This window comes from Alphaproteobacteria bacterium (assembly GCA_015231795.1).
Taxonomy (GTDB): Bacteria; Pseudomonadota; Alphaproteobacteria; order Rhodospirillales; family WMHbin7; genus WMHbin7.
Genome location: JADGAX010000001.1, coordinates 625,525 through 739,228 on the forward strand (window position 1 = coordinate 625,525; position 113,704 = coordinate 739,228).

108 protein-coding genes and 1 pseudogene (2 of these 109 running past the window's edge) are annotated in these 113,704 nt (G+C 61.0%); 43 read left to right on the forward strand and 66 right to left on the reverse strand.

Going from position 1 to position 113,704, the window contains the following annotated elements; translation table 11 throughout:
• The 3 genes from HQL44_03025 to HQL44_03035 form a co-directional block, all read right to left on the reverse strand.
• Nucleotides 1–129, reverse strand: the 5' end (the start) of a protein-coding gene (locus HQL44_03025; protein MBF0267546.1) for an indolepyruvate oxidoreductase subunit beta. 486 nt of this gene lie to the left of the window's left edge; the window shows 129 of its 615 coding nt (coding positions 1–129); its start codon is at nt 127–129; its stop codon lies off the left edge, out of view.
• Nucleotides 122–1,960 carry a 4Fe-4S dicluster domain-containing protein gene (locus HQL44_03030; protein ID MBF0267547.1) on the reverse strand — a complete coding sequence of 613 codons (1,839 nt, stop codon included), beginning with the start codon at nt 1,958–1,960 and terminating at the stop codon, nt 122–124. Before HQL44_03030 ends, HQL44_03025 begins: the two co-directional genes overlap by 8 nt.
• 92 nt (nt 1,961–2,052) lie before the next feature.
• Entirely contained in the window at nt 2,053–2,820 is a 768-nt protein-coding gene (locus HQL44_03035; protein ID MBF0267548.1) for a hypothetical protein, read from the reverse strand.
• 216 nt (nt 2,821–3,036) lie between these two features.
• Between HQL44_03035 and HQL44_03040 the strand changes: the two genes are divergently transcribed.
• From HQL44_03040 to HQL44_03050, 3 genes are read left to right on the forward strand one after another with little or no spacing between them, the layout of a single operon-like run.
• On the forward strand, nt 3,037–4,578 hold the full coding sequence (locus HQL44_03040) for a PAS domain S-box protein (protein MBF0267549.1): 1,542 nt from the start codon (nt 3,037–3,039) through the stop codon (nt 4,576–4,578).
• On the forward strand, nt 4,575–5,576 hold the full coding sequence (locus tag HQL44_03045) for an endonuclease/exonuclease/phosphatase family protein (protein ID MBF0267550.1): 1,002 nt from the start codon (nt 4,575–4,577) through the stop codon (nt 5,574–5,576). Before HQL44_03040 ends, HQL44_03045 begins: the two co-directional genes overlap by 4 nt.
• Before the next feature lie 12 nt (nt 5,577–5,588).
• Nucleotides 5,589–6,362 (forward strand): methyltransferase domain-containing protein, encoded by a 774-nt coding sequence (locus HQL44_03050; protein ID MBF0267551.1) that lies wholly within the window; start codon nt 5,589–5,591, stop codon nt 6,360–6,362.
• A 39-nt stretch (nt 6,363–6,401) separates the two neighbouring features.
• Here HQL44_03050 and mog read toward each other — a convergent pair whose 3' ends face one another.
• Entirely contained in the window at nt 6,402–6,971 is a 570-nt protein-coding gene (gene mog / locus HQL44_03055; GenBank protein MBF0267552.1) for a molybdopterin adenylyltransferase, read from the reverse strand.
• Nucleotides 6,972–7,029: 58 nt separating this feature from the next.
• Nucleotides 7,030–7,251: a hypothetical protein gene (locus HQL44_03060; protein ID MBF0267553.1), complete on the reverse strand. Its 222-nt coding sequence runs from the start codon at nt 7,249–7,251 to the stop codon at nt 7,030–7,032.
• Between the two features lie 318 nt (nt 7,252–7,569).
• Between HQL44_03060 and rpmI the strand changes: the two genes are divergently transcribed.
• The 4 genes from rpmI (at nt 7,570) to HQL44_03080 (ending at nt 11,780) form a co-directional block, all read left to right on the forward strand.
• A complete protein-coding gene (rpmI, locus tag HQL44_03065; protein MBF0267554.1) occupies nt 7,570–7,770 on the forward strand; it encodes a 50S ribosomal protein L35 in 201 nt (66 codons plus the stop codon).
• Nucleotides 7,771–7,782: 12 nt separating this feature from the next.
• Nucleotides 7,783–8,142: a 50S ribosomal protein L20 gene (rplT, locus tag HQL44_03070; GenBank protein MBF0267555.1), complete on the forward strand. Its 360-nt coding sequence runs from the start codon at nt 7,783–7,785 to the stop codon at nt 8,140–8,142.
• 186 nt (nt 8,143–8,328) lie between these two features.
• Complete coding sequence (gene pheS, locus HQL44_03075) at nt 8,329–9,396, forward strand: phenylalanine--tRNA ligase subunit alpha (protein ID MBF0267556.1); 1,068 nt, start codon at nt 8,329–8,331, stop codon at nt 9,394–9,396.
• Nucleotides 9,393–11,780: a phenylalanine--tRNA ligase subunit beta gene (locus HQL44_03080; GenBank protein ID MBF0267557.1), complete on the forward strand. Its 2,388-nt coding sequence runs from the start codon at nt 9,393–9,395 to the stop codon at nt 11,778–11,780. The genes pheS and HQL44_03080 overlap by 4 nt, the downstream gene beginning before the upstream one ends.
• Before the next feature lie 2 nt (nt 11,781–11,782).
• On the opposite strand, the gene HQL44_03085 is transcribed toward HQL44_03080, so the two are convergent.
• The 4 genes from HQL44_03085 to HQL44_03100 all read right to left on the reverse strand — a co-directional run bounded on the left by HQL44_03085 (nt 11,783) and on the right by HQL44_03100 (nt 13,875).
• Complete coding sequence (locus HQL44_03085) at nt 11,783–12,199, reverse strand: type II toxin-antitoxin system VapC family toxin (GenBank protein ID MBF0267558.1); 417 nt, start codon at nt 12,197–12,199, stop codon at nt 11,783–11,785.
• Entirely contained in the window at nt 12,196–12,444 is a 249-nt protein-coding gene (locus tag HQL44_03090) for an Arc family DNA-binding protein (GenBank protein MBF0267559.1), read from the reverse strand. Before HQL44_03090 ends, HQL44_03085 begins: the two co-directional genes overlap by 4 nt.
• A gap of 76 nt (nt 12,445–12,520) precedes the next feature.
• The gene (locus HQL44_03095; protein ID MBF0267560.1) at nt 12,521–13,030 is read right to left on the reverse strand and encodes a hypothetical protein; all 510 of its coding nucleotides are present in this window, start codon (nt 13,028–13,030) and stop codon (nt 12,521–12,523) included.
• Between the two features lie 29 nt (nt 13,031–13,059).
• The gene (locus HQL44_03100; protein ID MBF0267561.1) at nt 13,060–13,875 is read right to left on the reverse strand and encodes an RNA methyltransferase; all 816 of its coding nucleotides are present in this window, start codon (nt 13,873–13,875) and stop codon (nt 13,060–13,062) included.
• Nucleotides 13,876–13,885: 10 nt separating this feature from the next.
• Between HQL44_03100 and HQL44_03105 the strand changes: the two genes are divergently transcribed.
• Genes HQL44_03105 through HQL44_03115 form a run of 3 tightly spaced genes read left to right on the forward strand, consistent with a single transcriptional unit; the run spans nt 13,886 to nt 14,931 of the window.
• Nucleotides 13,886–14,449, forward strand: coding sequence for an rRNA large subunit pseudouridine synthase E (locus tag HQL44_03105; GenBank protein MBF0267562.1), 564 nt, complete (start codon nt 13,886–13,888; stop codon nt 14,447–14,449).
• Between the two features lie 31 nt (nt 14,450–14,480).
• A complete protein-coding gene (locus HQL44_03110) occupies nt 14,481–14,672 on the forward strand; it encodes an antitoxin (protein MBF0267563.1) in 192 nt (63 codons plus the stop codon).
• Nucleotides 14,662–14,931: a type II toxin-antitoxin system RelE/ParE family toxin gene (locus HQL44_03115; protein MBF0267564.1), complete on the forward strand. Its 270-nt coding sequence runs from the start codon at nt 14,662–14,664 to the stop codon at nt 14,929–14,931. Before HQL44_03110 ends, HQL44_03115 begins: the two co-directional genes overlap by 11 nt.
• Before the next feature lie 3 nt (nt 14,932–14,934).
• On the opposite strand, the gene hrpB is transcribed toward HQL44_03115, so the two are convergent.
• Nucleotides 14,935–17,427 (reverse strand): ATP-dependent helicase HrpB, encoded by a 2,493-nt coding sequence (gene hrpB / locus HQL44_03120; GenBank protein ID MBF0267565.1) that lies wholly within the window; start codon nt 17,425–17,427, stop codon nt 14,935–14,937.
• A complete protein-coding gene (locus HQL44_03125) occupies nt 17,427–18,287 on the reverse strand; it encodes a hypothetical protein (protein ID MBF0267566.1) in 861 nt (286 codons plus the stop codon). The genes hrpB and HQL44_03125 overlap by 1 nt, the downstream gene beginning before the upstream one ends.
• A gap of 29 nt (nt 18,288–18,316) precedes the next feature.
• Between HQL44_03125 and rimO the strand changes: the two genes are divergently transcribed.
• Nucleotides 18,317–19,729 (forward strand): 30S ribosomal protein S12 methylthiotransferase RimO, encoded by a 1,413-nt coding sequence (rimO, locus tag HQL44_03130; protein ID MBF0267567.1) that lies wholly within the window; start codon nt 18,317–18,319, stop codon nt 19,727–19,729.
• On the opposite strand, the gene HQL44_03135 is transcribed toward rimO, so the two are convergent.
• Complete coding sequence (locus HQL44_03135) at nt 19,639–21,840, reverse strand: hypothetical protein (protein MBF0267568.1); 2,202 nt, start codon at nt 21,838–21,840, stop codon at nt 19,639–19,641. The two genes, rimO and HQL44_03135, sit on opposite strands and share 91 nt — an antisense overlap.
• 143 nt (nt 21,841–21,983) lie before the next feature.
• On the opposite strand from HQL44_03135, the gene HQL44_03140 reads away from it, so the two are divergent.
• Together HQL44_03140 and HQL44_03145 are read left to right on the forward strand one after the other, a co-directional pair.
• Nucleotides 21,984–22,304, forward strand: a complete 321-nt coding sequence (locus HQL44_03140; protein MBF0267569.1) for a metal-sulfur cluster assembly factor — start codon at nt 21,984–21,986, stop codon at nt 22,302–22,304.
• Nucleotides 22,301–23,380 (forward strand): hypothetical protein, encoded by a 1,080-nt coding sequence (locus tag HQL44_03145; protein MBF0267570.1) that lies wholly within the window; start codon nt 22,301–22,303, stop codon nt 23,378–23,380. Before HQL44_03140 ends, HQL44_03145 begins: the two co-directional genes overlap by 4 nt.
• Here the strand turns inward: HQL44_03145 and HQL44_03150 are convergent.
• Entirely contained in the window at nt 23,368–24,063 is a 696-nt protein-coding gene (locus HQL44_03150) for a response regulator transcription factor (GenBank protein ID MBF0267571.1), read from the reverse strand. The genes HQL44_03145 and HQL44_03150 overlap by 13 nt on opposite strands.
• Nucleotides 24,064–24,250: 187 nt before the next feature.
• Between HQL44_03150 and HQL44_03155 the strand changes: the two genes are divergently transcribed.
• The gene (locus HQL44_03155; protein ID MBF0267572.1) at nt 24,251–26,017 is read left to right on the forward strand and encodes a HAMP domain-containing histidine kinase; all 1,767 of its coding nucleotides are present in this window, start codon (nt 24,251–24,253) and stop codon (nt 26,015–26,017) included.
• On the opposite strand, the gene HQL44_03160 is transcribed toward HQL44_03155, so the two are convergent.
• The 3 genes from HQL44_03160 to ssb are packed head-to-tail and all read right to left on the reverse strand — an operon-like array spanning nt 26,014 to nt 28,361.
• Nucleotides 26,014–26,892 carry a bile acid:sodium symporter family protein gene (locus HQL44_03160; protein ID MBF0267573.1) on the reverse strand — a complete coding sequence of 293 codons (879 nt, stop codon included), beginning with the start codon at nt 26,890–26,892 and terminating at the stop codon, nt 26,014–26,016. The genes HQL44_03155 and HQL44_03160 overlap by 4 nt on opposite strands.
• On the reverse strand, nt 26,889–27,797 hold the full coding sequence (gene menA, locus HQL44_03165; GenBank protein ID MBF0267574.1) for a 1,4-dihydroxy-2-naphthoate octaprenyltransferase: 909 nt from the start codon (nt 27,795–27,797) through the stop codon (nt 26,889–26,891). The genes HQL44_03160 and menA overlap by 4 nt, the downstream gene beginning before the upstream one ends.
• 42 nt (nt 27,798–27,839) lie before the next feature.
• Complete coding sequence (gene ssb, locus HQL44_03170; GenBank protein MBF0267575.1) at nt 27,840–28,361, reverse strand: single-stranded DNA-binding protein; 522 nt, start codon at nt 28,359–28,361, stop codon at nt 27,840–27,842.
• A 486-nt stretch (nt 28,362–28,847) separates the two neighbouring features.
• Here ssb and HQL44_03175 point away from each other — a divergent pair, with 486 nt between their 5' ends.
• The 3 genes from HQL44_03175 to uvrA all read left to right on the forward strand — a co-directional run bounded on the left by HQL44_03175 (nt 28,848) and on the right by uvrA (nt 34,024).
• The gene (locus HQL44_03175) at nt 28,848–29,999 is read left to right on the forward strand and encodes an apolipoprotein A1/A4/E family protein (GenBank protein ID MBF0267576.1); all 1,152 of its coding nucleotides are present in this window, start codon (nt 28,848–28,850) and stop codon (nt 29,997–29,999) included.
• Complete coding sequence (locus tag HQL44_03180; protein MBF0267577.1) at nt 29,996–31,099, forward strand: hypothetical protein; 1,104 nt, start codon at nt 29,996–29,998, stop codon at nt 31,097–31,099. The genes HQL44_03175 and HQL44_03180 overlap by 4 nt, the downstream gene beginning before the upstream one ends.
• A gap of 96 nt (nt 31,100–31,195) precedes the next feature.
• The gene (gene uvrA, locus HQL44_03185; protein MBF0267578.1) at nt 31,196–34,024 is read left to right on the forward strand and encodes an excinuclease ABC subunit UvrA; all 2,829 of its coding nucleotides are present in this window, start codon (nt 31,196–31,198) and stop codon (nt 34,022–34,024) included.
• Between the two features lie 162 nt (nt 34,025–34,186).
• On the opposite strand, the gene HQL44_03190 is transcribed toward uvrA, so the two are convergent.
• Nucleotides 34,187–34,609: a DUF4170 domain-containing protein gene (locus HQL44_03190; protein MBF0267579.1), complete on the reverse strand. Its 423-nt coding sequence runs from the start codon at nt 34,607–34,609 to the stop codon at nt 34,187–34,189.
• Between the two features lie 16 nt (nt 34,610–34,625).
• Nucleotides 34,626–35,066, reverse strand: a complete 441-nt coding sequence (locus HQL44_03195; GenBank protein ID MBF0267580.1) for a rhodanese-like domain-containing protein — start codon at nt 35,064–35,066, stop codon at nt 34,626–34,628.
• 74 nt (nt 35,067–35,140) lie between these two features.
• Here HQL44_03195 and trmFO point away from each other — a divergent pair, with 74 nt between their 5' ends.
• The 3 genes from trmFO to HQL44_03210 all read left to right on the forward strand — a co-directional run bounded on the left by trmFO (nt 35,141) and on the right by HQL44_03210 (nt 37,998).
• A complete protein-coding gene (gene trmFO, locus HQL44_03200; GenBank protein MBF0267581.1) occupies nt 35,141–36,469 on the forward strand; it encodes a methylenetetrahydrofolate--tRNA-(uracil(54)-C(5))-methyltransferase (FADH(2)-oxidizing) TrmFO in 1,329 nt (442 codons plus the stop codon).
• Nucleotides 36,470–36,742: 273 nt separating this feature from the next.
• Nucleotides 36,743–37,672, forward strand: a complete 930-nt coding sequence (locus HQL44_03205; GenBank protein ID MBF0267582.1) for a hypothetical protein — start codon at nt 36,743–36,745, stop codon at nt 37,670–37,672.
• A complete protein-coding gene (locus HQL44_03210; GenBank protein ID MBF0267583.1) occupies nt 37,669–37,998 on the forward strand; it encodes an STAS-like domain-containing protein in 330 nt (109 codons plus the stop codon). The genes HQL44_03205 and HQL44_03210 overlap by 4 nt, the downstream gene beginning before the upstream one ends.
• Before the next feature lie 416 nt (nt 37,999–38,414).
• On the opposite strand, the gene HQL44_03215 is transcribed toward HQL44_03210, so the two are convergent.
• Both HQL44_03215 and HQL44_03220 read right to left on the reverse strand, forming a co-directional pair.
• Nucleotides 38,415–38,696, reverse strand: coding sequence for a DUF433 domain-containing protein (locus HQL44_03215; GenBank protein MBF0267584.1), 282 nt, complete (start codon nt 38,694–38,696; stop codon nt 38,415–38,417).
• 52 nt (nt 38,697–38,748) lie between these two features.
• Nucleotides 38,749–39,531, reverse strand: a complete 783-nt coding sequence (locus HQL44_03220; GenBank protein ID MBF0267585.1) for a squalene/phytoene synthase family protein — start codon at nt 39,529–39,531, stop codon at nt 38,749–38,751.
• Between the two features lie 41 nt (nt 39,532–39,572).
• Here HQL44_03220 and hpnC point away from each other — a divergent pair, with 41 nt between their 5' ends.
• From hpnC to HQL44_03235, 3 genes are all read left to right on the forward strand, one after another.
• Nucleotides 39,573–40,418: a squalene synthase HpnC gene (gene hpnC, locus HQL44_03225; GenBank protein ID MBF0267586.1), complete on the forward strand. Its 846-nt coding sequence runs from the start codon at nt 39,573–39,575 to the stop codon at nt 40,416–40,418.
• Nucleotides 40,415–41,644 carry an FAD-dependent oxidoreductase gene (locus HQL44_03230; GenBank protein ID MBF0267587.1) on the forward strand — a complete coding sequence of 410 codons (1,230 nt, stop codon included), beginning with the start codon at nt 40,415–40,417 and terminating at the stop codon, nt 41,642–41,644. The genes hpnC and HQL44_03230 overlap by 4 nt, the downstream gene beginning before the upstream one ends.
• Before the next feature lie 89 nt (nt 41,645–41,733).
• Complete coding sequence (locus HQL44_03235) at nt 41,734–42,330, forward strand: superoxide dismutase (GenBank protein MBF0267588.1); 597 nt, start codon at nt 41,734–41,736, stop codon at nt 42,328–42,330.
• 24 nt (nt 42,331–42,354) lie between these two features.
• Here HQL44_03235 and HQL44_03240 read toward each other — a convergent pair whose 3' ends face one another.
• Complete coding sequence (locus HQL44_03240; protein MBF0267589.1) at nt 42,355–44,742, reverse strand: copper-translocating P-type ATPase; 2,388 nt, start codon at nt 44,740–44,742, stop codon at nt 42,355–42,357.
• An 89-nt stretch (nt 44,743–44,831) separates the two neighbouring features.
• Here HQL44_03240 and HQL44_03245 point away from each other — a divergent pair, with 89 nt between their 5' ends.
• Both HQL44_03245 and HQL44_03250 read left to right on the forward strand, forming a co-directional pair.
• Nucleotides 44,832–46,877: a PAS domain S-box protein gene (locus HQL44_03245; protein ID MBF0267590.1), complete on the forward strand. Its 2,046-nt coding sequence runs from the start codon at nt 44,832–44,834 to the stop codon at nt 46,875–46,877.
• Nucleotides 46,861–48,915 (forward strand): tetratricopeptide repeat protein, encoded by a 2,055-nt coding sequence (locus HQL44_03250; protein MBF0267591.1) that lies wholly within the window; start codon nt 46,861–46,863, stop codon nt 48,913–48,915. The genes HQL44_03245 and HQL44_03250 overlap by 17 nt, the downstream gene beginning before the upstream one ends.
• On the opposite strand, the gene HQL44_03255 is transcribed toward HQL44_03250, so the two are convergent.
• From HQL44_03255 to nifE, 6 genes are all read right to left on the reverse strand, one after another.
• A complete protein-coding gene (locus tag HQL44_03255) occupies nt 48,899–49,444 on the reverse strand; it encodes a nitrogen fixation protein NifQ (protein ID MBF0267592.1) in 546 nt (181 codons plus the stop codon). The genes HQL44_03250 and HQL44_03255 overlap by 17 nt on opposite strands.
• A 120-nt stretch (nt 49,445–49,564) precedes the next feature.
• On the reverse strand, nt 49,565–49,882 hold the full coding sequence (gene fdxB, locus HQL44_03260; GenBank protein ID MBF0267593.1) for a ferredoxin III, nif-specific: 318 nt from the start codon (nt 49,880–49,882) through the stop codon (nt 49,565–49,567).
• A 19-nt stretch (nt 49,883–49,901) separates the two neighbouring features.
• Nucleotides 49,902–50,345, reverse strand: a complete 444-nt coding sequence (locus HQL44_03265) for a NifX-associated nitrogen fixation protein (GenBank protein ID MBF0267594.1) — start codon at nt 50,343–50,345, stop codon at nt 49,902–49,904.
• Between the two features lie 3 nt (nt 50,346–50,348).
• The gene (gene nifX / locus HQL44_03270) at nt 50,349–50,753 is read right to left on the reverse strand and encodes a nitrogen fixation protein NifX (protein MBF0267595.1); all 405 of its coding nucleotides are present in this window, start codon (nt 50,751–50,753) and stop codon (nt 50,349–50,351) included.
• A gap of 34 nt (nt 50,754–50,787) precedes the next feature.
• A complete protein-coding gene (nifN, locus tag HQL44_03275) occupies nt 50,788–52,137 on the reverse strand; it encodes a nitrogenase iron-molybdenum cofactor biosynthesis protein NifN (GenBank protein MBF0267596.1) in 1,350 nt (449 codons plus the stop codon).
• The gene (gene nifE / locus HQL44_03280; GenBank protein ID MBF0267597.1) at nt 52,138–53,583 is read right to left on the reverse strand and encodes a nitrogenase iron-molybdenum cofactor biosynthesis protein NifE; all 1,446 of its coding nucleotides are present in this window, start codon (nt 53,581–53,583) and stop codon (nt 52,138–52,140) included. It abuts the gene before it with no gap.
• A 211-nt stretch (nt 53,584–53,794) separates the two neighbouring features.
• Here nifE and HQL44_03285 point away from each other — a divergent pair, with 211 nt between their 5' ends.
• From HQL44_03285 to HQL44_03315, 7 genes and pseudogenes are all read left to right on the forward strand, one after another.
• The gene (locus tag HQL44_03285) at nt 53,795–55,501 is read left to right on the forward strand and encodes a hypothetical protein (GenBank protein MBF0267598.1); all 1,707 of its coding nucleotides are present in this window, start codon (nt 53,795–53,797) and stop codon (nt 55,499–55,501) included.
• A gap of 138 nt (nt 55,502–55,639) precedes the next feature.
• Complete coding sequence (locus HQL44_03290) at nt 55,640–56,299, forward strand: hypothetical protein (protein ID MBF0267599.1); 660 nt, start codon at nt 55,640–55,642, stop codon at nt 56,297–56,299.
• Nucleotides 56,300–56,319: 20 nt separating this feature from the next.
• Nucleotides 56,320–57,495, forward strand: a complete 1,176-nt coding sequence (locus HQL44_03295; protein MBF0267600.1) for a hypothetical protein — start codon at nt 56,320–56,322, stop codon at nt 57,493–57,495.
• Nucleotides 57,496–57,579: 84 nt separating this feature from the next.
• On the forward strand, nt 57,580–58,449 hold the full coding sequence (locus tag HQL44_03300) for a prepilin-type N-terminal cleavage/methylation domain-containing protein (protein ID MBF0267601.1): 870 nt from the start codon (nt 57,580–57,582) through the stop codon (nt 58,447–58,449).
• Nucleotides 58,446–59,603 carry a tetratricopeptide repeat protein gene (locus HQL44_03305; GenBank protein MBF0267602.1) on the forward strand — a complete coding sequence of 386 codons (1,158 nt, stop codon included), beginning with the start codon at nt 58,446–58,448 and terminating at the stop codon, nt 59,601–59,603. The genes HQL44_03300 and HQL44_03305 overlap by 4 nt, the downstream gene beginning before the upstream one ends.
• 21 nt (nt 59,604–59,624) lie before the next feature.
• Nucleotides 59,625–60,647: pseudogene (locus tag HQL44_03310) on the forward strand (type IV pilus twitching motility protein PilT).
• Nucleotides 60,648–60,854: 207 nt separating this feature from the next.
• Nucleotides 60,855–61,979, forward strand: a complete 1,125-nt coding sequence (locus tag HQL44_03315) for a PilT/PilU family type 4a pilus ATPase (GenBank protein ID MBF0267603.1) — start codon at nt 60,855–60,857, stop codon at nt 61,977–61,979.
• A gap of 108 nt (nt 61,980–62,087) precedes the next feature.
• Here HQL44_03315 and HQL44_03320 read toward each other — a convergent pair whose 3' ends face one another.
• From HQL44_03320 to HQL44_03390, 15 genes are all read right to left on the reverse strand, one after another.
• Nucleotides 62,088–62,825 carry an ABC transporter ATP-binding protein gene (locus HQL44_03320; protein MBF0267604.1) on the reverse strand — a complete coding sequence of 246 codons (738 nt, stop codon included), beginning with the start codon at nt 62,823–62,825 and terminating at the stop codon, nt 62,088–62,090.
• Nucleotides 62,822–63,325, reverse strand: a complete 504-nt coding sequence (locus tag HQL44_03325) for a hypothetical protein (protein MBF0267605.1) — start codon at nt 63,323–63,325, stop codon at nt 62,822–62,824. The genes HQL44_03320 and HQL44_03325 overlap by 4 nt, the downstream gene beginning before the upstream one ends.
• Nucleotides 63,325–64,032: a hypothetical protein gene (locus HQL44_03330; GenBank protein ID MBF0267606.1), complete on the reverse strand. Its 708-nt coding sequence runs from the start codon at nt 64,030–64,032 to the stop codon at nt 63,325–63,327. The genes HQL44_03325 and HQL44_03330 overlap by 1 nt, the downstream gene beginning before the upstream one ends.
• 2 nt (nt 64,033–64,034) lie before the next feature.
• Nucleotides 64,035–65,639, reverse strand: coding sequence for a hypothetical protein (locus HQL44_03335; GenBank protein MBF0267607.1), 1,605 nt, complete (start codon nt 65,637–65,639; stop codon nt 64,035–64,037).
• A gap of 1 nt (nt 65,640) precedes the next feature.
• Nucleotides 65,641–66,849, reverse strand: a complete 1,209-nt coding sequence (locus HQL44_03340; protein MBF0267608.1) for a type II secretion system F family protein — start codon at nt 66,847–66,849, stop codon at nt 65,641–65,643.
• A gap of 12 nt (nt 66,850–66,861) precedes the next feature.
• Nucleotides 66,862–68,541, reverse strand: a complete 1,680-nt coding sequence (gene tadA, locus HQL44_03345) for a Flp pilus assembly complex ATPase component TadA (GenBank protein MBF0267609.1) — start codon at nt 68,539–68,541, stop codon at nt 66,862–66,864.
• A gap of 913 nt (nt 68,542–69,454) precedes the next feature.
• Nucleotides 69,455–71,995: a tetratricopeptide repeat protein gene (locus HQL44_03350; protein MBF0267610.1), complete on the reverse strand. Its 2,541-nt coding sequence runs from the start codon at nt 71,993–71,995 to the stop codon at nt 69,455–69,457.
• Between the two features lie 121 nt (nt 71,996–72,116).
• Complete coding sequence (locus HQL44_03355) at nt 72,117–72,902, reverse strand: prepilin-type N-terminal cleavage/methylation domain-containing protein (GenBank protein MBF0267611.1); 786 nt, start codon at nt 72,900–72,902, stop codon at nt 72,117–72,119.
• A gap of 119 nt (nt 72,903–73,021) precedes the next feature.
• On the reverse strand, nt 73,022–74,176 hold the full coding sequence (locus tag HQL44_03360; protein ID MBF0267612.1) for a helix-turn-helix transcriptional regulator: 1,155 nt from the start codon (nt 74,174–74,176) through the stop codon (nt 73,022–73,024).
• On the reverse strand, nt 74,173–74,877 hold the full coding sequence (locus tag HQL44_03365; GenBank protein ID MBF0267613.1) for a hypothetical protein: 705 nt from the start codon (nt 74,875–74,877) through the stop codon (nt 74,173–74,175). The genes HQL44_03360 and HQL44_03365 overlap by 4 nt, the downstream gene beginning before the upstream one ends.
• A 1-nt stretch (nt 74,878) precedes the next feature.
• Complete coding sequence (locus tag HQL44_03370; protein MBF0267614.1) at nt 74,879–75,649, reverse strand: hypothetical protein; 771 nt, start codon at nt 75,647–75,649, stop codon at nt 74,879–74,881.
• 40 nt (nt 75,650–75,689) lie between these two features.
• Entirely contained in the window at nt 75,690–77,714 is a 2,025-nt protein-coding gene (locus HQL44_03375; protein ID MBF0267615.1) for a hypothetical protein, read from the reverse strand.
• 150 nt (nt 77,715–77,864) lie between these two features.
• Nucleotides 77,865–78,611: a prepilin peptidase gene (locus HQL44_03380; protein MBF0267616.1), complete on the reverse strand. Its 747-nt coding sequence runs from the start codon at nt 78,609–78,611 to the stop codon at nt 77,865–77,867.
• 2 nt (nt 78,612–78,613) lie between these two features.
• On the reverse strand, nt 78,614–79,654 hold the full coding sequence (locus HQL44_03385) for an AAA family ATPase (protein MBF0267617.1): 1,041 nt from the start codon (nt 79,652–79,654) through the stop codon (nt 78,614–78,616).
• Between the two features lie 3 nt (nt 79,655–79,657).
• The gene (locus tag HQL44_03390; protein ID MBF0267618.1) at nt 79,658–81,205 is read right to left on the reverse strand and encodes a tetratricopeptide repeat protein; all 1,548 of its coding nucleotides are present in this window, start codon (nt 81,203–81,205) and stop codon (nt 79,658–79,660) included.
• A 422-nt stretch (nt 81,206–81,627) separates the two neighbouring features.
• Between HQL44_03390 and HQL44_03395 the strand changes: the two genes are divergently transcribed.
• The 9 genes from HQL44_03395 to HQL44_03435 all read left to right on the forward strand — a co-directional run bounded on the left by HQL44_03395 (nt 81,628) and on the right by HQL44_03435 (nt 88,794).
• Nucleotides 81,628–82,542 (forward strand): branched-chain amino acid ABC transporter permease LivH, encoded by a 915-nt coding sequence (locus HQL44_03395; GenBank protein MBF0267619.1) that lies wholly within the window; start codon nt 81,628–81,630, stop codon nt 82,540–82,542.
• Between the two features lie 6 nt (nt 82,543–82,548).
• Nucleotides 82,549–83,802, forward strand: coding sequence for a high-affinity branched-chain amino acid ABC transporter permease LivM (gene livM / locus HQL44_03400; GenBank protein ID MBF0267620.1), 1,254 nt, complete (start codon nt 82,549–82,551; stop codon nt 83,800–83,802).
• A complete protein-coding gene (locus HQL44_03405; GenBank protein ID MBF0267621.1) occupies nt 83,799–84,617 on the forward strand; it encodes an ATP-binding cassette domain-containing protein in 819 nt (272 codons plus the stop codon). The genes livM and HQL44_03405 overlap by 4 nt, the downstream gene beginning before the upstream one ends.
• A complete protein-coding gene (locus HQL44_03410; GenBank protein MBF0267622.1) occupies nt 84,611–85,321 on the forward strand; it encodes an ABC transporter ATP-binding protein in 711 nt (236 codons plus the stop codon). Before HQL44_03405 ends, HQL44_03410 begins: the two co-directional genes overlap by 7 nt.
• Nucleotides 85,318–85,668: a hypothetical protein gene (locus HQL44_03415; GenBank protein ID MBF0267623.1), complete on the forward strand. Its 351-nt coding sequence runs from the start codon at nt 85,318–85,320 to the stop codon at nt 85,666–85,668. The genes HQL44_03410 and HQL44_03415 overlap by 4 nt, the downstream gene beginning before the upstream one ends.
• Before the next feature lie 88 nt (nt 85,669–85,756).
• Nucleotides 85,757–86,860, forward strand: coding sequence for a branched-chain amino acid ABC transporter substrate-binding protein (locus HQL44_03420; protein ID MBF0267624.1), 1,104 nt, complete (start codon nt 85,757–85,759; stop codon nt 86,858–86,860).
• 179 nt (nt 86,861–87,039) lie between these two features.
• Nucleotides 87,040–87,249, forward strand: coding sequence for an addiction module protein (locus tag HQL44_03425; GenBank protein MBF0267625.1), 210 nt, complete (start codon nt 87,040–87,042; stop codon nt 87,247–87,249).
• Nucleotides 87,249–87,542, forward strand: coding sequence for a type II toxin-antitoxin system RelE/ParE family toxin (locus HQL44_03430; protein ID MBF0267626.1), 294 nt, complete (start codon nt 87,249–87,251; stop codon nt 87,540–87,542). Before HQL44_03425 ends, HQL44_03430 begins: the two co-directional genes overlap by 1 nt.
• Before the next feature lie 82 nt (nt 87,543–87,624).
• The gene (locus tag HQL44_03435) at nt 87,625–88,794 is read left to right on the forward strand and encodes an MFS transporter (protein ID MBF0267627.1); all 1,170 of its coding nucleotides are present in this window, start codon (nt 87,625–87,627) and stop codon (nt 88,792–88,794) included.
• Here HQL44_03435 and HQL44_03440 read toward each other — a convergent pair.
• The 3 genes from HQL44_03440 to HQL44_03450 are packed head-to-tail and all read right to left on the reverse strand — an operon-like array spanning nt 88,791 to nt 92,029.
• Nucleotides 88,791–89,471 carry an ABC transporter ATP-binding protein gene (locus HQL44_03440; GenBank protein MBF0267628.1) on the reverse strand — a complete coding sequence of 227 codons (681 nt, stop codon included), beginning with the start codon at nt 89,469–89,471 and terminating at the stop codon, nt 88,791–88,793. The genes HQL44_03435 and HQL44_03440 overlap by 4 nt on opposite strands.
• A complete protein-coding gene (locus tag HQL44_03445; GenBank protein MBF0267629.1) occupies nt 89,464–90,714 on the reverse strand; it encodes a lipoprotein-releasing ABC transporter permease subunit in 1,251 nt (416 codons plus the stop codon). The genes HQL44_03440 and HQL44_03445 overlap by 8 nt, the downstream gene beginning before the upstream one ends.
• 1 nt (nt 90,715) lies before the next feature.
• Complete coding sequence (locus HQL44_03450) at nt 90,716–92,029, reverse strand: proline--tRNA ligase (protein ID MBF0267630.1); 1,314 nt, start codon at nt 92,027–92,029, stop codon at nt 90,716–90,718.
• 61 nt (nt 92,030–92,090) lie between these two features.
• On the opposite strand from HQL44_03450, the gene HQL44_03455 reads away from it, so the two are divergent.
• The gene (locus HQL44_03455) at nt 92,091–93,182 is read left to right on the forward strand and encodes a glycosyltransferase family 4 protein (protein ID MBF0267631.1); all 1,092 of its coding nucleotides are present in this window, start codon (nt 92,091–92,093) and stop codon (nt 93,180–93,182) included.
• 18 nt (nt 93,183–93,200) lie between these two features.
• Here HQL44_03455 and HQL44_03460 read toward each other — a convergent pair whose 3' ends face one another.
• The 9 genes from HQL44_03460 to HQL44_03500 form a co-directional block, all read right to left on the reverse strand.
• Nucleotides 93,201–94,049, reverse strand: coding sequence for a hypothetical protein (locus HQL44_03460; protein ID MBF0267632.1), 849 nt, complete (start codon nt 94,047–94,049; stop codon nt 93,201–93,203).
• Nucleotides 94,050–94,181: 132 nt separating this feature from the next.
• The gene (locus HQL44_03465; GenBank protein ID MBF0267633.1) at nt 94,182–94,583 is read right to left on the reverse strand and encodes a type II toxin-antitoxin system VapC family toxin; all 402 of its coding nucleotides are present in this window, start codon (nt 94,581–94,583) and stop codon (nt 94,182–94,184) included.
• 4 nt (nt 94,584–94,587) lie between these two features.
• Entirely contained in the window at nt 94,588–94,824 is a 237-nt protein-coding gene (locus HQL44_03470; GenBank protein ID MBF0267634.1) for an AbrB/MazE/SpoVT family DNA-binding domain-containing protein, read from the reverse strand.
• 74 nt (nt 94,825–94,898) lie between these two features.
• Nucleotides 94,899–95,843 carry a radical SAM protein gene (locus HQL44_03475; GenBank protein ID MBF0267635.1) on the reverse strand — a complete coding sequence of 315 codons (945 nt, stop codon included), beginning with the start codon at nt 95,841–95,843 and terminating at the stop codon, nt 94,899–94,901.
• The gene (locus tag HQL44_03480; GenBank protein MBF0267636.1) at nt 95,840–96,658 is read right to left on the reverse strand and encodes a hypothetical protein; all 819 of its coding nucleotides are present in this window, start codon (nt 96,656–96,658) and stop codon (nt 95,840–95,842) included. Before HQL44_03480 ends, HQL44_03475 begins: the two co-directional genes overlap by 4 nt.
• A gap of 332 nt (nt 96,659–96,990) precedes the next feature.
• A complete protein-coding gene (locus HQL44_03485; protein MBF0267637.1) occupies nt 96,991–97,545 on the reverse strand; it encodes a DNA-3-methyladenine glycosylase I in 555 nt (184 codons plus the stop codon).
• 18 nt (nt 97,546–97,563) lie between these two features.
• Nucleotides 97,564–97,968 carry a methylmalonyl-CoA epimerase gene (gene mce, locus HQL44_03490; protein ID MBF0267638.1) on the reverse strand — a complete coding sequence of 135 codons (405 nt, stop codon included), beginning with the start codon at nt 97,966–97,968 and terminating at the stop codon, nt 97,564–97,566.
• Nucleotides 97,969–98,001: 33 nt separating this feature from the next.
• Nucleotides 98,002–99,663, reverse strand: a complete 1,662-nt coding sequence (locus tag HQL44_03495; protein ID MBF0267639.1) for a ribonuclease J — start codon at nt 99,661–99,663, stop codon at nt 98,002–98,004.
• Nucleotides 99,660–100,439: a type III pantothenate kinase gene (locus tag HQL44_03500; GenBank protein MBF0267640.1), complete on the reverse strand. Its 780-nt coding sequence runs from the start codon at nt 100,437–100,439 to the stop codon at nt 99,660–99,662. Before HQL44_03500 ends, HQL44_03495 begins: the two co-directional genes overlap by 4 nt.
• Nucleotides 100,440–100,573: 134 nt before the next feature.
• Here HQL44_03500 and HQL44_03505 point away from each other — a divergent pair, with 134 nt between their 5' ends.
• Nucleotides 100,574–101,113 carry an aspartate 1-decarboxylase gene (locus tag HQL44_03505; GenBank protein ID MBF0267641.1) on the forward strand — a complete coding sequence of 180 codons (540 nt, stop codon included), beginning with the start codon at nt 100,574–100,576 and terminating at the stop codon, nt 101,111–101,113.
• Here HQL44_03505 and HQL44_03510 read toward each other — a convergent pair.
• The 12 genes in view from HQL44_03510 to HQL44_03565 are tightly spaced (at most 15 nt apart) and all read right to left on the reverse strand, a layout consistent with a single transcriptional unit that may run on beyond the window.
• Nucleotides 101,098–101,835, reverse strand: coding sequence for a biotin--[acetyl-CoA-carboxylase] ligase (locus HQL44_03510; protein ID MBF0267642.1), 738 nt, complete (start codon nt 101,833–101,835; stop codon nt 101,098–101,100). The genes HQL44_03505 and HQL44_03510 overlap by 16 nt on opposite strands.
• Entirely contained in the window at nt 101,835–103,292 is a 1,458-nt protein-coding gene (nuoN, locus tag HQL44_03515; GenBank protein MBF0267643.1) for an NADH-quinone oxidoreductase subunit NuoN, read from the reverse strand. Before nuoN ends, HQL44_03510 begins: the two co-directional genes overlap by 1 nt.
• A 5-nt stretch (nt 103,293–103,297) precedes the next feature.
• Nucleotides 103,298–105,001, reverse strand: a complete 1,704-nt coding sequence (locus HQL44_03520; GenBank protein ID MBF0267644.1) for an NADH-quinone oxidoreductase subunit M — start codon at nt 104,999–105,001, stop codon at nt 103,298–103,300.
• A gap of 7 nt (nt 105,002–105,008) precedes the next feature.
• A complete protein-coding gene (gene nuoL / locus HQL44_03525; protein MBF0267645.1) occupies nt 105,009–106,943 on the reverse strand; it encodes an NADH-quinone oxidoreductase subunit L in 1,935 nt (644 codons plus the stop codon).
• Nucleotides 106,944–106,948: 5 nt separating this feature from the next.
• Nucleotides 106,949–107,257 carry an NADH-quinone oxidoreductase subunit NuoK gene (nuoK, locus tag HQL44_03530; GenBank protein MBF0267646.1) on the reverse strand — a complete coding sequence of 103 codons (309 nt, stop codon included), beginning with the start codon at nt 107,255–107,257 and terminating at the stop codon, nt 106,949–106,951.
• Nucleotides 107,257–107,871, reverse strand: coding sequence for an NADH-quinone oxidoreductase subunit J (locus HQL44_03535; protein MBF0267647.1), 615 nt, complete (start codon nt 107,869–107,871; stop codon nt 107,257–107,259). Before HQL44_03535 ends, nuoK begins: the two co-directional genes overlap by 1 nt.
• A 15-nt stretch (nt 107,872–107,886) precedes the next feature.
• Complete coding sequence (gene nuoI, locus HQL44_03540; GenBank protein MBF0267648.1) at nt 107,887–108,378, reverse strand: NADH-quinone oxidoreductase subunit NuoI; 492 nt, start codon at nt 108,376–108,378, stop codon at nt 107,887–107,889.
• A gap of 13 nt (nt 108,379–108,391) precedes the next feature.
• Nucleotides 108,392–109,414, reverse strand: a complete 1,023-nt coding sequence (gene nuoH / locus HQL44_03545; protein ID MBF0267649.1) for an NADH-quinone oxidoreductase subunit NuoH — start codon at nt 109,412–109,414, stop codon at nt 108,392–108,394.
• Complete coding sequence (locus HQL44_03550) at nt 109,407–111,470, reverse strand: NADH-quinone oxidoreductase subunit G (protein MBF0267650.1); 2,064 nt, start codon at nt 111,468–111,470, stop codon at nt 109,407–109,409. The genes nuoH and HQL44_03550 overlap by 8 nt, the downstream gene beginning before the upstream one ends.
• Nucleotides 111,471–111,482: 12 nt before the next feature.
• Nucleotides 111,483–112,760 carry an NADH-quinone oxidoreductase subunit NuoF gene (gene nuoF / locus HQL44_03555; GenBank protein MBF0267651.1) on the reverse strand — a complete coding sequence of 426 codons (1,278 nt, stop codon included), beginning with the start codon at nt 112,758–112,760 and terminating at the stop codon, nt 111,483–111,485.
• A 3-nt stretch (nt 112,761–112,763) separates the two neighbouring features.
• Nucleotides 112,764–113,357 carry an NADH-quinone oxidoreductase subunit NuoE gene (nuoE, locus tag HQL44_03560; protein ID MBF0267652.1) on the reverse strand — a complete coding sequence of 198 codons (594 nt, stop codon included), beginning with the start codon at nt 113,355–113,357 and terminating at the stop codon, nt 112,764–112,766.
• Nucleotides 113,354–113,704: the end of an NADH-quinone oxidoreductase subunit D gene (locus HQL44_03565; GenBank protein ID MBF0267653.1), read on the reverse strand. It continues 828 nt past the right edge of the window; only the last 351 of its 1,179 coding nucleotides appear in the window; its start codon lies beyond the right edge, outside the window; its stop codon occupies nt 113,354–113,356. The genes nuoE and HQL44_03565 overlap by 4 nt, the downstream gene beginning before the upstream one ends.

Consider the following 113,704-nt stretch of genomic DNA (forward strand, 5'->3'; position numbering starts at 1 on the left):
CGCCACTTCGGTTTTCTTGACGTCGTGACCGGCGGCGATCGCCGCCTCGGCCAGGATCTCGGAAGCCGTCAAAACGCCCTGTCCGCCGATGCCGCAGAGCAAGACGTTGGTGATTGCGCTCTCAGCCATGGGCCTGGGCCTCCTTGGACGTCTTGGTGGGCGGCATCATCCGCTTGATGGCGTCGGGTCCGCAGGTTTCCGTGCACAAGCCGCAGCCCGTGCAGCCCGAGATGTCGATATCGACGAAGGCCAGTTCCTGATCCTTGCCGTTCTTCGCCACCGTCTCGCGCTTACGCACCAGAATGGCCGGACAGCCGGTTTTCAAACAATTGCCGCAGCCCGTGCAGGCCTCTTCGATCACCGTATAGGGCGCGAAACGCTGATGATCCTCGATCAGCACGCATGGCTGGTCGGTGATGATCACCGACACTTCGGGGATGGCCATCTCGTCCTTCAGTGTCTTGAAAAGGACCGGCATCATATAGGGATTGATCTTGTGGATGCGTTCGGGTTTCACGCCCAGCGCTTCGATCAGCTTGATGAAATCCACCTTGGGGGCGGGCATGCCATAGGCATCCTTGCCGGTGCCGGGATGATCCTGCCCGCCGGTCATGCCGACGGTTTGGTTGTCGAGGATCAGAACCGTGGCGTTGCCCTTGTTGTAGACCAGATTGAGCAGGCCCTGAATGCCCATATGCAGGAAGGTGGAATCGCCGATGACGGCGACCACCGACTTGTCGGCGTCCTTGGGCAGGCGGCCCTTGTCGAGGCCCAGCGCCATGGTCAGGGAAGCGCCCATGCAGGTGGTGGTGTCCAGGGCTTTCCAAGGATGAAGAGCTCCCAGCGTATAACAGCCGATGTCGCCGGAAATGGTGACCTGACGGCGCAGCTTGGACAACGTGTAATAAACGCCCAGATGCGGACAACCCACGCACATGGTGGGCGGGCGCGGAAAGACCAGCGAGGAATCATGCGCCAGCTTGCGCACCGGCACCGGCTCGCCCAGGAACTTGGCAATCGCCGGGATAAGAATTTCAGGCGCCAACTCGCCGTTCGAAGGCAGGATGTCCTTGCCCGTGCAGCCGATGCCCTCGGCCTTGAGCTCGGTCTCCAGCAGCTTCTCGGTTTCCTCGACCACCACCAGACGTTCCACCGTGCCCGCAAAGGCGCGGATGATTTCGAAAGGGGCCGGATGCGACAGGCCCAGCTTCAACACCGGGGCGTCGGGGAAGGATTCCTTCACATGCAGATAGCCTGGGCCAGAGGTCACGAAGCCGACGCGCTTGTCGCTCCCCTGCTCGACGACGTTCAGGGGGCTGCTTTCGCTTTCGGCCTTCAGGGCCTTTTCGCGTTCGGCCTGCAAGGGAAGACGGCGCTTGGCGGTAGAGGGGACCAGCACCCAGCGATTGGGGTCATAGGTAAATCCGCCCTCGCTGTTGGGTGGACGCCGCTCGCCCACCGTGACCAGCGACTTCACATGGCAAACCCGGGTGGTCAGGCGCAAGATGACGATGGTCTCGAATTTTTCGGACAGATCGAAGGCGGCCTTCGTCATCTCGAAGGCTTCCTGGGCGTCGGCGGGTTCCATCACGGGAATATGAGCGAAACGGCCCCAGAAGCGCGTGTCCTGCTCGTTCTGCGAGGATGAAAGGCCCACATCGTCGGCGACCACGAGAACCAAACCGCCCACCACGCCCGCCAGCGACTGGCTCATCAAGGGATCGGCCGCCACATTGACGCCCACCTGCTTCATGGCGGCCAGCGAGCGCGACCCGGCCACCGCCGCGCCGATGGCCACTTCCAGCGCCACCTTTTCGTTGACCGCCCATTGGGCGTTCAAATCGGGATATTGGGTCAGTTCTTCCAGAATTTCCGTCGAAGGGGTGCCGGGATAGGCGGAAGCCAGGGCTAGTCCGGACTCCCAGGCGGCACGCGCGACGGCTTCGTTGCCGGACATCATCAGACGTGTTCCGGCGGGGGGCAGGGCTTTCTTCTTCACAAAATCACTCCTTGTATCCCAGGTGCGTCACGCCCGATTTCAGGCGATTGTTGTTATCCGAACAGTTTGTCGATGTCGTCCTGGCTGATGCCCCTACCTTCAAGAGCCGGACCGGAAACCAGATGATCGTCGGCGTGAATCTGATCGGGAGAAGCCGAAGGCGCCATCTCCGAGAAACTGTCGTCGCCCCAGATCTCGATCATGGCGTTCACGCGCGTTTCGATGAATTTCAGCGTGTTCACCACCTTGGTGATGCGCTGGCCTGTAATGTCTTGGAAGTTGCACGCCTCGTAGATGCCCACCACGTGGTCGGAAATCTGGTCGGCCAAATTCCGCCCGTGATTGTCTTGCACATGGGCCAGCAGATTATGCACGACGCCGTCGATCTGCTCGGCCTTTTCCAAAATGCCCTGCGTGGCGTTCTCGGTCGCCTCGACCACGGCGTCCAGTTCGTTGGTCACCGCCACGATATGATCGTCGCCGGTCGTCGCCGGGCGAAGGGCCGCGATCTCGGCCTTGGTCTGCTGGATGCTGCGGCCAAGTGCCCGCACCTCGGTGCGCAGCAAATCCATTTCGGCCTTTTCGTTCTGAAGCGCTTCCTTCTCGCCCGCCAACTTGGCGCGCGCCTCGGGATCGGCATGCGCCCCCGACAGCAAAAGCTCCTTCATGTCGTTGCGCAGTTGCGCAATGGCTTCCAGGATCTGGACCGTGTCGCCGCCAGACAGGCCCGCGGAAGCAGCGGCGGGCACAGACTGCCCTTCGCGCTTCAGGCGCTGGATTTCAGCGGTAAACAGTTTCCGTCCCGCGCCGTTCGGACTCATTGCCATCTTTCCATCCCCCACGCACCCACACACTTCTCTCTGTCGGCGGCCCGTCCCGAACCGCCAAACCTGGAACTTCTATCGATACATCACCATTTGCAAATACGGCAAGTATCTTCGCCGCATTGCAGGCTTGAAAGAGGTTTCCAATCGCCTCACTATTCCGCCAAAGCCCCATAGAGGCAATGGTTAATGAGCCAGAGGGAAATCCAGGGAATGACAAAGCCGAACAAGAAGGCTACCCAGTCGGCTGCTCGGCGCCATGTTCCTGTAACAGACACCGAATGTATTCTTGATGTTCTTCCTGATCCGGTCGTATTGATCGACGGCTCAGGCCTGGTCAGGCTTGCCAACGCCGTCTTCGAGCAATTGTTCGGCTGGACGAAATCGGAAATATTGGGGCTGCCTCTTTCCTTGCTGATGGCCCATTCGGAAGCGGCGGCCCGCGAAATCGCGCCAAGCGGCTATGTTCATAAGGAGCACGGCCACTGTTTGATGCGTTCCAGACCCATCCTGGCGGCGCGCAAAAGCGGGCAGTTGTTTCCTGCCGAACTGACGATCAGCGAATTTCACCAGGGTGGCAAAACCGGATTCATCGGCGTTTTCCATGATATGCGCCGGATTGACGAGGCCAGAAAAGCCCTGAACGACAATCAAGAGCGTTTCGCCCTGGCCCTGTCTGGCACCAATGAGGGAATTTGGGACTGGGATCTGCAAAGCGGACTTGTCTTTTACTCCGAGCGCGTGCGCGACCTTTTCGGTCTTGAGCGCAGCGTCGGCACAACGAACGACTGGCTGGCTTGCGTTCATGCCGATGACCAGGTTCATTATCTTGCCGCCGTCAGGACCCACCTGAAGGGCGAAACGCAATTCCTGAACATCGACTACCGCTTGGCGGGCAACGAGCGGCGCTGGGTTCGCCATCGCGGCCTGGGGCTGCGCGACGGGAGCGGACGCGTGTTCCGCATGGCGGGATCGGTGGGCGACATCACGGAAACCAAGCTGGCCGAAGTCAAACTTCGCGACACATTGGCCCAGGTCGAGGCGGCCAACCGGGCCAAGGCGGATTTCCTGGCCGCCATGAGTCATGAATTGCGCACCCCCCTTAACGCCATCATTGGCTTTTCCGAGATGATTCACGGCCAAATTCTGGGGCCGGTCGGCACCCAAAAATACGTCGAATATGCAAGCGACATCATGGTTTCGGCCCGCCATCTGCTGGAAATCATCAACGACATTCTGGAAATGGCCCGCCTGGAGGCCGGACAGACGGAATTCCGACCGACTCTGATCGACATGACGACGGTCATCGAAACTTCCCTGCGCCTGTTGCACCAGCGGATTTCGCATTCAGGCCTGACGCTGGCCGCGAAGATCGCGCCAAATCTGCCGCCGATCCTGGGCGATGAGCGGCGCTTAAAGCAGGTGATGATCAATCTGTTGGGCAATGCCATCAAATTCACACCCAAGGAAGGGCTGATCGTCGTCGAGGCCAAGCCCGTGCTGGACGGCAGGCTGATGGTGCGCGTCATCGATTCCGGGGTCGGCATCGCCGAGCGCGACATTCCAAGGGCGCTGGCCCCCTTCACCCAGGTCGACAGCGTCGTGGCGAGACGCTACCAAGGATCGGGCCTTGGCCTGCCGCTTGCCAAGGCCTTCGTCGAATTGCATGGCGGGAATCTGGAATTGTCCAGTATTCTGGGCAAGGGGACGACGGTCACCCTGTATTTCCCGGCGCAACCACAACACCCGCAATGAATTCAGCCTTTCGACTTGCCACATTCAACCTTGAAAATCTGGACGCGCGCCCAGAGCATGCGGGCGGCGCAAGCCTGGATGAACGGCTTTGCCTTTTGCGTCCGCAACTGGAACGCCTGAGCGCCGACATCTTGTGCCTTCAGGAAGTGAATGCCGAGGAAATCGTCAAGAATGGCGAGCGCCGGGCGCTCGCACTCACCCGCCTGATCGACGGCACGCGATACCAAGCCTATCACCTGGCGTTCAGCCGAAACCGGGCGGGAATCCGCATGGCCGACCGGCACAATTTGGCCATTCTGTCTCGCTTTCCCATCTTGGAAGAGCGCCAGATTTGGCACCATCTGGTCGCCCCCTTGCGCCATTTCGCGCCCCATGCTCCCGACGCCCCGCTGCCGGTCGAGTGGGACCGCCCGCTTTTGCATGTCAGGCTGGATCTGGGAAGCGGCGCCAATCTGCACGTCCTTAACCTGCACTTGAAAGCGCCCAGGGCTTCCTTTGTCGAGGGAGCCAAGGAGAACCCGGACCGCTGGAAGAATGTGCAGGGCTGGGCGGAAGGATTTCATCTGGCGTCGGTCAAACGTTCGGGCCAGGCCCTGGAAGCGCGCCTTGTCGTCGATGCCCTGCAAGACGCCGACCCGCAAGCCCTGATCGCGGTGGCGGGCGATTTCAACGCCCAGGACAACGAAACCCCTTTGCGGCTTTTGCGCGCCGAGGCCGACGACACCGGCAACGCGCATCTGGCCGCCAGATCGCTGGTTTCCCTGGAGCGCGGCTTGGCGGAAAGCCAGCGCTTCTCGGTCATCCATCACGGCAGGCCCGCCATGCTGGACCATATCCTGGTTTCCAGACCCTTGCTGGGCTGGGCCAGGGACATTGCCGTCCATAACGAGGCCTTGGGCGACGAGGCCATTTCGCCCGCTCTGATTCCGGCGACCGGCGAAAGCTATCACGCCCCCTTGGTCGCCACTTTTCAAGCGCCCGAAAAAGCCAAGGCGTGATAGGCTGGCCCCATGTGGACCGACATCGTCGACCTTCGCGATTTTTACGCTTCGGGCCTGGGCCAAATGACGGCCCGGCTGTTGCGACGGCGCATTCGCGAAGTCTGGCCCAACCTGACCGGCGAGGCCGTGCTGGGCGTCGGCTTCGCGCCGCCTCTGCTGCGCGCCGGACTTGACGAGGCCCATAGGGTCGCCGCCGTCATGCCGCCGCCCATGGGCGTGTTGCGCTGGCCTGCCGAAGGGCCATGCAACTCGGTGCTGGCCGACGAATTGTCCCTGCCCTTCCCTGATCTGATGTTCGACCGCGTGCTGATCGTTCACGCGCTGGAATCGACCTATCATCCGCGCAGCCTGCTGCGCGAGGCCTGGCGGGTGCTGAAGGATTCCGGCCGCTTGCTGGTGGTCGTGCCCAATCGCCTGGGCGTGTGGTCCAGGCTGGAACGCTCGCCCTTCGCTGTCGGTCGCCCCTATTCGCCGATGCAATTGCAAAGCCTGCTGCGCGACGCTTTGTTCACCCCCACCCAATCGACCGGCGCTCTTTATCTGCCGCCGTTCAAATCGCGCATGCTGCTGGCCTCGGCCTCGGCGGCGGAGGAAGCGGGACGGCGCTGGTTCAGAGGATTCTCGGGCGTGCTGATGGTGGAAGCCGCCAAGCAGGTCTATGCCGCCGGGTTGGCGCGCGAAACCGCGCCCAGAAAACGCACGACCGTCCTGGCCCTGCCTCAGGCTCCATTGAGCGGGTCGTCTTTGATCGAGGCCGGAAACCGGCCCGGATCAAAGACGTGAATCCGCTCAACGGATATATCTAAGGGAACGATTCACGTTTTACCCAGTTCGCGTAGGCGATCCGGGTAAAGCGATCGTGCCCTTTGGGCGAAAAGCGACGCAGATGGATGGGTCGGTTTCCAGCCTGGGGCCGCCCACCAAATCGATGCAGTAGGGAATGGCTGGAAAGACCGCCTTCAGGCAATCGGCGATGGCCGATGGCTTGCCCGGCAAATTCAAGATCAGGCTTTTGCCTCGAATGCCCGCCGTCTGGCGCGACAAGATGGCGGTAGGCACCACCTTGAGACTCTCCAGCCGCATCAGTTCGCCAAAGCCCGGCATCATCTTTTCGCACACCGCCTCGGTGGCTTCAGGCGTGACGTCGCGAAGCGCAGGCCCCGTGCCGCCGGTGGTGACGATCAACGAACATCCAGCCACGTCGGCCAGCTCGATCAACGTGGCTTCAATGGTGGCCTGAACATCGGGGATCAGGCGCGTTTCGGCCCGCCAGGGGATGGACAAATACCGCCCCAACTCGGCCAGAATGGCCGGGCCGCCCTTATCTTCGTAAACGCCTGAACTGGCGCGGTCGGAAACCGTCACCACGCCGATGGGGATTTCTTGGGACACGCCAACACTCCTTAGCCGGTTTCCCACAAGCTAAGGACTGAACGGCCAACGGTCAATCTCAGTGCCAAGGCGTATCGACATCCTCGAAATTGGCGCCTTTGTCGTGCAGGTGGCCGGACCTAGCGTTCTCGACGAAATCGAACCAAGCCAGCAGCGCCGCCTTCACGTCGTCCCTACCCGCATGCAGCGGCAAAAGGCCCTCGCGGTTCATCACTTCCATAACCCGGCTCAACAGCGCCTGATGGCAGGCAAGCTCCAAATGCGTCTCAAGCGGTTTCATCGTCACCTCCCAAAGCACCGGGACGGATCCCCCACCCCATCCGCCAAGGGATCATCATGAAGAAAATGTTAACACCGCTGGCGCGCGGAGGGCATGCTGGTTGCGCATGGCTGGGACATGTCAGGGGCGGGGGTGGGGCGACGAGCGCGCGGCCAGTGCCCGGGAGCCGCCGGCAATCCGCTCCTCCTCCCCCTTGCAATCCTTGAAAACTCTGCTATAAACCCCGCTCTTATCCGGTCGCCGGGCGGATGGAGCGCTTTTGCGTTCCTCGGGCATTGCCTAGGCGGCCTCGTGCAACCTTTTGAAAAGGATGGAAAAATGCCCAAGATGAAGACCAAAAGCGCGGTCAAGAAGCGCTTTAAAGTGACGGCTTCCGGCAAGTTGAAGGCCGGTGTGGCCAACAAGCGCCACGGCCTGTCCAAGCGCCCGCAGAAGATGAAGCGTCAGGCCCGCGGCACGTTCGTGCTGTTCGAGGGCGACGAGCGCATCGTCAAGACCTTCATGCCCTACGCCCGCTAAGGAGTATCCGTCATGGCACATGTCAAGCGCGGCGTTACCACGCATGCTCGTCACAAGAAAATTCTGAAGCTGGCCAAGGGCTATCGCGGCCGTTCCAGCACCTGCTACCGCATCGCCATCGAGAAGGTCGAGAAGGGGCTGCAATACGCCTATCGCGACCGTAGGGCCAAGAAGCGCAATTTCCGCGCCCTGTGGATCCAGCGCATCAATGCCGGCGTGCGCGAATGCGGCATGACCTACAGCCGATTTATGAACGGTCTGAAGAGGGCCGGGATCGAGTTGGACCGCAAGGTGCTGTCCGACATGGCGATCAAAGAACCCGCAGCCTTCAAGGATCTGGTCACCCAGGCCCAGGCCGCCTTGGCCGCGTAAGATAAGCGAGAGATCGCTTCAAGTTTGCGAAGGGGGCCTGATCCAATCGGGTCCCCTTTTCATTTGGAAAGCCGGGCGTCTGCAAGGACGCTCGGCGCAAGCGCCCAAGGGGCGCCGCGCCTGGTGGCGCGGGAGCCAAGCGACACGGAGTGTCGCGCCCGGCGCTTGAGGGCAGGAGAAAGAAGCATGGATGAACTGAAATCGTCGGCCTTGGCGGAAATCGCCGCCGCCTCGAACCTGGAAGCCCTGGAAGCCGTGCGCGTCAAAGCGCTGGGCAAGAAAGGCGCTCTGACCGAAGAGATGAAGAAGCTGGGAGGCCTGGCTCCCGACGAGCGCAAGGCCTTCGGCGCCAAAATCAACGAGGTGAAGGCCGCCCTTGAAACGGCGCTGGCCGAGCGCAAGGGCTTGCTGGAAAACGCCGCCATCGACGCGCGCCTAGCTGCCGAGAAAATCGACATCACCCTGCCCTGCCGCCCCGAGATCGAGGGACGCATCCATCCGATCAGCCAGACCATCGACGAAGTGACGGCCATCTTCGCCGAAATGGGATTCGCGGTCGCAGAAGGCCCCGACATCGAAGACGACTTTCACAATTTCACGGCGCTCAACTTCCCGCCCGACCATCCGGCGCGCCAGATGCACGACACCTTCTTTTTCGGCGAGCATGCGCCCGGCGAACGCCTGTTGCTGCGCACGCACACCTCGCCGGTGCAGGTGCGCACCATGCTAAACCAGAAGCCGCCCATCCGCGTCATTATTCCCGGACGCACCTTCCGCTGCGATTCCGACATGACCCACACGCCGATGTTTCATCAGGTGGAAGGGCTGCTGATCGACGAAAGCACGCATTTTGGACATTTGAAAGGCTGCCTGATCGATTTCGTGCGCGCCTTCTTCGAAGTCGACGACGTGCCGGTGCGTTTCCGCCCATCGTTCTTTCCCTTCACGGAACCGTCGGCCGAGGTTGATATCGGCTGCTCGCGCGAGGGCGGCGAGTTGCGCATTGGCCGGGGTGCCGGCTGGCTGGAAATTCTGGGCTGCGGCATGGTGCATCCCAACGTGCTGAAGAATTGCGGCATCGATCCAGACAAATATCAGGGCTTCGCCTTCGGCATGGGCGTTGAACGTCTGGCCATGCTGAAATACGGCATTCCCGATCTGCGCACCTTCTTCGACGGCGATTTGCGCTGGCTGAAACATTACGGCTTCTCGCCCCAGGATGTGCCCACGTTGGCCGGAGGATTGGCCCGATGAAATTCACCCTTTCCTGGTTGAAGGACCATCTCGACACCAAGGCCTCGCTTGGCGAAATCCTTGAGCGCCTGACCATGCTGGGCCTGGAGGTCGAAAGCGTGGAAGACCCGGCATCCGCCCTGTCCGGCATCATCGTCGGCCATGTGCTGGAAGCCAATCAGCACCCCAATGCCGACCGTTTGCGCGTGTGCAAGGTCGATACAGGCAAGGGCGCTATCCAGGTGGTGTGCGGCGCGCCCAATGCGCGGGCGGGCCTGAAAGTGGCGCTTGCCCTGCCCGGCACCGTCATTCCCGCCAGCGGCGAAACGCTGAAGAAGGGGGCCATTCGAGGCCAGGAAAGCCAGGGCATGATGTGCTCGACCCGCGAATTGAAGCTGGGCGAGGATCATGACGGCATCATCGAACTGGATGCCGCCACGCCTGTCGGCGCACCGCTGACCGACGTGCTGTCGCTTGATCCCGTCATCGACATCGCCATCACGCCCAACCGCGCCGATTGCTTGGGCGTGCGCGGCGTTGCCCGCGACCTAGCAGCCGCTGGCCTTGGCCAGCTTAAGCCCCTGGATACCGTGCATGTGCCGGGCAAATTCAAAAGCCCGATCCAGGTGCGCATCGAGGCCAGCCATGCCTGCCCGCTTTTCGTGGGCCGTTATATCCGCGGCGTGAAGAACGGCGAGAGTCCGAAATGGCTGAAGGATCGCCTGACCGCCATCGGGCTGCGTCCCATCTCGGCGCTGGTCGACGTCACCAACTACATCACCTTCGATCTGGCTCGCCCGCTGCACGTCTTCGATGCCGCCAAGGTCAAGGGCGCCATCCATCCCCGTTTGGCCAAGGCGGGCGAAAGGCTGGCGGCGCTGAACGGCAAAACCTATGAACTCGACGATCAGATGACCGTGATCGCCGACGACGAGGGGCCGGAAGCCCTGGGCGGCGTGATCGGCGGCGAACGGTCGGGCTGCACCGAAACCACCACCGACGTCTTTGTGGAATCGGCTCTGTTCGATTCCATCCGCACCGCCAACACCGGGCGCAGGCTGCAAGTGGATTCCGACGCCCGCTATCGCTTCGAGCGCCATGTCGATCCCGAATTCGCGCAAGTCGGCATGGAAATCGCCACCCGCATGATCCTTGATCTGTGTGGCGGCGAGGCGTCCGAACTGGTGATCGCGGGCGCCGTGCCCGATTGGAAGAAAAGTTTCGTGCTGCGCCCCGAGCGCGTGGCCCAGCATGGCGGCATCCATATTTCCAAGACCGAGATCGAGCGCATCTTGATGGGGCTGGGCTGCACGGTGGCCGAGCATGGCGATGGCATTCTGGTGTCGCCGCCCTCGTGGCGCGCCGATATCGGAGCCGAGCACGATCTGGTGGAAGAAGTGATCCGCGTCTATGGCTATGATCACGTGCCAGCCGCTTCGGTGCCCAAACTGTCGGCCATCACCAGCCCTGTGCTGACGGCCTTGCAAAAGCGCCGCTCGCTCATTCGCCGCACCCTGGCGGCAAGGGGCATGAACGAAACCGTCTCCTGGTCCTTCATGCCCAAGGACCTGTCGCGCCTGTTCGGCGGCGGGGCCGATGCGCTGACCTTGGCCAATCCCATCAGTTCCGATCTGGACCAGATGCGCCCCAGCATTCTTGGCAATCTGATCCAGGCGGTGGGCCGCAACGCCGACCGGGGTTTCGCCGATCACGGCCTGTTCGAACTGGGGCCGCAATATGCCGGAACCAAGCCCGGGGATCAGTCCTCGATGGCGTCGGGCGTGCGCGCGGGCCAGATGATCGAACGCAACTGGGCGGGGGCTTCCCGTGCCGTCGATGCCTTCGACGCCAAGGCCGATGCCCTGGCCGCCCTGTCCATCGCGCAAGTGCCGACCGACAATCTGCAAATCGAAGCCGACGCGCCCGGCTGGTATCATCCGGGCCGCTCTGGCTCGCTGAAGCTGGGCGCCAAGGCGCTGGCTTGGTTCGGCGAGATTCATCCCCGCGTGCTGAAAGCGCTGGACGTCAAAGGGCCTGTCGTGGGCTTTGAAATCTTCCTGGACGCCCTGCCGCCGGTGAAAGTGCGCCCCAGCAAAACCAAGCCCGCCCTGAAGGCATCGCCCTTCCAGGCGGTGGTGCGCGATTTCGCCTTCCTGGTCGATAAATCCGTCACCGCCCAGGCCGTGCTGCGCGCCGCCAAATCGGCCGACAAGACGCTGATCGTTACAGCCTCGGTCTTCGATCTTTACGAAGGCAAGGGCGTCGAGGAAGGCAAGAAGTCGCTGGCCATCGCGGTCACGCTGCAACCCACCGAACGCACGCTGACCGACCCCGAGATCGAAGCCGTGGCCGCCAAGGTGGTGGAAGCGGTCTCAAAGGCGACGGGGGCCAGCTTGCGGGGGTGAACCTACGCGCTGGGATCGATGACCGTGACCGGCACGTCTTGGAAATGGCGGACATTGCGTGTGGCCAGGACAGCTTGACGCGCCAGGACGATGCCGGCGATTTGCGTGTCCCTGAATTCGACGGTCAGACCGGCATTCCTGCGACGCGCCGCCAGCATGGCCGCCTCTTCCGCCGCCCGGAAATCGAAGGGCAGAATGCGGCGCTGAAAATCTTCTTCAAGCGCCTGAGCAAAGGCTTTCTCCAACGCTTGGCGCTTGTGGCTGCCAGGCAAAAGTTCCAGACCGAAGCGTATCTCGAAGACGGTGATTGTCGTGATCCACAAGGATTCCGAAGGTTGACGATCTAGCCAAGACACAATGGCCGGATCGGCATCACGGCGCATCACGGCAGACAACACATTCGTATCGAGAATGATCATTCAGTGAACGAGGCGGGAATTGCCGCCGTTCCCCGCACTTCCGGAATGTCTTCTTCCAGGCCGATGGCGGAAAAGCGCTGGCTTAAGCGGCTGCCCAGGCGCTGCAACGGCTCGCCTTCGTCTTTCACGGCGTTCCTTAGGATGTCGCGCACCTCTTCTTCCATGCTGCGCGCATGCGAGGCCGCGCGATGCTGGAGCAGCGTTTTGACTTCTTCCTCGATATTGCGAACCACCAACTGCGCCATAAAATCCTCCAATTTGATATCATGATATCAAATTAAAGATCGTCTTACAATCTCGCTGTAATTAGACGTTAAGCGACTAAAGCGGATCGAAAAAATGCCCGCGAAGCTCTTTCAATTTGCTGCCACTCGATTGCTTTCCACACTCGCCAAGGGCTTCTTCGAGTACGAAAAGGCAGGCATTCAAAAGTGCTTTGTCTCGTGATGGTTCTTCGACCGGGCCAGTTTGGAACTTTCCACCGTGAAACAAATTGTTGCGGACACATCGAACCGCGAGGAAGAGTTCCTTTATGTCTATTATGTCCCTCCCGACTTTCCAATCAATGGAATTCCCTTGGACGATCTGCTTCTTCGGAGGCTTATCAAACAGCACCTTGGCAGAATCAGATTCTTTAACCGTTTGGAAAAACGTATCCGTCAAATTGCGTGCAAAGCAATCCCACCCTGGTTCTGCATTTTTACCGTCGACATGACTCTCAAGGTATCCAGCCTGCTTCAGAGCAAACTCAAATCTGGAAAATACGGCAAAAAATTTGGTCGCTTCGTCCGGAAGGTCCCTCAACAAGACATTTTCATAATCAGAGCACATTCGCTTTCCTCCCTCCCACATCCATGCGATCAAAGGCGACGGGGGCTTCCTTGCGCGGCTAGGAAGGCCAAAATCGCCGCCGTCGCCGCCACATTCAACGACTGCACATGGCCGGAACCGGGGATCACGGCCAGCGCGTCGCATTCGGCTTGGCTGTGTTTGGGCAAGCCGGTTTCCTCATTGCCCAGCACGAAGGCGATGGGCCGTTTGCGCGCCCAGGGCAGAACCTCGGACAAGGGTTTCGACTTTTCGTCCAGCGCCGTGCCGATGACGAAGAATCCCGCTTCCTTCAGGCGTTTCAGGGGCAGCGGAAAGCGCTCGGCCTTGATGATCTCCAGCCATTCCAGCCCGCCCTCGGCGATGCGATAGGCGGCGTCCGAAGGCTGGGCCTGACCTGGATGGTCCGACAGCAACAGGCGTTCGATGCCGAAGAAGGCCAGCGTGCGGGCGATGGCGCCCAGATTGTGCGGATTGCCCACCCCATCCAGCACCACGATATTCTTGCCTTCTTTCGCCCAATCCTTGGCGGCATGGGCGTCGAAAACGCCCACCGTTCTGGGCTTGGCCAGGGCCAGAATGCCGCCATGCATCGGCGTGCCCGCCAGTTTCGTCAATTCCTCGCCGTCGATGGCGCGGTAGGGCTTATGGCCCTCGGCCAGCTTGGCGCACAGCGTGGTCGCCTTCTTGGCCGTGCGTTCGTCCATGAACAGGCGCATCACGCGGGCCGGGTCGCGCTCGACCAAGGCGGTTACCGCCGACAGGCCCGAGATGCGCAACAAGTCGCGCTCGGCCTCGGGCACCAGGGGGCGGTGTTTCTGCTGGGGCGTTCTGGGTCTCTGTGCCATAGTTCCTTCTATCATGACTCTCATCCTTCTCAATAAGCCCTTTAACGTGCTGTGCCAGTTCACCGACCCCGAAGGGCGGGCGACCCTGGCCGACTATGTCAAGGTAAAGGGCGTTTACGCGGCAGGGCGGCTTGATTTCGACAGCGAGGGCCTGCTGGCGCTGACCGACGATGGCAAGCTGAACAAGCGGCTCGCCGATCCCAAGAACAAGACGCCCAAAACCTATTGGGCGCAGGTGGAAGGCATCCCCGACCAGGACGCGCTGCAAAAACTTTGCCGGGGCGTCGAGTTGAAGGACGGCAAGACCTTGCCCGCCAAGGCCTGGATCATTCCCGAGCCACCTAATCTGTGGCCGCGCGAGCCTCCCATCCGTTACCGCGCCGCCATTCCCACCAGTTGGATCGAGCTGACCATCACCGAAGGCAAGAACCGCCAGGTGCGGCGCATGACGGCGGCGGTGGGCCTGCCCACCCTGCGCTTGATCAGAGCCGCCATCGGCGATTGGAAATTGGATGGATTGCCGCCCGGCGAATGGCGGGAAGTGGAACCAGCTAGACGGCAAAAGCCTTTTTAATTAGAATAGGGGCCAGAAAACGGAGGTTTTCTTGAGCAAGCCCTTGTCCCCCATCGTTTCGGAATTCGAAAGCGAAGAACAGGAAGCCAGCTATGATCGCTGGTTCCGGGCCAAGATTCAGACTGCCCTCGACAGCAAGCAGCCCCGCCTTGCGCACGATCAGGCTACAGCGGAAATTCAAGATCGTCTCAACAAAAAGCGTCTGATCCGCAATGCTGGTTGAGTGGCGTAGGGAAGCGCTGGCCGATCTCTGGGCGATTCTCGACTATATCGACGAACGCAATCCATCCGCCGCCGACAGATTGTTTCAGGCTATCGAGACGGCCATTCAATCCTTGCCCGAGCATCCCTATCTCTATCGCCAAGGCCGGGTGGCGGGAACCCGAGAAATCGTCGTCCATCCCAACTATCTGATCGTCTACCGGGTCACGCAGTTGATCGAAATATTGGGCATCCTGCATGCTAGGCAGGAATATCCCTGAAATTCACATCCGCTTCTTCGTCTTCGCGGTCGCCTGGGCGGCAAGCGGGTCGTCCGGCCAAGGGTGGCGGGGATAGCGGCCACGCATCTCGCTTTTCACCGAAGGGTAAGCGTTCGCCCAAAAACTTTTAAGATCTTGCGTCACCGCCAAGGGGCGTTGACCGGGCGACAACAGATGCAAGGTCACCGCCACATGACCGTCCAGCAAGCGAGGACCATCTTCGGCGCCGAACATTTCTTGCAGCTTGACCGCCAGCACCGGCGCTTCGGCGGAATAATCGATGGCATGCGTGTTGCCCGACGGCGCTTGAACCCGTTCAGGCGCCAGCGAGTCCGCCTTGCGTTGCATCTCCCAGGGAATTTGCGCCTTCAAGATTTCCAATAGATCAAGCCTTGCCAGATCGGCGCGGCGCGTCATGCCCGACAAATAAGGCCCCAGCCAGCCGGTTAAATTCCCCAGCAAGAAATCGTCCGAGAAATCCGGCCAGCCGTCATTGGGCCGATGACGGGCAAGAAAGCGCACGCGGCTTCGAAAGCGCTCGGCTTCTTTCGTCCAGGGCAGGGCTTGCAACCCCAGCCTGCGAAGGCCATCCGTCATCGCCGCCAGAACCAAGGCAGGGTCCGGATTTGGCAAGGGCTTGTCGGACAGAATCAACGCGCCCAATCGGCGCTGACGCCTGGCCTTGACCGCTTCTTCGCGCCCATCCCATTCCACGAAGGCGCGCTCGGTCAACTCCGCCTCGAAATCCTGTTCCAGCTCGGCCAAGGAAATGGGCGCCGCCAGAAAGATGCGCCCATCCGCCCCGGCCCCATCCAGATGCGCCACCGCCAGGAAGTCATCTCCAGCCAGGGGATCGGCCTCATCCAACTTGCCGCCGCGCCCGCCAGACAGGCGGTAAAGACCGCGCCCGCCTCGGCGCTGCGCGATGCGGTCGGGATAGGCGAAAGCGATCAGACTGCCGCAAGCCTGGGAATTCACGACCCCATCGCCAATTCCCGCCTGGCGCTTCAATTGTTGGGCCGCCGCTCGCACGCGCTCCAACGCCCCGCGATGCAAACGAAAACCGGAAGGCGGATGCGCCTTGCGGTCGCTCGCCAGATCAAGACGCAAGCGCATGTCCGCGTCGCGTCCGCCCGACAGAATGTCGCGCTCGCCCATCAGCGCCGCCAGCAAACAGGCCGTGGCCCCCTCGCCCATTTTGTCGGCGCGCAGAACCATATGGGCCAATCTGGGATGCGCAGGCAGGCGGGCCATGCTTTTGCCCAATGCGGTGATGCGCCTTTGTGCATCCAAGGCTTCCAGGCTTTGCAGCAGCGACAAGGCCTGGGCATAAGCCGCTGCGGGCGGCGGATCAAGCCAGGAAAGCTGGGCGGGATCGTCAACGCCCCATTCGGCCAGCGCCAAAGCCAGCGGCGCCAGATCGGCTTGCAGAATTTCCGGCGCGTCGAAGGCGGCCAGGGCGCGATCTTCGGCTTCCGGCCATAAGCGATAGCAAACGCCAGGCCCCAAGCGACCCGCCCGCCCCTTGCGCTGCTCGGCCGAGGCTTTGGAAACACGCACGGTTTCAAGCCGGGACATGCCCGAAGCCGGATCAAAGCGAAGGGCGCGCTTCAAGCCGCCGTCGATGACGATGCGCACCCCTTCGATGGTCAGGCTGGTTTCGGCAATCGTGGTCGCCAGCACCAATTTGCGATGGCCGGGCGGGCTGGGCGACAGGGCGCGGTCCTGCGCTTCGGGCGACAAGGCGCCATACAGCGGCAACACCTCGGCCTGCATGCCGTCCAGACGCTCGGCCACCCGCTTGATTTCCGCCTCGCCGGGCAGAAAGGCCAGCCCGTCGCCCTCGCCCTCCTCGCTCATCGCCCGGCGGATCAGGCGCGCCATTTCGTCTTCGAAGCGTTCCTTGATGGGACGATCAAGATAGCGCAGCGCCACGGGATACATCCGGCCTTCAGATCGCACCACCGGCGCATCGCCCAGCAAACCGGCAATTCTCTCGCCGTCCAGCGTGGCCGACATGACCAGGATTTTCAGATCGGGCCGAAGGGCCGATTGCGCTTCCAGACATAGCGCCAACCCCAGATCGGCATCCAATGATCTTTCGTGGAATTCGTCGAAAATGATCAGTCCCACGCCGGAAAGTTCGGGATCGGACTGCATGCGCCTGGTCAGGATGCCTTCCGTCACCACCTCGATGCGCGTCGCTTTCGATATTTTGCTTTCCAGCCGCACGCGATAGCCGACCGTGCCGCCGACCGCCTCGCCCAAACTGGCGCTCATGCGCGACGCCACGGCCCTGGCCGCCAAGCGTCTGGGTTCCAGCATCAAGATGGTTTTGCCGCCAAGCCAGGATGCATCCAGCAGGGCCAGGGGAACGCGCGTACTTTTGCCCGCCCCCGGCGGCGCTTCCAGAACGGCGGCGGATGCGCCTTCCAAAGCCTGGGCCAAGTCGGAAAGAACGGCATCAATGGGCAGGGCGGGAAGCCAAGCCCTCATCAAGGGATGACCTGCTCGCGCCGATAGCCGTCAATGATGGGCAGTTCGGCCAGGGGCCTTTTCTCGCCGACGATCACCTTGACCCCGCCATCGCTGGTGCGAAACGAGCGCACGCGCAAAGGAACGTCCAGGCGATAGATCGCCGTCGCCTTCATCACCGGCACGATCTTGCCATTGATCTTGGGTGGGCCGAAAGTGACGGTGATGGGCGTGATCTGCGATTCGTCGGTCAGCTTGTCGTAGATTTCGACGAAGGAATACATGCGGTCGCGCAAGGCCGCCTTGGGATTGGGAAAGGCCAAGTCTCCCGCTTTGCCGCAACTATTCTCGAACTTCAGACAGACCTGGAAGGAAACCCAGCGCTCGCCGTCGGGCGCGGTCGGATTGGGTTCCGATTGCAGCTTGGCGGTGTACTGCCCTGCCGTCCAGGGCATGCCATGGCGCACGCTGATGAAATCGCCCTCATAGCCAGCGCTTTCATAAACGCCGCCGGGGGCCACTTTCAGCTTGTCGGTTCGTCGTTCGCCGAAACGCGAGAAGATGATGCCCGGTCCACGATTGCCTGCGGAATCGTGCTTCAACCAAGTCTGCAACCCGGCATAGGCCTTGGCCTCGCCCAGCCAGAACAGACCCAAGGGCGCTATGTAAAGGGGTGGGCTGGCCTTGGGATCACCCTCGATGGTGACGTCCATGGACAGATCCTGGAAAGTCTGGCTTTGGACATTGGGATCAAGCCGCCAATAGACATCCACCAGATGCCAGGGCATGGCGCGATACGGCCCCTCGGCCCGGGCCAGGGCGGGCAGGAGGACGACAAGCAGAGCCAGAATGGCTGAAATGCGCATGAAACGCTTCATCATGTCGCTATTTTTGCCCTATAAAGACCCCCATGAGCAAGACGTCTTCCAAAAAATCCGCACGCATCGGCATCATCAGCCTGGGCTGCGCCAAGGCGCTGGTCGATTCCGAACGCATTCTGACCCTGTTGAAAGCCGAGGGCTACGAGATCGCGCCCGATTACCAGGGAGCGCAAGCGGTGATCGTCAACACCTGCGGCTTTCTGGACAGCGCCAAGGCCGAAAGCTATCAGGCCATCGCCGAGGCCTTGGAGGAAAACGGCAAGGTCATCGTCACTGGCTGCATGGGCGCCGACCCGGAAGTTCTGAAACGCTTTCCAAAGCTGCTGTCGGCCAGCGGCCCCATGCAGTTCGAACGCGTGATCGAGGCGGTTCATGCCGCAGTTCCGCCGCCGCACGCGCCCTATCTTGATCTGGTGCCGCCGCAGGGATTGCGCCTGACCCCCAAACATTACGCCTATCTCAAGATTTCGGAAGGCTGCGACCATGCTTGCAGTTTTTGCATCATCCCGCATTTGCGAGGCAAGCAAGTCAGCCGCCCGGCCAACGACATTCTGGGCGAAGCCGAAGCGCTGGTCAAAGCGGGCGTGCGCGAATTGCTGGTCATCGCCCAGGACCTGACCGCCTATGGCATCGACCTCAAACATGCCGCCAGCGATTGGAAGGGCAGGCAGGTCAAGGCACGCCTGCCCGAACTGGTCCGCGAGCTTGGCAGGCTGGGGGCTTGGATACGTCTTCATTACGTCTATCCGCACCCCATCGCCGACGAACTGCTCCCCCTGATGCAAGAAGGACTGGTCCTGCCCTATCTGGATATTCCCTTCCAGCATGCCAGCCCCCAAGTGCTGAAAGCCATGCGCAGGCCCAGCTTCCAAGACCGCACGCTGGAGCGCATCCGGCGCTGGCGCGAGCGCGTGCCCGAACTGGCGCTGCGTTCGACCTTCATCGTGGGCTTTCCCGGCGAAACCGAGGAAGATTTCCGTTTCCTGCTGGAATGGCTGGAAGCGGCCAGGCTGGACCGCGTCGGCTGCTTCACCTATGAAGCGGTCGAGGGCGCGCCCGCCAACCAGCTTGCGAACCAGGTGCCCGAGAAGATCAAGCAGGAACGCTGGGAACGCCTGATGGCGGCGCAAAAGCGCATCAGCGCCTTGAAGCTGAAAGACAAGGTGGGCAGGCGCATCGAAGTGCTGGTCGATGAGGTCGACAATTGGGGCGGCATCGGGCGATCAATCGGCGATTCGCCCGAAGTGGACGGCGTGGTGCATCTGGCGGGCGATCTTGTCATGCATCCCGGCGACCTGATCGACGCCCAAGTGACCAAGGCCGAGGATTACGATCTGATCGCCACGCCGATTCAGTGTTTGAGAAGCTGGAGCAACAGTTGGCCGCCGCCGGCAAACCACAAGCCGATGAGTGCGGCGATGATGAATCCCAAGGAAAGATAAAGTTTCCAGGGCGGCTGCTTTTCGGCATAGGGATCGGAAAGGCCGCGCTCGGCGCCGTCGGGCAACTTGGCCAGATGGGTGAGCGAGGTGCCGAAGGGAATGTTGATCTTGGCCCTGGAATTCACCGCCCAGCCATTGGCGTCCAGAATCGGACCCAGATTGCGCTGACGCAGCTTCATGAAGGCGATCAGGATCGAAGGTCCGCTGAACAGCATGACCACGCCGAACAGCGCCAGCGGCATCTGCCACCAGGTCAAATTCAGGAAACTGGAAACCACCGTGGCGATGGCGGTGCCAATGGCGCCGATGGCCAAACCGATGGCGGCGAAGATGCCCGCAAAGCGACCGGCGTCGAAAGCGCCGGGGGCCGCAGCCACAGGCGCAGGCGCGCCGACCGCTGTCGGAGCGGCGGCGGTCGCTGGCTTGGCCCCCGCCAGCGGATTCGACGACACCACCACGACGCGCTGATGCTGGGCGGCGGCCCTGGCCGCAGCCGCTTTTTCGATCTGCGATCCGATGGCCTGGCCCACCTTGCGGTAGGGCAGCCAGAAGGCTTGGCGCAGGCTGATCGGGTGATCGATGATCTTGACCACCGTGGCTTCCCAATCGCGGCCTGCATGATCGTAGAAAACGCCGTTGCGCCCCACCACGATCTGATCGGCGTCGCCCGAGGTGAAGGCGGCTGCGATGGTCAGGCGCTCGTCGGTTTGCGGGCGGTGGCAGTCGCAATAGACCAGACAGATGCGGCTTAACGACGCCAGTTTGGCGTGCTTCTCCGGATCGTCGCCTCTAACCACCAGATCGCAGCTGCGGCCATCCAGATACAAAGTGCCGATCTGGAAAATGGCCCGTTTGTGCCCGGTGTAGAAGTCGCGGAAGGTCACGAAATTGTTCAGCAGCGTCAGCAGATCGCGCCGGTAATGCGTCAGCCGATTGACTTCGGCGATGGCGTCGGCTTCGCCCTGCACGGCTTCGTCCTCGGCGACCAAGGCGCCGATCTTTGCTGCGATCCCGTGTTCGATGAAGGCCCTGACGCGATCAATTCCCAAAGGCTCGACCAGCGCGCCGCATTTCGCGGCCTGCCAGGATTCAAAAGCGGCGAACCTGTTCTTGATCTCCTGCCAACCTGCCTCGTCCAACTGGCTGGTCTTGCCCAGCAAAGGCAAGACGACCTGGACGGCGAAGGCATCCATGCGCGACGCCCAGGCGGGGTTGACGCATTCCTTCAAGGGCAAGGGCCGCCCCGCCCCGGCATGCGCCAACGGAAACTCGGCCACTTGGCATGTGTCCGCCGCCAACAATTGCGGAGCCAGAGCCTTGAAATCATCCTCCGAACGGTTCAGAACGCCCTCGGCCCTGGGATCGTAGGCCGCCAATTTGCAGCGGGTGAAATAATCCTCGATCTTGTCTTGAACGGCGGCAAAAGCGCCATAGGCGGCAATCGTTTCGTCGCCCAAGGGAAGGACCGTTGCATCGCCCTTGGCCAGATTCCACCAAGCGACATAGGCCTCGGTCTCGGCTTTCATCTTTTCCAGGGCTTCGCGGTTCATGCCCTGGCCGCCCGAACGATCAGGCTGGCTTCCGCACAGGTCCATGATGACGCGGATGAAGTCGGCGACCTCCTCGTCTTGGGCGGCCTCGGGCGGCAACACCCCGTCGCCGTTGAAATGGGTGTGGGTGAAGATGCGCACGGTATCTAGCGTATCTTCGGGCGAAATGCAGTCGGCGCCCGGCTTGTCCAGATTGGACAGAATGCGCTTGGCCGAGGCCAAAAGGCGCGCCCCTTCCGGCTTGGAGGCATCGATGGCGGCCAAGGGCAGGCAATCGCCCTCCTTGAACAGAATTTCGGGATCGGCCAACCGGTCCAGCGTCCAGGAAACGGCGGACAGGATCTCGCCCGCCCGAATGCGCCCGTCATGGTCAAGATCGATCATGTCCAGCGTGCGCGCATCGAATTCGACGCCGCGCGTGGGACAGCTTAGGGCCACCCACAATTTCCGATCCAAACTGGACAACGCCTTCAAATCGGCGCCGCTTTCGATCCTGGCCTGATCGAAGCCGCCCGCCCTGAAGAAACGCCAGACATGTGCATTGGATTCAGCGGTCGCCATGACATCCCCCTTGACGATAGGCCCCTATCATCCAAGAGAACCCGTTTGGGGGCAAGAGCGACAAAATTGCCGGAATTCACCAGCATCAAGGCGAACAGTGGGATGGAATGCTAATTTTCTCCCGAACGGATCAGGAAAAACCCATGCCCGCCCCCCCATCTCGCGACAGCCTGCTGCAAGCCCTGAAAGCCCAGGTCATGGACCCGGAACTGGGCGTCAACATCGTCGATCTGGGCCTGGTCGAACGGCTTGAAGCGATGCCGGACAGGCTTGAAATCGACCTGATCATGACCACGCCCACCTGTCCGCAAGGCCATGGCCTGACCGATGAGGCCAAGCGGGTTCTGGAACAAGCCGCCCCTGGATTTCCCGTCGCCGCCAGATTGCTATCCGAGCCGTTCTGGTCGCCCGACCGCATGTCCGAGGCGGCGCGCCGCCATCTGGGCTGGGCAGCCAAGCCATGAATCTCAACAAATTGCCCCGCATCTTGTTTCTGGCGCCGGGCGCCGTGGCCCTGATCGCCGGTCTGCTGGCCGGGCTGGATCGCATGGACATCGCCCTGCCCATCCCCACCATCGACCTAGCCATGAAACACGGTCCTTTGATGGTGGCGGGATTCCTGGCCACCGTGATCGGGCTGGAGCGCGCCGTGGCTTTGCAATCCGGCTGGGCCTTTCTAGCACCCGCCTTCAGCGGCATCGGCGCGCTGCTTTTCCTGGCAGGATTTTCCCAAGCCCCCATCTTGATGGCTTTGGGCGGGTTGGTTCTGGCCTTGTCGGGCCTGGAAGGTGTGCGCCGCCAGCCAGCCCTTTATTCCGTCATCATGGCGCTGGGCGGCATGGCGGGAGCGGCCGCCACGGTTTTCTGGGCCTTCGGCGCGTCGGTTCCCGATGCGGTAGGGTCTTGGATGGCTTTTCTAGCCCTGACGATCGCGGGCGAGCGCCTGGAACTGACCCGCTTTCTGCCCCCCGCCAAGGGCCGCACGCCCAGCTTGATCTTGCTGATCGCCTTGATCTTGCTGGGCAGCGCCACATCGCTGATCGATTCCAACGCGGCGCCGCGCGTCATGGGAGCCGGTTTCCTGGGGCTGGCCGTCTGGCTGATGGTTTTCGATATCGCTAGGCGCAACCTGCGTCAACCCGGCCTGCCCCGCTTCATCGGGTTGGCCTTGCTGCTGGGCTATGTCTGGCTGGGCATTGGCGGCGGCGCTCTGATCGATCACGGCATGCCTCAGGGCGGCTTCGAATACGACGCCGTGCTGCATCTGATTTTCGTGGGCTTCGTCTTCTCGATGATCTTCGGCCACGCGCCGGTGATTTTGCCCGCCGTCTTAAAGGTGCAAACGCCTTATCATCCGATCCTGATGGTTTGGCTGGCGCTTTTGCATGGCGGGTTGTTGTTGCGCCTGATCGGCGATCACAACGCAATCGTGGCGCTGCGCCAATGGGGCGGCGTCCTCAACGAGGCGGCGATCATTCTGCTGATCGTCACCCTGGCATTTCGAACGATCCGGGCGAAACGCCGTCCTCAGTCCACCTGAACCGGGGCTGAGAAGACATAGCCCACCGAATGCACGGTCTGGATGGGCAGCAACTGCTCGGTTTCCTCTTCCACCTTGCGCCGCAAACGGCGCACCAAGGCGTCAAGGTTGCGGTTGCCGGGATCGGCGTCTTCATAGCCGACGGCGGCCAGCAATTCGACGCGGCCCACCGGCTCGCCCGCTTCCGAGGTCAGGCGCTTCATCAGTTGCAATTCCTTGGGCGTCAGCTTCACCGCCTTGCCCGACGGCGTTAGCAAGCGCCATTCGAACCCGTCCAAGCGCCAAGATTGCTGCGGCGGCGGGCGATGGGTGGTGGTGGGCGTTTCCAACCGGCGCGACAGATTGGCCACCGCGGCGGCCAATTCGCGGCAACTGACGGGTTTGACCAGATAGACGTCGGCCCCCATCTCGAAGCCCTGGATGCGGTCCTCGGCCTGACCTCGGGCGGTCAGCATGATGATGCCCATCGACGTTTCGCGGCGCAGATGAGCGGCGATGGAAAAGCCGTCCTCGTCAGGCAGGCCAATATCCAGGACCACGATATCCTGCGGCGCCACGGCCAGCTTGCGCCACATTTCGCTGCCGCTGCCTACCCCCAGCGCTTCATGGCCGGACAGATGCAGGCAGTTGAGAACCGTCTCTCGCAAGTCGGCATCGTCTTCGACGACGATCACCTTCGACATGATTCAATCCCCTCGATCGGCTTGGAGCCGTAAATCCGGCCCCTTGTCTAAAAGCATCACAAGTGAGATATCATGGCCGCCCCCGCCAATCCAGTCACGGGAATTGACTAGTTTCGACCCGTTTCGACAGTCAAACCGAGTCGCGATCCGCCCCAACCCTAAGATTGGACATGGAATTCATCGTTCCATGCCGTATTCTGACATGACCATGCAGCAAGCGGCACAAAACACCCCAGATCTGCAAACGTCTCTTTCCGGGAAAGAGGGGCGGGAACTTGCCTTGAATGAGCGCATCGACCAGGTTTTCCATGCAACCCGCCAGTTGGCGGGCGGACATTTCCTGCTTTGCTTGCTTCTTCTGCCCACGCTCTCCAGCCAAGTCGCCCTATCCACCAAGCTGTTGTTTATCGCCGCCAGCGCTATCGTCGGCGCGGCCCATTTCGGGCTGCGCCATGCCTTCAAGATGGGCTGGAAAGGCCTGCCCCCGCTCTATTTCGGATGGGGGGCCGCCCTTCTCAATTTTCTGGCGGGCCTGATTTGGATTTTGCCGCTTGGCGACGCCGCCCTGTCCATGCAGGGCTGGGACCGGGCGGCGATCCTGCTGGGGCTGGGGTTGGCGCTATTCCCATCCCCTTTGCTGCTGGGGGCTTGGCAGCCCGCCGTCCTGGCTTTTCCCGCCTCGGCCAGCCTGGGAGCCTGCCTTGTCTTTGCCTTCCATTGGACCCCGCAGGCGCTTGGCCTGATGGTGCTGGTCTGGGCGGGTTTTGGCGCCGCCTTGCTCTTGGCACGCCATTTGGCGATCCCGGCCAGGGGCGAAACGACCGCCTCCAAGCTCGTCCAATCCAGCCTTTTTCAATTCGCCGAAGCCAATCCCGTTCCCTCGGCGGTGCTGCGCCGCCAAGACGGCGCCATCCAGTTCGCCAATTCGCGTCTGACAACGCTGCTGGGACTTTCGCAAGAAGACCTGTCTTGCCGCAGCCTATGGGACATCGTGGCTAGGCGCGAAGAACGCCAAGCCTTGTTGAGCCAACTGCATGAGGAAAGCCGGATCGAGGACAGGGAAACCGTGCTGGCGCCCAGGCCCGGAAGGCACTTGGTGACGCATCTGTCGCTCATTCCGCTGGCCGTCGGCGGCGAAGACCTGCTGATGCTGAGCTTGAGGGACGTCACCCAGGACAGCGAATTGCGCAAGGCCCAGGTGGCGGCGCGCATGGCCGCCGAATCGGCGCTGGCCACGGAACGGCGCGCCGTCGAGGAACAGCGACATTTCCTGGCCATGGTGGCGCACGAATTCAGAACGCCGCTTTCGATCATTTCGACCACCATGGACATTCTGGAGATGACGCCGGGAACGATGCGCCCGGAAACGACGACGGCTTTCGACCGCATCCGCAGGGCCACCGAGCGTCTGGTCCGCCTGATCGAAACCTGCCTGAACGAAGACCGGCTGGTCGATATCGGAACGCTGACGCGCGAACCTTGCGATCTGACCCAGATCATGAGATCGGTCGTGCGCGACAGCCGGGCGGGCACCAACGCCGCCCGCATCGAAGCCAGCCTGCCCGACACGCCGCTGACGGTGATCGGCGACAAGGCCTTGCTCAAGATCGCCATGGCCAATCTGATCGACAATGCCGAGAAATACACCAAGGCCGACGGGCGGATCGCGGCGCGCCTGACCCCTTACGGCGACCAAGCGGTGGTGCAGGTCTCGGACACCGGGATCGGCATTCCCACCGCCGAACTGCCCCGCATCTTCGACAAATATTACCGCGCCCCCGGCGCCAAGGGCATTGCCGGAGCGGGTCTTGGCCTGCATCTGGTGAAAAGAATTGTCGAGTTGCATGGCGGACATATCGAGGCGGCCAGCATGCAGGGCCAAGGTTCCACCTTCACCGTGCGCCTGCCCATCGTTCCCAACCCTTCCGAAGAACCGGCGCAACCGGAAAGTTAGGCGGGCTTGTCCAACGCGTGTCCCGACGCTTTGGCGCGCTGGCGCAACCAAGCGATCACGGCCAGCGCCGTAACATTCATCGCCAACGCATAGATGATGCTGGGCGCCATCATGGCGTCGTTGCGCAACAGGGTCAGCGCCACGAAAATGCCCAGCGCGCTGTTCTGAAGACCGTTTTCCATGATCACGGCGATCGTGTCGCCGCGCGAAAGCCCCATGCCGACGCCGATCGCGCCAGCCCCCGCCATGGCGGCCAGGTTGAGCAGCAGGGCGGGCGCCAGCAGTTGCGCTCCATGCGTCAGCATGGTTTGCGCCTGACTGGCAAAAGCGCCGACCACGATCAGGGCGAACAGTAAGGTGGCGATGGGGCGCGCGAAACGGCCCAGAAGGGCCGCAAGCTCGGGCTTCCATTTCTGAAGCCCCAGCCCCAGCGCCAGCGGCAACGTATCGACCAGAAAGATGCCGAAAATCATCCGCCCCACCGGCAAATCGACGGATTGACCGTAGCCCGCGTAAAGCTGCAGCCCTAGATTGGCGATCAAAGGCAGGGTCAGCGCCGCGGCCAGACTGGAAATTGCGGTTACCATCGCGGCCAAGGCGATGCGCCCGCCAGCGTGATGGGTCAACAGGCTTGAAGTGACGCCCGCCGGGCAAGCGGCCAGGATCAGCATGCCGACCGCGAAATCTGGTTCCATCATGAACAGGGAAACCACCAGCACGCCCAGCAGCGGCACCAGAAACAGCTTGGCGGCCAGACCGGTCAGCAGCGCCTTCGGTTTGGTGAAGACTTGTTTGACGTCGCCCATCGTCATGGTCAGCCCCATGGCGAACATGATGAAAGCCAGCGCCAAAGGCAGCAGAATTTGCGAGATCATAACAACGCCCCCAGCGCCAGCAGGCAGGCGAACGCCATTTGATAGGCGGCCGTGGCGGCCAGGATGCTGTTGAAGGCGGGGCCGCGCGGCAGCATCAGGAAATCGCGCAGCAGCTTATAGGCCAAAGGGGCCAGCAACAGGACCAACCACCCACCCGACGGCCCCAAGGGTGGCATCACCAGAACGAATGGCAGGACGATGAATAAGGCATAGAGAACCTTCGACAGTTCCGGCCCGGCTAGAATGGCCAAAGTGCGCCGCCCCGCCAAACGATCAGGCTCCAGATCGCGGTAGTTGTTGGCCATCAGCACGCCTGCCGCGATGAATCCCAGCGCCAGCCCCGCCATCAGAACCGGACGGGTCAAGGATTGGGCCAGCAGATAGTAACTGCCGCCCGCCGCCCCCAGTCCAAAAAAGCCGATGACGAACAACTCGCCCAACGGCGTATAGGCGATTGGCCTGGGGCCGCTGGAATAGGCCCAGCCCGCCAGCAGCGAGGCAAGGCCCAGCGCAAGAATCGGCCAGCCGCCCGCCAGAATCAAAAACAAGCCGGTCAGCGCCGCCAACAAGAAACACAGGAAGGCCGCCCGCTTGACCTGGCTGGGAGACGCCCATCCCATGGCGGTGACGCGGGCCGGACCCTGACGCAAGGGCTGGTCGCCGCCCTTCAGATAATCGCCCGCATCGTTGTAGAGATTGGTGCCCGCCTGGATGGAAAGCGCCCCCAGCAGCGCCGCCGCCGCCAGCAGGGGATCGATGCCGCCCTGATCGGCATAGGCCAAGGCCGCCCCCGCCAAAACGGGAGAGACGGCGATGGTCAGGGTGCGAGGCCTGATGGCCTGCCACCACAGTTTAAGCCCGTGGGGTCGAACGCGAACGGGGCTGACGGGCACTGCCTCCGCCAAAGGCGGAGGCGACGCTTGAAGTCCGGTTTCGCTTTTCACCGGTTAGAAGGGAATCTCGTCGTCGAGATCGCCGCCGCCCGGAGGAGGACGATCCCAGCCCGCAGAACCCGATCCGCCGCGCGCCCCGCCCGCCGACGACGGCTGCGAGGGCTGGCCGTAGGAACCTTCATCGAAATCGTCGCCACCCGCAGAAGCGCCGCCGCCACCGCCGCCACGCGCATCCAACAGGCCCAACTCGCCCTTGAAACGGCCGATCACGACCTCGGTCGTGTATTTCTCGTTGCCGTCCTTGTCGGTCCATTTGCGGGTTTGAAGCGCCCCTTCGACATAGACCTTCGAACCCTTCTTGCAATAGCGCTCGGCGATGTCGGCCAGATTCGGGTTGAAGATGACGACGCGATGCCACTCGGTCTTTTCCTTGCGCTCGCCCGACTGGCGATCCTTCCAAGATTCCGAGGTGGCGATGTTCAACGTGACGATCTTGTCGCCGCTTTGGGCGTTGCGCACCTCGGGGTCGCGCCCCAGATTGCCGATCAACATCACCTTGTTCACGCTGCCCGCCATCTTTCTCTCCCCTTCCTGGCCGGTTGTTTGAAGGCGGCACTATAACTTGTAACCGCCACCTCGGCGAGAGGTCTCTCCCCCCTTGCGGTTACCACCCATGTCTGAATAGAATGTAGTTACGCGCTACTTTTGGGGTATGCCGGGCCTAAACGGCCCAATGCATTCGGGGGCAAGGAAATGACGGAAGAAGCAGAAAAAAAAGACTATATATCGGAAACAAAGTTCTTTCGAATCGGCAATGCTCCAAAACTTATATTTTTAGCTTTCGTAATAACTGGCTGTTCTATAAGTTTACTCTTTACATATAAGGTAATAGTTCCGCCAAACGAGTACATACTAATTATTCTTCTATCGGTATTTGTTGCTTTCCAGGCCGCAATTTCTTTTATAATACACCGCCGTCATCGGAAAAAGAATCCCCAGGACCATATCAACACCCCCTTCAATCCCTATCTGGCGGCAGACGAAAGCTATTATCTGGGCTTCATGTTCACGATGACTTCCCTGGCCATAACGGCCCTTTGGGGGATCGGGAACAACGGTCTAAACCCCACAACGCTCGCCCAAACGCTGATCCAATCGACCGTGGCGCTGACCACGACGATCACAGGCCTGATTGCCAGACACATTTTTCTTGCCTTCCTGCCCGAGCCGAACACGGCCATGGAGGAATGCTGCGACAAGATCGTCCAGGCGCTGGGCGTGGGTCCCGATGAAGTGGTCAAGGCCAGCCAAGCGGCGGCAGCGGCCATTCAAAAGACAACCGGCCAGATGGCCGTGAATTTCGAGGCGGTTACCACATCCGCCCTGGAATTGAACACGCAATTCGGGACATTGAAGGCGTCTGTTGGAAACCTTGAGACCAGCGTCAATCAAAGTGCTGCGAACACGGTCAAACGGCTTTCCGAGGCCACCGGCGATCTAGACCGCACGATGGAAAGCGCCAAGATCAAAATCACCAAATTCGAAAGCGAGATCGGCGACACATTGGCCGGGAAGCTGACCGAAGCCCTGGATGTGAAATTGTCCGACTTCTCGGCGCTAGTCACCCGTTTCGAAAAAGAAATCAATGACCTGCCCAATCAGATCGGCAAGCATCTGACCGCTACCGACCGCGGCCTTGCCGAATATGTCGCAGGCCTTAAGGATCAAGTGGCGGCCTTTGTCTTGCAGGAAAAATCCAAGGTCCTCACGCCAATCACGGAACTGGCGAAAGAACTGAAGAAGAAAATGAAGGAATTCAGCGACACGTCCGAAAGATCGCAAACCGAATTTTCCGAACAGATCAAAGCGATCACCGATATCTGCCGCAACCGCGCCGAGGCCGTCTTCGCTTCGAACGAAAAGCAGATCAACGCATCGACGGACAGCCTAAGGGGCATTCTGACAGCGCTTGACGCCGATATGCGGACACGCATCAACGAAGCGATTCTGGCCCTTAAAAGCGTCTCCGACACTTATGCCGGAGCGGTCGCCGAAAACGCCAGTTCGAAGAACGAGGAGCTTAGGAAGCTCAAAGACGCCGCTGCCGAAATCGACGACAAGGTCAAAGGACTTTATGAGGTCTATAGCCTTCTTTACGATAAGAGCACGCCGGAGAAGAGACCTCCGCCCCACAGCAGGGGCGATAAAACGTGAGCGACGCCCTCGTCCGTTCGAAATCGCTGCTCGACAATACGCTGATGGAGATTCTGGTCTTTCTGCTTTTCATCAGCTATGTGGCCTATTCCAACGACGACAAATCCGTCCGCGCCATTCCGGTTACCGGGCCGCTCAAGCCATCCTGCCTCGTGCGCGACAACACGACATACGAGCCTGTTCCGCTCGTCGAAATCGAAGCCGTCGAGAAAGGTTTGCTCATCAAGAAAATCAATCTCCCGCCATCCGGCGGCGGCTATCAAAGCCACCCCCTGTTCAAGGACATCCCCACCAACATTGCGCTTCGCGAAGGGGACTTCATCACGCCGGACCTTGCGAAAAAGATCGCCGTGTTGGCTGAGAACACATCTCTGAACATATCTGATCCAAAAGTATCATCACCGGCCACGCCCACCCAATGCGCCTTCTATTCAAGGATATTTAAAGAAGAGAATTCTTCAAAAAAGGATAAGCCTGATTCCAAAAAGGATATGTCTGATCAAGAGCGCTTTCTGCTTCAGCATTTCGAGACCTTGAAGCAGATTGACGAGGCCTTGCCCTTCACCAGCCCCCACATGAAGGACGATGCCGTCGTCACGGCGCTCATCAAATTCATCCAGAGCGCCGACGACGGCACGACCGCCTGCCTGCAACTACGGGACAATAAAGAAGGGATTGGATGGGTTGGCACCGCTGAGTACGCCCCCAAGGAAAAGTCAATGTGGCGTCTCAAGCCTGAGAAGATCGATTTGAAACAATGGGCAGTCAACCCGAAACTGATGACAGGTGAAATCACGATAGAAAACAGTGTGATCAATCTTTCCGAACTGCCAGCATATCTTCATAGGGTCGGACTGAAAGAATGCGTTCTCCATGTGGAATTCGTGCCAAAGCTCTCAACCGTCTTGAAGAGCAGCCCAGAGATTGCGCTAAACGTTCTAGCAGCGCGCTACAATATTGGCATCCAAGACCCCAACAACCAAGATTTCCCCCGCTTCAAACCCACTTCCCAGGGCATCAAAGCCAAGCCTCCGCGTGATAATAAGGCAAAAAGCAAGAACGCCCAGACCAGCGACAAGAGCAAGCAGAGCAAGGGATAAGGACAGAGCAAGATACGGAACATAACATGAACATGTGGGCTTTTCAATAAGTCATTTCACTTTATGCCGCCTCTAAAAAGGGCTATCCAATTGGCCATGGACCATTTCATCAAAGTGCGCGGCGCCCGCGAGCACAATCTTAAAAACATCGATCTCGACATTCCGCGCGACCGGCTGGTGGTAATGACCGGCCTGTCGGGTTCCGGCAAGTCGTCGCTGGCCTTCGACACCATCTATGCCGAGGGGCAGCGCCGTTACGTCGAATCGCTGTCGGCCTATGCCCGCCAGTTCCTGGAACTGATGCAAAAGCCCGACGTGGAAAGCATCGAGGGCCTGTCGCCCGCCATTTCCATCGAACAGAAAACAACCAGCCGCAATCCGCGTTCGACCGTGGGCACGGTTACCGAGATCCACGATTACATGCGCCTGTTGTTCGCCCGCATCGGCGTGCCGCATTCGCCCGCCACCGGCCTGCCCATCGAAAGCCAGACCGTCAGCCAGATGGCCGACCGCTTGATGGCCATGCCCACGGGAACCAAGCTGTTGCTGCTGGCCCCGGTGGTGCGCGGGCGCAAGGGCGAATACAAGAAAGAAATAGACGAGCTGCGCAAGAAGGGCTTTCAGCGCCTGAAGGTCGACGGCCAGATTTATGAGATCGACGCCGTGCCGACGCTCAACAAAAAGCTCAAGCACGAGATCGAGGTGGTGGTCGACCGCGTGGTGATCAAGGAAGGGCTTACCCAGCGCTTGGCCGATTCCTTGGAAACCGCGCTGGAACTGGCCGATGGGCTGGTCTTCGCCGAAAACGCCGATACAAAAGAGCGCACGACCTTCTCGGCCAAATTCGCCTGCCCGGTGTCGGGCTTTACCATCGATGAGATCGAGCCGCGCCTGTTCTCGTTCAACAATCCTTACGGCGCCTGCCCCGCCTGCGACGGGTTGGGCGTTAAGCTGTATTTCGACCCCGAACTGATCGTGCCTGACGACCGGCTGTCGCTGGCTGAAGGGGCGCTCGCCCCCTGGGCCAACTCAACCTCGGGCTATGTGGAACAGACCTTGGAAGGCATCGCCGCCCTGTTCAAGTTGCGGCTGTCAACGCCTTGGCGCGAGTTGCCCAAGAAGGCGCAGAACGTGCTGCTGATGGGTTCGGGCGACGAGCCGATGCGCATCCGCTATTCCGACGGCAAAAGCTCGTGGTGGGTCAACAAGCCGTTCGAAGGCATCATCCCCAACATGGACCGGCGCTGGAAGGAAACCGAAAGTTCCTGGGTGCGAGAAGACCTTGAGCGCTTCCAAAGCAGCGCCCCTTGCGAGACCTGCGCCGGTTTTCGCCTGAAGCCCGAAGCCTTGGCCGTGAAGATCAATGGCTTGCATATCGGCCAGATCAACGATTTCTCGATCGCCGATCTGGTGCCCTGGTTCAAGGCGCTTGAGACGCATCTGAAACCCAAGGACGTCGAAATCGCCAGACGCATCTTGCGCGAAATCAACGAGCGCTTGGGGTTTCTGGACAGCGTGGGGCTGGAATATCTGACCCTGTCTCGCACCTCGGGCACTTTGTCGGGCGGCGAAAGCCAGCGCATCCGCCTAGCCTCGCAGATCGGCTCGGGCCTGACCGGCGTGCTTTACGTGCTGGACGAGCCTTCCATCGGCCTGCATCAGCGCGACAACGAGCGACTGCTGGCCACGCTGCGCCGCCTGCGCGACATCGGCAATACCGTGATCGTGGTCGAGCATGACGAAGATGCCATCCTGGCCGCCGATTATCTGGTCGATATGGGGCCGGGCGCCGGAGCGCATGGCGGGCAGATCATCGCCCAAGGCACGCCCGATCAGGTGATGAAGAACCCCGCCAGCGTGACCGGCCAATATCTGTCGGGCAAGCGTTTCATTCAGGTGCCCAAGCGCCGCCGCCCAGGCAACGGCAAGAAACTGACGGTGGTCAAGGCGTCGGCCAACAACTTAAAGAACGTCACGGCGAAAATTCCGCTGGGCACCTTTACCTGCGTCACCGGCGTCTCGGGCGGCGGCAAGTCAAGCCTGATCATCGAAACCCTGTACAAGGCCCTGGCGCGCCGACTGCATGGGGCGCGCGAACATGCGGGCGCTCATGAACGCATCGACGGCGTCGAACATATCGACAAGATCGTCGACATCGACCAATCGCCGATCGGACGCACGCCCAGATCGAACCCCGCCACCTATACCGGCGCCTTCACCCCCATCCGCGACTGGTTTACCGAACTGCCGGAAGCCAAGACGCGCGGCTACAAGGCCGGGCGATTTTCCTTCAACGTCAAGGGCGGGCGCTGCGAGGCCTGCCAGGGCGACGGGCTGATCAAGATCGAGATGCATTTCCTGCCAGATGTTTACGTCACCTGCGACGAATGCAAGGGCAAACGCTACAACCGCGAAACGCTGGACATCAAGTTCAAGGGCAAGTCGATTGCCGACGTGCTGGACATGACGGTGGAAGAGAGCGCCGATTTTTTCCAGGCCGTACCCGTCATCCGCGACAAGCTGGAAACCTTGAAGCGCGTGGGGCTTGGCTATATCCATCTGGGCCAACAGGCCACCACATTAAGCGGCGGCGAGGCCCAGCGCGTGAAGCTGGCCAAGGAATTGTCACGCCGCGCCACCGGACGCACGCTTTACATCTTGGACGAGCCGACCACCGGGCTGCATTTCGAGGATGTGAAGAAACTGCTGGAAGTGCTGCATGCGCTGGTCGATACGGGCAACACCGTGCTGGTGATCGAACATAATCTGGAAGTCATCAAGACCGCCGACTGGATCATCGACCTGGGTCCCGAAGGCGGCACCAAGGGCGGCGAAATCGTGGCCGCCGGAACGCCGGAAGACGTGGCGGCGACACAAGCCAGCTATACCGGCAAATATCTGAAACCGTGTTTGAAGAAACGCTAAAACGCGGCAATGCCGCGAATCGACAATCAAGATCATCGAAATCGACGCCAACTGGCAAGGCATCGGTCACGCGCTGATTTTCCGCTGGAACGACGAAGGCACGTATGTTTTTGCCCCCGAGCGCGGGATGGCGGCTACCCTTCACTGAAAAAGCCCGGATATTCAGCCCCCGGCCAGCCTGCGCAAATCCATCTCGCCCGCATGTTCGACGGTGTAGCGCGTTAAGGCGCTATCGACCGTGCGCCCGGTGATCGAGCGCCAACGCTCGACGGCGGTCTTGTTGTCGAAGGGGCCGTAGATTTCCAAAGGCTTGCCCTCGGCCATGCGCGAGAAGGCGGAATCGGCGAACTCGCCGCCCACCACGTACCAGACATTCATCTCGGCGTCGGTTCTCATTTCGATGGTATAGCGCACCAGCGCGTTGTCCACCGTGCGCCCCGTAATCGAGCGCCAGAATTCGAAGGCTTCCTTCTCGCCGAAGGGGCCGTGCGTCTCCAGGCTTTTGCCCGGCGCGATCTTGGAAAAGCTGGTGTCGGCATACTCGCCGCCCACCACGTAATGGGGCTTGTCGTTGCTGTTGGTCATGATCGTTTCTGACTTTTCAGTTGCGAACGATGGGATGCTTGTCCTTGTTCCAGCCCACCATGCCGCCCGACAACACGGACAGATTGGCGAAACCGGCCTTTTTCAGAATTCCGGCGGCGCGGCTGGAACGGTTCTCGGTTCGGCAGGTCACCACCACGGGCGTTGCCTTATAAGCCTCAAGTTCCTGACCCAACTGGCCGATGCGCTCTGAAAGATCGGGCAAGGGCAGATTGACCGCCCCCTTGATATGGCCCAGTTCGCCGATGAATTCCTCGGGCGAGCGCACATCCAGCACCAGCACGTCCTCGCCGCCCTCAAGCCGCGATTTCAAGGCGCTTCCCGTCACCATGGAGGCCTGCGGGTTCAGGCGGCGCATCAGGCGCGGCAGCATGAGGGCCAGCATGAAAACGCCAGCCAGCAACAGGTTTTCCGTGGTGAAGATTTTTTGTATGTCCATAGGCAAGGGGATACCTGTCCGAAGGGGTGGCGTCAACCCTGGACATGAGGCGGCAAAGGGCCTATCACCTGCCCATGGAACGGATTCTACACATCGTGGGCGGTGGATTGGCGGGCTGCGAGGCGGCCTGGCAGGCGGCAAAGCGTGACATTCCAGTGGTCTTGCATGAAATGCGCCCTGTCCGCGCCACCCCCGCCCATCACACAAGCGGACTGGCAGAACTGGTCTGTTCCAATTCGCTGCGCAACGACGATGTGGGCAGCGGCATCGGCCTGCTGCACGAGGAAATGCGCCGATGCGGCTCGTTGATTCTGTCGGTGGCCGACGCGGTCAAGGTGCCGGCGGGCGGAGCCTTGGCGGTGGACCGCGAGGCTTTCTCGGCCGAAGTGGAACAGCGTCTGCTGGCCCTGCCCAATCTCACCTTGCTGCGCGAAGAAGTAACGGCCTTGCCGGATGGTCCGGCCATCGTTTCGTCTGGCCCGCTGACCTCGGATGCGCTGGCCGCTGAATTGGCGCATGCCACCGGCTCGGACCATCTGCATTTCTTCGACGCCATTGCGCCCATTGTCACGCTAGACAGCGTCGATTTCTCCAAGGCCTGGTTCCAGTCGCGCTGGGACAAGGGAACCGGCAAGGACTACATCAACTGCCCCCTGTCCAAGGACGAATATTTCGCCTTCGTCGAAGCCCTGATCGCCGCCGACACGGTGGAATTCCACGACTGGGAAAAGAACACGCCCTATTTCGAAGGCTGCCTGCCCATCGAGGTGATGGCTAGGCGAGGCGCCCAAACCCTGGCCTTCGGCCCCATGAAGCCGGTGGGGCTGACCAACCCGCATGGACCCAATCCCAAATCCTATGCCGTCATCCAACTGCGCCAAGACAATGCCCTGGGCACGCTGTTCAACATGGTGGGCTTTCAGACCAAGCTGAAACATGGCGAGCAGATGCGTCTGTTTCGCACCATTCCCGGCCTGGAAAACGCCGAATTCGTGCGCCTCGGCGGACTGCACCGCAACACCTTCTTGCGCTCGCCGGTGGTGCTGGATGCAAGCCTGCGCCTGAAGGCCAGGCCCAACATCCGCATGGCGGGCCAGATCACCGGCTGCGAGGGCTATGTCGAAAGTGCGGCCATTGGCCTGCTGGCCGGGCGTTTCTGGGCCGAGGAAATGGCGAACCAGTCACCCAGCCTGCCGCCCATCGAAACCGCGCTGGGCGCTTTGCTTAACCACATCACGACGGGTGCGGGGGCCGAGACTTTCCAGCCCATGAACATCAATTTCGGCTTGTTTCCGCCCCTGCCGCCGCCCGAAGGAAAGCGCCGCAAACTGGGCGCCAAGGAACGCCGGGCCGCCTATGCCGAACGGGCGCTGGCGAAGCTGGGGGAGTGGATTAGCCCCTAAGTCTTGCCCACGGAAAAGAGATTGACCCCTAGACACGCCGCAACCATATGTAGCACAATCCATGCACTGCCTCCATAGATTTAGGCTTGCGACATGAAATACCTATCTAATGAGTAGCGCGAGCAGCTCATTCGGCACGCAAAACTTTCATTAAGGCACAGAAAACTAAGAAAAATAAGCCGTGAGGAACGACTTATAAGACGGAATAAATTAGCGCTCCATTACGGCAAGGGAGCGCCCAGTAGTCTGCTCTGGCATAGAAAGGAAGTTCCTTTGGTTGTTCCTGAATGCCTTTCTCTTACTGATAACTATGAAGAAACATGCGAATTGCTTACAGCACTTCCTAATTTAGTATTTAAAGAAAAGATGAAAGTTTTCTTGCACTTTTCCAAGTTACGAGTTCTCGAACCAATGGCAACACTACTACTTACTGGCGAGATATATCGCTGCCATCATGTTCTACAAGATTTTCGTTTTAAGGGTATTAACGGAAATTACCCTACAGATCCCAACACTTTTAAACAACTTGACGATTTTGGATTTTATAGCTTATTGAATATCCCCTCACCTCCGCCAGCAGCAACAGGAAGCGGCAGCACTCATTTTATCAGGTACTTTTCTCATAATAAAGTTCTAGCTGAAAAAGCTTCTATTTTACTTGGGTCAATAATTAGTAAAGCATTCGATGTCGAAGAAGCATCTCAACGTTACCTGGGCAGCGCCCTAGTTGAAGCAATGAACAATACCGTTGAACACGCTTATAAAAAAAGGCCTAGTTTGCCAGTAATGCCTAAGAGGTGGTGGTTTGGAGGCGCAGTTGATTCGGTTAACAAAGAGTTTAATATTCTTTTGCACGACCAAGGAATTGGGATTCCTGAAACTATTGAGCCAAGTTTATTGCAGCAGGCAAGAATATTGATGGGTTCCGTTTTTTCTGGAAAAGATGGAGCCAAGATTGCTCTAGCAACAAAACTTGGGGAGTCTTCTACCAAACAGCCAGGAAGGGGAAAGGGGTTTGAGACGATGAAAAAGGCAGTAAGGAGCTGCGATGACGGCGAACTTACGGTCTTGAGCAATTCAGGGATTTATCGCTATAATAGCCAGGGCATTGAAACCCACGATGACCACACCATATCAATCAACGGGACGATTCTTCAATGGCGAGTTCGGCACGCCTCCTCGATGATGAGGTTGGAAGCATGACCACAAGGGTCATTTCTGTATCTCGGGATTTTTCACCGTTTCCTGGCCCCCGTTATATTCGGCAGGGAGAGAACAGTGGTGAGAAATTTAGGCGTTTGCTTGTCAGTGCATTAGACCAGAGTCCCATTGTCGTTGTTGACCTGGACGGGACGAGAGGCTTTGGCTCATCTTTCTTAGATGAAGCATTCGGCGGCCTCGTTCGCGCGGAGGGCATGAGCACAGCCGATGTCCTTCGCCGAGTAGAAATTCGATCAGAGCAGGATCAAAGCTACCGTGAAGAGGCTATTCAGTCGATAAAAGATGCCAAGCGCAGTGAGAGCTTGTGACCGCTTGCGAAGAGTCTACGGTCGATAAATTTTTGCCCGCGTTGCCCGCGGCAATCGTAGGGGCTTTCGGATTCTGGATAGTTCATCATCTTAGTTCTCGTCGCCAGAGGCGAGATGAGATTTTCAAGACATGCGAAAAGCTTAACGATTTTATACGTCAGGCGTCTTCAGATGGAATCTTATCCTGGAACCATCCATCTATTGATGATCCGCCGGAGAAAGTGTCGGAGATTAAGTCAAAACTATCACGGGTTGGAACACTATCAACTTCCCTTTGGAAACGCGATCCGAGATTCGATCTGACGAAAGAGGTTGTTGAATTAAGAAAGGCAATAACCGATGATCCCTTCGATGAAATCGGAAGACCGGCAGACCCTGGTCGGGCAGATTTGATCTCGCTTAAAGAAAATAATCTTCTAAAGAAGATCGATGATTGTTTCCTGTCGATTTACGGCTAACTGGCAATGCCCCAACGGCAGAGGCATGATGCGTTCGCGCGACATTTCAGCGCCGTAAGCCAGCGCGGCCAAAATATCCTGACGGGTTAACTGCGGATACTCTTCCAGCAACTGGGCCTCGGTCATGCCGTCTGCAAGGAAGTCCAAGATCAAGGCGACCCAGATGCGGGTTCCCTTAATGCAGGGCTTGCCCCCGCAAACGCCCGGATCTATCGAAATTCGGTCCAGCAACGCATTCATATCCGCACCCTGACGTTAATTCCGGCCAATATACCACTTCAGAGGGCAATGGTCATTTGTCAATCATCCCCCACCACAGCGCCAGCGGGCGGGTGGCGGGGATGGAAAGCCTGGGATCGAAGGGATTGAACCCGACGCGTTGCAGGCGCTTCAGATGCGTCTTGGCCTGCAGGGCGCACAAGCCCGCCACCCGCTGAGATCGGGGCAAAGAAGACAGGCGCACCTTGCCCAAATGGCTCGCCGCCAGATCGGCCACCTTTTCAACGGCGGCGCTTAAAGACGGCGACGGACCCGAGATCGCGTCCGGCATTAGGTCTTGCGGCAGATGTCGTCGCCCCACCCTGGCATGGAACGGAAGGGCGCGCATCAGGCCCAGCAGCGCATAGGCTGTACCCGCCAGCCTTGGCGTTTCGCAAGCCTTGTCGTCTCCGCCCAGCCACTTGGCGCAAAGGTCCTGCAACGCGCCGCCCGTCGCCTGGGCATAGTTTTCCAAATCCGCCAGTCGCTGGGGCGGATCGGACGACAAATCGGCCTCGCGGGCATCGATCAGGCTCTGCAAGTCGGCAATATCCAGCTTCAACGCCAGCAGCGCCTCGGCCAGCGCCACGCCGCCTCCGCCCGACTGCAAGGCGTCGCGCCACCATTGCAGGCGGATATGGCCCGCCATCGGCTCGCGCACCGCCCGCTCGCGCACGCTGCCCAGTTCCAGATTGAAAGCGTACAGGGCCGCCAGCCCGCCCTGTTTCTCCTTGGACGCAAACAGCAGGCTGGTGAAACGCTCGGGGTCCTTGCGCTTTAAGTCTGCAAACAGAGGATCGGTTGTTGCGAACGGCATTTCATGCAATATAGGCCCAGATTTCTCAAGCAGCCAGAGCCATGAACCAGAACCAAGCCACCCTTGGCAAGACAGCCAAAGAAGAGAATTTCCCTGTCGGCTCCTTCCTGATCGCCAAGCCGCTGCGCCCGCATGTGGCGGCCTATTACCGCTTCGCCAGAACCGCCGACGACATTTCCGATCATCCCTCGCTGCCCTCCGATGAAAAGGTGGCGGGGCTGAAGGCGATGGGCCGCGCCCTGGTCAGCGGCAAGGCCGAAACGCCCGAGGCCCAAGCATCGCTGCCCTTGAAACGCTCGCTGGAAGAAACCGGCGTCGATCCCAAACATGCGCTGGATCTTCTCATCGCCTTCGAGCGCGATTCGGTACGCGCGCGCTGCCGCGACTGGGACGATCTGATCGACTATTGCCGCTTTTCCGCCATGCCGGTGGGCCGTTTCTTGCTGGAACTACACGGCGAAACCGACGTGCGCGCCTGGCAAGGCTCGGACGCGCTATGCACGGCGCTGCAAATCCTTAACCATCTTCAAGACATGAAGAATGATTATCTGTTCTTGGACCGCGCCTATACGCCCGAAGACTGGATGGCCGAGGCAGGCGCAGAATTCGTCGATCTGGAAGGCAGGGCGCTGACGCCGGGTCTGGAAGCGGTGATGGGGCGCATGCTGGACGGCACCAAAGCGTTGATCGACACGGCGCGTCTGCTGCCGCCCGCCGTCAACAGCCGCGGCCTTCGCATGGAAAGCGCTGTCATCGTGCGCTTGGCGCAAAGGCTGTATGATCGCTTGCGCGTTGGCGATCCCTTGGCCACAAGGGTCAAGCTGACGGGCTGGGACTTCCTGGCCGCCACCTTGTCTGGCGCGGCATCGGGATATTTCCGGCCATGACCGCTACCCATGTCGTGGGAGCCGGAATAGCAGGCCTAGCTGCCGCCGTTCACCTGACCAAGGCGGGGCGCAAGGTGGCGCTGCACGAGTCCGCCAATCAAGCGGGCGGGCGTTGCCGCTCGTTCTTGGATGCCAAACTGGACCGCCAGATCGACAACGGCACCCATCTGATCCTGGGCGCCAATCCGTCGTTGTTCGCCCTTCTGAATGCGGTTGGCGGCAAGCTGGAGGCCCAGGCCCCAGCCGCCTTTCCCTTCTTCGACCGCAAGGCCTGCAAAGGTTGGACGATCAGGCCCAGCAAAGGATCGATCCCCTGGTGGGTCTTGAATCCCGGGGCGCGCCTGCCCGGCACCAGCGCGCTCGATTACATCGGCGGCTGGCGGCTGATGACGGCCAAGGCGCATGAAAGCGTGGCCCAGGCGGTGGGCAATGGCGAGATGCTGGAACGTTTGTGGGGGCCTTTGTGCGAGGCCATATTGAATAGTTCTCCGCAGGAAGGACAAGCCCGTTTGCTGGGCGAGGTGCTGAAGCGCAGCTTGCTGAAGGGCGAAGCGGCATGTCGGCCCTATACCGCCCCCGAAGGATTGTCGCTGTCCCTGATCGATCCCGCCATCGCCTGGCTGAAGGATCATGGCTGCATCATCCGATTCAATCACCGGCTGACAGCCATTCAAAACAGCGTCTTGTCGTTCGATGACAATGAACGGATCGACATATCGCCCATGGCGCCCGCCATTCTGGCCGTGCCGCCCTGGATCGCCGCCGATCTATTGCCCGCCCTGCCCCGATTCGAAACGCGCCCCATCGTCTGCGCCCATTTTCTGCTGACCAAACCCGAAGCAAAACTGCCCGGCGGGCGACATTATCTGGGCATCGTGCGCGGCCTGGGTCAGTGGTGGAGCTTAAGGGGCGACGTGCTGTCGGTCACGGTCAGCGCCGCCACCGGATTGGCCGTGGAATCAGCTGAAGAAATCGCCTCGAAATTATGGGCCGAATGCGCGCTGATGCTGGGCCATTCGACCGAGCTTCCGCCCTATCGCGTCATGAAGGAACAGCGGGCCACCATCGCCCATACGCCCGAAGCCGAAGGTTTACGCCCCGGCCCTTTCGATGGCCCGCCGGGACTGTTGCTGGCCGGAGATTGGACCAGCACCGGCCTGCCCTGCACGCTGGAAGGCGCAGCGCTCTCGGGGCAAAGGGCGGCAGGGCACATCTTGCTTTCATAATTCCTTCGAATACCCCCCCTTCACAAAGGGGCTTTGGCTGCCTATCTTCTGTTCATCCGTTAATCCCTTTAAAAATCAGAGAGGTTCTCATGGCTTTCGAGCTTCCCCCCCTGCCCTATGCCGCCAATGCGCTTGAGCCGCACATGTCGGCCAACACGTTTTCCTTCCACCATGCCAAGCATCACAACGCCTATGTCACCAACCTGAACAACCTGATCAAGGACACCGACCTTGCGTCGAAAAGTCTGGAAGAGATCATCATGGCGGTGGCGGGCGAAGGCGCCAAAGCGGGCGTGTTCAACAACGCCGCCCAGGTCTGGAACCACACTTTCTTCTGGTCGTCGATGAAGCCGGGCGGCGGCGGTAAGCCTTCGGGCGATCTTCTGGCCCGCATCGAAAAGGATCTCGGCGGCTTCGACAAGTTCAAGGAAGATTTCAAGAACGCCGCCGTCACTCAATTCGGCAGCGGCTGGGCTTGGCTGGTCGAAGAGAAGGGCACGCTCAAGATCACGAAGACCGGCAATGCCGACACGCCCATGGCGCACGGCCAAAAGGCCCTGCTGACCGTCGATGTCTGGGAACATGCCTATTACCTGGATTACCAGAACCGCAGGCCCGACTATGTCCAGACCTTCCTGGACCATCTGGCCAACTGGGACTTCGCAGCCGCCAACCTCAAGGGCTGATCCGCAAAAGGCCTTCTCGGCGCGTCAGGGTTTCCAACGTTTCAAAAGCAGGGCGTTCGAAACCACGCTGACCGACGAGAAGGCCATCGCGGCGCCGGCCACCACCGGCGACAATTCGCCCATCGCCGCCAGCGGCAGCGCCACCACATTGTACGCGAAGGCCCAGAACAGGTTCTGGCGGATCTTGCCGTAAGTGGCGCGCGAGATCGACAAGGCGGCGGGAATCAACGAAGGATCGCCGCGCATCAAGGTCAGACCCGCCGTATGCATGGCGACGTCGGTGCCGGTGCCCATGGCGATGCCGACATCCGCCGCCGCCAGGGCAGGCGCGTCATTCACGCCGTCGCCCACCATCGCCACCACATGGCCCTCGGCTTTCAGCTTCATGATCTCATCGGCCTTGCCTTCGGGCAGAACCTCGGCCACCACGCGTTCGATTCCCACTTGCCCTGCCACGAAGGCGGCGGCCCTGGCATTGTCGCCGGTCAGCATGACGGGCGTAATGCCCAGGCGCTTCAGCCGCTCGATCACCAAACCAACCTTCGGCTTCGGCTTGTCGCCCGCCGCCACCAATCCGGCCAGCGATCCATCGATGGCGGCCCACATCAAGCTGTTGCCGCGCTCTTCCAGAATGCGCGCCTGGCTGGCGAACAAGGACAGGTCGATGCCCCGCTCTTCCATCAGCCGGGTGCTGCCGATCAGCATCGCATGGCCTTCGACCATCGCCTCTAGGCCGCGCCCGGAAAGCGCCTTGAAGTCCCTCACCGGATACAGGCTCATCCCCTGGGCCGCCTGCACCACCGCCTTGGCCAATGGATGTTCGCTGCCTTGCTGGGCCGATGCGACATATTTCAGGAATTCCAACCGCTCGGTGTTGATGGCGGTCAGAACCTCGGTCACTTCGGGACGTCCCTCGGTCAGGGTGCCGGTCTTGTCGAAGACGACAGCGGTCAGGCGGTGGGCGCGCTCCAGCGCCTCGGCGTCCTTGATCAGAACGCCATGTTTGGCGGCAACCCCCGTGCCCACCATGATGGCGGCTGGCGTGGCCAAGCCCAAGGCGCAGGGGCAGGCGATGACCAGCACGGAAACGGCTGCCGCGAATCCCAAGCTGGGGTCCTGACCGATCAGCCACCAGCCCAGGAACGACAGCAGGGCGATGGCGACCACGGCGGGAACGAAGATGGCCGATATTTGATCGACCAGCTTTTGCACCGGCGCCCGGCTGGCTTGCGCGGTTTCGACCAGGCGGATGATTCTGGACAGCGTCGATTCGGCGCCCACCGCGACGGCGCGCACCTTTAAGGCGCCATCGCCATTGATGGCCCCGCTGACCACGCCATCGCCCATGACCTTGGCTACCGGCAGGCTTTCGCCGGTGATCAGGGATTCGTCGGCTTGGCTTTCGCCTTCCTCGACGACGCCATCTACGGGAAAACGCTCGCCCGGGCGCACCAGAACGATGTCGCCCTTCAGCACGGCATCGACGGAAATTTCGACCGGTTGGCCCACGCGCATCACCCGCGCCGTCTCGGGCTTCAGCTTCATCAAGGCCTTGATGGCGCCAGCCGCTCCTCGCTTGGCCTTGGCTTCCAGCGTCTTGCCCAGCAACACCAGCGTGATCACCACCGCCGAGGCTTCGAAATACAGCCCATGCTCCTCGCCTTGCATCAGATAGCGAAAGGCCGACAGGCCCCAGGCGGCAGTGGTGCCCATCGCCACCAGCACATCCATATTGCCAGCCCCGGCGCTGAGCGATTTCCAGGCCCCGCGATAAAAGCGCCAGCCGATCCAGAATTGAACCGGCGTCGCCAGGGCCATTTGCGCCCATCCGGGCAACATCAGCATGACGCCGAACAGATCGAACAGCATCGGCACCGCCAGCGGCAAGGAAAGACCCGCCGCCACCATCAGATGCAAACGATCCCGCGCCGCCTCTTTCCTTGCATCCGCCTCGATGGCGGCTTGGCGTTCGGCGGAACTGCTGGCGGGCGTTGCCTTGAAACCTGCCTTGTCCACTGCGGCCAGCAAGGTTTCTTGCGCCACGACTCCCGCCGGAGCCTCGACCCTGGCCCGTTCGGTCGCCAGATTGACGCTGGCCAGGGAAACGCCTTGCACCTTGGAGAGCACCTTTTCCAGCCGTGCCGAGCAGGCGGCGCAAGTCATGCCCGTTATATTCAGGTCGAACACCTCGCTTGGAACTGAAAACCCTGCCTTGCCAATGGCTTCAACCGCGCGGGCGGCAGACAGTTGGGCCGCGTCGAAGCGCAGTTCCGCCGTTTCCCCGGCCAAATTGACGGCAGCCGCCTCCATGCCCGGAAGACGGTTCAGGACGCGCTCAAGGCGCGTCGAGCAGGCGGCGCAGGTCATGCCCCGCACAGGCAAGTTAAGTTGACAAATGTTAACATCAGCCATGGCGGATGAAATGTGGCGTTCTGCCTCTCCCAAGGCAAGCCCCAATAAGGTAGGATGTCGAAAAATGAAGCAAAAAAGGGATTGAGTGAGTGCCCGGTTTCAAGCACAGCCTGCAAAGGCTGGTTGTCAGTTTCGGCCCTGTCCGCACCGCCACCACGATGGGGGTCTTGGTGTTGTCGTCGATTCTGTTCAGCATCAGCAACGTCGAACGGCACGAGCGGCAGTCCTTCGAGGAAGCCAAGCGTCAGGCGGCCAGCTATGCCGCCGCCTTTGCCGAGTACGGCGAACTGGCGATTTTCGGAGCGGACCAAGTGCTGCAAACGGGCATCGCCCGTTTTGGCGAAACGCAGACGCCCAGCCGGGAAGCGTTGCTGGACGTGGAAGACTGGATGCGCAACAAACTGTCCGAGAGCAGCATCGTCGCCGGACTGAGCATCGTCGACGCCAGGGGATATCTGCTAAAGGAAATGCCATCGGCGAAGGGATCGCAAGACCGCAGGCTTTCTCCTGGCTTCCGCTTCCACAAGGACAGCACTGACGGCAGGCTGCAATTCTGGGGGCGCGTCTACAATCCGGCGATGGGCCGCGAAACCATCGAGATCAGCCGCAGGCTTGCCTCGCCATCAGGCGACTTCCTGGGCGTCGTCAGCGCCAGCATCGATACCAGCAGCTTTTCGACTTTCTTCAAGAACGCCTATCTGCCCGAGGGATCGGTGATCGGACTGTTCGCCGCCGATGGCCGCCTGCTGCTGCGCTTTCCGCACGCCAACGACGACATCCGCCCGCCCACGCATAAATCGCAAGTCAGCCCGCAGGAAGGCAGCGGCAAGCGCATCGAGGCCGCGCAGGACTTTTTTCGCTATCCCCTGCAGGTCAGGGTTGAATTGCCCTCGACCCCCATCATGCGGCAAAGCCAGGCCCTTGGGCTAAGCTATACGGGCTTTATCCTGGTTCTGACCCTGATGGCGGTTCTGATCGTGACGCTGGTCAGGACCTTGTCCAAACGTCTGATGGCCGAGGAACAAATCCGCGTCCTGTCTCGCGCCGTCGAGAACAGTCCTATGTCGGTCATCATCACCGACGCAAAGGGCAGAATCGAATACGTCAATCCCTTCTTCACCAGCCTGACCGGATTTTCCCAGGAAGAGGCGATTGGGCAGAATCCCAACCTCCTCAAGTCCGGCAACATGGCGAGCGAAGATTACGAGCGGATGTGGAACACCATTTCCAGCGGCCAAATTTGGCATGGGGAATTCCACAATTTGCGCAAGGATGGAACATCCTATTGGGAACTGGCCGCCATCGCCCCCATCAAGGACGAAAGCGGGCAGATCAGCCATTTCGTGGCCGTGAAGGAAGACATCAGCCTTCGGAAGAAAGCCGAACAGGAATTGCTGGCCGCCAAGGAAATGGCGGAAGAGGCCAACCGGGCGAAATCGTCCTTCCTGGCCAATATGAGCCATGAGTTGAGAACCCCCTTGAATGCCGTGATCGGCTTTGCCGACATGCTGAAGGAGGGCATTTACGGCCCCTTGAACGACAGGCAACAAGAAGCGCTGCAAGACATTCACCGCGGCGGCACCCACTTGTTGGACATCATCAACGACGTTCTCGACATGTCGCGCATCGAAGCCGGCCGCTACGAGATTTCCGAGAACGACGTCGATCTCAAATCGATCATCCAAGACTGCGTGAAAATGGTCCTGCCCCGCGCCCAGCAAAACGCCGTCGCCATCAACAGACAGGTGCCCGAACATCTTGCCAATGTCTGGGGCGATGAGCGGGCGGTGCGCCAGATCGTTCTCAATCTCTTGTCCAACGCCGTCAAATTCTCGCAAAGGCGGGGGCATGTGAGCATTTCGGCTGGCGGCGACACGCAAGGCGGGGTGTGGATCAGCGTCGCCGACGACGGACCCGGCATTCCCTCGGACGATCTAGAGCGTCTGTTCCAGCCCTTTCAGCAGGGCGAGCAGTGGCTGACCCGCCAGCATGAGGGAACGGGGCTTGGCCTTGCCATCAGCAAGCGGCTGATGGAATTGCATGGCGGCACGATCCATCTGGAAAGCACGCTGGGCCAAGGCACCACGGTCTGGCTGCATTTCCCCGCCACGCGCACGCATGCCAATGCCGCCTGAAGCCGATCTTGAAACGCAGATGCTGCAAAATCTGCTGGCGACCGGCCATCCGATGGCCGTTCCCAAAGGCCTGATGCTGGCCGCCGCCGCCCTGCATGGCGGCGATGGCATGGCTTGTTCGTCCCTGCTTGGCCTTTTGAGCGACCATCCAATGCCAGCCGAACAGGCCCAGGCCTTTGGCGAGCTGGCCTCAGACCTGGGGGCTTGGCATCTCGCCCAGGACAGGCCCTTGCAAGCGCTGGACTGGTTCGAGCGCGCCCAAAAGGCAGCGCCCATGCAGGGGCGGATTCACGCCAATGCGGCAGCCGCCTTGATGCGGCTTGGCCGTTTCGATCAGGCCGAAGAAGCGCTGGCCAGGGCGCAGTCTTGTCAGTCGCCGCAGGCATTCGCCCTTAGTCTGCTTGGCAATCTGAAACATGCCCAGGGCGATCTTGCGCAGGCGCGTCAAGCGCTTGAGGAAGCCCTGGCGCTTGACTCAGCAGATAAAGCCATCCGCATTGATCTTGCCGAAGTCTTGAAGGATATGGGGCTGTTCGAGGCCGCCCTTGCCCTGATGGAAGGAAATAACGATGCCGCCTGCTTGTGCGCCCTTGGCAATATCCAAAAGGCGATGGGCGAAACTTTGGGCGCCAAGGCCGCCTATGGCGCGGCCCTGATCCAAAAAGCCGACGCGTCGATCCAGGCCAAACGGGCCTTGCTGCTGCCGGTCATCGCACAAAGCCAGGATCATATTTTGCAGACCCGCGCCGATCTTCAACGCCAGCTTGAGGAAATGATCGCCGACAAAGTGCGGATCGCCGACCCCGAGCGCGACGTAGGCTCTACCTTGTTTCATCTGGCCTATCACGGCTTGAACGACCGGGCGTTGATGGAACTGGCGGCAAAATTCTGGAGACAGGCCAGCCCCTCATTGAACTTCCAGGCCGCGCATGTCCAGCGCTGGCAGCCGGGAAAACGCCTAAAGATAGGTTTCGTCTCGCGCCATTTGCACGCCCACACGATGGCCAAGCTCAATCGCGGCATCATTGCCGATCTCGACCGCAAGCGCTTCGAGGTTTTCGTCTTTCAGATCGGCAGGCAAGACGACACGGCGCGCGAAATCGCCGCCACGGCGGATCATTGCATCAGCCTGTCCGGGCCATTGGACAGCATCCGCCAGACCATCGCCGACGCTAGGCTGGATATCATCTATTATCCCGACATCGGCATGGAACCCACCACCTATTTCCTGGCCTTCGCCCGGCTGGCCCCGGTTCAAATCGTGGCCTGCGGACATCCCGACACCACGGGCCTGTCCACGTTGGACGCCTTTATATCCGGCGATCCCTTGGATGAAGCCTGCGCGCAAGCCCATTACACCGAACCCCTGATCCGCTTGGCGGGTTTTCCCTTCTATATGCGAAAGCCCGCCATCGACAATCTGATGCCCGACCGCGACAAGCTGGGCCTGCCCGAGAACAAGCGGCTTTACGTCTGTCCGCAATCTCTGTTCAAATTCCACCCTGAATTCGACGCCATGCTGGCCGACATCCTGGCTCGCGACCCCAGGGGCCAGTTGGTGCTGATCGAGCAGTTGCATCCCATGATCACCGCCCAACTAAAGGCGCGTCTGAAGAAATCGATCCCCGATCTCGAGGCGCGCCTGATCGTGCTGGGCCGTCTCTCGCCGCAAGATTTCATGACCTTGCTGGTTTCGGCAGACGCCGTGCTGGACCCCTGGCGCTTCGGCGGCGGCTCCAGCAGCCTGGAGGCCTTCGCCCAGGGCGTGCCGGTGGTGACCAGACCTGGCGAATTCCTGCGCGAACGCGTGACCATGGCGGCCTATCGCAAAATGGGCATCGACGATTTGATCGCCGACAGCGCCGACAGCTATGCCGACATCGCCGTGCGCCTGGCCAAGGATTTCGCCTGGAGCGCTTCGCTGGCCGCCCGTTTGCAACAAGCAGCGCCCGCCTTGTATCTGGACCGGGGGGAGTTGAAGCGAATGGAAGAGGCGATGATCTCTCTGGCCGAAACGAAACTTACGTCCCAAACCTGACCAGCGGATGCGCGTCTTCGGCGCCGAAGCAGACGGCAAAATCGGCGCAGGCGTCGCAGACCGGCGATTTGCAGATGACCACGCCCTCGGCCTGACAAAGCTGGCGGTAGAAGAATTTCTTCCACTTCATGTCGCGCAGATTCTGTTTGGCCAACCCCGGGAAATGCCGGTTCAAAAGCTGCGACAGCTCGCCCCGGTTCCTAAGCCCCAAATCCTGCCACAGATGATTGGGCCGCTGGCAGGCCCGGGCCACGATGGCGGCCATCCATTCCTCGGCCATCCGGTTCTTGGCCCTTCCCGACAGCAACAGAGCGCGCAAATCCCCCTCTTCGACGGCGTCCTCGCCAGCGCTTAGGACCGGATCGGCATGAATGCCCGAACCGGGAAAGACGGCATCCAGCAAGCGATGAAGCGCCTGCGACGGCAATCCCAGCCCCCTGCCCGGCGCATCAGGGGGCAATAGATGGGCCAGCGCGATATTGGAGGCAAAGACATGGGCGTCGAAAGCGTCGCCCGCCGCCAGCGCCATCAGATGATCATAGATGACGGCGGGGTCATGTCTTGATTGTTTCCCATTCTCAAGACCTGAGGAATCCAGCCGGATGGTGGGATAGGAAATATTCAAGATATGACCCCGCCTTTTGCGTTGCTATGCCAACATCACCTGCGCCGTGACATGCGTTTGCGCGCCCTTGGTGCAGACCTTGGAACATGCCCGGCATCCGATGCAGTTCTCGGGATATTTGACCGTCATCACCTTGCGGTCGATCTCGCCGTCGTCATCGTCGTCGTCCTCGGCCACGGCGACCAGTTCGCCATCTTCGGTAACACCCATGATCGACAGCACATCCATGCCGCACACTTTGTAACAGCGTCCGCAGCCGATGCATTTTTCATGGTTGACGGCTTCCACATACAACGGCTCCCAAGGTTGACCGCCACGGGTCAGGGCAACATAAACGCTCATCTTCGGCTCCTTTTTTGAATTACAGCTTCGCCACTTCGGGAAAACGCTCGATCATTTCGACGGCCTTGCCGGTCAGCTTCGACCCTTCCTCTTCCAGCTTCTCAAGGGTCTCGAAGCCGAAGCGATGCACGTCGCGCAGATGTTTGGACAGCACGACCAGATTGCCGGCGAGCAGCACCACGCGCCCGAATCCCTCGTGATTGATTTTCAAGATGGGGCTGGCGATCAAGCCTGTGCGCTTCTCGACCGCCAATCCGATGGCGCGATAGAACATCTCGACCCGGTCGATGACGTCGGGATCTGGATCGCTGATGATCGGGATCGATTTTCGCTTTTCCTTGTCGACGATATAGGGTTCCAGAAGGTCGGCTTCGCTTTTCCTGGCCCAGGCTCCGAAAGCGTCCTGCGCTCTGATCTGGCGGATCAGTTCGGCTACGAATCCGGTGGGGGAAATGGCGTTCATCTCTCAATCCTCCATGAAGCTGGAATCGGAATGATCGGCCATGATGCGGCGCATCCAGGGCGGCGGCGTTCCCGCCAGCGTGGTTTGCAATCTGGCGATCACCTCGGCGATGGGTTCCGGCCTGGGCAGTTTCACGGGATGAATCTTCTTCGCCACCACGCGGGCGGCGGCAGGGCCGCCAATGGCCAGCGTGAACAACATGGCGCAGCCGGAAAGAGCGTCGATCTTGATGCCCAGCTTGTCCACCGAATCGTCATGATTGCCCTCTTCGTCGCTGACCAGATCGAATTGCAGGGCTTCGACGAATTTGGAACTGTCTTTCGAAACGTCGTAGATGGCGATGTTTTTAGCGCCACCGAAATGGGCGTCGACCGCCGTCATGTCGTGTGTCGCGAAGGCTATCTTCATATGTCCTCCTTCAGAGGATGGCTCCTCGATCAACTTAAGCCGCCGCATGGATCAATTTCCTGGATTCGGCCACCGGCACATGATCGTGCCCATGTTCCATCAGCAGGTTGCCGACGGAAAAGATCAGGTCGCGGGTGCCGCGATAACCGACCATGGTCTGGTGCTGCGCTCCCAGCCGGTCGAATTGCGGGAAGCCCGCGCGAAAGAAAGGAATGTCCAACCTTTCCGCCATGCCGCGTCCGTGCGAATGGGTGATCAGAAGATCGCAGCCCGCTGCCATGCGCTCCAGGTCGTCAAGGTCGCCGACATGCACATCGCTGGCTGGCAAGGCTTCCAGCCTGTGCTCGGGCGTGGTGGTGACGCAGACGGACAGTTCGGCCCCCATCTCGCTCAACCAAGTGCCCAGCGCCAGCATCAGATCGGGTTCGGCGCCCAGGGCCACGCGCTTGGCTCCGAAGAAGAAGTGGCCATCCAGCATGGCGTCGACCAGTTGGCTGCGGCTGCGCTTCAGCTTCTCGGGCACCGGACGGCCGGAATATTCGCTTAGGGTCTGCACCAGATGATCCACCGGCCCCAGGCCGGTCAGACGGTCGAACACCACATAGGGCACATTGGCGATGGCGTTCAATTTCTCGGCGGCTTCGCGCATATGGCCGCCCACGGCGATGGTCAGCCCGGCGCTGCCCATGGCGGCGATGTCGTCCACCGTCGTGCCGCCGAAGGTGGTGGCGATGTACTGGTCCGGCACATGTCCATCCAACGACCCGGAAATGTCGGGCAGCACGGTGGCGCTCAAGCCGAAGGCTTCGATGATGTCCTTCAGTTCCTCGAGATCGCCCGGCGTCAGATGGCATCCCGCCAGCAGATTGATGCGCCCCCGCTGAGATTTGCCGCGCGCGCGCCTGGGCGTCACCAAGGCTTCGATCATCGCCGCGACTGCGCTTGCCCAGCCTTCTTCCATGCCGCCCACGTAATCGGGCGTCTGGGCGAAAACCAGCGCGGTGTCGTCCAGTTCCGGATGGCGGGCGCGGATCAGCTTCAAGTCGCTTGGAATGTCCTCGCCCCTTGTTTCCACCAAGCCGGTCGAACAGATGCCGATCACCTTGGGCTTGGCCCTGGAAGCGATGTTCAAGATGGCCTGTTCCAGATTGTCCAGCCCGCCCATGATGGTGGTCACTTCATTCATGGCCGTGGTCTGGAAAGGAATGCCCTCGCGATAATGGCGAACCAGCAGCACCAAGCCGAAAGCCGTGCAGCCTTGCGATCCGTGCAGCAGGGGCAGACAGCCGTCCAGCCCCATGAAGGCCATGGCGCCGCCCAGGGGCGCGCTCATTTTCAAGGGATTGGCGGCGCAGGCCTTGCGGGTATGGACAAGTCTTGCCATCTATTTCACTCCCCTCGATATATCCCCATCCTTCGAGACGCTTCGCTCCTCAGGATGAGGAATTCTTGCCGTTTCCCAGGGCGCAGGCTTGCGCACCTGTTCGAAAACGGGATTGGTCAGCGCCAGCGCCAGACGTTCGACCAAACGCAGCGTGCCGTCATAACCGGCATAGGCGTGGTGGCGTTCCTGATTGATGTCCAGCCAAGGGCGCTTGGCCTTCAGGGCCACGAATTGGGTGCGGCCGCCCGACAGCATGATGTCGGCCTCGCCTTCCTTCAGCATGCGGTACATTTCGCGAGGTGGGATGGCGTCCACCATCGGCGCGTCGTCGCCCATCAGGTCCTTGATGCGTTCCTTGTCGCCCTCGGTCGCCTTGCGCACCGATGTCTTGATGATGGTCATCCCCAATTCCTGCAGCGCCGAAACCACCGACCAGGATTTATGGCCGCCGGTGTACAGCAGCACCTTCTTGCCCGACAGAACGGGGCGGAATTTCTCGAGCGCCACCCACAGCCTTGCTTCTTCTTCCGCGATCAGCGCCTCGGCGCGCGCCAGCAAGTCTTCCGGCGCGCCCTGGCGCACCAACAGCCCCGCCATGCCGCGCAACACGTTCGACGTGTCGGTGATGCCGTAGAACGAGCCTTCCATAAAGGGAATGGCGTAGCGTTCCTCCATCTTGCGGGCCAGGCTGATCAGGGCTTGCGAGCAGACCAGCAGATTGGCCTTGGCCCGATGCGCAGAAGCCACTTCGGCAAAGCGGGCGTCGCCGGTGATGGAGGCGCGCAGGCGAATGCCCAGGCGCTCGAACAGGGGCAGCACCTGCCACAACTCGCCCACCAGATTGAAATCGCCGATGATGTTGATGTCGAAGGGCGAGGCGTCATCGGGTTCGCGCGTGCCGATCACGTAGTCAAGCAGCGTTTCGCCAGCCAGCTTGTTGCCCAGATTCTTCGATCCCGCAAAGCCCGGCGCATCGACCGGAATCACCGGCAGGCCCAGCTTCTCGCCCGCCGCCATGCAGACTTTCACCACATCGTCGCCGATCATGGCGGGCACGCAGGTCTGATAGACGAAGATGGCGGGCGGATTGTGCGCCGCCGCCACTTCGTGAATGGCCTTCCACAGCTTCTTTTCGCCGCCATGGATGACGTCCAACTCGGTCAGGTCGGTGGTGAAGCCGGTCCGGTAAAGGGCTGGCCCCGAACTGGCGGAATGGCGGTTGTCCCAGGCATTGCCCTCGCAGCCGATGGGGCCATGCACGATATGGGCGGCGTCGGTGATCGGCTGCAGGGCGATCTTGGCGCCATCAAAGGCGCAGCCGCCAGCCGCCGCCCCGGGCGTTAAGGGCTTCGAACAGCCCTTCTTGCGGGCCGTCTCGGTCTTGGCCTGATTGGTTGCGCAACCCGGCTCGTTGAACAGATCGGCGATTTTGGCCTTTAAAGACATGGGCACCTCCAGCCAGATGAAGCAATGCAAGGCGCGTGCCTGATAAGATTTGATATAAATCAGTAGGTTAACGAATAGCCGCCCTGTCCGATTTCCGACAGTCTTGTCACAGGCAAGACACCCACCCACTTGGCCCAGGTGCCAAGGCGGGCATGACGTGATATGTTATCGGTCGAAAAACCGTGGCTTCGGACCGGCAAAGGAGCTGAAGTTGGCCAAGACATCCGCCCAAGACGAGCGAGTTCACCCAGGCCGCGAGCAAGGGGCGGCGCTGTTGATCATTGTGGCCATCCTGGCTATCGTCGCCGCTATGGCGGTGGGCATGAGCTATTACGGCAGCCCCACCCAGCATCTTGATCAGTCTCGCCAAAGTGCGACCGACCTGGAACGCATCAAGACGGCCATCTCGTCCTTCGTGATCGGCAACTCGCGCCTGCCCTGCCCCGCCAACGCCGCCAATACAAGCTGGACCGAGGATTGCGCCACCCCCAGCGCCAATGCCGTGGTGCCCTGGAAAACGCTGGGGCTTCAGGAAAGCGACAGCGTCGACCAGTGGGGACACCGCATCGCCTATTACCCCAGCAGCGCTTTGACCAGCGGCACGCCGTTCGCCGCCGCCATTCCGTCCGACGGACTTTCCGTTTACAGCGACTATGACGTCAGCGGCAATCCCATTGGGTCGGCGCAATCTGCCGCCTATGTCCTGGTCAGTGCTGGCGAGAATGGAGCGGGCGGCTGGATGATGTCGGGGCTGCGCAAGACGGTTCCGGTTTCTCCCACCGCCGAGGCGGACAATGCCGATGGCGACGCCAGCTTCATCAAGGCCGGTCACGATACAGGAACCACCTATTTCGACGATCTGCTGGTTTTCGACACGGCTTCCAATATCTGTGCCGAAAATTCGATCTGCACATCGGCCCCGCAAGCCGAAGCCTTCTTCAACTCCACCGACAATCCCACCTCCTTCGTCTCGACGAACAGCAATTACGGAAAGCTGGTCAGGGCCAGCAACGGCAAAACCGCCGCTGCGGGCCAGGACAACGTCATCCATTTCAGCGAAGACCCCGAGGTGAAGGACGGCAAGGCGATGGACAGCGTGCCCGAGCACAAGGCTGTCTGCGTCTGGCTGAACCAAAAGCTGACTTTCCAGACCCAATCGATTCGCGCCTATTTCACCTTCAACTGGTGGCCGGGCGAGGAAAGCAACACCCAGCACGGCTTCGCCGATGGCTTCACCATGACCGTGGTGCCTTGGGGCACGGCGACCTCAAGCTGCGGCTATGACGGCAGCAGCCTGGGCTACAAGGACATGTCGCTGCAAAACGTGAAGCGCATGGCGGTCGAGTTCGACACTTACCAATATTCCGGCACGGATGGATCTTACGACCAGACCACCAACGATCCCGACCGCAACCATGTTTCGGTGCTGTTCAACAACTCTATCAATCACAACGGAACGCCGGGAAGCGCTGGCGGCTGGGCGGGTTCTTGCAGCGCCAATTCCACCAATGGCTCGGCGGGGGGCTGCACCTATAAGACCAGCGGCACCAACTGGCGCGCTTGGCTGGAAGAAAAGTCGCGGGTCGAATTCCCGCATATCCAGCCCTACAACGTGCGCATCGAATTGCAACGCGGCTGCGACGCCACCTGCACCAGCTGCGGCGCGGGCGGCGGCTATGTTCAGACGCGGGCCTGGATCGATTGCACCCACGGCTCCTGCTCGACCCTGACCGGCACGTCGCCGCGCGCGACCCTCGATACCGCCACGACGCGCACCATCAATTACTGCACGCCGCAGCCTTCGAATTGGGGAAGCGAGATGAATGACGTGATGCTGGGCTTCACCTTCGCCACCGGCGGCGCCACCTCGGCCCTGTCGATCCGGGAAATCAATATGGGCAACGCAGGCATCCAGTAAGGTTATAGTACCATCATCACATTGATTTGATGCACGTTTTCCAGACAACCCTACCACACCGGCGGGTTCCGTTGCGGGCGGCGATAGGCCATGTTACTGTAGCGTCACTAGAAAAAGATAGTAATTGGCGGGAACTTCATGTCCGAGCGTAACGTCAGCTCTAACCCCGAGGCGGGTGCTGCGCTGCTGATTTTGGTGGCCATTCTGGCCGTGATCGCCGCCCTGGCCGTCGGCACGCGCCATTTCAGCGGTTCGACTCAGCGGCTGGCGCAGACCGAGAACGCGCAGATGGAAGTCGTTCGGTTCGAGGATGCCGTGGCAGCCTTCTGGGAGGCCAATTCCCGTCTGCCCTGCCCGGCTGACGTGACGGCCAATGACGGAGTGGCCCTGCCCAACGACGGCACGGCATGCACCGCCCCCTTCCAGCGCCAAGTGATCCCCTGGAAAACGCTGGGGCTGCCCGCCAGCGTCGCCCGCGATTCCTGGGGCAATTATTTCGCCTATCATGTCTACGCCCCTTTAGTGCTGACTGGTGCCAAAACTGGCGCAGCGTCGATCACTACCGCGATTACGGTCAAGGAGACTGCTGCCAGCGGCAGCAACATCACCCAGGCGGCTTGGTTCGTGGTGAACAGCTACGGAAAGAACGGCAAGGGTGCTTATACTGGCAATCGAGTTCAGATCGCCGTCTCCACCAACGCGGATGAGGCTGAAAACACGGATAGCGACGACACCTACGTCAAGGGCGGCACCCCGGGCGGCAGTTTCGACGACATTCTCACCTATTGGCTGCCTTGAACGCAGAAAAGGACGAACCCATGAACAGGCTATTCTCCCTTATCGTCAACGGCGCCGTTTTCGCGGCCCTCGTCGCCCTGTTCCTGGGCTGGAACCCACCCGACGCCAGCGCCCAGCGCCATCTGTGCCAGAAGGCGGGCAGTGGCTGCAGCGTCGCCGCAGTGGAGGAAGAGGAAGAGGAAGAGGAAGAAGTCGAGGAAGAAGTTCCGACCACGCCGACGGCGGGCAATGTCGCTTGGTCCTTTGCTGGCAATCTGACCAATTCTTCGGCCCTCACCACCACCAGCAGCAGTTCTTCAAGCAAAACCGACAAGCCCGACGTCAACCTGACGACGACGAAAAAGAAAAAATGGGGGGGATCGTCTTATACAAAAACCGGCTCGCTGCAATTCGACGACATCGAAGACAACCGGCGCAGTTGCGCTTGGATTCCCACCGAAATCCCGCTTTACCGCAAGATCATCCGCGCCTATTACACCATAAAATTCGATAGCGATTCCGATGACGAAAACGGCGAAGGCACGGTTTTGGCCTTCCTGCCCGGCAGCACCTCGGTCAGCAGCACGCTATGCGGCGGCTATGGCGAATATCTGGGTTACGCCGATCAATCCGGCTACACCGCCATGCCCGAACCCCGCTTCGGCATCGAATTCGACACCGACAAAACGACGTCCATGAGCGATCCCAACAACAACCATGTCGCCATCGTCGCGGACAAGATCAAGCATGACGGCACTGATTCCCCGACCTGCCCGGCCACGTCGGCGGCCAACGACAGCAGCTCGCCCTACGGCAATTGCTGGACCGGGGCCAACACCACGAAAACCAAGAAGTCAAAAACTTACTCCTATCCCTGGCTGGAAAGCAGCCAGACCCATAAATTCAGGGTCGAGATGTTGGCCTGCGCCGGTAGCGGCACGACCAACAACTGCGCCAGCCAAGGCTGCGCCACCACCGACGTTTACGTCAAAACCTGGGTGTGTCCTTACAAGGATTCGTCTTGCTACAACAGTTCGTCGTTCCAAAGCGTGGAAAGCGCCTATGCGGGCAGCGCGCCCACAGTCATCGAACGTTGCGTGCCCTTCAATCAGACCACCTATGACAGTCTGATCGTGGGCTTCACCTACGGCGCCAAAGACCATAGTTCCGACACCACCTATGGAAGTTTCGCCATCAAGACCTTCGACGGGCCATAAGGCAGTTCCCTCTATTGAAGGCGTTGCATTCCTGCTAGAATAACCCCTGTCCCTAGTGGGATGGGGGTTGGAATGCGCAAGCGGTTGAGCAGATGGACTCTGGAATCTTTCAAACGCCTTGATTCTGGCGAGGCGCAGGGTTTTACCCTGATCGAGATCGCCATCGTGCTGGCCGTGGTTGGCCTGTTGCTGGGTATGGGCCTGATGTCGGGCGCCCAGATGCTTGAGAACGCCAAGCGCAAAACGACCGGCGAACGCATGGACAAGATCGAAGACGCCATCACCCTGTTCGCCATCCAGAACAATTTCCTGCCCTGCCCCGCCGATGGATCGCTGAACAGCGCCAACGCCAATTTCGGTCGCTCGCAACCCGCCACCGGCTTGGCCGCCTGCACGGCGATTGCCAACGGCGCCCATGTCGTGCCCTGGATCACCCTGGGGCTGGACGAGCTTTATTCCCGCGACGGCTGGGGCAACCGCATCACTTACTACGTGGCGGGAAGAAGTCAGGGGGGTACCGCCAACGGCATCGTTCTGCATACCAACCCCAACACGAACGACGGCATCCAACGCGTCGATACTTCATATCCCTATGGTGAGGTTCTTGTTTACGCCCTTGCAGGCGTTCCAGGCCTGACCACCAACCAATTGACCAACAGCAGCAACAATACGGCGGCGGGCTGCAGCGCAACGAATGTCTGCGCCGCCTATGCGCTGGTCAGCCACGGGGCGCACGCCAGCGGCGCCTATACGGGCAGCAACAATCCGACACGGATTGCCACCACCGATGCCAGCGCCGGCGAGGCGGAAAACAACGATGGGGACGCGTTCTTCGTGCAGAACGACCCCACCGAGCGGGCATCAAGCAGCGGCATCTTCGACGACATGGTGCGCTGGCGCTCGGCGCAAAGCATCGTCTCGTCCTGCGGACAGAGTGCATGCGGCAACCCATGATGCGTGGAATCGCCGTCCTGCCGGGCCTATTGCTGCTGCTTGCCGTCCCCCCCGCCCCCGCCCTTGCCCAAACCACCGCCGCCGGGGCCTGCAACAAGCCGATCGAAGAGGCCGAGAAGAATTACAATCTGCCCCGCGGACTGCTTTTCGCCATCGCCACGGCGGAAAGCTCCTATCGCGATCCAACGACGGGCATCCGCGCGCCTTGGCCCTGGACCATCAACGCCGCCGGAAGCGGGCGCTATTACCCCAATATCGAGGAAGCCAAGCGGGCCGTGGTGGTGCAACTGGCCAGCAATGTCGATTCGGTCGATGTGGGCTGCATGCAGGTGAATCTGCGCTCGCATCCCAAGGCTTTTTCCAGCCTGGATCTGGCCTTCGATCCGGCGACCAACGTCAATGCCGGGGCGCAGATTTTGCAGAACAATTATTTCGTCACCAAATCCTGGAGCGAGGCGATCCGGCGCTATCACGCCCCACCCGGCAGCCCGAACGGCGTTTTGTACCTCTCCAAGGTGATGGCCTATTGGCGCAGTTCGCTGGGCCTGCCCGCCAGCCCGCTGCGCGAGGCGCTGGACCAGACCCCCAGCGAACTGGACAACGCCGCCAAAGCCTTCGAGAAGGGCGATTACGCCAACGCGCTGGCCCGCTATCGCGGCATCTTGAAAAAGGAACCCGATTCGCGCATCGCCCATCTGGGGATGGCCATGTCGGCCGAGAAGCTGGGCGACATCCGCACGGCTTCGGAACATTACGTCCGCGTCCTGGTTTACGACCCCTATAACCGCACGGCGCTGGACCAGTTGGTCGCCCTGTCCGCTGGCCTGCCCGCCACCCAGCGCCTGCAGGCCCTGGGCGAGTTGCGCCGCTTGGCGCCGCATGACGCCAACCTGCCTGCCCAGATGGGCGACGTTTTCGTCCAACTGGGCAATCTGCGAGAAGCGTCCCGCGCCTTGACCGACGCCCTGGAGATCGAACCCGAACGGACGGTCTGGCGTCTGAACCTGGCTTCGATCTATGATCGGCTGGGCGAGAGGGACGCCGCCATCGGCCAGTACCATCGCTTCTTGAAGGATTACCAGCCCAGCACGACACCCGTGCCGGTATCGCTGGACGAGGTGAAACGCCGGCTTGCCTGGCTGATCGACAACTGATCGAGGACGGAACCAAAGGTCATGGAAATCACCGAACTTCTTGCCTTCGCCCAACAGAACAAGGCGTCGGACATCCACCTGACCAGCGACAACCCGCCCATATTGCGCGTCAACGGCGAGATCAAGCCGATCAAGATCGCCCCGCTGCCGCCCGACGAAACCAAGACCATGATCTATTCGATCATGAGCGAAGAGCAGCGGGCCGAGTACGAGCAAGAGCACGAGTTGGATTTCGCCATCTCGTTCGGCCAGACGGCGCGCTTTCGCGTCAACGCCTTCACCACCAATCGCGGCCCGGCGGCGGTGTTTCGCACCATTCCCACCATCGTACCCTCGCTGGACGATTTGCACGCGCCGCCCATTTTCAAGCGCTTCGCCGATTTCGAGAAAGGGTTGGTGCTGGTGACCGGCCCCACGGGTTCGGGCAAATCGACCACGCTGGCGGCGATGATCGATTACATCAACCGCAATCACGCCAAACACATCCTGACCATCGAAGACCCGGTCGAATTCGTGCACACCAACAACAAATGCCTGATCAACCACCGCGAATTGGGCAGGCACACGAAATCCTTCGCCCGCGCCCTGAAAAGCGCCCTGCGCGAAGACCCCGACGTGATCCTGGTCGGCGAAATGCGCGATCACGAAACCATCGGCTTGGCCCTGACAGCCGCCGAGACCGGCCACTTGGTGATGGGCACCTTGCACACCAGTTCTGCCGCCAAAACCATCGACCGCATCATCGACGTCTTCCCGGCGGGCGACAAGGAAATGGTGCGCGCCATGGTGGCGGGATCGCTGCAGGCGGTGATCAGCCAAGTGCTGATGAAGCGCATCGACGGCAAGGGCGGGCGCATCGCCGCCCACGACATTCTGGTGGGCACCCCCGCCGTGCGCAACCTGATCCGCGAAAACAAGGTGCCGCAAATCGTTTCCATGATGCAGATGGGCCAGCGCTTCGGCATGGCCACCTTGGAAGACAGCGTGAAGAACATGGTGGCCCAGGGAATCGTGGCGCAGGAGGAAATGGAACGTTTCGCCATGCCTTCGGCGGCGCCGGCAGCCGAAGCCGCCGGAGGCGAAGCCAAGGCCGCGCCTCAACAGCAACCCGTGCAGCGTCCGGCGCAGCAGGCAGCACCTCCGCCCCAGCAAGCGCCCCAGCAGCCGATGGCAAGACCCCAGCCGCAACCCCAGCCACAAGACGCCCCCAAGAAGGGCATCACCAGCCTGTTCCGTTAAGGGAAAAAGATCATGGCCGACGCATCGAAAATCCGCACTTGGCTGGCGACCATGGTGGCCCATAAAGGGGCCGACCTATACGTCACCTTCGGCGCCCCTCCCACCATGCGCGGCGAAGGCGGCTTCAACATTCTGCAACGCGAACCCTTAAGCGACGAAGACATCGCCCAGATCATGTCCGACGTCGCCTCACTCGACCAGTTGCAGGAATTCGAGAAGTCGTGCGAGTTGAACATGGCGCTCGACCTGGGCAAAACGCAGGGACGTTTTCGCATCAACGCCATGAAGCAGCGCCAGCATACGGCCATGGTGATCCGGCGCATCACCGCCCAGGTGCCGACCATGGAAAGCCTGGGCCTGCCCCAGGTGTTGGGCGATTTGGTGATGGAAAAGCGCGGGCTGGTGATTCTGGTCGGCGGCACAGGATCGGGCAAATCGACCACCCTGGCCGCCATGATCGACCATCGCAACGCCTCGGCGCCCGGCCACATCATCACCATCGAAGACCCGATCGAATATATCCACGACCACAAGCGCTGCATCGTGACCCAGCGCGAAGTGGGTGTTGACACCCAAAGTTTCGACGCCGCCCTCAAGAACACGCTGCGCCAGAAACCCGACGTGATCTTGATCGGCGAAATCCGCGACTCCAATTCGATGCAGCAGTCGATCAACATCGCCGAGACGGGGCATCTGGCCCTGGCCACCTTGCACGCCAACAACGCCAATCAGGCCATCGAGCGCATTCTGAACTTCTTCGAGAAGGAAATGCACCACCAGATTCTTTTGAACCTGTCTTTGAATTTGAAGGGCATCGTTTCGCAGCGTCTGGTCGCCAAGCAAGGCGGCGGGCGCGCCCTGGCTTTGGAAATCCTGCTCAATCAGGGCCTGATCAAGGATCTGGTGCGCAAGGGCGAGGTGAAGGAGATCAAGCCCGTGATGGCCGCCAACACCGATCTGGGCATGCAGACTTTCGATCAGTGCCTGTTTAGGCTGTTCGTCGAAGGGGCGATCGATCAGGAAACCGCCCTGGCCGAAGCCGACAGCCCCAGCGATCTCAAGCTGCAGATGAAGCAGCAACTGACCGGCGGCGGCGAAGGCCTGTCCTCGGTGGATACGTCAAGTTTGTCTTTGTAGGTTGCCCTCTGTCGCCGGGCGGGATGCTCCGCATCCCTTGGCTTTCGCAAATCAGGAGATTTGCGAGGCCCCTTGGGCCTAGTCGCTGCGCTCTGTTATTGGTTGCCCTCAGTCGCCGGATTTATTTTCGGCTTCGGTGATCGCCGCCAGGAAGGCGCGTTCCAGCGTGAGGGCTTCGTGGCGCGCGACGAATTGCTTGGGCGTCCCCACATAGATCAGCTTGCCCGCATGCAAAATGCCGATGCGCCCGCAAATTTCCTCGATGTCGGACAGAATGTGCGAGGAAAAGAAAACCGTGCCGCCATTGGCGCGGTATTCCATCAGCCGATCCTTCAGCAAGATGCGCGAACGCGGATCAAGCCCGCTCATCGGCTCGTCCAAAATCAGAAGCGGCAGGCCGGTCAGCAGGCTGGCCAACAGGCCCAGCTTTTGGCCCATGCCTTTGGAAAGCTGGCGGCCTCTCTTGGAAAGAGCTGCGGGATCAAGTGCCAATCCTTGCGCCAGCTGGCAGGCTTTGTCGCGGTCCAGCTTCAGCGCGTAGAAATCAAGCGTCAGCTTCAAGAACTCCCATCCGGTCAGCAGATGCGAGGGCATGAACTTCTCGGGAAGATAGGCAAAGTTGCGCCGACTTTCCGGCTTTGCGGCATCCTCGCCAAAAAAGCGGAAAACGCCCTCGGCCTCGCCCAGCCCCAGCAAGGCCTTGATCAGCGTGGTCTTGCCAACGCCGTTCAGACCGATCAGGCCGAAGATTTCGCCCGGCTCGACGGCCAGCGTCAGATGTTCGAAGACCGGCGGCCCGCCATAACCGGCCTTGGCGTTCTGAATGTCGATGGGCCGTTCGGTCATGGAAAGATTCCGTCCACCACCTTGTCGTCCTTGATCAGATAGGTCTGATTGGGGCTAAGCCGCACGCGAATGCTTGGCCCGGCATCGGTGTCGACATCCAGTTCGACCCAGCGCGAGGTGGCGCGCACGGGCCGAATGCCGCCCTCGACCGATCCCGGCCTGAAACGCATGCCGTTGACCCAGGCCGACCAGTCTTTCTCGCCGTGATAGACCAGCGCCGACAGATAGATGTTGGGCTTGGCGTCCTCTTGCGGCGCGTCTTGCAGCACCTTAGGCTTGCCGTCGCCATCGGTGAAAGCCTTGGGCAATTCGGCCAGGAAGGCTTCGATCTTGTCGCTTTCCTCGGACGTATAAAGCAGCGTTTTCGGAAATTCAGGCATCGGTTTGCCCGACAATGTTGTGCTGGTCGCCTTCTGGGCCTGCGACTGCCCATCCTGGGCCGAAACCTGCGAAAGGCAAACAAGGCTGAAAACCAGAGCAAGAAGGAATGAACGCAGCATCAGCGACGTCCCTTCTTGTCATCGGCGCCCTGCTTCGCCGGTGGGTCTGCCGTCACCCACATGAATTCCAACTCGGCATTGATCGGAAGCGTCAGCTTCGCGTCGTTCTTGCGATTCTCCACGTCCTTGACGAAGGCTTGGCGGCTTTTGCGCTCCAGACGCATTTTTTTCAGCAGGGTAACGCCGCTTAGAGAATTCATGGCGTCATAGGCGAACTGGTAGAAGTGTCGGTCATGCACCATTTCGATGTTGATATGGACGGGGCTGGCGAACCAGTTGTAGGATTTTCCGCCAGCCGATACAGCATAATTGCCGCCAGGCTCGATATTCAGCCGATACTCGCTGAAAGGCTCAAGCCAGCTCAGCGCCACATGTCGCGCCTTGATGTCGGCCAGCAACTCGTTGGCCCGCAGACGATTCTCAGGCTCGAAAGTTCCCTTCTCCATCTCGCTTTTGTAACTGTCGGTCATCTCGCGCATGCCGGACAGTTCCTTGCGCAAGGCGGCGATCTTGCCGTCTAGCGCGGACACTTCGCCGCCCAAACGCCCCTGTTCCGCCTGCAGTCGTTCCGTCTCTGCCTCGATCTCCGGCAAGCCCAAACCCCAAAAGCCCAGATTGAGCGCCAGAACGACTGCCGAAAGAATCAAGCCTATCGGCAACGCCCTCAAGCCGCCGCTTTCCACCATCTCTTGAAGATCGATGCGCATGTCTAGCCTTTCCTGCGAATAACGAAGGTGGCTTGAACGATCTTTGGCGTGCCTGCCTGCAAATGCTTGCCGGTACTGGTGAAGGTTCCCTGCGGTTTGATGTTGGTAGGCATGTCCAACACCTCGACCTCGGTTCGCGGGAAAGCCTGTTTGAAACGCTTTTCCTGATCGGCAACCGTGGCGACGATATCGGCGAGATTGCTGGTCGCCCCAGGAAACATGACCACAAGCTCCAGATTGAACGGTACGCCGCCTTGGCCATCCATCTGCGCTGCCGCAGGCGGCTTTTTCGCCTTCGCGGGATCGCCCGATTTCATCTCGACCTCAAGCCCCAGACTCCAAACGAAGCCCTGACCATCCAGCGCCGTCTCGACGTTTCTTAGGATTTGCGGCCAATCGGCAACCTGCGTTTCCAGTGCCTGTTTGGCGCCCAGCTTGGCGGTCAGAGTTTCGAAAGGAACCTCTGCGGCAGCCATCTCGCCTTCCAGCTTTTTCAACTGACCTTGACGATCCTGCAGGCTTGCCTGACGCGTTTCGATCAGATCGGCTGTTTCATAATTGGCGAAAACCATGTCGCCCGCATAATAGAGCTGAAACGCCGTGACCGCCGCCGCCGCCAGGGGAACCACCTTCTCGACCTGGCGCATCTGGCGCTTCTTGGCCATGGCGGGGGTGGAAAGCAAGATGGGCGCCTTGGTGCGCCTGGCCAGCCATACGGCATGCAGCATGTCGCAATAAGGGCTGTCCGGATCGGCCACCTTCTCGTAGCCCAGCTTGTTTCCGGCTTCCAGCGGGGTCAGGATCGACAGCGTGGTGACGGGAAGGTCGCGCTGATACAGGGCTTCGCGGATCGGCGCGCCGACCACGGCCACCAGATCCAGGTGATCATTTTCCTGATAGCCCAGGCGCTTGATGTAACCCAGCGACGATTTGAATTCGCGCTCGATGAGCTGCGAAATTTCCTCGGCCGTGTCCTCTTCGGCGGGCTTTGGCGTCATGCGGGTCAGGATGAACTGGCCGTTCAACTGGATGATCTGGCGAAAGCCGCCGGTCACTTCCTGGCTGACGAAGATGCGCCAATGTTTCTCGGTCTGCGCCTCGGCGGGCGGGGCCAGGGCTTCGGACAGGCCCAGGGATTCCATGGGCAGCAGCGAATAGGCTTCGACCGGATTGGAAACGGTGTCCAGAAAGGACGTCCATTTCTTCAGCCAATCGCTCATGGGCAACGCCATGAACAGATAAGGCTTCTGGCCGTTCTGTCCCTTGCGGTTCAAGGGTCTGGCGGCCTTCATTTCCTCGCTGGCATAAGCCATCTCAAGGCGGCGCTTCAGCACCTTGGGATGGTCCAGGAAATTGCTTTTGGGCAGTTGTTCTTCGCGATAAAGCTGCTCGACCACGTCCACTTCGACCAGCAGCGGAATGCGCTTGTCGGTCATCAGGAATTCGCGGATCGATTCCGGCCCCTCCTCGGAATCGATGGGCACGAACCAGGCGTTCTTCACATTGCCGCGCACCACATGCACCAGCACGGCGCCTTCGTCGCCGATGACCAGCACGAATTTCCTGACCAGCAAATGAAGGGGAAGGCCGGATTTCTTTGCCGCCACGCTAAATCCCCATCTTGCTGAAGCTGTCATACATGGGTCCGAAGATCGCCATGATGATCCAGGCCATCAGGGCGCCGACGATCATGGTCAGCATCGGCTCCATCATGGCGATCAGGCCGTCCACCGCGTCGTTGACGTCGGTGTCGTAAAAGCTGGTCACGTTCTCCAGCGTCTCGGACAGATTGCCGCTGTCCTCGCCGATCTTGACCATGCGGATGACCAGACTGGGAAACTCGCCGGTGTTCTTCAAGGCCGCCGAAAAGGCGTTGCCCTGTTGCACGGTGCGCTGCACGTTCTCGAGCGATTTGCTCAAGCACAGATTGTTGACCACCTTGGTCGCCGTTTCGATGCATTGCAAGATCGGCACGCCGCTTTGGAACATGACGGCGAAGAAGTGCGCGAAGCGGGCCAGGGAAATCTTGCGGATCATGTCGCCCATCTTGGGCATGCGCAGCACAAGATAATGCATGCGGTAGCGGAATTCCTCGGAGACCGACATCAAAAGGCGGATGCCGATCAGCAGCACCACCGGCGTGATCAAGATGACGTACCAGAAATTGATCACGAAATCGGAAGTGGCGACCAGGGCCAAGGTCACGCCCGGCAAAGGCTGGCCGGTGCCCTTCAAGAATCCGATCACTTCCGGCACCACCATGGTCATCATGAAGAAGAACAGGCCCAGAATGACGACCAGCATGACAGACGGATAGCGCGTCGCCTTCTTGATCTTGGTCGTTACCTCTTCGGTCCATTTCAGATGTTTGACCAGCTGCAAAAAGGCTTCGCTGAGATTGCCGCTTTCCTCGCCCGCCGAGATCAGCGAGGTGAAGACCGGGCCGAAAACGCGGGGATGCGCGCCGAAGGCCTGCGACAGCGACTTGCCCTCGGCCACCGAACTGTGGATTTCGGAAACCAGATCGCGCAGCTTGGGCTGTTCGGTCGAATCGCGCACATCGGCCAGCCCTTCGATCAGCGACACGCCCGCCGCGTTCAACTGCTGCAAATGCACGCACATCTGGATCAGGTCGCGATGCTTGATCTTGGGCGCGAACAGCGCGGTCAGCTTGTTCTGGCGCACCTCGGACGAGGTGATCAGCTCAAGGCCCGATTCCTTCAAACGCTGGAAAAGATCAAGGTCGTTGGAGGCGCTCAACTGCCCCCGGACGGATCGTCCGCCGGTGTCGATGGCTCGGTAGTTGAAAAGCGGCATCTTGGCGGCCCCTTACAACCGGTCGGTCACGTCGACGGTGCCGATCAGCTCTTCCACGCTGATCAGGCCCTTCAACACCTTGCCGATGCCGTCGTCGGCCATGGGGATGAAGCCGTATTTGCGCGACGCCTGGCGGATCATGTTCATCGAAGCCCCTTCGATGACCATTTCGTCCAGCTCCTTGTTCATGGGCAGAATTTCGTGCAGCGCCAAGCGGCCCTTATATCCGGTATGGCGGCAGGCCTCGCAACCCTTGGGATGGCCGATCTTGGGCGGATGCGCCGGATCGGCGCCCAGAACGCGGCATTCCTCGGCATTGGCCGTCTTCATCTCGCGGCAACTGGGGCACAGGCGCCGAGACAGGCGCTGGGCCAGAATGCCGATGATGTTGCCCGCCATCAAGGTGGCGTCCAAGCCAAGATCGCCAAGGCGCGGCAAAGCGCCGGCGGCGTCGTTGGTGTGCAGGGTGGTGAATACTTGGTGGCCGGTCATCGAGGCGCGCAGCGCCATGGTGGCGGTGTCCTTGTCGCGCACCTCGCCGATGAAGATGATGTCGGGATCTTGGCGCAACAGGGCGCGGACACCGTCGGCGAAATTCATGCCCGTTCCTTCGCGCACCTGCGCTTGGCGGATCAAGGGCAATTCATATTCCACCGGGTCTTCCAGCGTCATGATGTTGACGTCAAGCGAATTGATGTGGGCCAGAATGCCGTACAGCGTGGTGGTCTTGCCCGAACCCGTGGGGCCGGTGACGATGATGATGCCTTCCGGGCGCTTCAGCATTTTCAGCAACAGGGCTTCATTGCTCTCCGACAGGCCCAGTTGCGGAATGCCCATCAGCGATTTGCTTTTGTCCAGAATGCGCAGCACGATGTTTTCGCCGTGCGAGGTGGGCATGGCGGCGACGCGGAAATCGACCTTGCGGTTGCCCACCGTGATGCTGAAACGTCCATCCTGCGGGTTCAGCTTGTCGGCGATGTTCATGCCGGACACGATCTTCAGGCGGTGCGAAACGGCGGGCCAGTGATCCTTGTGGATGGTGCGCACCTGGGTCATCACGCCGTCGATGCGATAGCGCAGGCGCAGGAACATGCCCTCAGGTTCAAAATGGATGTCGGAAGCGCCCACTTTCACGGCGTCGAGAACCAGCGCGTTGACCAAGCGCACCAGGGGATGCACATAGCCGGAATCGGCGGACATGGCGGCGGCCGACACGTCGTGCTTGCCGGTTTCCAATTCGCGCAAGATGCCGTCAATCGACAGTTCGTAGCCGAAATACTGGTCGATGGCCTCGTTGATTTCGGTTTCGCTGCACACCAACGGGGTGATTTCGACGCCCAGCGGGAAATAGCGCCTTGCCTGATCCAGCGCCAGAACGTCGTAAATGTCCGACATGGCCAAGCGCGCCTGCTGGCCGTCGATGGCGACCGGGAAAACGCGATAGCGCGCCGCCACTTCCTTGGGAAATTTCTTGATCAGGTCGGGATCGACGACGGTGCTTTTCGGATCGAAACGCTCGAAGCCCGAACTTTGCGCCAGCACGGCGGAAAGCGCTTGTTCGGTGATGAAGCCCAAATCGATCAGCGTCTGGCCGATCATCTTGTTGGTGCGCTTCTTCTCGAACAAGGCGACATGCAGCTGATCTTTCGAGATCAGCCCCATATCGACCAGCTTGTCGCCGATGCGCGCCATGCCGCCGCCACCGGGAGGAGCGCCGCCGCCACCACCGCCGGGCGGACCGCCACCACCGCCACCGCCGGGCGGACCACCACCACCACCACCACCACCACCGCCTGGAGCGGGAGCAGGTGCTGGCGGAGCCGATTGCGCGGCAGGCGGCGCTTGGGGCGCTGGCGCTGGCGGCGCTTGGGGCGCTGGCGCTGGCTGAGCGGCGGGTTGACGGGCCTGGGGTGCGGGCGGCGTTGGCGCGCTGGCAACTGGCGTTGCGTCGCCGATCAATCCGCCCAATTGCAAACCAGCGGGCATGGGGGGCTGCGGGGGCGGCGCTTCCGGCAACGAACTACCTACCAACTCGCCCAACTGAAACGCGGGCGCTGGCTTGGCGGCGGCGGGCGGCGGCGCGGCAGGCGGCGCAAGCTCGCCGATCAACTCGCCCAATTGCAGGCTGGATGTCTTGGCGGGCTGCGGCGCGGCGGCGGGGGCTGATGCGGGCGGGGCCGCGCCCACCATATCGCCCAGTTGGAAACTGGGGGCGGCTTTGGGTGCTGGCGCGGTAGCGGCTGGTCTGGCTGGCGCTGCGACAGCGCCGATCTCGCTCCCTAGTTCCAAAGGCTTCGAGGCTGGGCGGGCCGCTGCTGTAGGCGCTGGGGCACGGGTCTGCGGAGCCGCAGCGGCAGGCTGGCCGCCGCCCACCATCTGGCGCACGGCGGAACGCGCCGCCGCCGCCGCTGCCGCCTGCTGCTGGGCCGCCTGCGGATTTGCCGGTCTCGCCTGTCCCGCTGGCGGCTGCGCTGGCGCTTGTGGCCTGCCGCCGCCTGGCGGGTTGTTCCCGTTCATCGCCATGCCAATTCCATCAATAGGGCCTGGGGGCAATCATAACCCATTATCCAGTCTCCCACTCTAAGGAAAGCAGCCTAACAGGGGGTTAACCTCGCCACTCTCCCAAGGCCGCTTTTTCCAGGAAATCAGCGAAATGGGCCACGGCATCCTTGTTTTCGAACAGAACGCCCTTGGCGGCCAAAATCCGCTCGCGCATCTGGGCGCGCCAATCTCGATCCTTTGCCAGTTTTAGGGCCAGTTCCACATAATGGTCGGCGTCAGCGGCGATCAAGTCGTCGATGCCCATCATTTTATAGAATTGCGCGGTCACGCGCCCGCGCATGAAGGCCGAGGGCAAGGTGACGATAGGACTGCCATAGGCGAAGGCTTCCAGGCTGGAATTGCCGCCCGAGAAATGGAAGGTGTCGAGCAGCGCGTCGGCAGTGGCGCACAGGCCCAGGAATTCCTGATATTTCAGCGGATCGACGAAATGAACCCGCTTGAAAAGGCCGCCCAGCTCGCGCTCCAGATTTTGGCTAAGCCGCTTGGTCAGGAACGGATTGGCGTTGATGAATACGACTATGCCGTCCGTGTCGCGCTCCAGAATGCGCTTCAAGGCTTGGCGGAATTCTGGATGCACCTTGAAAGGCGTTTGCGCGCACACGTACAGCCGCTTGTCTTCGGGCAGCTTCAGCGCTTTGCGGTCGGCCAGTTCGTCTTGCGCCAATTTGGGATGCTGATAGCAGCAGGGCGGCAAGGGCAAACGGGCCAGCTTTTCCGTGTAATGCGATTCGTTGCCGGGGGGATCGAGATAATCGGTCGAAACGAAATAATCCATATTGGGAATGCCCGTAGTGTCGGGATGCCCCCAGGCCACCACCTGCACCGGAGCCAAGCGCGAGAAGGCCATGAAGTAGGTGTGATAGGACATGCCGATGTCGGGGAAGAACAGAATGTCCAAACGCTCGGCTGCGATGCGCTGCAACTGTTCACCCGGCCGCAACGGAAGACGAACCACCCGGTCGGCCTTTTCGTCGATCTCGCGGGTCAGGTTGGGGCTTTGATGATAGAAGCGGAAAATCACCAGTTCGAAACGGCTGCGCGGCAGATTGGCCAAAAGGCCAGCGAACAATTTTCCGATCGTGTGCGTGGGTTCCAAAAAGGCCGACAGCACGCCCAGCCGGATTCGCTTGCGAGGCTGGGGCCATTTTCCGGCGGCCAGATGCGGCGCCGTCCAGGTCAGTTCCTGGCAGGCCTTGGTAAAGAAGCGTCCCAGGGTTTCTTGCAGGGGGCGGTCGTCAAGCCCCGGATAGGCCTGATAGAAATTGGTCAGATTGACGCTGCTGTAAGGGTCCTTGATTTCGGCATTCGCCGCTTCCAAGGCCTGGATGGCTTCAACCTGATGCTGGCGCCATTCGCTTGCCTGTTCCATCGTGTCGTAAACGACCGGGCAGAGAAGCGCCATTTCCACCCGATAGCCCGCATCCTCCTTGATCGCCAGCCCCCGCTGATAGCAATCCTTGGCTTCCTCGACCCGCCCCATATTCTGCAACAAATTCCCCAGCGCGGCATGCAGCACCGGCAGTTTGGGCAATATCTCGATTCCGTGGCGGAAAGCGGCCTCGGATTCGGTGAATTTGCTTTTGTTTTGCAGCAAAATCCCCAGATTCAGATAGGCTTCGCCCAGATCTGGCTTGATCTCGATGACTTCGAAATAGCAGTCGGCGGCGCTTTTGAAATCGCCGCGCGCCAAAAAGGCCGTGCCCAGATTAAGCAGAACCTCCGGGGAATCCGGTTTCAGCTTGCGGGCGCGCTGATAGCTGACGACAGCCTCGTCCACGCGGCCCAGCAACGACAGCGCGTTGCCCAGATTATTGTGCGGCTCGACCAAATCGGGGCCAAGTGCCGCCGCCTTGCGCAAGGTGCGTTCGGCATCCACGGCGCGGCCCTGGCGCATCATGGCGTTGCCCAGATTGTTGAAGGCGCGCGCCGATTTTGGATGCGCCTTGCAATGGCGCAAGAACACCTCTTCGGCTTCGGAAAAGCGCGACTGGCGCAGCAGAATGGCACCCAGATTCGAATAGGCTTCTTCCAGCCCGGCATCCAGCGCCAAGGCTTTCGAAAAGGCCGCCATGGCGTCTTCGTCATCGCCGCGCGCATGCAAGGCCTCGCCCAAACCCATCCAGGCGGCGGCGGAATCGGCGGTATTTTCGGTTAGCGCCCGCCACTGGGCCAAGGTGCGCCCCACCGGTTTTTCGACCAGCGGCTTGCGTCTGGCCAGTTCGGGATCAAGCCCGGTGGCCCTGGCGATCAGATGTTTGCCCAGTTGCTCCTTGCCGACTCGCTGGGCCATGACCCCCAGGAACCACAAGGCTTCCGGCTGATGAATGCGCGCCAGCAGCCAAGGGCGCAGCAGCAGACGAACCAGCAGGCGAAAGAACAGGCTGAATTTCTTGCGGGTGACGCCCGCTTCCATGATGCCCGAGGACCATCCCGCCCCCGGCCCCATGCCGTCGCCCAGCCCCAGCGTCAGGGTGGCGGTGGGAGCGGAACGTTCGATCCTGGCGTGAAAGTCTGATTCACCCAGATCGATCTCGGCGACCGATTTCTTGCGGCTGGCCGCCGCCCGGCGCTGCTGACGATTCATGACCCATCCCCATAATGACCTGCCAATCCCTTAGCACTCCCCGCAAGCAAGGTGAAGCGCTGCAACGAAAAAGGGCCGCGTCTTTCGACACGGCCCCCTTCTTCATCCAAAACGGTCTGGCTTATTGCAGCGCCATCAGCAAGGAACAGGCCTTGGCGGTGCTAAGCGCGTTATAGGTATTGCTGGCCGCCACGAAGCAGGTGCCTGCCGTGGTGCCGGTTCCGGCAACCGCGCCGTGGATCGACCCGGTTGTGGGGGCTGAATCGTCATATTTGCGCTCGATCTCGGCGGCTTGACGAGGCGTTAAAGGATCGCCGGTCATAGCGCCCGCGGTGCCCAACTGGAAGCGCGCCCAAATACTGGTATCCGCCACATCGGTGCCCTGAATGATGGTATAGAAGGTATTGGCGATGCGGCCCGGCATGATGCCGCCGCTGGCCGCCGCCTGCGCCGTATTGGCCGCCGAATTCAGCGAAACGCCCGAGACCAGATTGGCCGCCGCCAAATGCGCCCAGGCATTCAAATTCTCGCCAGCGATGGCATTTGCCCCAAAAGTGGCTCCCGCAGCAGCCGCAGCCCCGATCGTTCCGTCGCCATTGCCATCCTGAACGCCGGTGGCGCGGATGGTGGTGTTGGCGGCGTTGTAATCGCCCGGCATGGCGTTGTAGCGGTCCTGGAAACCGTTGGTGGCCGCCTTGATGGCGTCCCACTGTGTCACAACGGCCTTCAGCCTTGTGCTGTCGATCAGTTCCTGGCCCTTCAGCACGCCGCCGATCAGCAGGCCGATGATGACCAACACGATCGACATTTCGATCAGGGTGAAGCCTTCTTCCCCATCGGCGCTTTCAAGGCGGGCGCTGATCGCGCGTTCCTTCTGAACCAGCCAATCTCTTAACATGCCAAACATGCCCCGATCCTTCCTTGTGACTTGGCCCCGCACGGGCCTGATCTTAACCATTGCCAGGGTCATTCAACACCTGGAGCAATTAACAATATCTTATAAGGGTGGTGAAATAGCTGCTTATTTTACGATTTGAGGGGTGATTCAGGCAAAATACCCCTATTTTTTTCCAGCCATTCCGAGGGCGAGCAGCCCGCATGCTTTTTAAACACCCGGTGGAAAGACGGCAGGGCGTTGAAGCCCGAGGCGAAGGCGATCTGCGTAATTTGTTGATCTGTTGATAATAAAAGTCGCTGCGCTTCCTCGACCCGCAATTCGTTCAGCACATCGATCAAGGACTTGCCGAAACCCTGATTGATCACCTTCGATAAACGATGCTCGGGCACGCCCAGCGCCCTGGCCATGCTTTGGCGGTGGAAATTCTCCTTAAGCTGCGGCCGCTCGTGGTCCAGGTAGCGGCGAATCCGTTCCAGCAGCGCCAGATCGTCGTCGCCCAGCGGCAAGGGGGCCGGGGGCGGCTGGTCGGCACAAGGCAAAGGCGGCGTCTCGGCCAGGAAGGAGGGGGCCGCCGTCTCGCTGGCATGCAGGGCGAACTGGCTCGATTCGGGAAAAATGCGAAACATCATGCTGGTCGCCAGATAAATGAAGCCTAAGCCCAGGGTGATGCGGGCAAAAAGCGACTCGTCTTGGCTGATCAGGTTGGCATGACCGGCCAGCACCGCCCCCAGCACGGCCAGATTGACGATCACGAGGCCCAGCACCAACCCTCGGCGCTCCTTGCCCTGGGGCTTGGCCTCGGCTTGGCGCAATTTCACTTCGGCCAGCGCCATCATGGCCAGCAGGATGGTCCCGCCCGCCAACACCTGCCAAAGCTGGGCCGCCGCCTGGGCTTCCACGCACAGGCTGGCCAGACAGGCATCGTCCATGGGGGCCACGCTCCCCCAATAAAGCAGCGGAGCGCCCGCCAGCGGCGCCAAAAGGATGGCGAATTGGCGCTTGTCGGGAAGGTGGGCTTCCAGCATCTGCCCGGCCAGCAGATAACTAAGGGCGGGCATGGCCCCCGCCAGGGCCGCCATCAGTCCTAGCGGCCAGGAAGGCGCGTCGTCGGGCCACAGAGGCAGGCCGAAACCGGCGGCGACGGCCAGAAAGAACAGACCGGCCAACAGGCGGCGCATTCTGTCGCCCCCGCATCCGGCCAGATAGGCCAGCAGCAACACGCACTGGATCAGCCCCATCAATTGAAAGGCCTGGGTCAGCGACAGCAAGGGATCGGTCATCATGGTTGGCCGCCCTCGCCCAAGCGCTGCCATTTGCGGATGCTTTTTTCCATCCCCACCATTTCCTCGGGCGTCAGATGCTTGGCGTCGGTGGCCATGATGGCGACCAGCAGTGCGATGGCCGCCTCGCGCTCGCCCAGATCGGCCAGGGCGTAGGCGGGCATGGCCCGCGTCCAGGGCGGCAGGTCGGGAATGGGCAGGCCAGCCAGTTCGCGCGCCACTTCAAGCGCCAGGCTGTTATCCTTCATGCGGTGGCGGGCCAGATAAACCGCATGGGCCAGCCAGCGCCAATTGCGGGCGTAATCCTTGGCGGCATGGGCGCGCAGATAGGCCACCACATGGCGCACGTCCTGGCGCTTAGGCGTTATGCCGTAATATTGGGCGGCGATCACCGCCACGTAATCCGACAGAGGATCAAGCCCATCCAGCGCCAGGAACCAACCATACAGCCGCTGATAATCGTAATCGGCCAGCGGCGTCACCTGCCCGCCGGTGTCGCCGAAATTCTGCAAATGCAGGCCCAGCGCGCGGAACAGGAACTGATCGTCGCCCATGGCGGCCAGCTTCAGGGACAAGGCGGGCGGCGGCGGCGGGGTGATTTCCTCGTTGGCATGCATGCCCCTGCCCCACGCCCAAACAAGAAGCTGCGCCGCCAACGTCGCCAGCAAGGCCCAGGTGGCCGGGTGCGGCAAGCGAGCCAGCATGTCAGAACCTTTTGCGGCGCAGGTCGAAAACAGACGCCAGCAGCAGCATCGGCACGTAGACCGCCGTCTGGGCCAGCAGGAACAAGATAGTTTCCAGCGGCGGCGGGCCATGGACCAGCCAGACCGATTGCGAATAGAGGTCAAGCCTGGGCAGCAGCAGCGACAAAATTTTCAAAAGAAAGCGGACCAGCAGGCCCAACGTCTCGCTTTGCGTCTCGTTTTCCAGAACGCGGGATTCGGCCAGCGAGACGAACACGCTCATCAGACGCGCCAGAATGTAAATGCCGCCCGACAGCAAGGCCGCCGCCACCGCCGTTTCAAGCGCCAAGGCGGCGAACAGGCCAAGCGCCGCCACGATGGCCGCTTCCATGGCCAGCGACAAGGTCCAGACGGCCAGCCCCGCCCAGCCGGGATGAAAGAAAGACAGGCCCAGCCCCATCGGTATCGCCAGCAACACGGCAACCGACGCCAGGCCCAATCCATAGGCGGCCACGAAACCCGTTCTTGAAATCGGACGGGCCAGCAGGGTTTCCAATTCGCGGTTTTCGGCCATGCGCCGCACATGGAAGGCCACGAAAATCAGGATGCCCGCCACCAGGATGCTGCGCCCGCTGCCCGCCGCCACCGGCAAGGACAATTCGCGCCCTTCGGCCAGGGCGGCCTTGCCCAGCGCGCCCGCCACGGCATAGACCAGCGCCGTCAACCCCAGAAGGGTGACGAACAGGCGGTCGCGAAGTGCGGTCAGAAGAACATAGCGCAGGGTTGCGGACATTGGTTCTCACCCTTCTCCTTGAAAAGGTGACCCTGCGGCGTCAGAAGGTCAAGGGGCGCGGGTCGCGGGTATATTTCTGGTAAAGATCACGATCGGCCGGGCTGACCGACTTTTCGGGGGCCTTGATCACGCTGGCCCGGATCAGGACCACCAGTTCGGTCACCGCCACCGAATCGGCCTGCGCCTTGAACAGATTGCCCAGCAGCGGAATGTCCTGGGCACCGGGAATGCCCTGCGTGTCCTTCTGGATGCGCTCTTGCATCAGGCCACCCATGATGATGGTGCGCCCGGTTGGAATGGTGACCACCGAATCCATCTCGCGCACTTCGACCACCGGCACCGCCGAGGTGATGGTCGATCCCGCCGCCGCCGCCTGCAAATCGACAGCCGGATCGTTGACCCTTCTGGCGATGCGCGAAATGGTGGGGCGCAAGCCCAACGCAATCTCGTCGGTATCCAGATTGACCGAGGGCTGCACCGTCATCACCAGACCGATCGGCACGGTGTTCATGGTGCTGGTGTAGTTGGTCGAGCTGACGCCGTTGTTGACCGTGGTTTGAATTTCCGTGCGGAAATAAACCTCGTTTTCGGCCACCTTCAGCACCGCCGTCTGATTGTTCATCACGGTCAGGCGCGGACTGGACAACGTGCGCACGGTGCCGAATTCCTTGATCAGCGACACCAAGGCCCCGATATCCTGGTTCAGATAGCCCAGCGTCATGACGCCGGTCGCCGCAGAGGAAAACGTGGTAAAGGGCGGGCCGGTGGTCGGCAAGGTGGTGGTGGTGGTGCCCGAGGCGTTCGTGCTGGAAATGCCCAGCGGCGCCGCGAAATTGATGTTGCGGTCGGTCAGCGAACGCCAATTGATGCCGGTCTTGAAGGCGTCGGCCAGCGTGACCTCGACCACCTTGGCCTCGATCAGCACCTGCGTGCTGATGGCGGCCTTGACCTGATCCAGATAGGCCTTGACCAGCTTTTGCTGGCGCGAATTTCCGAAGATGGTGACAAGGCCCGCCTGCTTGTTCACGCTGTGATAGCTGAGCGTGGGCGACGTATAGGCGGCCGAAGCCGAAGCCGCCTGGGCGCTGGCGCCGGAAGATGGGTCGGTGGCTGCGCCGGCGGCGGCTGGTTGAGCGCCATCATTGGTGGCCTGATTGACGGCATTGGTGGTGGCAGCCGCCACGCCCTGGGCCGCCGCCGCCGGATTGGCGACGTTCTGCGCCTTCAAAGACATTTGCGAACCGGAGGTCTGCGATGCCCCTTGCTGGCTGGCGCCATTGGGATTGGCGGCGGGCTGCGCCGACGTCGCGTTCGGATTGACCTTGCCTAACTGGGATTGCGACAAGGTGGGCTGATTGCGCGGATCGGAATTTTGCAAGATCTGCTTGATGTTGTCGCCCACCTCTTTCCAAAGATCGGCTTCCGACGAACCATCGACCGAACTGGACGAGGAATTGCCGCCCGCAGCACTGCCGCCCGAGACGGCGGCGAAGACGTCGGTATTGGTTTCAACTTTGCTCGCACTTTTGCGAATCAGGTTGATCGCATCCAGGCGGTAATTCACCTGATACATGGTGTCCAGCTCGACCCTGAGAACATTGTTCTTCAGGCTGTAGCGCAATCCGGCCAGTTCTGCGATGCGGTCGATCACCTGGGGGAACGGGCGCTCATGCGCCGAAAAGATGATGCCGCCAGATACGTTGGGATCAAGTTCAAGATCGACCGACGCCTTGCGGGTCAGTTCCATCAGAACGTCTTTTAAGGGGACGCTGTCGTTCACCTCGATCGAGACCAGACGGGTCTCCAGCGAATTGGGCGGCGCGGGAGCGGCCAGCACGGGCTGAAGATCGGGAATCGGCGGCGCTTCCTTGGGCTTGGCCTCGGGCGGGCGGCGATCCTTCAGCGCCTCGTAATCATCCTTGGACAGGCCAGCGGCGCGGTCGTATTTCAGGTCCTTGTCGTTGCAGCTGGACAGGGAAAGCACAGCCATAAGGGCGGCAAGGACGACCAGTCCCCGCCCGGCTCTGCGTCGCAAGTCCTTCAACTGTCCGTCCCGATTACCCACCGTCTCCAAATCCCGGATACCCGTTGCACCCCAGGGCAGGCATCTTTGCCCCTGCTTATAGCTCTTCCAATCCAACTCACAATATATAGGGCTTTTTTGGGTTTGCATCAACGAGATATTGTTGGCCGCGACTCGGCGGATTTCCTGGGTTTAGCGTATTACGGGCAGAACGGCCAAGGTCAGGAACAGGGCCGCCGCCAGGGCGGGACCAAAGGGGAACACCTTGTTCCCGGTCGCCAGCCGCCAAATCAATCCGAAAGCAACCCCCAAAAGGCCGGCCAGCAGCAAGAAGGTCGGCAGGGCCGCCAGCCCCAGCCAAAGACCAGCCACGCCCAGGAATTTCACGTCTCCCATCCCCAGGCCATGACGCTTCTTGAGGGCCAAATAGGCGAAGCGCAGCAGCAATCCCACGCCCAAACCCAGCCCCCCGCCCAGAATCATGTCTTGCCATTCGGCCTGGGTCGATGCCTGCCAGCCCAAGGCCAGCAGCGCCAAGCCGCCTTGAATGGGATCGGGCAGAATGCGCATCTCGAGATCACTAACGACCAGCACGACCAGCCCCGCCCCCAGAAAGGCCAGACACACGGCGGCCCATAAATTGGGGGCTAGCGCCAAGGCGGCCAGGAACAAGGCGGTGACCGCCAGTTCTATCCAAAGATAGCGGGAAGAGACCGGCGCCTTGCAATGACGGCAGCGGCCCTTGGCCAGCAGCCAGGAAAGAACGGGAATCAGATCGCGCGCGCCCAACGTGGCGGCGCAAGAAGGACAGCGCGAGCGGTCGAAGATCACCGGCTGGCGCCTGGGCAGGCGATAGGACAACGCCCCGGCCAGACTGCCCGTCGCCAAACCGTAAAGCGCGAAGACGATGTAAAGCAGGGGCGCCGGAACGCTCTCCAATATCAACGGTCCTGAAGCTGGCGCGCCTCGGGTCCGGGCAGGGCCGCGGTCTGGGTGCTTTCGACGGCAGGAACGCCACTTTCCAGCAGGCGGGCCAGAAAGCTCGATCCTTTGAAATCGCCGATCGGCAGCAAGAACAGCGCGATGACGGCGGCCAGCGCCGCTTCCGCCGCCAAGGCGGCCCACAAGACGCGCCTTGTCGTGGTTCTGTCCAGAATGGAAACGGGCGAGAACAACAGATCCTTGGAATCGGCGATTGCGTCCTCGACATGCGAGCGCTCGACGCGCGGCGCCGTCTCGGAATAAGCCACCAGCAGGGCCTTTTCGCTTAAGATGTTCAGCAAGCGCGGAATGCCGCGGCTGGATTTGGCCATCAGGGCCAAAGCCCCTTTCGAGAACAGTTCGCGCCGATTGCCCTTGCGCCTGGTGCAAGACAGGCGGTGGCGCACATATTGCTCGGCCTCGGCGCTGGTCAGCTTGCGCGTATAGAAACTATGCACGACCCGCTGATTGAGCTGGCGCAATTCATAGCGCTTCAGCAGGGCATCCAGTTCGGGCTGGCCGAACAGCACGATCTGCAGCAGCTTGTCGTGTTCGGTTTCCAAGTTCGACAGCAGACGCAGGGATTCCAAACCTTCGACGCCCAGCGCCTGCGCCTCGTCGACGATCAAGATGGGCATATGGCCCTGGGCATGCTTTTCCAGCAGAAAATGGCGCAGCGCCTCGTAGGCGCTTTCGCGCGAGCCGGGCTGAACGCCGAATTCCGTGCAGACCGTATCGACCAGACGTTCCTCGTCGCGCTCGGGCGCGTTGATGTAGGCCAGCGGCTGCACATCGTTCAGCGCATGCAAAAGGATGCGGCACAACATCGTCTTGCCGGTGCCGATGTCGCCCACCACCTTGATCACGCCCGCCTGCTGCTTGAGCGCATAGACCACCGCCTGCGCAATGCCGGTGTGTTCGGCCGTGTGCATGTACAGTTCAGGGTTCGGGGTTAGCGTGAACGGCTTTTCGACCAATCCGAAATGGGCCAGATAGGGCATGCGTCACCTCGTCCTTAGATAGCTGAGCCGTTCCTTGACCTGTCCCACCGGCATGGGCAGCGCCGCAACGCTTCCCCTGGCGGCCAGATTGAGAACGGTTTCGTAGGAATTTGCCGCTTCAGAAGACATGCCGGCTCGGTCTTGCATGACGGCCAGATTGAAGCGGTACAAAAGATTTTCGGGCGCCAACTGAACCGCCAGCCCCAGATAGCGGATGGCGGCGGAAAGATCGCCCGACTGGGCGTAAAGATTGGCCATCTGGGCGGGAATGGGGCTGAAGCCCGGATTGTCCTGCTGCAGCATTTCAAGCTGGCGCAGCGCGTCCCTGGGATCTTCCGATCCGTACAGAGACATCAGATTGGCCAACACCTCGCGATTGCCGGGGCTGATCGCCAGGGCCTGTTGGTACAGGCCGCGCGCCTCGCCCATTTGGCCCAGCTTGTGAAGGGCCGCGGCGCGTCCCATCAGGGCCGACAGGTTCTTAGGCTCGCGCTTCAGGACTTCGCCGTAAAGAATGGCAGCCCCCTCGAACTGGCCGGACATCAAGCGCGCATATGCCATCTCGGAGTCTTCGCGCACTTGGCTGGAACTTGTGCCCACGCGCACCATGTCAAGCTTGGTGTCGCCGCCGGGAACGACCACGCTGGGCGTGCCCGAAGCCTTGCGCACGTCGATTTGGGGCGTTACGGCGCCCTGCGCCTTGCGGGCGCGCACATCAGCCAACAGGCCGGGCAGATCGACAGCCGCTTTGTCGGCGATGTCTTTTTCCTGGGTCGTGCGGCGACCGGCCTCGGCGACCACCCGGTCAACGGCGGCGTCGGCATCGCTGACGGCAGGCGACGACGGAATGTATTTGGGCACTCCAACCGGAGCCGCAGGCGGCTGAGCGGCAGCCTCGGGGGCGGGAGCATCCTGCTTGGGTTCTTCGACCTTGGCCGGTTCGGCAGGGGCTTCGACGGGCGCTTCGACCGGCGCTTCGACGGGGGGCTTGGGTGCTTGTGCGAGTTGGCGGGGCTTGCGCGGCGGCGGCGGCTGACGGGCGGGTTCTTCTCCCATCAACTCCTCATAGATCGCCAGCGTGTCGTCGCCGAAATAGTAAAGGGCGCCCAGCGTGCCGCCCAATGACGTCACCAACACGATCAACGCGATGCGGAAGGGACGCGGGCTGGGACGCCCCATGCTTTCGCTAAGGCGGACGCGCCCACCCAGGCTGCCCAGACGCTTCAAGCCATCCATGTCGAAACGGCGCTTGGCGGGAACGCCGTCCAACTCAGGTTCGGACGCGGGCGCAACATACCGATTGAGATCGGCAACTCCGTGCCCGGCGCTGGAAGCGGCGGCGGCCAGGGCTTGCCACATGGCCGAATGAGCGGCGGGCCTGCGGGAAAGGGCCGGATTTCTTGGGGTGGGCGGTTGGGGCTGGGATTGCGGGCGCGAAGAGTATGAAGGCTGGGCGAAAGAAGCCTGGGACCCCGGCAAAACGCCAGCCGAACGGTGCCGGGCCTTATTGGCCTCGGCAGCTTTCGCCAGCGCTTTGAAGAGAACACTCATCGGTCCCAGAACCCGCTACACATAATATGTCGACGATCCTGCCTAACAGGCATGCGGCTAAGATTCGGTTAATTCTAGAAAAGCCCGGAATTAGGCGTTTTTTCGTCTTTGCACGGACCAGCGGGTTAACGCCAGGAGAACGTTCATTTCCAATGGGTTGAAGGATATCTCCCACAATAGGAGGGAGGCATTGCCGGATCGGGCGCGACATTTTGTGGTTTGTGAAGAAAAGGACGACTCGGCGAATTCTATCTCCGAGTCGCGGCAATTTCAGGTATTCGCAAAGCGAAACCTGGCAAATTACTTAGTGTAAAACAAGTATTCGCGGGCGCCGGTCCATGGCGCCGCCCCTTCCGCATGCGCCCTTGACACCCCCGCCCAGGCAGGTAGGTTTCTTGGAAGCAGACTGGCCGGGAGCGCAAGTGGCTTATTTTCTTCAGCAATTGATAAATGGCGTCACGCTGGGGGCCATCTATGGCTTGATCGCCATCGGCTACACCATGGTTTACGGCATCATCGGCATGATCAATTTCGCCCATGGCGAAATCTATATGATCGGCGCCTTCATCTCGCTGATCGCCTTCCTGGTTCTGGGGGCCATGGGCGTCACCTATGTGCCGCTGGCCCTGTTCCTGGTGCTGATCCTGGCCATGGGGTTCACGGCCCTGTGGGGCTGGGCCGTCGAGCGGCTGGCCTATCGCCCGCTTCGGGGATCGTTTCGCCTAGCGCCGCTGATCACCGCCATCGGCATGTCGATCCTGCTGGGCAACATGGTGCAAATTCTGCAAGGTGCTCGGGTGAAGACCTTGCCGCCCACCGTGCCGGGCGGCTTGATTCTGATGGAGGCTGACAGCTTCGCTGTGCGCCTGTCCTTCTTGCAAATCGTCATCGTAGCACTGACCGTGGTGCTGATGATCGGCTTTACCTGGCTGATCAAGAACACCAGCCTGGGCCGCGCCCAGCGGGCCTGCGAGCAGGACATGACCATGGCCGCGCTGATCGGCGTGAATGTGGACCGCACCATCTCGGCCACCTTCGTGATCGGCGCCGCCCTGGCCGCCGTGGCCGGACTGATGGTGACGCTTTATTACGGCGTGATCGATTTCTATATCGGCTTTCTGGCGGGCATCAAGGCCTTCACGGCCGCCGTGCTGGGCGGCATCGGGTCCTTGCCGGGCGCCATGCTGGGCGGCCTGCTGATCGGCCTGATCGAGGCCTTTTGGTCGGGTTATTTCACCACCGAATACAAGGACGTCGCCGCCTTCTCGATCCTGGTTCTGGTGCTGATCTTCCGCCCCACCGGCCTGTTGGGCCGCCCCGAAATCGAAAAGGTGTAAGCCGCGATGGCCCGCCTTCCCTTCCTTCTGAAAGACGCTGGGCTGGCCGCCCTGATCGCCTTCGGCCTGGCCCTGCCGCTGGCTGGTTTCCGCCTGCCCGACGGCGCTGCCGGCACCAACCTCGGCTTTCGCTTCGATTGGGTCGGAGCCGCTGCCGTCATCGTCTTCGCCGGTCGTCTTTTCATGGGCCTTGCAAGGCCCTTTTTCATGGCTGCTGCCCAGGGTCTGGCGCCAAAATTCAGCGCCGTCACCCGCCGCCTGTCCTGGAGCGGCTATTTGCTGGCGGGCGTCGCCCTGGTTCTTCCCCTGCTGCCTTTCGCCGACCGCAATCTGATCGACAAGGCCACCTTGATCCTGATTTACGTCATGCTGGGCTGGGGGTTGAACATCGTGGTCGGTCTGGCTGGCCTGCTCGATCTGGGCTATGTCGCCTTCTATGCGGTTGGGGCCTATTCCTACGCGCTGCTCAGTCTGAATTTCGGCCTGTCCTTTTGGATATGCCTGCCGCTGGCCGGGCTGTTCGCGGCCCTGTTCGGCATTCTGCTGGGCTTTCCGGTGCTGCGCCTGCGCGGCGACTATCTGGCCATCGTGACGCTGGGATTCGGCGAAATCATCCGCGTCATTCTGTTGAACTGGCAGGATTTCACCGGCGGCCCCAACGGCATTTCATCGATCCAGCGCCCATCCTTCTTCGGCTTTCCTTTCACCGCCGAACCGCAGGAGGGAATCACCGCCTTCCACGAATTGTTCTCGCTCGACTATTCCAGCTTCCATCGCGTGGTGTTCCTTTACTACCTGATCTTGCTGTTGGCGCTGGCCACCAACCTGTTCACCATCCGCATCCGCAAATTGCCGCTGGGCCGGGCCTGGGAGGCATTGCGCGAAGACGAAATCGCCTGCAAGGCGCTGGGCATCAACCCGACCATGGTGAAATTGTCCGCCTTCGCGCTGGGCGCCATGTTCGCGGGCTTCGCGGGATCGTTCTTCGCCACCCGCCAGGGCTTCATCAGCCCCGACAGCTTTTCCTTCATCGAATCGGCGCTGATCCTGGCCATCGCGGTGCTGGGCGGCAAGGGCAGTCAGATGGGCGTCGCCTTCGCCGCCATTCTTTTGATCGGCATTCCAGAATGGTTCCGGGAATTGGCGCAATACCGCATGCTGGCCTTCGGCTGCGCCATGGTGATGATCATGGTCTGGCGGCCCGAAGGCTTGATGAGCAAACGCGATCCCACGGTCCGACTGAAGGGGGAAAAGCCATGACGGCGCCCCTGCTGGCCGTCGATCATCTGACCATGCGCTTCGGCGGCTTGGTCGCCATCGGCGATCTGTCCTTCGAAGCCAGGCACAGGGAAATCACCGCCATCATCGGCCCTAACGGCGCTGGCAAAACCACCGTCTTCAACTGCCTGACCGGATTCTATCGCCCCAGTTCTGGCATGCTGCGCCTGTCGCACCGAAGTGGCAAACGCTTCCTGCTCGAGCGCCTCGACGGGCACATGATCACCAGAACCGCCCGCGTGGCGCGCACTTTCCAGAACATCCGCCTGTTCGCCAACATGACGGTGTTGGAAAATCTGATGGTGGCCCAACACACGGCCTTGATGAAAGCCTCGCTGTTCACGCTGGGCGGCTTGTTCGGCCTGCCCGGTTACCGCAAGGCGGAAAGAAACGCGCTGGACTTGGCGCGCCACTGGCTGGACAAGGTGGGATTGATCGCCAAGGCCGACGAAGCCGCGAACGCCCTGCCCTATGGCGACCAGCGTCGGTTGGAAATCGCCAGGGCCATGTGCACGGGGCCTGAGCTTCTGTGCCTCGACGAACCGGCGGCGGGCCTTAATCCCAAAGAGTCGGCCGATCTCAATCAGCTGTTGCTGTCGATCAAGCGCGAAGAGGAGATCGGCATCCTTTTGATCGAGCACGACATGAGCGTGGTGATGGGCATTTCCGACCATGTGGTGGTGCTGGATTACGGACGCAAGATCGCCGAAGGCCCGCCCGCCCATGTGCGCGCCGACAAGGCCGTCATCCGCGCCTATTTGGGCGAGGCCGAGGATGCGGAGGAAAGCGCATGTTGAGCGTTTCCCAGGCCCACACCCATTATGGGCGCATCGAAGCATTGAAAGGTGTCGATCTCGAGGTGGGAACGGGTGAGATCGTCACCCTGATCGGCGCCAACGGCGCCGGCAAGACGACACTGCTTTTGACCCTGTGCGCCAATCCGCGCGCCAGTTCGGGAAGCATCCGTTTCGAAGGCCAGGACATCACGCAACTGCCCACCTTCGAGATCGTGCGCAAGGGCATCGCCATAGCGCCCGAAGGGCGGCGCATCTTTGCGCGCATGTCGGTGCTCGAGAATTTGAAGATGGGGGCGGTCACCGCCAAGCCCGAACATTTCGACGAGGATCTGGCCAAGGTGCTGGGCCTGTTCCCGCGCCTTCAAGAAAGGCTGGACCAGCGAGGCGGCACGCTGTCGGGCGGCGAGCAGCAGATGCTGGCCATCGGCAGGGCCTTGATGGCGCGCCCGAAATTGTTGCTGCTGGACGAGCCTTCGCTGGGATTGGCGCCCCTGGTCGTGCGCCAGATTTTCGAGATCGTGGCCGAGATCAGACGCCAGGGCGTCACCGTTTTCCTGGTCGAGCAGAACGCCTATCACGCGCTGAAACTGGCTGATCGCGGCTATGTGATGGTGAACGGCAAGATCACGTTGTCGGGCAGCGGGCAGGAACTGTTGGCCAATCCGGAAATCAAGAAAGCCTATCTGGAAGGAGGCCATGCATGATCACCTTCCAAGACCTCATGGGCACCAGCCTCGGCGTGTTTCTCGGCATCACCGTCGTTTTTGCGGGCGGTTGCGCCATCATGACCGGGCATGCGTTGGGGCGCAATTGGCGGCCGATCTGGCAATGTCTGGTCTATGCGCCCTTGCTGGGGATGGGAGCGCGCTTTCTGATCTACGCCCTGTTCCAGGGCGAGTTGTTGTCGCTGTCGGGCTATCTGATCGACACCATCTTGTTGACCATTTTCACGCTGACGGCCTATCGCACCGCCCTGGCGGCCCTGATGGTGCGCCAGTACCCATGGCTTTACGAGCGGGTCGGCGTTTTCGGCTGGAGGCAAATCTCGTAAAGTAACCACATGATGAGTAAGATTCGCAGGACAACTTAAAATGGTTTATTCTTACGCACCATCTCGATCCACATTGGGAGACAAACGTATGACCAGCATCAAGACATCCCTGTTGGCCGCCAGCGCGATCATGGCCTTCTCGGCCCAGGCCGCCATGGCCGACATCACCATTTCCACCGTCGGCCCGATGACCGGCCAATATGCCGCTTTCGGCGAACAGATGAAGCGCGGCGCCGAAATGGCGGTCGAAGACATCAACGCCAAGGGCGGCGTGATGGGGCAAAAGCTGAAGCTGGAAGTGGGCGACGACGCTTGCGACCCCAAGCAGGCGGTGGCGGTCGCCAATCAGATGGCCGCCAAAAAGGTGGCGCTGGTGGCGGGTCATTTCTGCTCGGGGTCCTCGATCCCGGCCTCCGAAGTCTATAAGGAAGAAGGCATCCTGCAAATTTCGCCCGCCTCGACCAATCCCACCTTCACCGAGCGCGGCTTCGCCAACGTGTTCCGCACCTGCGGACGCGACGACCAGCAGGGCGGCACGGCAGCGGCCTATCTGGCCAAGAACTTCAAGGGCAAGAACATCGCCGTCATCCATGACAAGACCGCCTATGGCAAGGGCTTGGCCGACGAGACCAAAGCGGCGCTCAACAAGGCTGGCGTGAAGGAAGTTCTCTACGAAGCCATCTCGGCGGGCGAGAAGGACTATTCGGCGCTGGTCAGCAAGCTGAAGGAAGTGAAGGCCGACGTGATTTATCTGGGCGGCTATCACACCGAAGGCGGCCTGATCATCCGCCAAGCCAAGGAACAGGGGCTTAAGGCCGTTCTGGTCTCCGGCGACGCCTTGGTCACCGAGGAATTCTGGAAGATCACCGGCGACGCTGGCGAAGGCACCTTGATGACCTTCAGCCCCGATCCGGCCAAGGACCCGGCCAACAAGGATCTGGTCGCCAAGTTCCAGGCCAAGGGCTTCAAGCCCGAAGGCTATACGCTTTACACCTATGGCACCATCCAGGCCTGGGCGCAGGCGGTCGAGGCCAGCAAGGGCACCGACACCAAGAAGGTGGCGGCCGAGCTGAAGAAAAGCAAGTTCAAGACCGTGCTGGGCAATATCGGTTTCGACGCCAAGGGCGACGTGACCGCGCCCGGCTATGTCATGTATGTCTGGTCGAAGGGCACTTACGACTACAAGAAGTAAGCCCCCTCACGTCATGCCCGGACTTGATCCGGGCATCCACCTGGATCACCGGGTCAAGCCCAGTGATGACAGCAAGAAAGAACCCGGCGGCGCCATCCGCCGGGTTTTTTGTTGGGCACCCCGTCTTGACGGTTTGGATGGGAAACGCCATCCTTGATGGAACGATAGGAGTTCATCTCATGCCCAACCCAACTGCCGCTCAACTAACCCCAGAAGAGAAGCTGGCGCTGATCGGCAAGCTATGGGACAGCATGAACGATTCCGAGATGACGCTTACTACTGCCCAACAAGATGAACTGGATCGACGCCTTGCTTCGCTGGACCAGGACCTCAAACAGGCAGCGGATTGGCCCGGGCTTCGTGACGAACTCCTCAAGCGCCTGGCCTAATGCGACAAGTCGTTTTTGGGCCATCGGCAAAAAAGGAACTGATTGAAGCTCTCGACTGGTACAAGTCCCGCGCCCCGGAACTCGGGGAACGCTTCATCACCGAAATCGATACCGCAGTTGCGCGAATTTCCGAAGGTCCGTTAAGGTATCCCGTTGTTTACAAGGATCTAAGGCGCATCCGACTTCGCCACTTTCCCTACGGCCTGTTCTACCGCGTAACCGAATCCCAACTGTTTGTCATCGCCTGCTTCCACAGCAACCGCGATCCAAAACGTTGGAAAGAGCGGAATTGACAGTCAGCCATTCCCCATTTGCATCGGGCCACGGCGAAAGCGGCGAGTGGCAAGGCCAAGAAAAATGCCGTAAACAAGGCGCATGATCTGGCTTGTCCTTATCGCCACCACCGCCGCCCAGGCCCTGGCCACCTTGGCCATGCTGGCCATTCCCGTCATCGCGCCCACCATCGCCGCCGCCTTCGGCGTCGACGCATCGCTGATCGGCCTTCAGGTCAGCATCGTTTACGGCGGCGCCATGCTGACCTCGATCGTGGGCGGAACGCTGGACCGCAAATGGGGGGCGGTGCGTTCAAGCCAGGCGGCTTTGGGCTTCGGCGCGGCGGGTCTGTTGCTGGCCGTGCTGCCCTGGCTGGCAAGTCTGGCCCTGGGATCGCTGCTGATCGGCTTCGCCTATGGGCTGACCAATCCGGCGGCGGCGCATCTGCTGACCCGCTTCACGCCCGCCAAACGGCGCAACCTGATTTTCTCGATCAAGCAGGCCGCAGTGCCGCTGGGCGGCATGATGGCCGGATTGATCACGCCGCCCTTGACCGACGCCTTCGGCTGGCGCATCGCCTTCGCCGTCATAGCGCTGGGACTGGTCTTGCTGGCCGTCCTCTTGCAAAGCGGGCGCAAGGCATGGGATGGCGACCGCGAGCCGCATATCAAACTGCACGTCAATCCCTTTGCGGGGCTAAGCGTGGTCTGGCGAAACAAGCCGGTGCGTTGGCTGTCTTGGTGCGGATTTTTCTTCTCAGCCGTCCAGATGTGCGTCGCCAGCTTCCTGGTGACCTTCCTGGTCCATGAGATCGGCTTTGGCCTGATCGAGGCGGGCGTGGTCATGGCGCTCATGCAAACCGGCGGCGTTGCTGGCCGCATGAGCTGGGGCTGGCTGGCCGACCTGATCAAAAGCGGCTACAAGGTGCTGCTGATCATCGGCGTCATCGCCGTGCTGGCGTCGCTGGCGTCCGCCTTCCTGGTTCCCGGCACGCCCGACTGGTTCGTCAAACTGGTCTTCGTCACACTGGGTTTCACGGCCATTGGATGGAACGGCGTGTATCTGGCGGAAGTGGCGCGTCTGGTCCCCAGGGAACAGGTCAGCATCGCCACCGGCGGCACGCTGTTCTTCACCTTCATGGGCGTCTTCTTCGGCCCAGCTTTGTTCAGCTTGGTCTATGGCGCCACGCAAACCTATGCCGCCACCTATGCCGGACTGGGATTGGTGACCCTGGCCGGCATGACGATGGTGTGGAAATCCAAAAAAAGTTAGGCAGGAACCAAACCGCCGTCTTTCAGCCTGACGCGCCGGTCCATGCGCGCCGCCAGATCGGGATTGTGGGTGGCGATCAGCGCCGCCAAGCCCTGCTCGCGCACAAGGCTTAGCAGTTCCTGGAACACGATGTCGGCAGTGGCGGGATCGAGATTGCCGGTCGGCTCGTCGGCCAGCAGCAATTTCGGGCGATTGGCCAGCGCTCGGCAAATCGCCACCCGCTGTTGCTCGCCGCCGGAAAGCTGGCCCGGTCGGTGCGTCTCGCGCCCAGAAAGCCCCATGCGGCCCAGTAATTCGCGCGCCCTGGCACTTGCCTTCGACTTCGAGACGCCCGCGATCATCTGCGGCAACACCACATTCTCCAGCGCCGAAAATTCCGGCAGCAGATGGTGATACTGATAGACGAAGCCCATGGCTCTGCGCCGAATGGCGGTGCGCTTGTCGTCGTTCAACAGCGTCGCGTCCTGCCCCGCCAGCATCACCTGTCCCGCATCCGGCTTTTCCAAAAGCCCGGCGATATGCAGCAGCGTGGATTTGCCAGCGCCCGACGGCCCCACCATGGCGACGATCTCGCCGCTTTTCACTTCGATCTCGGCGCCCTTCAAAACCTGAAGATCGGCGCGTCCCTGATGGAACGAGCGCATGACGCCCGACAGTTTCAGCACCACCTCATTCATAGCGCAGCGCCTCGACCGGATCGAGCTTGGCGGCGCGCCAGGAAGGATAGATGGTGGCGGCGAAGGACAGGCCCAGCGCCATCAGCACCACTTGGACCACTTCGCCGAAATCGACCTTGGCTGGCAATTTCGACAGGAAATAGATTTCCGCCGAAAACAGATCGGTGCCGGTCAGGCTTTGCAGCAACTGGCGGATGCTTTCGATGTTGAGTGCGAAGGAAAGCCCCAATACCACGCCCAGAACGGTGCCGGTCACGCCGACGCTAGCGCCCGACAACAGAAAGATGCGCTGGATCATGCCCTGGGTCGCTCCCATGGTGCGCAGGATCGCGATGTCGCGTCCCTTGTCCTTGACCAGCATGATCAGGCTGGAAATGATGTTGAAGGCGGCGACCAGGATGATCAGCGTCAAAATCAGGAACATGACGTTGCGTTCCACCTGCACCGCGTTGAAGAAGCTGGAATTGGCCTGTTGCCAATCATAGACGCTGCCCGCATCGCCGATGCGCTCGGCCACCTGGGCGCGCACCTTGGGCACCAGATCGGGATTGCTGAGCACCACTTCCAGATGGGTGACCGCGTCCTTCTCCTTGGTCTGGAAGAATATCTGCGATTCTTCAAGCGGCATGAAGATGTAGGAGGAATCGTATTCGTACATGCCGACATTGAAGGTGGCGACGATGGGATAGGCGCGCATGCGGGGCACGGTGCCGAACGCCGTCACCTGTCCCTTGGGGGCGATCATGGTCAGCACGTCGCCCACCCCCAGGCCCAGCTTGGTGGCCAGTCGCGAGCCGATGACGACGCCCTCGTTGTTGTTGAAGGCGTTGATGTCGCCATTGAAGTTCTTGGCGATCACCTCGCGGCTGAGAAGATCGGCGCCGCGCACGCCGCGCACCAAAGCGCCCTGCGCATGGTTGCGCCCGGTCACCATCACTTGGCCTTCCAGCGTGGGCGAGACATGGACAATGCCATCGATGTTGCGGATCGAATCGGCTAGGCGGTCGTAATCGGTCAACTGATTGGCATAGCCGTAAACGCCCAGATGGCCGTTCAGCCCCAGGATGCGGCCCAGCAGTTCGGCGCGAAAGCCATTCATGACGGACATCACGATGATCAGCGTCGCCACGCCAAGGCCGATGCCCAGCAGCGAGAAACCCGCGATGACCGAGATGAATCCTTCCTGGCGGCGTGCGCGTAGATAGCGCATGGCCACCATGCGTTCGAAGGCGCCGAAGACCATTTTATCCCGCCAATCTTGCCAAAGCCGATTCGACCGACAATTCGTGCTTCTCGCCGGTGGCGCGATATTTCAGTTCGACCACGCCCGCCTTCAACCCCTTGGGTCCGGCCACCAATTGCCAGGGCAAGCCGATCAGGTCCATGTCGGCGAACTTGACGCCCGCGCGTTCGTCGCGGTCGTCATACAGCACTTCGATGCCCTTGCCGATCATGGTGCCGTACAGCTCGCCGCACACGCGGTCGCACTCGCCATCACCCACTTTCAGATTGACCAGACCCACGCGGAAGGGCGCCACGCTTTCCGGCCAGATGATGCCAGCCTCGTCGTGATGCGCCTCGATGATGGCGCCCACCAAGCGCGACACGCCGATGCCGTAGGACCCCATTTCGATGGTGATGTTCTCGCCGCCGGGACCCTGCACCATCGCCCCCAGAGCGGCGGAATATTTGGTGCCGAAATAGAAGATGTGGCCCACTTCGATGCCACGCGCGCTCACCAGCTTGTCGCCCAGCAGATCGGCCTGCTTCACGTCGTGTTTTTCGTCGGTGGCGGCGTAAAGCGAGGTGAAACGCTCGACCATGGTCGTCACGTCGCCCGCGTAATCGACCGGCTCGCTCAGCACGTCGATGTCCAGCAGGTCCTTGTGGCAATAGACTTGGCTTTCGCCGGTTTCGGCCAGAATGATGAATTCGTGGGAAAGGTCGCCGCCGATGGGGCCGGTGTCGGCGGCCATCGGAATCGCCTTCAGCCCCATCTTGGCGAAGGTGCGCAGATAGGCCACGAACATGGTTTCGTACGAGCGCTTGGCGCCCGCGTAATCGAGATCGAAGGAATAGCTGTCCTTCATCAGGAATTCGCGTCCGCGCATCACGCCGAAACGCGGACGCACTTCATCGCGGAACTTCCACTGGATGTGATAGAGAATTTTGGGAAGTGCCCGGTAGCTGCGGATATCCTTGCGCACGATATCGGTGATCAGTTCCTCGTTGGTGGGGCCGAACAGCATCTCGCGCTCGTGGCGGTCGGTGATGCGCAGCATCTCCTTGCCGTAATCGTCGTAGCGTCCGCTTTCCTTCCACAGTTCGGCAGGCTGGATGGTGGGCATCAGCAGTTCCTGCGCCCCCGCAGCATCCTGTTCCTCGCGCACGATGGCCTCGATCTTCTTTAACACCTTATGGCCCATGGGCAGCCAAGAATAGATGCCCGCCGCCGATTGGCGGACCATGCCGGCGCGCAGCATCAAACGGTGCGAGGCGATCTGGGCCTCGGACGGGGTATCCTTCATGGTGGGCATGAAAAAACGGCTAAGGCGCATGGCAATCCCTGAACGTGTTGGAAAACTGGCGACAATCTAACCAGAAAGCTACACTGACGCCATGATGAAACGCATCTTGTTCCTGGCCGAGACGGCCGAGCGACTGGGCAGTTCGATATTTCTGCTCCACTTTTTGTCCTGGCTGAAAGCGGAGGGGCTGGCCGAATCCCACGTTCTGTTCGCCGCCCCAGGGTCGATGTTGAACGATTTCAATGAGATATGTGAAACAACAATCCTGTTGCCGGATGGCCGGATGACGCCCCAGGCGCTGGCCGAGGCCACCCCCGCCTTGCAAAAACTGCGCGCCCAGCCCTTCGATCTGCTTTTTGCCAACACGGCCAGCACGGCCCCGCTTCTGGACCTGACGGCCAAGCCCGGCCTGCCGGTCCTGGCGCATGTGATGGAAGGGGCCTATTCGATCCGCCATGTGCTGGGGCAAGAGGCGCTGGAGCGCCTGAAACGCCATGCCAGCCGGTTCGTCGCCGCCTCAAGCTCGATCGAGCGGGAATTGGCCAACGAGTTCCATATCCCTCCCCATCTGCTGGCCTGCGTGCCCTGCGCCGCCCGCCTGCCCCGCCCCGGCCCCAAATCCGCGCATGACGGATTGACCGTGCTGGCCGCCGGGACCTTGAACTGGCGCAAGGGACCCGACCTGTTCTTGCAACTGGCCGGGGAAACCAAGCGCCAAGCCCCCCGGCTTCAGGCCCGTTTCATCTGGGCGGGCCGGGAAAGCGAGGCGGGCATCGGCGACCGCTTGGCTTACGAAGCGAAATTGGCGGGCGTTGAAGATCGCCTCGTCTTCCTGGGCGAAGTCCAGGACATGCCAACCCTTTACGCATCCGCCGACATTTTCGTGCTGGCGTCTCGGGAAGAGCCGCTGGGGCTGGTCTGCGTGGAAGCCGCCGCCATGGGCCTGCCGGTTCTGTGCTTCAAGGGAGCGGGCGCCGCCCCCGATTTCGTGGGCGAGGATGCGGGCGTTTGCGTCTCTTTCCCCGCCATCGGCGAGATGGCGGCGGCGCTGATCAGGCTGGCGGGCGATCCTGGCTTGCGCGAAGAAATGGGCAAGACGGGACAAGCGCGCGCCCTGGCTCAGCACGACATGGAGATGGCGGGACCGGCGATGTGGAAAATCATCGAAGGGGTTTGCGGTTAGACGATCCTGCGCCGACGTTCACTTTTGGGCGCGCCGGGTGAGAAACGCTCCCACGACGAAGGGAATAAAGCCCAGCAGGAAATAGGTCGGCCCCTCGGCGCTGACCGAGTGAGTCCAAAGACCTTTTTCCAGGTCCGACGTCCCCGCTATGAAGCGAGTGACCAACCAAAGCGACAGAGCGACGGCGATCATGACGGGTAGGCGGGGCCACCACGCTTCGTTGCGAAGCCTTCCCCGCCAGCACGCCCACAGACCGGCGCCCAAAAACAGGGCGGCGGCTACCAGACCAGGCAAGAATGGAATGGCGCCGTCGCCGCCAAGTGTCCGGGCGGGATTGTAGAAGGTCCAACCGGAATGGGTTTCACTGGTGGCATGAAGAACGTAAGCCGGGTTCCAGCCAGCATGGAACGACCATCCGCAAAGAACACAGGACAGCACCATCAGGCGGATGGCCCAACTCCCGCGCCAAAGTTCGCGCGGGTCGATCTCCCAAGCGGGCGTGCCATCCTCCTGCAGGGGACCGCGCAACTCGCCTCGGCTCCAACTGTCGGCAACCAGGATCACGGTGGCAGCGATTTGCGGCAAGAAGGCGGGCACCAGACCGGCCTGTACGGTCATGAGGGCATAAATAAGCAGCGTCGGCTTGATGATGCGCGCCCGGCGCAGCGCTGGCGGGGCCTTGTACCATTCCGGCTGGAAGGCATCGAGCAGCAACAGCGCCGTCAACCCAACCACCACCAGCCCCGCGCCCATCGGCCAATCGACCGAATGCCCGAAAATGAAAAACTGAACCCCTACCAGCGAGGCGAACAGGACAACGCGACTGCGCTCGCTGCGCGGAAGCCACGCTAGTTCTGAAACGGACATGCAATCCCCCGAATTGTCCAGTTGCCGGTTCTAATCAGACCGTAAATACAACAGATTATGCGGTTGTGCCATCCTGCAAAACAATGACAGGCCAAACTTGTCCACCGGGAGGAAGAGCATCGAAGGGATGCCTTATGGGCCTGCCAGCGCGATGCCGGGAAAGTAGGTCAGATAGCGTTTGGTGTTGCGGGTCAGCAGCGTATGGCCCGCCACCATGGCATGGGCGCCGATGAAGAAATCAGGCAGCACGCCGCTCCGCCTTCCGCCGTTGCGCTTGTAATCCAGGAACACTTTGCCAGCCAGGAACAGCGCCTCTTTGGGCATGGGATCGATGACCAGCCCGGCATCGCCGACAAAGAGGTTCAAATCCTCGATGCGTTCGAAGCGCACCGACAATTCGGCATAGACCACGTCATTGATCAGCAGCGGCCCCTGAAGGGCCGCCCCTTCCAGCATGTTGATCGACCAATCGGCCCATTCGGGATCGTTGGTCGCTACATCCAACAAGACATTGGCGTCGGCCAGCGTCGCCACGGCGCTATTCTCCACGCGTCAGTTTCATGATGTCCTTGGTGCTCATCCCCTCGCCCGCTTGTCCGCGCAGTTTGGCGAAGCGGCTGTTGGGACGCCGACGCGTCGGCGAGGCGGGAACCACCATCACCTGTCCGTCCTTGCCCAGCACGAATTCGACCAAGGCGCCAGGAGCGACGCCCAGATAGTCGCGCACGCTTTTGGGAAGGGTAACCTGTCCCTTTTGAGTGATCGCGGATGCCATGGCTGCCTCGGTATTACCTGTTCAAGATAGGTAATACATACCATATTTCTGGGCTTACTTCCATCCCGACCGCATTACCGCCTGAGCGCATGTTGGCAACCCCGGCAGGACAGCGGTTCGGCCAGCGCATAGCCTTCCAGCCAGCGGGCGGGCTGGGGCTGTTTCAACGCTTCTTGCAACGGCATCTCGGCGATGCTGACATGGCCGTAATGATGGGCGTCGGTCAACGTGCAGCAAGGCGTCAGATAGCCTTGGGCATCGATGAAGGGGTGACGGAATGGGGCCGGGCAGCGTTGCTCCTGGCCGCGCTGGGCGGGCTGGGTCAGCACGAGGTCCAAATTGGGCAATTGAGGTCCCAACTTCACGACCAGAGCAGACAGGAAGGCGCGCTCCTTGTCGTCCAGCCTGCGGGCCATGGGGTCCAGAAAATCGAGCAGCGCCACGTCGGACCAGTCGGTCAGAAACACCGTGAAGCGCCCCAGATCATTCAGCTTGGCCAGCGTTTCGCCGATATCCAGCAGATTGTCGCGGCAGACCACGCTGGTGATGGTGATGGGAATGGGCAAAGCCTTGGCAAGTTCGCCAATGCGCGCCGCCAGCTTGTCCACCTTGGTGCCCGCACGCACCTTGTCGGCCACATCCTGGGTCAGGGAATCGACCGAAATGGACAAGAAACCAAGCCCCGCCCGGGCGACGTCGATATAGGCATCGACCCCGCGGGTCAGCCCGTTGCTGTTGAAGGTGATGCCCTGGAATTTGCCGCTGTCCCTGGCTTGGCGCACGATGTCGGCAATCTCGGGGTTCAACATCGGCTCGCCGGTGCCGTTCAGGATAAGCACCCGGCAAGCGGGCAGGTTATCCAGCACGCGGGAAAACAGCAGGGCGCTCATCCGATCATCCGACCAGCGGCCCATTTTCTTTCGCAAGGTGCGCAGACAGCCGGGGCAGGCCAAGTTGCAGTCCCTGGTCGTTTCCACCTGCACGGTATCGATGGAGACCGCGCCCCAGCCCAGGCTCACTTCACACCCGCCTTGGCGCAGGCTTCGGCCAGGGCTTCCATGTCCGGCGACGCCAGGGGCTGGCCGTTGATCAGAAACTTGTTCTTGGCGATGTCGTACTTGATGGCCGCCGCCGTCATCGAGGTTCCGTCCAGCCCCTTGGCCGACAGCGCCGACTGCTTCGCCTCGACCGTGGTCTGGGTTTGGGTCAGCGAGGTTTCGGTGGCAGGCGCCGCATCGACGATGGCCTGCTGGGTGGCGATCTGGCTGGTCAGGCTGGTTTGCGTGGCCGTGTTGGCGGTGATTTGCGCCTGCTTGGCCGTGACGGCGGTCAGGGCGGATTGATATTCCTGATTGGTGGGGCGGCGCGTTCCGGCATCGACCTGGGCCTGCAAGGGAGTCAGCACTGCCTGCAGCGGCGCCAAATCGGCGGCCAGCGTTACCCCGCTGGCCACTGCCGTCGCCTTTTGGGCGGTCAGCGCGGTGACCTGCGCCTCGGCCGTCGCCTTGGCCTGCTGATTGGCGACAATGGCCTTTTGCGTGTCGGCTTTCTGCTTTGCCAAGGCGTTGCGGGCCTGATAATCGACCGGATTGATGCTGACGTTGAATTCCAGCACCTCGGGCAGCAGCTTGATGTTGTTGGCGCCGCCGTCCAGATCGGCGGGTGCCACGGCGCGGCCTTTGACGTCAACGCCGGGTTTATACGCCACATCCGCCGACGGCGCGTGATGAATCAGCCGCGAGCAGTCCTGACGGGAAATCCTGACTGTCCCATCCGCCCACGACTGACCCGACGCCAGCAACCCCAGGGTGATGATCAAAGCGCTGTATTTCATGGATTTATTATGCCGAATCAGCGTTTAAGGAAATGCTAACCCCCATTGATCCAGATCAGTTAATTCAAATACTTCGTCAACTAGGTAATATGCGCAAGCTTATTAAAAAAAACAGGTGACGAATGGAAAAATCTTTCGTAAATTGAGGCCCACAAAAAAGGGGCCCTGCCGCCAAAGCGGTGATATGGCTTAAGTTTAGGGAGGAGTTGGCCGCGCTTACCATGGCTTCGAAACAGGAGCCAGGGGTCCGATAACGGGCCGGAAGCGGACAGGTCGTGAGAGCAAAAAAAACGGCGAGGCGCCTGATGGCTGCCTCGCCGTTTATATTTTGTTTATGTCGCGATTTTCATGCCCGCCCGCATCCAGGCCGGTTTCAGTTTGGCGATCTTCTTGGCCACCTTGCAGTCGGGACGATGGGCGCCGGGCAAATAGCCCAGGCTCATCAGAAACTCGTTCACCACCTCGCCGCCCGTGAAAACGAAACTCTTCTTGAACAGCTTGACCCACTCCTCCTTGGGCAAAGGGTGATGCGCCTCGATCCAGGCGTGAAAACCGCCATGGCTTTTGCGCAATTGCCGGATGCGGTTTGCGTTCTCGATGATGGCGGCGATCTTGCGTCGGTTGCGGATGATCCCGGCGTCTTCCAGCAGGCGCTGGCTTTCCTGCTCGCCATAGCGGGCCACGCGGTCAACCTTGAACCCGTCGAAGGCTTTAAAGATGCCGGCGCGCTTTTTCAGCACGATTTCCCACGACAAGCCCGCCTGCATGATCTCCAACGCCAAGCGCTCGAACAGCACGGCTTCGTCGCTGACCGGGAAACCATATTCCGTGTCGTGATAGGAGCCGTGCACTGGATGGCCCGGCGCTATGTCGCAATACCAGCTCATGAAACGCCCACACGCGGCCTACGCTTCTTCCAATTCGACCAGGGCGCCCTGGAAATCCTTGGGATGCAGAAACAGCACCGGCTTGCCATGCGCGCCGATCTTGGGTTCGCCGTCGCCCAGCACCCTGGCACCCGCAGCCCTCAACTTGTCCCTGGCCTCGCGGATATCCGCCACCTCGTAGCAGACATGATGGATGCCGCCCGCCGGATTCTTCTCCAAAAACCCCTTCAAGGGCGAAGCGTCGCCCAAGGGATGCACCAGTTCGATCTTGGTGTTGGACAATTCGACGAAGACGACGGTGACGCCATGGTCGGGAATGTCGCAAGGCGTCGAGACGATGGCGCCCAGCGTTTGGCGATAGGATTTGGCGGCGGCGTCGAGATCCGGCACCGCGATGGCGACATGGTTCAAACGTCCGATCATGTTTCAGTCCTTTCGCCTTCTTGGCTGACCTTATTAAATCCTGATCAGATGCACCTCGGTCAATGGTTTCTTTTCCAGCCGATCATAAAGCGCCCGTCTGGTCGCGATGCGGATGGCCTCACTGAGAACGGCGTCATCCTTGCGCTGGCTGCCCGACATGTCTTCGATGCTTTCCGCCACCGCCTGTTCGGCCTCTTCCAGCAGATGGGCGTCGGTCTCGGGATCGAGCAGCCCTTGCGCGCTGATCTTGGGATCGGCCAGCAGGCGGCCCTTCTTGTCGACCACCACCGTCACCACGGCATGACCGTTCCAGATCATGCGCGTGCGGTTGCGCATGACGGGAGAATCAAGACGGATCAGGCGTCCGCCATCCATGGCCAGCTTGCCGGTCGGCACATGATCGACGATTTCCGCCTCTCCCGGCGCCAAGCGAACTTCCGAGCCATTGCGCGCGATCAGCACCTCGGGAACGTTGAGGCTGCGGGCCAGTTCGGCATGTTCCAGCAGATGGCGGTCCTCGCCATGCATGGGAATGGCGATGCGGGGCTTGAGCAGCGCGTAAAGCCGCTTCAACTCGTCGCGCCCCGGATGGCCCGAGACATGGACGAAATGATCCTCGTCGGTCACGATTTCCACGCCGCGTCGCGCCAATCCGTTCTGCACGCGGTGAATTTCCTTCTCGTTGCCGGGAATGATCTTCGAGGAAAAGATCACCACGTCGCCCGATCCCAATTCCACATTGGGATGATCGCCATGCGCGATGCGGGAAAGCGCCGCCCTGGCCTCGCCCTGACTGCCGGTGCAGATGAACAGCGCCTTGTCGTCGGGCAGCGACATGCCGTCGCGGTCGGTCAGGAATTCGGGCACGCCCTTCAGATAGCCATTCTTGCGCGCCGCCTTGTCGATCCGCCACAAGGAACGCCCGGCCAACGCCACATGGCGTCCATTGGCCTTGGCGGCGTGCGAAATGCTGTCTAAACGCGCCACGTTGGTGGCAAAGCAGGCGACGGCGATGCGCCTGGGATAATGGCCGATCAGATGCGAAAGGCTTTCGCGCACCTCGGCTTCGGACCCCGAATGGCCGTCCAGGAAGACATTGGTCGAATCGCAGATCAGCGCCAGCACGCCTTCCTCGCCCAGTTCTGCCAGGCGCTGTTCGTCGGCCAAAGGACCTAGGATGGGGGCCGGGTCCAGTTTCCAATCGCCGGTATGCACGATCATCCCCGCTTTGGTGCGAATGGCCAGCAGATGCGCTTCCGGGATGGAATGGGTCATGGCGACATATTCGATCTCGAAGGGGCCGACCTTGAAGCGCTTTCCGGCCCTGACCACCTTGACCTCGACCTCGTCTTCCAGGCTGGCGTCTTCCAGTTTTCCGCGCACCAGATCGGCGGTGAAGCCGGTGGCGTAGACCGGGCAACGGAAACGGTCCCACAGATAAGGGATGGCGCCCATATGGTCTTCATGGCCGTGCGTGAGCACGATGCCCACCAGATCGGAAACACGCTCCTCGATGAAGGCAGGATCGGCCATCACCAGATCGACGCCGGGCGTCGCCGCGTCGCCGAAGGCCACGCCGCAATCGACGATCAGCCATTTGCCCTTATAGCCGTACAGATACAAATTCATGCCGATCTCGCCCGCCCCGCCCAAAGGCAGGAAGAACAAGGCGCCGTCTTGCTGATGTTTGCTCATGATTTTCCTTTGGCGTTCAAGCGCCAGATGGCCAACAGGCCGCGCAGCGTCAGGTCGGAATCGAGATGCGCGATCTTAGGCACGGATTCGGCGAACAAGGGTGCTAGGCCGCCAGTGGCGACCACGGTCATGGTCTGGCCGAACTCGGCCTCGATCCTGGCCACCAGCCCTTCGATCAAACCGACATAGCCCCAGAAAATGCCCGACTGCATGGCGGGCACGGTGGCCCTGCCGATCACCTGCTTGGGCTTGCCGATGGCGACGCGTGGCAGCTTGGCCGCCGCCATATGCAACGCCTCTAATGACAGATTGATGCCGGGCGCGATGGCGCCGCCGCAGTAATTGCCCTGCTCGTCGATCACGTCGAAGGTGGTGGCGGTGCCGAAATCGATGACGATCAGCGGCCCTTGATAGCTGGCATGCGCCGCCACGGCGTTGACCAGACGGTCGGCCCCAACTTCTTCCGGGCGATCCAGAAAAACTTGAAGGCCCAGTTCGACCCCTTCTTCGCCGACCACCAAGGGGTCGGCGTTGAAATAGCGCCTGCACAGTTGCTTCAAATTGAACAGCACGGCGGGCACCACGGTGGCGATGATGGCGCTGTCGATATCCTTGCGATCAATGTCCGACAACGACAATAACTGGGTCAGCCAGACGCCCAATTCGTCGGCGGTGCGCATGGCCCCCGTCGAGGCGCGCCACTCGCCCTTGACCGTTTCTCCGTCGAAAACGGCGAAGACGATGTTGGTATTGCCAGAATCGATAGCCAGCAGCATGCGACAATCCTGTTGTTCGCCAAGGGATAACGCCCAGAGGGGCCAGCGTCAACGCCAGCGGAAAGATAATTATGGCATATGGATACCGATTTTCATATTTTAACAGCCAACCAACAAGGATTTTCGACGTGCCGCTGATCAAGACCATTCGCGCCAAACTGCATGGCATCCGGGTAACCGGGGCCGACCTGAACTATCACGGATCGATCACGCTGGACCCTGAACAATGCGAGCAGGCCGGCATCTATCCCATGGAGTTCGTGGAAATCTGGAACAAGAATTCCGGTGCGCGCATCAGCACCTATGTCATTCACGGCCAGCCGGGTTCCCGCTGCTGCGTGTTGAACGGGGCGGCGGCCCGCACCTGCCAGAAAGGCGACGAGTTGATCGTGGCCTCGGCCGACTGGATCGAACCCGCCCAACTTTACGCCACCAAGCCACGGATACTCACCTTCCTGCCCGACAACCAAGTGGACCAAGTTTTGCTGTACGACGTGTTCGCTTCGGAAAAAAGGCCCTATGATTTTCGCATCGTCGAGGCCGACGGCCAGACGCTGGCCGATTGCCACACCTGGCCCAATGTCGACGTCGCCGCCATCCGCAATGATCTGAAAACGCGCGGCTGGACGGAAGCCGACATCGACGCCTTCGTGGCGAATCACTTTTCGCTTTGATCAGCGCCGGGAAAGAACACATCCCCTGCCAGGATGCGCGTCGTTCCATCCAAAATCAGCGCCCCTTGCTCGTCAAGGCCGGTGAAGATGCCCGTCAGTGTGCGGTCTTCAAGCCGCACCTCAAGCGCCTCACCGATCCCCTTCGCATTGGACAGCCACAGATCGCGGATCGGCAAGAAGCCCTGACTCCGCCAAAGCCCGTACAAGTCCCATAGGCGCGCCATAAGCCTTTCAAGCGCCGCCTGGGCGGTTAGATCATTATTCCAAGCCGAGAGCGCCGCCGCCGGATAGGGCGTGCCCGAAGGCGCCGATGCGATATTGATTCCCATGCCCAGCACGATGCCGCCGGGCGGGGCCGGTTCCAGCAGAATGCCGGAAATCTTGGCCCCGTCGGCCAGCACGTCGTTGGGCCACTTAAGACGAATGTCCGCCTGGGGGGCTGCCCAACTGGCAAGATCGGCAATCGCCAGCGCCGCCACGAAACCCAGTTCGGCGGCCCGCATCAAAGGAACATCCGGCGTCAGGATCAGCGAGCAATAGAGATTGCCGGGCGGGCTTGCCCAGCTTCGTCCGCGCCGCCCCCGCCCGCCGGTTTGTTGGTCCGCCCAAACCAGCGCGCCCTCGCCTGCGCCGCCTTCGGCCAGGCTTTTCGCCTCGTCATTCGTACTGCCGACGCAAGCCCTTCGGTGAAGGACGAAAGCCGGCGGCAGACGAAGCGTCATCAGTGGGGGAATAGGGTTTTCGCCGCCGCTTCCGACAGCCTAAGCACCGGCATGGGAACCAGGAAGAAGAAAGCGACCACAATGGTGGAAACCGTCAGCACCACGCTCATGGTCCGCCCGATAGCCTTGTCCAAGGCTTCGATCGGCTCGTCGAAATACATGACCTTGACGATGCGCAGATAATAGAAGGCGGCCACGGCACTGGTTAGCACGCCCAGAATGGCCAGCGTATACAAGCCCGCATGGACGGCGGCCAGGAAGACATAGAGCTTGCCGAAGAACCCGGCCAGCGGCGGAATGCCCGCCATCGAAAACATGAACAGCGCCATGGCCAGCGCCATCAGGGGATTGGTGCGCGCCAGCCCCGCCAGATCGTCGATCCCCTCGACGGCGCGGCCCTTGACCCGCATGGCCAGGATGACGGCGAAAGCGCCCATATTCATGGCCAGATAAATCGCCAGATAGACCAGAACGCCGGTGACGCCTTCCTGATTGCCGACCGCCAAACCCACCAGAGCGTAACCCGCATGGCCGATTGAGCTGTAAGCCATCAGACGTTTGATGTTGGTCTGCCCCAGCGCTCCGAAAGCGCCGATGGTCATGGACAGAATGGAGATCAGCACCAAAATGGGCTGCCATTGCGGCAACATGTCGCCGAAGGGGCCGGTCAGGACGCGGATGATCAGCGCGAAGGCGGCGATCTTGGGGGCGATGGCGAAAAAGGCGGTGACCGGCGTGGGAGCGCCCTCGTAAACGTCGGGCGTCCACATATGGAAGGGAGCGGCGGCCACCTTGAAGGCTAGACCCGCCAAAATGAAAGCCAGACCGATCTGCACGCCGACCGGCGCATGGCCATGGCCCAGCACCTTGGCGATCTGCTCGAAGCCCGTGGCGCCCGCATAACCATAGACCAGCGACATGCCGAACAGCAGCAGGCCGGAAGCCAAAGCGCCCAGCATGAAATATTTCAAGCCCGCCTCGGTCGAGCGCGCATTGTCGCGATGATAGGCGGCGATCACATACAGCGACAGGCTTTGCAGCTCTAGCCCCATATACAAAGCCATCAGATCGTTGGCCGAGATCATCACGCTCATGCCAAGGGCCGCGAACATCACCAGCACGGGATATTCGAAACGGGCCAGCTTTTCGCGCTCGAACCAAGCCCGTGCCATGGCCAGCGTGAAGGCCGATGCGCCAAGCACCATCAGCTTCATGAAACGCGCAAAGCCGTCTTGCACGAACAAGCCGTCGAAGGCGTGAACCGCAACCCCGCCCTTGGGCGTGACCAGATAGGCCAAGCCGCCTGCCAGCACCAAAAGAACGGCGCCCATGTAAAAGAACAGGCGCGGACGCTCCTCGCCCTTGCCGAAAACGCCCAGCATCAGAACGGCCATGGCGGCCACGGCCAGAAAAATTTCGGGCAACGCCGGAGCCATGACGGGAAGTACGCCGCTCATGCCATCTACTCCTGCTTCGCTTGTGGGGCGCCAGCGTCGCCGGGGGCGGTTGCTGGGGCCGTGGCCTCGGGGGCCGGAATGGTTTGCGGGCTTTCCGCTGGGGCAACCGGGGCCGTCACCGGCGGCTCGGCCGTCACAGGAGCGGCGGCGGCGGGCGCTTCGACTGCTGGCGGCGATGCGGCTTCGGCTGCTGGCGCAGGCAAAGCGGCGGGCTGGGCCGGATTTTTGCCCAGCGACGCTCGATGATTCAAGATCAGATTATCGACCGAGACATGCATGACGTTCAGATAGCTGGACGGATAGATGCCCATCCACAGAACGACGGCGATCAAGGGAGCGAACACCACGATCTCGCGCATATTCAGATCAAGGATGTTTTTCAAATCCTCGCGCACCAACTTGCCGAACACCACGCGCCGGTAAAGCAGCAACATATAGGCCGCCCCCAACACCACGCCGGTCGAAGCCAGCAGCGCCACCCATGTATTGGCGCGGAAAGCGCCCAGCAGCACCAGGAACTCGCCCACGAAGCCAGACGTGCCGGGCAGGCCGACGGCGGCCAGCATGAAGACCATGAAGACCAGCGCGTAGCGCGGCATGCGTTGCACCAAGCCGCCGTAGCGCGAAATTTCTCGCGTATGCATGCGGTCATAGACCACGCCCACGCACAGGAACAAAGCACCCGACACCACGCCGTGCGACAGCATCTGGAAGATGGCGCCCTCGACCGCCTGCGGCGTCATGGCGAAAATGCCGATGGTGACGAAGCCCATATGCGCCACGGAAGAATAGGCGATCAGCTTCTTCATGTCTTCCTGGGCCAAGGCCACCAGCGACGTGTAAATGATGGCGACGATCGACAGGGTATAGACCAGCGGCGTGAAATATTCCGTCGCTTCCGGCAGCATCGGCACCGAGAAGCGGATGAAGCCGTAAGCGCCCATCTTCAACAGCACGCCAGCCAGGATGACCGAGCCGCCGGTGGGCGCCTCGACATGCGCGTCGGGCAACCAAGTATGGAACGGCCACATCGGCACCTTGACCGCGAAGCTGGCGAAGAAGGCCAGCCACAGCCAATATTGCATCGAGACCGGGAAGGGAATGCCCATCAGGGTCGGGATGTCGAAACTGCCCGCGTGCCAAGACATGGCCAGCATGGCGACCAGCATCAAGACCGAACCCGCCAGGGTGTAGAGGAAGAACTTGAAGGCGGCGTAAACGCGCCTGGGGCCGCCCCAGACGCCGATGATCAGGAACATCGGGATCAGCACGCCTTCGAAGAAGAAATAGAACAGCACGAAATCAAGCGCGCAGAACATGCCCACCATCATGGTTTCCAGAACCAGGAAGGCGACCATGTATTCCTTCACCCGCTTCTCGATCGATCCGAAACTTTGCAAGATGCAGATCGGCGTCAGGAAGGTCGACAGGATGACGAACAGCATGGAAATGCCGTCCACCCCCATATGGTAAGTGATGTTCAATTGCGGCAGCCAATTGGCCTTCTCGACCAACTGGAAGTCTGGCGTGGTGGGATCGAATTTGATCCAGATGCCCAGCGACAGCAAGAAGGTGCCCAGCGATGTCAGAAGCGCCACATGCCTTGCATTGGCGGCCACGACCTTGTCGTCGCCGCGCACGAACATGATGAAGGCCGCACCCGCCAGGGGCAGGAAGGTTACGAGCGATAGAAGGGGCCAGTTGTTCATCAGGGCCTCATCCCGCTTGGTTGTAGACGTACCACGTCACCAGCACGAACATGCCGGCGATCATGGCGAAGGCATAGTGGTAAACAAGTCCGCTTTGGAAGCGTTGCAGGCGCTTGAAAACACCCTGACAGAAAGCCGCCACCCCATCGGGGCCGCAACCGTCGATCAGCGCGCCGTCGCCATCCTTCCACAAGCCGCGGCCCAGCCAAAAGGCGGGACGCACGAATAGAAAATCGTACAACTCGTCGAAATACCACTTGTTCAACAAGAACAGATAGACCGGGCGGAAACGCTCGGCCAGGAACTTGGGAATGGCGGGCAGGAAGGCGTAGAAGACATAGGCCAGCAGAATGCCCGACACCGCCAGCACCACCGGCAGCAGCTTCACCCAGGTAGGCACCGAATGCGCCGCTTCCACCGAATCATGGGTGGCCAGCACGGCGATGGCGTCGCCCCAGAAATGCGCGCGGTCATGGCCGACGAACAGTTCATAGCCGATGCCGCCCGCGAACAAGGCGCCGATGGCCAGCACCATCAGCGGCACGATCATCACCGGCGGCGATTCATGGACATGCGCCATGACATGGTCGTCGGCCCTGGGCTTGCCGTGGAAGGTCAAGATGAGCAGACGCCAGGAATAGAAGGCAGTCAGGAAGGCGACCAGCGATCCGATCCAGAAGGCGAATTGGCCAACCCCGGTGCCAGCCCCCCAGGCGGCTTCCAAGATGGTGTCCTTGGAATAATAACCCGCAAAGAAAGGAATGCCCGCCAGCGCGAGATTGCCGATCCACATCAACAGCCAGGTGACCTTGATGTGTTTCCAGATGCCGCCCATCTTGCGAATGTCTTGCTCGTCGGACATGGCGTGGATGACCGAACCGGCCCCCAGGAACAGAAGCGCCTTGAAGAAGGCGTGCGTCATCAGATGGAAGATGCCCGCCGAATAGGCCGAAACGCCGCAGGCGAAGAACATGTAACCCAACTGCGAACAGGTGGAATAGGCGATCACCCGCTTGATGTCGTTTTGCACGCAGCCCACGGTGGCCGCGAAGAAAGCGGTTGAGGCGCCCACGATGGTCACCACCATCAGGGCGGTTTCCGATTGTTCGAACAAGGGCGACAGGCGGGCCACCATGAAGACGCCAGCCGTGACCATAGTCGCGGCATGGATCAGCGCGGAAACCGGCGTCGGGCCTTCCATGGCGTCGGGCAGCCACGTATGCAAGAACAATTGCGCCGATTTGCCCATGGCGCCGACGAACAAAAGCAGGCACAGCGTGGTCATGGCGGGCAGTTGCAGCCCCAGGAATTCGATGCGGGCATTGGCCATCGAGGCCGAGGCCGCGAAGATGGTGTCCAGATGCACGGTGTCGAACAGCACGAAGACGCCGAAGATGCCAAGCGCGAAACCGAAATCGCCCACCCGGTTGACCAGAAAGGCCTTGATGGCGGCGGCATTGGCGCTGGGACGCTCGTACCAGAAGCCGATCAGCAGATACGAGGCGACGCCCACCCCTTCCCAGCCGAAGAACATCTGCACCAGATTGTCGCTGGTCACCAGCATCAGCATGAAGAAAGTGAAGAGCGACAGGTAGGATTGGAAGCGCGGGATGGAATGGTCGTGATGCATGTAGCCGATGGAATAGACATGCACCATGAACGAGACCCAGGTCACGGTCAGCACCATGACGGCGGTCAGCGTGTCGAATTTCAGCGCCCAGCGCACTTGTAGATCGCCGGAACTGACCCAATCGAGCAGCACCACAGTTTGCGGATTGTGGCCCAACGCCACGTCCAGGAAGACCGGGATGGCCAGAATGGCGGCTAGGCCGACGCCCGAACAGGTGACGATCTGCGCGCCCAGATCGCCCAGGCGGCGATTCATCAGGCCCGCGATGGCGGCGGCCAGCAGCGGCAGGAAGACGGCAAGGGTCATCGACATGTCCGTCAGCCTTTCATCTGGTTGATGTCTTCGACCGCGATGGTCCCGCGGTTGCGGTAGAAAACCACCACGATGGCCAAGCCGATGGCGGCCTCGGCGGCGGCGACGGTCAGGATGAACATCGAGAAGACCTGACCGGCCAGATCGCCCAAATGCGACGAAAAAGCGACCAGATTGAGATTGACCGCCAGCAGCATCAGTTCCACCGACATCAAGATGACGATGACGTTCTTGCGGTTCAGGAAGATGCCCAGCACGCCCAGCGTGAACAGGGCGGCGGCGACGATCAGGTAATGGGCCAAGCCGACGGTCATCATCCGATTCCTCCGCCCACCGGCACTTTGCGGATCTCCAGCGTGTCCTCCGGCCTGCGCGCCAATTGATCGGCGATGTTCTGGCGCTTCGTGCTGGGCCGCTTGCGCAGCGTCAGCATGATGGCGCCCACCATGGCGACCAGCAGCACCATGCCCGAAAGCTGGAACAAGAACAGGTATTTCGTATAGATGATCTGCCCCAGCGCCTTGGTGTTGGTCACCTGCGCCATGTCGGGCGTGGCCGCAGCGATCATCTGCTTGGCTTCGGGTGCTTCGTGCCAGCCCGCGAAAACGGTGGCCAGCTCGATCAAAAGCACAAGACCGATGGCGGCGCCCACCGGCAGGTAATGCAAAAAACCTTGGCGCAATTCGACGAAATTGATGTCGAGCATCATGACCACGAACAAGAACAGCACCGCCACCGCGCCGACATAGACCACCACCAACACCATGGCCAGAAATTCGGCGCCCAGCAGCAAGAACAGACCCGCCGCGTTGAAGAAAACGAAGATCAGGAACAGCACCGAATGAACGGGGTTCCTGGCCGAGATCACCATCACGCCGCCGAAGACGGCGAGAATGGCGAACATGTAAAAGACGGCGGCCTGGATCATGGCGTTCTTCCCCCCTTACCGGTACGGCGCATCGGCTTCGATGCGCGCCGCCAGTTCGGTTTCCCAGCGCTCGCCGTTGGCGAGCAGTTTGGCCTTGTTGTACATCAGCTCGGCCCTTGTTTCGGTGGCGTTCTCGAAATTCGGGCCTTCGACGATGGCGTCCACCGGGCAGGCTTCCTGGCACATGCCGCAATAGATGCACTTCGTCATGTCGATATCGTAGCGTCTGGCGCGCCGAGATCCGTCTTCGCGCACCTCGCCTTCGATGGTGATGGCCAGCGCCGGGCAGATCGCTTCGCACAGCTTGCACGAAATGCAGCGCTCTTCCCCGTTGGGATAGCGCCTAAGCGCGTGCTCGCCCCTGAAACGCGGGCTAAGCGGCCCCTTCTCGAAGGGATAGTTGATGGTGACGGACGGCCTGAAGAAGAAATACTTCAGCGTGCAGGCCATGCCCTGCAACAGTTCGATCAAGAAGAAAGAGCGCAAGGTGCTGTTCATGAAGCTCATCCTAGCCCCCTCCTCACTTCGGCACCAGACCGGTGAACTGAAGCACACCGGCAGTGATGACGAGCCAAGCCAGGGATAATGGCAAGAACACCTTCCAGCCCAGACGCATCAGCTGATCATAGCGATAGCGGGGGAAGGTGGCGCGCACCCACAGGAAGAAGAACAGCACGAAGGCGATCTTGGCGGCGAACCAGATGGGGCCGGGAATCCAGGTGAACAGCGCGATGTCCATCGGCGGCAGCCAGCCGCCCAGGAACAGAATGACGGTCATGGCGCTCATCAAGATCATGTTGGCGTATTCGCCCAGGAAGAACAGGGCGAAGGGCATCGACGAATATTCGACATTGTAGCCCGCCACCAGTTCGGCCTCGGCCTCTGGCAGATCGAAGGGCGAGCGGTTGGTTTCGGCCAGGCCCGAGATGAAGAAGACCACGAACATCGGCAGATGGGGGATGAAGAACCACACCGTCTTTTGCGCCGTCACCACGTCGGACAGGTTCAGCGAGCCAACGGTCAGCAGCACCGAAATCAGCACGAAGCCGATCGACACTTCGTAGGACACCATCTGCGCCGCCGAGCGCAAGCCGCCCAGCAAAGCGTAGCGCGAGTTGGACGCCCAGCCCGACATGATGATGCCGTAAACGCCCAGGCTTGAAATCGCGAACAGGTACAAGATGCCAACATTGATGTCGGCCAACACCAACCCTTCTCCGAAGGGAATCACCGCCCAGGCGGCCAGCGCCAGGAAGAAGGTGAGCATGGGGGCCAGGAAGAAGACCGTGGCGTTGGCCCTGGTGGGCAGCACGGTTTCCTTCAAGAACAGTTTCAAGCCGTCGGCGAAGGGCTGCAACAGGCCGAAGGGGCCGACCACGTTGGGCCCCTTTCGCATCTGCATGGCGGCGATGATCTTGCGTTCAGCATAAGTAAGGTAGGCCACGGCGACCAGAAGCGGCACCACGATGACGACGATCTTGATGACCAGCCACAGAAGCGGCCACAAATATTCAACCCAGAGATTGGCGAGAAGTTCAGCCATGAGTTCCCGTCCTGGGCTTGGCGCCGCTGACAAATGTTTCGACGCAGACCGCCATGGTGGGCGAAGCCCGACCGATGGCGTCGGTCATGTAGTAGTTGGCGATTGCCGTCTTCAACGGCTCGTCGGCCACCGGACCCGGCGTTCCGAACGGCCCCCAAGCGGCGGGAACGACGACATCTTGCTTGGCGAACAGCGGATTGATGTCGATCAGTCGGGCGCGCATCTGGCTTAAATTGTCATAGGGCATATGGATGCCGATAACCTCGGCCAAGGCGCGCACGATCCGCCAATCTTCCCTGGCTTGGCCGGGCGGGAAGACGGCCAGCTTGGTCTGTTGCACGCGCCCTTCGGTGTTCACGTAGGTGGCGTTCTTTTCGGTATAGGCGGCACCCGGCAAAATGACGTCGGCACGCGACGCACCCACATCGCCGTGATGGCCCTGATAGATGACGAAAGCCGAACCCAGACGCGACACGTCGATCTCGTCGGCTCCCAACAGATAAACCAGCTTGATGTCGCCCTTGCTGGCGCCTTCCAGAATGGCCTTGACGCCCTGCCCGCCGCCCACCGGCACGAAGCCGAGATCGAGAGCGCCCACGCGGCCAGCCGCCGTATGCAGCACCGAGAAACCGTTCCAGCCATCGGCGATCATGCCGCAGTTTTCAGCCAGTTTGCGGGCACCGGCCAGAATGGCGGCCCCGTCATGGCGCGACAACGCCCCCATACCCAGGATCAGCATCGGCTTCTTGGCCGCCTTCAGCACGCCAGCGAAAGGATGCTTGCCCGAAGCGATCTCCTCGATCAGCGCAGCGCTGTCGCCCAGATGTTCGTATTTGAAAATCTGGTCCATCTTGGGACCGATCACGCCCACCGGGAAGTTGGACTTCAGCGAGCGCTTGCGGATGCGCGCATTCAGAACCGGCGCTTCCTTCCTGGGATTGACGCCGATCATCAAAAGCGCGTCGGCCTGTTCGATGCCAGCGATGGTGGCGTTGAACAAATAGCCCGCCCGACAGGAAGGATCGATCTGCGCGAAATCCTGGCGGCAATCGAGATTGGCCACCTTCAGGTCGGTCATCAGGTCTTTCAGGGCGGCGATGGATTCGCAATCTGCCAAGTCGCCCACAATGGCGGCCATGGCGGCAGCAGGCGTGCTTTTCAGCTTCGACGCCGCCAGATTGAGCGCTTCGGTCCAACTGGCTTCGCGCAAGTGACCGTTCTCGCGGATATAGGGACGGTCCAGGCGGCTTCGCATTAAGCCATCCACCGCGAAGCGGCTTTTGTCGCCCAGCCATTCCTCGTTGATGTCGTCATTGTTGCGCGGCATGACGCGCAAAACCTCGTTGCCCCGACTGTCGGCGCGGATGTTCGACCCCAGCGCGTCCAGACAATCGATGGTTTCGGTCTTCTTCAGCTCCCACGGGCGCGCCTTGAAGGCGTAAGGCGCGCTGGTCAGCGCTCCGACCGGACACAGATCAATCAGGCAGCCCGACAATTCGGTGCCGATCGCCTTGCCGACATAAGTGTCGATTTCCAGATGCTCGCCCCTGCCGATGCCGCCCAGATCGGGCACGCCCGCCACTTCGGTCGTGAAGCGCACACAGCGCGTGCAGGTGATGCAGCGCGTCATCTCGGCCTTCACCAGGGGGCCGAAATCCTTCTTCTTGAGCGCGTTCTTGACCTCGGCAAAACGGCCACGGTCGCGGCCATAGGCCACCGCCTGATCTTGCAAATCACACTCGCCGCCCTGATCGCAGATCGGGCAGTCAAGCGGATGGTTGATCAAGATCAGTTCCATCACGCCCTTGCGGGCCTTCAGAATGTTGGCGGTGCTGGTGCGCACCACCATTCCCTCGCCCACCGGCATGGCGCAGGACGCCACCGGCTTGGGGGCCTTTTCCACCTCGACCAAGCACATGCGGCAATTGCCCGCGATGGTCAGGCGTTCGTGGTAGCAAAAGCGGGGAATCTCGATGCCCAGCGTCTCGGCCGCCTGCAAGATGGTGGTGCCGGGAGCGACGTCGATTTCAATGCCGTCGATGGTGAGCTTTGGCATCCTGTCCTCGCCCTACAGCCTAGCCGAGCGGCGCGCCAGAATGCGGCGCTCCATCTCGGGCCTGAAACTACGGATCAATCCCTGGATCGGCCAAGCGGCGGCGTCGCCCAGCGCGCAAATCGTGTGGCCTTCGACCTGACGGGTCACTTCGTCGAGCATGTCGATCTCTTCGATCTCGGCCTCGCCGCTGACCATGCGCTGCATCATGCGCCACATCCAGCCCGTGCCCTCGCGGCAAGGCGTGCACTGGCCGCAGCTTTCATGCATGTAGAAATAAGACAGTCTTGCGATGGCCTTGACGATGTCGGTGGACTTGTCCATCACGATCACGGCGGCGGTACCCAGGCCGGAACGCACTTCGCGCAGCGCGTCGAAATCCATCAGCACATTGTCGCAGATGTCCTTGGTCAGCACCGGCACCGACGAGCCGCCGGGAATCACGCCCAGCAGATTGTCCCAGCCGCCGCGCACGCCGCCCGCATGTTTCTCGATAAGTTCCCGAAGCGGAATGCTCATCGATTCTTCCACGTTGCAGGGCTTGTTCACATGGCCAGAAATGCAAAAAAGCTTGGTGCCCGCATTGTTGGGCCGCCCGAAACTGGAGAACCAGCTAGCGCCCCGGCGTAGAATGGTCGCCACCACGGCGATTGATTCCACATTGTTGACCGTGGTCGGGCAGCCATAGAGGCCGATGCCCGCCGGGAAAGGCGGCTTCAAGCGCGGCTGGCCTTTCTTGCCCTCGATGCTTTCGATCAGCGCCGATTCCTCGCCGCAGACATAGGCGCCCATGCCGCGATGGATATAGACCTCGAAGTCCCATCCCGAGCCGCAGGCGTTCTTGCCGATCAATCCGGCGTCGCGCGCCTGATCGATGGCGGTTTGCAAAGCCTCGGCCTCGCGATAGAACTCGCCGCGCACGTAGATGTAAGCCGCATGGGCTTGCACGGCGAAGCCGGCGATCAAGCAGCCTTCGATCAGCTTGTGCGGATCATGGCGCAGAATTTCGCGGTCCTTGCAGGTGCCGGGTTCGCCCTCATCGGCATTGACGACCAGGAAATGCGGGCGCGCCCCCACTTCCTTGGGCATGAACGACCATTTGACGCCGGTCGAGAATCCGGCGCCGCCACGTCCGCGCAGGCCCGAGGATTTCACCTCGTTGATGATCCATTCGCGGCCCTTGGCCAAAATATCCTTGGTGCCGTCCCAGTCGCCGCGCGCCTTGGCGCCCTGCAAACCGAAATCATGCTGGCCGTAAAGATTGGTGAAGATGCGGTCCTTGTCGGTCAGCATGGCTCAGCCCTCCCCCTTCAAGGTGGTCGGGCCGCCGATGGGAGCCGAATTCATGCGCCCGTTCTGGGGGCCATGCTTGGGCTTTTCGCCCTTCTTGATGGCTTCCAACACGCGGGTGATGGACGCTTCGTCAAGGTCTTCGAAATAGTCGTCATTGATGGCGGCCACCGGGGCATTCACGCAAGCGCCCGCGCATTCGACTTCGGAAAGCGTGAACATGCCGTCCGGCGTGGTCTCGCCCAGGCCGATGCCCAGGGTCTTCTTGCAGGCCGACACCACTTGATCCGAGCCGCGCAACCAGCAAGGCAGATTGGTGCAAACCTGCACATGATGCCTGCCGACCGGCTTCTTGTTGTACATGGTGTAGAAGTTGGCGACCTCGTAGACCTTGATGGGATCAAGGCTGAGATAATCGGCCACGTAATCCATGGCGACGCGGGGCAGCCAGCCGCCCAGTTGGCGCTGCGCCAGATCGAGCAGCGGCATCACGGCGCTGCGGCTTCTGCCTTCGGGATATTTGGCGACGATCGCCTTGGCCTTGGCGAGACTGTCGGCATCGAAGGCGAAATCCTTCGGTTCTTCGCGGTGAAAACTCATCGGTCGATCTCGCCAAATACGATGTCGATAGAGCCGATGATGGCCACGATATCGGCCAGCATGTGCCCCTTGCCCATCATTTCGAGGGCCTGCAAATGGGCGTAGCCCGGTGCGCGGATCTTGCAGCGATAAGGCCGGTTCGTTCCATCCGACACCAGATAGACGGCGAATTCGCCCTTCGGCGCCTCGACCGCCGTATAGGTTTCCCCGGCGGGAACGCGCAAGCCCTCGGTGAATAGTTTGAAATGATGGATCAGCGCTTCCATCGAGCGCTTCATCTCGGCCCTGGGCGGCGGGCTGACCTTGCGGTCGTCCACCTTGGCGGGACCACCCGGCATCTTGGCCAG

Excerpts from the sequence above, each read along its gene's own strand:
- HQL44_03030 (MBF0267547.1), bottom strand. The coding sequence starts at position 1,960 with ATGATGTCCGGCAACGAAGCCGTCGCGCGTGCCGCCTGGGAGTCCGGA.
- HQL44_03035 (MBF0267548.1), bottom strand. The coding sequence starts at position 2,820 with ATGAGTCCGAACGGCGCGGGACGGAAACTGTTTACCGCTGAAATCCAG.
- HQL44_03040 (MBF0267549.1), top strand. The coding sequence starts at position 3,037 with ATGACAAAGCCGAACAAGAAGGCTACCCAGTCGGCTGCTCGGCGCCAT.
- HQL44_03045 (MBF0267550.1), top strand. The coding sequence starts at position 4,575 with ATGAATTCAGCCTTTCGACTTGCCACATTCAACCTTGAAAATCTGGAC.
- HQL44_03050 (MBF0267551.1), top strand. The coding sequence starts at position 5,589 with ATGTGGACCGACATCGTCGACCTTCGCGATTTTTACGCTTCGGGCCTG.
- HQL44_03060 (MBF0267553.1), bottom strand. The coding sequence starts at position 7,251 with ATGAAACCGCTTGAGACGCATTTGGAGCTTGCCTGCCATCAGGCGCTG.
- rpmI (MBF0267554.1), top strand. The coding sequence starts at position 7,570 with ATGCCCAAGATGAAGACCAAAAGCGCGGTCAAGAAGCGCTTTAAAGTG.
- rplT (MBF0267555.1), top strand. The coding sequence starts at position 7,783 with ATGGCACATGTCAAGCGCGGCGTTACCACGCATGCTCGTCACAAGAAA.
- pheS (MBF0267556.1), top strand. The coding sequence starts at position 8,329 with ATGGATGAACTGAAATCGTCGGCCTTGGCGGAAATCGCCGCCGCCTCG.
- HQL44_03080 (MBF0267557.1), top strand. The coding sequence starts at position 9,393 with ATGAAATTCACCCTTTCCTGGTTGAAGGACCATCTCGACACCAAGGCC.
- HQL44_03085 (MBF0267558.1), bottom strand. The coding sequence starts at position 12,199 with ATGATCATTCTCGATACGAATGTGTTGTCTGCCGTGATGCGCCGTGAT.
- HQL44_03090 (MBF0267559.1), bottom strand. The coding sequence starts at position 12,444 with ATGGCGCAGTTGGTGGTTCGCAATATCGAGGAAGAAGTCAAAACGCTG.
- HQL44_03095 (MBF0267560.1), bottom strand. The coding sequence starts at position 13,030 with ATGTGCTCTGATTATGAAAATGTCTTGTTGAGGGACCTTCCGGACGAA.
- HQL44_03100 (MBF0267561.1), bottom strand. The coding sequence starts at position 13,875 with ATGGCACAGAGACCCAGAACGCCCCAGCAGAAACACCGCCCCCTGGTG.
- HQL44_03115 (MBF0267564.1), top strand. The coding sequence starts at position 14,662 with ATGCTGGTTGAGTGGCGTAGGGAAGCGCTGGCCGATCTCTGGGCGATT.
- hrpB (MBF0267565.1), bottom strand. The coding sequence starts at position 17,427 with ATGAGGGCTTGGCTTCCCGCCCTGCCCATTGATGCCGTTCTTTCCGAC.
- HQL44_03125 (MBF0267566.1), bottom strand. The coding sequence starts at position 18,287 with ATGATGAAGCGTTTCATGCGCATTTCAGCCATTCTGGCTCTGCTTGTC.
- rimO (MBF0267567.1), top strand. The coding sequence starts at position 18,317 with ATGAGCAAGACGTCTTCCAAAAAATCCGCACGCATCGGCATCATCAGC.
- HQL44_03135 (MBF0267568.1), bottom strand. The coding sequence starts at position 21,840 with ATGGCGACCGCTGAATCCAATGCACATGTCTGGCGTTTCTTCAGGGCG.
- HQL44_03140 (MBF0267569.1), top strand. The coding sequence starts at position 21,984 with ATGCCCGCCCCCCCATCTCGCGACAGCCTGCTGCAAGCCCTGAAAGCC.
- HQL44_03145 (MBF0267570.1), top strand. The coding sequence starts at position 22,301 with ATGAATCTCAACAAATTGCCCCGCATCTTGTTTCTGGCGCCGGGCGCC.
- HQL44_03150 (MBF0267571.1), bottom strand. The coding sequence starts at position 24,063 with ATGTCGAAGGTGATCGTCGTCGAAGACGATGCCGACTTGCGAGAGACG.
- HQL44_03155 (MBF0267572.1), top strand. The coding sequence starts at position 24,251 with ATGCCGTATTCTGACATGACCATGCAGCAAGCGGCACAAAACACCCCA.
- HQL44_03160 (MBF0267573.1), bottom strand. The coding sequence starts at position 26,892 with ATGATCTCGCAAATTCTGCTGCCTTTGGCGCTGGCTTTCATCATGTTC.
- ssb (MBF0267575.1), bottom strand. The coding sequence starts at position 28,361 with ATGGCGGGCAGCGTGAACAAGGTGATGTTGATCGGCAATCTGGGGCGC.
- HQL44_03175 (MBF0267576.1), top strand. The coding sequence starts at position 28,848 with ATGTTCACGATGACTTCCCTGGCCATAACGGCCCTTTGGGGGATCGGG.
- uvrA (MBF0267578.1), top strand. The coding sequence starts at position 31,196 with ATGGACCATTTCATCAAAGTGCGCGGCGCCCGCGAGCACAATCTTAAA.
- HQL44_03190 (MBF0267579.1), bottom strand. The coding sequence starts at position 34,609 with ATGACCAACAGCAACGACAAGCCCCATTACGTGGTGGGCGGCGAGTAT.
- HQL44_03195 (MBF0267580.1), bottom strand. The coding sequence starts at position 35,066 with ATGGACATACAAAAAATCTTCACCACGGAAAACCTGTTGCTGGCTGGC.
- trmFO (MBF0267581.1), top strand. The coding sequence starts at position 35,141 with ATGGAACGGATTCTACACATCGTGGGCGGTGGATTGGCGGGCTGCGAG.
- HQL44_03210 (MBF0267583.1), top strand. The coding sequence starts at position 37,669 with ATGACCACAAGGGTCATTTCTGTATCTCGGGATTTTTCACCGTTTCCT.
- HQL44_03215 (MBF0267584.1), bottom strand. The coding sequence starts at position 38,696 with ATGAATGCGTTGCTGGACCGAATTTCGATAGATCCGGGCGTTTGCGGG.
- HQL44_03220 (MBF0267585.1), bottom strand. The coding sequence starts at position 39,531 with ATGCCGTTCGCAACAACCGATCCTCTGTTTGCAGACTTAAAGCGCAAG.
- hpnC (MBF0267586.1), top strand. The coding sequence starts at position 39,573 with ATGAACCAGAACCAAGCCACCCTTGGCAAGACAGCCAAAGAAGAGAAT.
- HQL44_03230 (MBF0267587.1), top strand. The coding sequence starts at position 40,415 with ATGACCGCTACCCATGTCGTGGGAGCCGGAATAGCAGGCCTAGCTGCC.
- HQL44_03235 (MBF0267588.1), top strand. The coding sequence starts at position 41,734 with ATGGCTTTCGAGCTTCCCCCCCTGCCCTATGCCGCCAATGCGCTTGAG.
- HQL44_03240 (MBF0267589.1), bottom strand. The coding sequence starts at position 44,742 with ATGGCTGATGTTAACATTTGTCAACTTAACTTGCCTGTGCGGGGCATG.
- HQL44_03250 (MBF0267591.1), top strand. The coding sequence starts at position 46,861 with ATGCCAATGCCGCCTGAAGCCGATCTTGAAACGCAGATGCTGCAAAAT.
- HQL44_03255 (MBF0267592.1), bottom strand. The coding sequence starts at position 49,444 with ATGGCGCTGGCGGCGGGCGACGCTTTCGACGCCCATGTCTTTGCCTCC.
- fdxB (MBF0267593.1), bottom strand. The coding sequence starts at position 49,882 with ATGAGCGTTTATGTTGCCCTGACCCGTGGCGGTCAACCTTGGGAGCCG.
- HQL44_03265 (MBF0267594.1), bottom strand. The coding sequence starts at position 50,345 with ATGAACGCCATTTCCCCCACCGGATTCGTAGCCGAACTGATCCGCCAG.
- nifX (MBF0267595.1), bottom strand. The coding sequence starts at position 50,753 with ATGAAGATAGCCTTCGCGACACACGACATGACGGCGGTCGACGCCCAT.
- nifN (MBF0267596.1), bottom strand. The coding sequence starts at position 52,137 with ATGGCAAGACTTGTCCATACCCGCAAGGCCTGCGCCGCCAATCCCTTG.
- nifE (MBF0267597.1), bottom strand. The coding sequence starts at position 53,583 with ATGTCTTTAAAGGCCAAAATCGCCGATCTGTTCAACGAGCCGGGTTGC.
- HQL44_03290 (MBF0267599.1), top strand. The coding sequence starts at position 55,640 with ATGTCCGAGCGTAACGTCAGCTCTAACCCCGAGGCGGGTGCTGCGCTG.
- HQL44_03295 (MBF0267600.1), top strand. The coding sequence starts at position 56,320 with ATGAACAGGCTATTCTCCCTTATCGTCAACGGCGCCGTTTTCGCGGCC.
- HQL44_03305 (MBF0267602.1), top strand. The coding sequence starts at position 58,446 with ATGATGCGTGGAATCGCCGTCCTGCCGGGCCTATTGCTGCTGCTTGCC.
- HQL44_03315 (MBF0267603.1), top strand. The coding sequence starts at position 60,855 with ATGGCCGACGCATCGAAAATCCGCACTTGGCTGGCGACCATGGTGGCC.
- HQL44_03320 (MBF0267604.1), bottom strand. The coding sequence starts at position 62,825 with ATGACCGAACGGCCCATCGACATTCAGAACGCCAAGGCCGGTTATGGC.
- HQL44_03325 (MBF0267605.1), bottom strand. The coding sequence starts at position 63,325 with ATGCTGCGTTCATTCCTTCTTGCTCTGGTTTTCAGCCTTGTTTGCCTT.
- HQL44_03330 (MBF0267606.1), bottom strand. The coding sequence starts at position 64,032 with ATGCGCATCGATCTTCAAGAGATGGTGGAAAGCGGCGGCTTGAGGGCG.
- HQL44_03340 (MBF0267608.1), bottom strand. The coding sequence starts at position 66,849 with ATGCCGCTTTTCAACTACCGAGCCATCGACACCGGCGGACGATCCGTC.
- tadA (MBF0267609.1), bottom strand. The coding sequence starts at position 68,541 with ATGGCGCGCATCGGCGACAAGCTGGTCGATATGGGGCTGATCTCGAAA.
- HQL44_03350 (MBF0267610.1), bottom strand. The coding sequence starts at position 71,995 with ATGAATCGTCAGCAGCGCCGGGCGGCGGCCAGCCGCAAGAAATCGGTC.
- HQL44_03355 (MBF0267611.1), bottom strand. The coding sequence starts at position 72,902 with ATGTTTGGCATGTTAAGAGATTGGCTGGTTCAGAAGGAACGCGCGATC.
- HQL44_03360 (MBF0267612.1), bottom strand. The coding sequence starts at position 74,176 with ATGATGACCGATCCCTTGCTGTCGCTGACCCAGGCCTTTCAATTGATG.
- HQL44_03365 (MBF0267613.1), bottom strand. The coding sequence starts at position 74,877 with ATGCTGGCTCGCTTGCCGCACCCGGCCACCTGGGCCTTGCTGGCGACG.
- HQL44_03370 (MBF0267614.1), bottom strand. The coding sequence starts at position 75,649 with ATGTCCGCAACCCTGCGCTATGTTCTTCTGACCGCACTTCGCGACCGC.
- HQL44_03385 (MBF0267617.1), bottom strand. The coding sequence starts at position 79,654 with ATGCCCTATCTGGCCCATTTCGGATTGGTCGAAAAGCCGTTCACGCTA.
- HQL44_03390 (MBF0267618.1), bottom strand. The coding sequence starts at position 81,205 with ATGAGTGTTCTCTTCAAAGCGCTGGCGAAAGCTGCCGAGGCCAATAAG.
- livM (MBF0267620.1), top strand. The coding sequence starts at position 82,549 with ATGGCCCGCCTTCCCTTCCTTCTGAAAGACGCTGGGCTGGCCGCCCTG.
- HQL44_03405 (MBF0267621.1), top strand. The coding sequence starts at position 83,799 with ATGACGGCGCCCCTGCTGGCCGTCGATCATCTGACCATGCGCTTCGGC.
- HQL44_03410 (MBF0267622.1), top strand. The coding sequence starts at position 84,611 with ATGTTGAGCGTTTCCCAGGCCCACACCCATTATGGGCGCATCGAAGCA.
- HQL44_03415 (MBF0267623.1), top strand. The coding sequence starts at position 85,318 with ATGATCACCTTCCAAGACCTCATGGGCACCAGCCTCGGCGTGTTTCTC.
- HQL44_03420 (MBF0267624.1), top strand. The coding sequence starts at position 85,757 with ATGACCAGCATCAAGACATCCCTGTTGGCCGCCAGCGCGATCATGGCC.
- HQL44_03425 (MBF0267625.1), top strand. The coding sequence starts at position 87,040 with ATGCCCAACCCAACTGCCGCTCAACTAACCCCAGAAGAGAAGCTGGCG.
- HQL44_03430 (MBF0267626.1), top strand. The coding sequence starts at position 87,249 with ATGCGACAAGTCGTTTTTGGGCCATCGGCAAAAAAGGAACTGATTGAA.
- HQL44_03435 (MBF0267627.1), top strand. The coding sequence starts at position 87,625 with ATGATCTGGCTTGTCCTTATCGCCACCACCGCCGCCCAGGCCCTGGCC.
- HQL44_03440 (MBF0267628.1), bottom strand. The coding sequence starts at position 89,471 with ATGAATGAGGTGGTGCTGAAACTGTCGGGCGTCATGCGCTCGTTCCAT.
- HQL44_03445 (MBF0267629.1), bottom strand. The coding sequence starts at position 90,714 with ATGGTCTTCGGCGCCTTCGAACGCATGGTGGCCATGCGCTATCTACGC.
- HQL44_03450 (MBF0267630.1), bottom strand. The coding sequence starts at position 92,029 with ATGCGCCTTAGCCGTTTTTTCATGCCCACCATGAAGGATACCCCGTCC.
- HQL44_03455 (MBF0267631.1), top strand. The coding sequence starts at position 92,091 with ATGATGAAACGCATCTTGTTCCTGGCCGAGACGGCCGAGCGACTGGGC.
- HQL44_03460 (MBF0267632.1), bottom strand. The coding sequence starts at position 94,049 with ATGTCCGTTTCAGAACTAGCGTGGCTTCCGCGCAGCGAGCGCAGTCGC.
- HQL44_03470 (MBF0267634.1), bottom strand. The coding sequence starts at position 94,824 with ATGGCATCCGCGATCACTCAAAAGGGACAGGTTACCCTTCCCAAAAGC.
- HQL44_03480 (MBF0267636.1), bottom strand. The coding sequence starts at position 96,658 with ATGAAATACAGCGCTTTGATCATCACCCTGGGGTTGCTGGCGTCGGGT.
- HQL44_03485 (MBF0267637.1), bottom strand. The coding sequence starts at position 97,545 with ATGAGCTGGTATTGCGACATAGCGCCGGGCCATCCAGTGCACGGCTCC.
- mce (MBF0267638.1), bottom strand. The coding sequence starts at position 97,968 with ATGATCGGACGTTTGAACCATGTCGCCATCGCGGTGCCGGATCTCGAC.
- HQL44_03495 (MBF0267639.1), bottom strand. The coding sequence starts at position 99,663 with ATGAGCAAACATCAGCAAGACGGCGCCTTGTTCTTCCTGCCTTTGGGC.
- HQL44_03500 (MBF0267640.1), bottom strand. The coding sequence starts at position 100,439 with ATGCTGCTGGCTATCGATTCTGGCAATACCAACATCGTCTTCGCCGTT.
- HQL44_03510 (MBF0267642.1), bottom strand. The coding sequence starts at position 101,835 with ATGACGCTTCGTCTGCCGCCGGCTTTCGTCCTTCACCGAAGGGCTTGC.
- nuoN (MBF0267643.1), bottom strand. The coding sequence starts at position 103,292 with ATGAGCGGCGTACTTCCCGTCATGGCTCCGGCGTTGCCCGAAATTTTT.
- HQL44_03520 (MBF0267644.1), bottom strand. The coding sequence starts at position 105,001 with ATGAACAACTGGCCCCTTCTATCGCTCGTAACCTTCCTGCCCCTGGCG.
- nuoL (MBF0267645.1), bottom strand. The coding sequence starts at position 106,943 with ATGTCGATGACCCTTGCCGTCTTCCTGCCGCTGCTGGCCGCCGCCATC.
- nuoK (MBF0267646.1), bottom strand. The coding sequence starts at position 107,257 with ATGACCGTCGGCTTGGCCCATTACCTGATCGTCGCCGCCGCCCTGTTC.
- HQL44_03535 (MBF0267647.1), bottom strand. The coding sequence starts at position 107,871 with ATGATCCAGGCCGCCGTCTTTTACATGTTCGCCATTCTCGCCGTCTTC.
- nuoI (MBF0267648.1), bottom strand. The coding sequence starts at position 108,378 with ATGAGCTTCATGAACAGCACCTTGCGCTCTTTCTTCTTGATCGAACTG.
- nuoH (MBF0267649.1), bottom strand. The coding sequence starts at position 109,414 with ATGGCTGAACTTCTCGCCAATCTCTGGGTTGAATATTTGTGGCCGCTT.
- HQL44_03550 (MBF0267650.1), bottom strand. The coding sequence starts at position 111,470 with ATGCCAAAGCTCACCATCGACGGCATTGAAATCGACGTCGCTCCCGGC.
- nuoF (MBF0267651.1), bottom strand. The coding sequence starts at position 112,760 with ATGCTGACCGACAAGGACCGCATCTTCACCAATCTTTACGGCCAGCAT.
- nuoE (MBF0267652.1), bottom strand. The coding sequence starts at position 113,357 with ATGAGTTTTCACCGCGAAGAACCGAAGGATTTCGCCTTCGATGCCGAC.